Source organism: Pseudochelatococcus contaminans, assembly GCF_014195635.1.
Classification (GTDB): domain Bacteria; phylum Pseudomonadota; class Alphaproteobacteria; order Rhizobiales; family Beijerinckiaceae; genus Pseudochelatococcus; species Pseudochelatococcus contaminans.
Genome location: NZ_JACICC010000004.1, coordinates 115344 through 230686 on the forward strand (window position 1 = coordinate 115344; position 115343 = coordinate 230686).

General features: G+C 61.2%; 99 protein-coding genes, 4 tRNA genes and 1 riboswitch (1 of these 104 only partly in view). Of the genes, 45 read left to right on the plus strand and 58 right to left on the minus strand.

What is annotated here, in order from left to right; translation table 11 throughout:
* The first annotated feature begins 40 nt into the window (after positions 1-40).
* The 4 genes from fabA (at position 41) to FHS81_RS09210 (ending at position 4145) form a co-directional block, all read left to right on the plus strand.
* Positions 41-568, plus strand: coding sequence for a 3-hydroxyacyl-[acyl-carrier-protein] dehydratase FabA (gene fabA / locus FHS81_RS09195; RefSeq protein WP_183752251.1), 528 nt, complete (start codon positions 41-43; stop codon positions 566-568).
* 241 nt (positions 569-809) lie between these two features.
* Positions 810-2033, plus strand: a complete 1224-nt coding sequence (gene fabB, locus FHS81_RS09200; RefSeq protein WP_183752253.1) for a beta-ketoacyl-ACP synthase I — start codon at positions 810-812, stop codon at positions 2031-2033.
* A 27-nt stretch (positions 2034-2060) separates the two neighbouring features.
* Positions 2061-2888, plus strand: coding sequence for an enoyl-ACP reductase FabI (gene fabI, locus FHS81_RS09205; protein ID WP_183752745.1), 828 nt, complete (start codon positions 2061-2063; stop codon positions 2886-2888).
* 312 nt (positions 2889-3200) lie between these two features.
* Positions 3201-4145: a YihY/virulence factor BrkB family protein gene (locus tag FHS81_RS09210; RefSeq protein WP_183752255.1), complete on the plus strand. Its 945-nt coding sequence runs from the start codon at positions 3201-3203 to the stop codon at positions 4143-4145.
* Here the strand turns inward: FHS81_RS09210 and ubiG are convergent.
* Positions 4118-4888: a bifunctional 2-polyprenyl-6-hydroxyphenol methylase/3-demethylubiquinol 3-O-methyltransferase UbiG gene (gene ubiG / locus FHS81_RS09215; protein ID WP_183752257.1), complete on the minus strand. Its 771-nt coding sequence runs from the start codon at positions 4886-4888 to the stop codon at positions 4118-4120. The two genes, FHS81_RS09210 and ubiG, sit on opposite strands and share 28 nt — an antisense overlap.
* Positions 4889-5202: 314 nt before the next feature.
* Here ubiG and FHS81_RS09220 point away from each other — a divergent pair, with 314 nt between their 5' ends.
* The 6 genes from FHS81_RS09220 to thiC all read left to right on the plus strand — a co-directional run bounded on the left by FHS81_RS09220 (position 5203) and on the right by thiC (position 15335).
* Positions 5203-6465 carry an aspartate kinase gene (locus FHS81_RS09220; protein WP_183752259.1) on the plus strand — a complete coding sequence of 421 codons (1263 nt, stop codon included), beginning with the start codon at positions 5203-5205 and terminating at the stop codon, positions 6463-6465.
* A gap of 260 nt (positions 6466-6725) precedes the next feature.
* Positions 6726-8993 (plus strand): phosphoenolpyruvate--protein phosphotransferase, encoded by a 2268-nt coding sequence (ptsP, locus tag FHS81_RS09225; protein ID WP_183752261.1) that lies wholly within the window; start codon positions 6726-6728, stop codon positions 8991-8993.
* A 243-nt stretch (positions 8994-9236) separates the two neighbouring features.
* Positions 9237-10319 (plus strand): peptide chain release factor 1, encoded by a 1083-nt coding sequence (gene prfA, locus FHS81_RS09230; RefSeq protein WP_210281621.1) that lies wholly within the window; start codon positions 9237-9239, stop codon positions 10317-10319.
* Positions 10320-10329: 10 nt separating this feature from the next.
* Entirely contained in the window at positions 10330-11238 is a 909-nt protein-coding gene (prmC, locus tag FHS81_RS09235) for a peptide chain release factor N(5)-glutamine methyltransferase (protein ID WP_183752263.1), read from the plus strand.
* Between the two features lie 874 nt (positions 11239-12112).
* A complete protein-coding gene (locus FHS81_RS09240; protein WP_183752265.1) occupies positions 12113-13174 on the plus strand; it encodes a DUF4167 domain-containing protein in 1062 nt (353 codons plus the stop codon).
* Positions 13175-13254: 80 nt separating this feature from the next.
* A riboswitch (TPP riboswitch) is annotated at positions 13255-13393 on the plus strand.
* A gap of 73 nt (positions 13394-13466) precedes the next feature.
* On the plus strand, positions 13467-15335 hold the full coding sequence (gene thiC, locus FHS81_RS09245) for a phosphomethylpyrimidine synthase ThiC (RefSeq protein WP_183752267.1): 1869 nt from the start codon (positions 13467-13469) through the stop codon (positions 15333-15335).
* An 18-nt stretch (positions 15336-15353) separates the two neighbouring features.
* Here thiC and FHS81_RS09250 read toward each other — a convergent pair whose 3' ends face one another.
* Positions 15354-16100, minus strand: coding sequence for a M48 family metallopeptidase (locus FHS81_RS09250; protein WP_183752269.1), 747 nt, complete (start codon positions 16098-16100; stop codon positions 15354-15356).
* A gap of 253 nt (positions 16101-16353) precedes the next feature.
* Entirely contained in the window at positions 16354-17661 is a 1308-nt protein-coding gene (locus tag FHS81_RS09255) for a polyhydroxyalkanoate depolymerase (protein ID WP_183752271.1), read from the minus strand.
* Positions 17662-18249: 588 nt separating this feature from the next.
* Between FHS81_RS09255 and FHS81_RS09260 the strand changes: the two genes are divergently transcribed.
* The 3 genes from FHS81_RS09260 (at position 18250) to FHS81_RS09270 (ending at position 22532) form a co-directional block, all read left to right on the plus strand.
* Positions 18250-19593 (plus strand): ActS/PrrB/RegB family redox-sensitive histidine kinase, encoded by a 1344-nt coding sequence (locus FHS81_RS09260; protein ID WP_343052463.1) that lies wholly within the window; start codon positions 18250-18252, stop codon positions 19591-19593.
* 92 nt (positions 19594-19685) lie between these two features.
* Complete coding sequence (locus tag FHS81_RS09265; RefSeq protein ID WP_183752275.1) at positions 19686-20288, plus strand: ActR/PrrA/RegA family redox response regulator transcription factor; 603 nt, start codon at positions 19686-19688, stop codon at positions 20286-20288.
* Positions 20289-20534: 246 nt separating this feature from the next.
* Complete coding sequence (locus tag FHS81_RS09270) at positions 20535-22532, plus strand: nucleoside-diphosphate sugar epimerase/dehydratase (protein WP_183752278.1); 1998 nt, start codon at positions 20535-20537, stop codon at positions 22530-22532.
* On the opposite strand, the gene FHS81_RS09275 is transcribed toward FHS81_RS09270, so the two are convergent.
* From FHS81_RS09275 to FHS81_RS09285, 3 genes are all read right to left on the minus strand, one after another.
* Positions 22453-23439, minus strand: a complete 987-nt coding sequence (locus tag FHS81_RS09275) for an NAD-dependent epimerase/dehydratase family protein (RefSeq protein WP_183752280.1) — start codon at positions 23437-23439, stop codon at positions 22453-22455. The two genes, FHS81_RS09270 and FHS81_RS09275, sit on opposite strands and share 80 nt — an antisense overlap.
* A 106-nt stretch (positions 23440-23545) precedes the next feature.
* The gene (locus tag FHS81_RS09280) at positions 23546-24565 is read right to left on the minus strand and encodes an MraY family glycosyltransferase (RefSeq protein ID WP_428982450.1); all 1020 of its coding nucleotides are present in this window, start codon (positions 24563-24565) and stop codon (positions 23546-23548) included.
* Between the two features lie 11 nt (positions 24566-24576).
* On the minus strand, positions 24577-25647 hold the full coding sequence (locus FHS81_RS09285) for an NAD-dependent epimerase/dehydratase family protein (RefSeq protein WP_210281622.1): 1071 nt from the start codon (positions 25645-25647) through the stop codon (positions 24577-24579).
* A 485-nt stretch (positions 25648-26132) separates the two neighbouring features.
* On the opposite strand from FHS81_RS09285, the gene FHS81_RS09290 reads away from it, so the two are divergent.
* The 3 genes from FHS81_RS09290 to FHS81_RS09300 all read left to right on the plus strand — a co-directional run bounded on the left by FHS81_RS09290 (position 26133) and on the right by FHS81_RS09300 (position 27331).
* A complete protein-coding gene (locus FHS81_RS09290) occupies positions 26133-26345 on the plus strand; it encodes a CsbD family protein (protein WP_183752282.1) in 213 nt (70 codons plus the stop codon).
* 177 nt (positions 26346-26522) lie between these two features.
* On the plus strand, positions 26523-26843 hold the full coding sequence (locus FHS81_RS09295; RefSeq protein WP_183752284.1) for an ElaB/YgaM/YqjD family protein: 321 nt from the start codon (positions 26523-26525) through the stop codon (positions 26841-26843).
* Complete coding sequence (locus tag FHS81_RS09300) at positions 26843-27331, plus strand: phage holin family protein (RefSeq protein WP_183752286.1); 489 nt, start codon at positions 26843-26845, stop codon at positions 27329-27331. The genes FHS81_RS09295 and FHS81_RS09300 overlap by 1 nt, the downstream gene beginning before the upstream one ends.
* Positions 27332-27427: 96 nt before the next feature.
* On the opposite strand, the gene FHS81_RS09305 is transcribed toward FHS81_RS09300, so the two are convergent.
* Positions 27428-28252, minus strand: a complete 825-nt coding sequence (locus tag FHS81_RS09305) for a response regulator (protein ID WP_183752288.1) — start codon at positions 28250-28252, stop codon at positions 27428-27430.
* A gap of 319 nt (positions 28253-28571) precedes the next feature.
* On the opposite strand from FHS81_RS09305, the gene FHS81_RS09310 reads away from it, so the two are divergent.
* The 5 genes from FHS81_RS09310 (at position 28572) to FHS81_RS09330 (ending at position 33722) form a co-directional block, all read left to right on the plus strand.
* The gene (locus FHS81_RS09310; protein ID WP_246374935.1) at positions 28572-28814 is read left to right on the plus strand and encodes a NepR family anti-sigma factor; all 243 of its coding nucleotides are present in this window, start codon (positions 28572-28574) and stop codon (positions 28812-28814) included.
* A gap of 417 nt (positions 28815-29231) precedes the next feature.
* Positions 29232-31016: a histidine kinase dimerization/phosphoacceptor domain -containing protein gene (locus FHS81_RS19265; protein WP_183752290.1), complete on the plus strand. Its 1785-nt coding sequence runs from the start codon at positions 29232-29234 to the stop codon at positions 31014-31016.
* A gap of 220 nt (positions 31017-31236) precedes the next feature.
* Positions 31237-31860, plus strand: coding sequence for a sigma-70 family RNA polymerase sigma factor (locus FHS81_RS09320; protein WP_183752292.1), 624 nt, complete (start codon positions 31237-31239; stop codon positions 31858-31860).
* A 247-nt stretch (positions 31861-32107) separates the two neighbouring features.
* Positions 32108-32911 (plus strand): YdcF family protein, encoded by an 804-nt coding sequence (locus FHS81_RS09325; RefSeq protein WP_183752294.1) that lies wholly within the window; start codon positions 32108-32110, stop codon positions 32909-32911.
* A gap of 190 nt (positions 32912-33101) precedes the next feature.
* A complete protein-coding gene (locus tag FHS81_RS09330) occupies positions 33102-33722 on the plus strand; it encodes an acetate uptake transporter (RefSeq protein WP_183752296.1) in 621 nt (206 codons plus the stop codon).
* A 93-nt stretch (positions 33723-33815) separates the two neighbouring features.
* On the opposite strand, the gene FHS81_RS09335 is transcribed toward FHS81_RS09330, so the two are convergent.
* The 5 genes from FHS81_RS09335 to FHS81_RS09355 all read right to left on the minus strand — a co-directional run bounded on the left by FHS81_RS09335 (position 33816) and on the right by FHS81_RS09355 (position 38268).
* A complete protein-coding gene (locus FHS81_RS09335) occupies positions 33816-34268 on the minus strand; it encodes a hypothetical protein (RefSeq protein WP_183752298.1) in 453 nt (150 codons plus the stop codon).
* 344 nt (positions 34269-34612) lie between these two features.
* Positions 34613-35410, minus strand: coding sequence for an ATP12 family chaperone protein (locus FHS81_RS09340; protein WP_183752300.1), 798 nt, complete (start codon positions 35408-35410; stop codon positions 34613-34615).
* A gap of 1 nt (position 35411) precedes the next feature.
* A complete protein-coding gene (locus tag FHS81_RS09345) occupies positions 35412-35780 on the minus strand; it encodes a lipid-A-disaccharide synthase N-terminal domain-containing protein (RefSeq protein WP_183752302.1) in 369 nt (122 codons plus the stop codon).
* Positions 35780-36535: a glycosyltransferase family 2 protein gene (locus FHS81_RS09350; RefSeq protein WP_183752304.1), complete on the minus strand. Its 756-nt coding sequence runs from the start codon at positions 36533-36535 to the stop codon at positions 35780-35782. Before FHS81_RS09350 ends, FHS81_RS09345 begins: the two co-directional genes overlap by 1 nt.
* Positions 36535-38268: an ArnT family glycosyltransferase gene (locus FHS81_RS09355; RefSeq protein ID WP_183752306.1), complete on the minus strand. Its 1734-nt coding sequence runs from the start codon at positions 38266-38268 to the stop codon at positions 36535-36537. Before FHS81_RS09355 ends, FHS81_RS09350 begins: the two co-directional genes overlap by 1 nt.
* A 195-nt stretch (positions 38269-38463) precedes the next feature.
* On the opposite strand from FHS81_RS09355, the gene FHS81_RS09360 reads away from it, so the two are divergent.
* The 3 genes from FHS81_RS09360 (at position 38464) to FHS81_RS09370 (ending at position 39067) form a co-directional block, all read left to right on the plus strand.
* Positions 38464-38540 (plus strand) — tRNA-Pro (locus tag FHS81_RS09360).
* 85 nt (positions 38541-38625) lie between these two features.
* Positions 38626-38934, plus strand: a complete 309-nt coding sequence (locus FHS81_RS09365) for an ETC complex I subunit (protein WP_183752308.1) — start codon at positions 38626-38628, stop codon at positions 38932-38934.
* 56 nt (positions 38935-38990) lie between these two features.
* A tRNA-Arg gene (locus FHS81_RS09370) sits at positions 38991-39067 on the plus strand.
* Between the two features lie 42 nt (positions 39068-39109).
* Here FHS81_RS09370 and FHS81_RS09375 read toward each other — a convergent pair.
* From FHS81_RS09375 to ruvX, 3 genes are all read right to left on the minus strand, one after another.
* On the minus strand, positions 39110-39691 hold the full coding sequence (locus tag FHS81_RS09375; protein ID WP_183752310.1) for a GNAT family N-acetyltransferase: 582 nt from the start codon (positions 39689-39691) through the stop codon (positions 39110-39112).
* Positions 39692-39703: 12 nt separating this feature from the next.
* Positions 39704-39994, minus strand: coding sequence for a hypothetical protein (locus FHS81_RS09380; protein WP_183752312.1), 291 nt, complete (start codon positions 39992-39994; stop codon positions 39704-39706).
* A gap of 67 nt (positions 39995-40061) precedes the next feature.
* Positions 40062-40547 (minus strand): Holliday junction resolvase RuvX, encoded by a 486-nt coding sequence (gene ruvX, locus FHS81_RS09385; RefSeq protein ID WP_183752314.1) that lies wholly within the window; start codon positions 40545-40547, stop codon positions 40062-40064.
* Between the two features lie 78 nt (positions 40548-40625).
* Between ruvX and FHS81_RS09390 the strand changes: the two genes are divergently transcribed.
* Entirely contained in the window at positions 40626-41324 is a 699-nt protein-coding gene (locus FHS81_RS09390; RefSeq protein ID WP_183752316.1) for a metal-dependent hydrolase, read from the plus strand.
* Positions 41325-41379: 55 nt separating this feature from the next.
* Here the strand turns inward: FHS81_RS09390 and gatB are convergent, their stop codons facing one another.
* From gatB to FHS81_RS09475, 17 genes are all read right to left on the minus strand, one after another.
* The gene (gene gatB / locus FHS81_RS09395) at positions 41380-42852 is read right to left on the minus strand and encodes an Asp-tRNA(Asn)/Glu-tRNA(Gln) amidotransferase subunit GatB (RefSeq protein WP_183752318.1); all 1473 of its coding nucleotides are present in this window, start codon (positions 42850-42852) and stop codon (positions 41380-41382) included.
* The gene (locus FHS81_RS09400) at positions 42852-43163 is read right to left on the minus strand and encodes a chorismate mutase (RefSeq protein WP_183752320.1); all 312 of its coding nucleotides are present in this window, start codon (positions 43161-43163) and stop codon (positions 42852-42854) included. Before FHS81_RS09400 ends, gatB begins: the two co-directional genes overlap by 1 nt.
* A gap of 3 nt (positions 43164-43166) precedes the next feature.
* Positions 43167-44645: an Asp-tRNA(Asn)/Glu-tRNA(Gln) amidotransferase subunit GatA gene (gene gatA, locus FHS81_RS09405; protein ID WP_183752322.1), complete on the minus strand. Its 1479-nt coding sequence runs from the start codon at positions 44643-44645 to the stop codon at positions 43167-43169.
* Positions 44645-44932 carry an Asp-tRNA(Asn)/Glu-tRNA(Gln) amidotransferase subunit GatC gene (gatC, locus tag FHS81_RS09410; RefSeq protein WP_183752324.1) on the minus strand — a complete coding sequence of 96 codons (288 nt, stop codon included), beginning with the start codon at positions 44930-44932 and terminating at the stop codon, positions 44645-44647. Before gatC ends, gatA begins: the two co-directional genes overlap by 1 nt.
* 85 nt (positions 44933-45017) lie before the next feature.
* Positions 45018-46238, minus strand: a complete 1221-nt coding sequence (gene dprA, locus FHS81_RS09415) for a DNA-processing protein DprA (protein WP_183752755.1) — start codon at positions 46236-46238, stop codon at positions 45018-45020.
* Positions 46239-46266: 28 nt separating this feature from the next.
* Entirely contained in the window at positions 46267-46881 is a 615-nt protein-coding gene (gene plsY / locus FHS81_RS09420; RefSeq protein WP_183752326.1) for a glycerol-3-phosphate 1-O-acyltransferase PlsY, read from the minus strand.
* 12 nt (positions 46882-46893) lie between these two features.
* On the minus strand, positions 46894-48201 hold the full coding sequence (locus FHS81_RS09425; protein WP_183752328.1) for a dihydroorotase: 1308 nt from the start codon (positions 48199-48201) through the stop codon (positions 46894-46896).
* The gene (locus tag FHS81_RS09430) at positions 48198-49172 is read right to left on the minus strand and encodes an aspartate carbamoyltransferase catalytic subunit (protein WP_183752331.1); all 975 of its coding nucleotides are present in this window, start codon (positions 49170-49172) and stop codon (positions 48198-48200) included. Before FHS81_RS09430 ends, FHS81_RS09425 begins: the two co-directional genes overlap by 4 nt.
* 177 nt (positions 49173-49349) lie before the next feature.
* A complete protein-coding gene (locus FHS81_RS09435; protein WP_343052464.1) occupies positions 49350-52307 on the minus strand; it encodes a bifunctional [glutamine synthetase] adenylyltransferase/[glutamine synthetase]-adenylyl-L-tyrosine phosphorylase in 2958 nt (985 codons plus the stop codon).
* A 48-nt stretch (positions 52308-52355) separates the two neighbouring features.
* Positions 52356-53816: an ATP-binding protein gene (locus tag FHS81_RS09440; RefSeq protein ID WP_183752333.1), complete on the minus strand. Its 1461-nt coding sequence runs from the start codon at positions 53814-53816 to the stop codon at positions 52356-52358.
* The gene (locus FHS81_RS09445; RefSeq protein ID WP_183752759.1) at positions 53800-54483 is read right to left on the minus strand and encodes a response regulator transcription factor; all 684 of its coding nucleotides are present in this window, start codon (positions 54481-54483) and stop codon (positions 53800-53802) included. Before FHS81_RS09445 ends, FHS81_RS09440 begins: the two co-directional genes overlap by 17 nt.
* A gap of 103 nt (positions 54484-54586) precedes the next feature.
* Entirely contained in the window at positions 54587-56137 is a 1551-nt protein-coding gene (locus FHS81_RS09450; RefSeq protein WP_183752336.1) for a Do family serine endopeptidase, read from the minus strand.
* A gap of 136 nt (positions 56138-56273) precedes the next feature.
* Positions 56274-56756, minus strand: a complete 483-nt coding sequence (locus FHS81_RS09455) for a cytochrome c-type biogenesis protein (RefSeq protein WP_183752338.1) — start codon at positions 56754-56756, stop codon at positions 56274-56276.
* Positions 56756-58753, minus strand: a complete 1998-nt coding sequence (locus FHS81_RS09460) for a heme lyase CcmF/NrfE family subunit (RefSeq protein WP_183752340.1) — start codon at positions 58751-58753, stop codon at positions 56756-56758. The genes FHS81_RS09455 and FHS81_RS09460 overlap by 1 nt, the downstream gene beginning before the upstream one ends.
* On the minus strand, positions 58754-59221 hold the full coding sequence (gene ccmE, locus FHS81_RS09465) for a cytochrome c maturation protein CcmE (protein ID WP_183752342.1): 468 nt from the start codon (positions 59219-59221) through the stop codon (positions 58754-58756).
* Positions 59218-59955 carry a c-type cytochrome biogenesis protein CcmI gene (gene ccmI, locus FHS81_RS09470; RefSeq protein ID WP_183752344.1) on the minus strand — a complete coding sequence of 246 codons (738 nt, stop codon included), beginning with the start codon at positions 59953-59955 and terminating at the stop codon, positions 59218-59220. Before ccmI ends, ccmE begins: the two co-directional genes overlap by 4 nt.
* A gap of 74 nt (positions 59956-60029) precedes the next feature.
* Positions 60030-63764 (minus strand): AsmA family protein, encoded by a 3735-nt coding sequence (locus tag FHS81_RS09475; RefSeq protein ID WP_183752346.1) that lies wholly within the window; start codon positions 63762-63764, stop codon positions 60030-60032.
* Positions 63765-64136: 372 nt separating this feature from the next.
* Here FHS81_RS09475 and pepN point away from each other — a divergent pair, with 372 nt between their 5' ends.
* A complete protein-coding gene (gene pepN / locus FHS81_RS09480; RefSeq protein WP_183752348.1) occupies positions 64137-66785 on the plus strand; it encodes an aminopeptidase N in 2649 nt (882 codons plus the stop codon).
* 67 nt (positions 66786-66852) lie between these two features.
* On the opposite strand, the gene FHS81_RS09485 is transcribed toward pepN, so the two are convergent.
* The gene (locus FHS81_RS09485) at positions 66853-67935 is read right to left on the minus strand and encodes a quinone-dependent dihydroorotate dehydrogenase (RefSeq protein ID WP_183752350.1); all 1083 of its coding nucleotides are present in this window, start codon (positions 67933-67935) and stop codon (positions 66853-66855) included.
* A 391-nt stretch (positions 67936-68326) separates the two neighbouring features.
* Between FHS81_RS09485 and FHS81_RS09490 the strand changes: the two genes are divergently transcribed.
* Both FHS81_RS09490 and rnhB read left to right on the plus strand, forming a co-directional pair.
* On the plus strand, positions 68327-68962 hold the full coding sequence (locus FHS81_RS09490) for a LexA family transcriptional regulator (protein ID WP_183752352.1): 636 nt from the start codon (positions 68327-68329) through the stop codon (positions 68960-68962).
* A gap of 12 nt (positions 68963-68974) precedes the next feature.
* Positions 68975-69598, plus strand: a complete 624-nt coding sequence (gene rnhB / locus FHS81_RS09495) for a ribonuclease HII (protein WP_183752354.1) — start codon at positions 68975-68977, stop codon at positions 69596-69598.
* A gap of 24 nt (positions 69599-69622) precedes the next feature.
* On the opposite strand, the gene FHS81_RS09500 is transcribed toward rnhB, so the two are convergent.
* From FHS81_RS09500 to FHS81_RS09510, 3 genes are all read right to left on the minus strand, one after another.
* A complete protein-coding gene (locus FHS81_RS09500) occupies positions 69623-70108 on the minus strand; it encodes a peroxiredoxin (RefSeq protein ID WP_183752356.1) in 486 nt (161 codons plus the stop codon).
* A gap of 62 nt (positions 70109-70170) precedes the next feature.
* Positions 70171-71871 carry a bifunctional phosphoribosylaminoimidazolecarboxamide formyltransferase/IMP cyclohydrolase gene (gene purH / locus FHS81_RS09505; protein WP_183752358.1) on the minus strand — a complete coding sequence of 567 codons (1701 nt, stop codon included), beginning with the start codon at positions 71869-71871 and terminating at the stop codon, positions 70171-70173.
* Positions 71872-72032: 161 nt separating this feature from the next.
* Positions 72033-73799 (minus strand): heparinase II/III family protein, encoded by a 1767-nt coding sequence (locus tag FHS81_RS09510; protein WP_183752360.1) that lies wholly within the window; start codon positions 73797-73799, stop codon positions 72033-72035.
* A 514-nt stretch (positions 73800-74313) separates the two neighbouring features.
* Here FHS81_RS09510 and FHS81_RS09515 point away from each other — a divergent pair.
* Complete coding sequence (locus tag FHS81_RS09515; protein ID WP_183752363.1) at positions 74314-75363, plus strand: aspartate-semialdehyde dehydrogenase; 1050 nt, start codon at positions 74314-74316, stop codon at positions 75361-75363.
* A 109-nt stretch (positions 75364-75472) separates the two neighbouring features.
* Here FHS81_RS09515 and FHS81_RS09520 read toward each other — a convergent pair whose 3' ends face one another.
* The gene (locus FHS81_RS09520) at positions 75473-75853 is read right to left on the minus strand and encodes a helix-turn-helix domain-containing protein (RefSeq protein WP_183752366.1); all 381 of its coding nucleotides are present in this window, start codon (positions 75851-75853) and stop codon (positions 75473-75475) included.
* Between the two features lie 107 nt (positions 75854-75960).
* On the opposite strand from FHS81_RS09520, the gene FHS81_RS09525 reads away from it, so the two are divergent.
* A complete protein-coding gene (locus FHS81_RS09525) occupies positions 75961-76299 on the plus strand; it encodes a hypothetical protein (protein ID WP_183752368.1) in 339 nt (112 codons plus the stop codon).
* Positions 76300-76380: 81 nt separating this feature from the next.
* Here FHS81_RS09525 and FHS81_RS09530 read toward each other — a convergent pair whose 3' ends face one another.
* The 10 genes from FHS81_RS09530 to FHS81_RS09575 all read right to left on the minus strand — a co-directional run bounded on the left by FHS81_RS09530 (position 76381) and on the right by FHS81_RS09575 (position 86105).
* Positions 76381-76923 (minus strand): RNA pyrophosphohydrolase, encoded by a 543-nt coding sequence (locus FHS81_RS09530; protein ID WP_183752370.1) that lies wholly within the window; start codon positions 76921-76923, stop codon positions 76381-76383.
* A gap of 44 nt (positions 76924-76967) precedes the next feature.
* The gene (locus FHS81_RS09535; protein ID WP_183752761.1) at positions 76968-78458 is read right to left on the minus strand and encodes a S41 family peptidase; all 1491 of its coding nucleotides are present in this window, start codon (positions 78456-78458) and stop codon (positions 76968-76970) included.
* A complete protein-coding gene (locus FHS81_RS09540; protein WP_246374937.1) occupies positions 78458-79759 on the minus strand; it encodes a murein hydrolase activator EnvC family protein in 1302 nt (433 codons plus the stop codon). Before FHS81_RS09540 ends, FHS81_RS09535 begins: the two co-directional genes overlap by 1 nt.
* Positions 79760-79938: 179 nt before the next feature.
* The gene (rlmH, locus tag FHS81_RS09545) at positions 79939-80418 is read right to left on the minus strand and encodes a 23S rRNA (pseudouridine(1915)-N(3))-methyltransferase RlmH (RefSeq protein ID WP_183752371.1); all 480 of its coding nucleotides are present in this window, start codon (positions 80416-80418) and stop codon (positions 79939-79941) included.
* Positions 80419-80423: 5 nt separating this feature from the next.
* Entirely contained in the window at positions 80424-80810 is a 387-nt protein-coding gene (rsfS, locus tag FHS81_RS09550) for a ribosome silencing factor (RefSeq protein ID WP_246374938.1), read from the minus strand.
* A gap of 184 nt (positions 80811-80994) precedes the next feature.
* On the minus strand, positions 80995-81612 hold the full coding sequence (locus tag FHS81_RS09555; protein WP_183752372.1) for a nicotinate-nucleotide adenylyltransferase: 618 nt from the start codon (positions 81610-81612) through the stop codon (positions 80995-80997).
* Positions 81613-81640: 28 nt separating this feature from the next.
* Complete coding sequence (locus tag FHS81_RS09560) at positions 81641-82882, minus strand: glutamate-5-semialdehyde dehydrogenase (protein WP_183752767.1); 1242 nt, start codon at positions 82880-82882, stop codon at positions 81641-81643.
* Between the two features lie 128 nt (positions 82883-83010).
* Positions 83011-84216 (minus strand): glutamate 5-kinase, encoded by a 1206-nt coding sequence (proB, locus tag FHS81_RS09565; protein ID WP_183752769.1) that lies wholly within the window; start codon positions 84214-84216, stop codon positions 83011-83013.
* A 94-nt stretch (positions 84217-84310) separates the two neighbouring features.
* Positions 84311-85345, minus strand: a complete 1035-nt coding sequence (gene obgE / locus FHS81_RS09570; RefSeq protein ID WP_183752373.1) for a GTPase ObgE — start codon at positions 85343-85345, stop codon at positions 84311-84313.
* A 220-nt stretch (positions 85346-85565) separates the two neighbouring features.
* A complete protein-coding gene (locus FHS81_RS09575; protein WP_183752374.1) occupies positions 85566-86105 on the minus strand; it encodes a GNAT family N-acetyltransferase in 540 nt (179 codons plus the stop codon).
* A 71-nt stretch (positions 86106-86176) separates the two neighbouring features.
* Between FHS81_RS09575 and FHS81_RS09580 the strand changes: the two genes are divergently transcribed.
* Entirely contained in the window at positions 86177-86461 is a 285-nt protein-coding gene (locus tag FHS81_RS09580) for a hypothetical protein (RefSeq protein WP_183752375.1), read from the plus strand.
* A gap of 43 nt (positions 86462-86504) precedes the next feature.
* Here FHS81_RS09580 and rpmA read toward each other — a convergent pair whose 3' ends face one another.
* Both rpmA and rplU read right to left on the minus strand, forming a co-directional pair.
* Entirely contained in the window at positions 86505-86771 is a 267-nt protein-coding gene (gene rpmA / locus FHS81_RS09585) for a 50S ribosomal protein L27 (RefSeq protein ID WP_183752377.1), read from the minus strand.
* 101 nt (positions 86772-86872) lie between these two features.
* Entirely contained in the window at positions 86873-87247 is a 375-nt protein-coding gene (gene rplU, locus FHS81_RS09590; protein ID WP_183752379.1) for a 50S ribosomal protein L21, read from the minus strand.
* A 296-nt stretch (positions 87248-87543) separates the two neighbouring features.
* On the opposite strand from rplU, the gene FHS81_RS09595 reads away from it, so the two are divergent.
* From FHS81_RS09595 to FHS81_RS09615, 5 genes are all read left to right on the plus strand, one after another.
* Positions 87544-87633, plus strand: a tRNA-Ser gene (locus tag FHS81_RS09595).
* 297 nt (positions 87634-87930) lie between these two features.
* Positions 87931-88446 carry a tudor domain-containing protein gene (locus FHS81_RS09600; protein ID WP_246374939.1) on the plus strand — a complete coding sequence of 172 codons (516 nt, stop codon included), beginning with the start codon at positions 87931-87933 and terminating at the stop codon, positions 88444-88446.
* A 677-nt stretch (positions 88447-89123) separates the two neighbouring features.
* Positions 89124-89330: a ParD-like family protein gene (locus FHS81_RS09605; protein WP_183752382.1), complete on the plus strand. Its 207-nt coding sequence runs from the start codon at positions 89124-89126 to the stop codon at positions 89328-89330.
* Between the two features lies 1 nt (position 89331).
* A complete protein-coding gene (gene map / locus FHS81_RS09610) occupies positions 89332-90096 on the plus strand; it encodes a type I methionyl aminopeptidase (RefSeq protein WP_183752384.1) in 765 nt (254 codons plus the stop codon).
* A 487-nt stretch (positions 90097-90583) separates the two neighbouring features.
* A complete protein-coding gene (locus FHS81_RS09615) occupies positions 90584-91609 on the plus strand; it encodes an alpha/beta fold hydrolase (protein WP_183752386.1) in 1026 nt (341 codons plus the stop codon).
* Positions 91610-91737: 128 nt separating this feature from the next.
* On the opposite strand, the gene FHS81_RS09620 is transcribed toward FHS81_RS09615, so the two are convergent.
* Positions 91738-93048, minus strand: coding sequence for a porin (locus FHS81_RS09620; protein WP_183752388.1), 1311 nt, complete (start codon positions 93046-93048; stop codon positions 91738-91740).
* A gap of 838 nt (positions 93049-93886) precedes the next feature.
* Between FHS81_RS09620 and FHS81_RS09625 the strand changes: the two genes are divergently transcribed.
* Complete coding sequence (locus tag FHS81_RS09625) at positions 93887-96220, plus strand: FAD-dependent oxidoreductase (protein WP_183752390.1); 2334 nt, start codon at positions 93887-93889, stop codon at positions 96218-96220.
* Positions 96221-96318: 98 nt separating this feature from the next.
* On the opposite strand, the gene coaD is transcribed toward FHS81_RS09625, so the two are convergent.
* Positions 96319-96834 carry a pantetheine-phosphate adenylyltransferase gene (gene coaD, locus FHS81_RS09630; RefSeq protein ID WP_183752392.1) on the minus strand — a complete coding sequence of 172 codons (516 nt, stop codon included), beginning with the start codon at positions 96832-96834 and terminating at the stop codon, positions 96319-96321.
* A gap of 26 nt (positions 96835-96860) precedes the next feature.
* Positions 96861-99638 carry a DNA gyrase subunit A gene (gene gyrA / locus FHS81_RS09635; protein ID WP_281374452.1) on the minus strand — a complete coding sequence of 926 codons (2778 nt, stop codon included), beginning with the start codon at positions 99636-99638 and terminating at the stop codon, positions 96861-96863.
* A 269-nt stretch (positions 99639-99907) separates the two neighbouring features.
* Here gyrA and rpe point away from each other — a divergent pair, with 269 nt between their 5' ends.
* Entirely contained in the window at positions 99908-100588 is a 681-nt protein-coding gene (gene rpe / locus FHS81_RS09640; protein ID WP_183752393.1) for a ribulose-phosphate 3-epimerase, read from the plus strand.
* A gap of 9 nt (positions 100589-100597) precedes the next feature.
* Here the strand turns inward: rpe and FHS81_RS09645 are convergent, their stop codons facing one another.
* Entirely contained in the window at positions 100598-100807 is a 210-nt protein-coding gene (locus FHS81_RS09645) for a hypothetical protein (protein ID WP_183752395.1), read from the minus strand.
* A gap of 99 nt (positions 100808-100906) precedes the next feature.
* Here FHS81_RS09645 and FHS81_RS09650 point away from each other — a divergent pair, with 99 nt between their 5' ends.
* From FHS81_RS09650 to FHS81_RS09680, 7 genes are all read left to right on the plus strand, one after another.
* On the plus strand, positions 100907-101146 hold the full coding sequence (locus FHS81_RS09650; protein WP_183752397.1) for a helix-turn-helix domain-containing protein: 240 nt from the start codon (positions 100907-100909) through the stop codon (positions 101144-101146).
* 66 nt (positions 101147-101212) lie between these two features.
* On the plus strand, positions 101213-102526 hold the full coding sequence (gene purB / locus FHS81_RS09655) for an adenylosuccinate lyase (protein ID WP_183752399.1): 1314 nt from the start codon (positions 101213-101215) through the stop codon (positions 102524-102526).
* Between the two features lie 9 nt (positions 102527-102535).
* The gene (locus FHS81_RS09660; RefSeq protein ID WP_183752401.1) at positions 102536-103090 is read left to right on the plus strand and encodes an RBBP9/YdeN family alpha/beta hydrolase; all 555 of its coding nucleotides are present in this window, start codon (positions 102536-102538) and stop codon (positions 103088-103090) included.
* Positions 103091-103261: 171 nt separating this feature from the next.
* On the plus strand, positions 103262-105688 hold the full coding sequence (gyrB, locus tag FHS81_RS09665) for a DNA topoisomerase (ATP-hydrolyzing) subunit B (protein ID WP_183752403.1): 2427 nt from the start codon (positions 103262-103264) through the stop codon (positions 105686-105688).
* A gap of 105 nt (positions 105689-105793) precedes the next feature.
* On the plus strand, positions 105794-107011 hold the full coding sequence (locus FHS81_RS09670; RefSeq protein WP_183752404.1) for an MFS transporter: 1218 nt from the start codon (positions 105794-105796) through the stop codon (positions 107009-107011).
* A 48-nt stretch (positions 107012-107059) separates the two neighbouring features.
* The gene (locus tag FHS81_RS09675; protein ID WP_183752406.1) at positions 107060-108259 is read left to right on the plus strand and encodes a lytic murein transglycosylase; all 1200 of its coding nucleotides are present in this window, start codon (positions 107060-107062) and stop codon (positions 108257-108259) included.
* Between the two features lie 91 nt (positions 108260-108350).
* On the plus strand, positions 108351-109937 hold the full coding sequence (locus FHS81_RS09680; protein WP_183752408.1) for a peptide chain release factor 3: 1587 nt from the start codon (positions 108351-108353) through the stop codon (positions 109935-109937).
* A gap of 343 nt (positions 109938-110280) precedes the next feature.
* Here FHS81_RS09680 and FHS81_RS09685 read toward each other — a convergent pair.
* From FHS81_RS09685 to FHS81_RS09705, 5 genes are all read right to left on the minus strand, one after another.
* Positions 110281-110356, minus strand: a tRNA-Glu gene (locus tag FHS81_RS09685).
* A gap of 155 nt (positions 110357-110511) precedes the next feature.
* On the minus strand, positions 110512-112314 hold the full coding sequence (recJ, locus tag FHS81_RS09690) for a single-stranded-DNA-specific exonuclease RecJ (RefSeq protein WP_428982451.1): 1803 nt from the start codon (positions 112312-112314) through the stop codon (positions 110512-110514).
* A 93-nt stretch (positions 112315-112407) separates the two neighbouring features.
* On the minus strand, positions 112408-113412 hold the full coding sequence (gene glpX, locus FHS81_RS09695; RefSeq protein WP_183752412.1) for a class II fructose-bisphosphatase: 1005 nt from the start codon (positions 113410-113412) through the stop codon (positions 112408-112410).
* Between the two features lie 66 nt (positions 113413-113478).
* The gene (locus tag FHS81_RS09700; RefSeq protein ID WP_183752414.1) at positions 113479-114801 is read right to left on the minus strand and encodes a homoserine dehydrogenase; all 1323 of its coding nucleotides are present in this window, start codon (positions 114799-114801) and stop codon (positions 113479-113481) included.
* 30 nt (positions 114802-114831) lie between these two features.
* Positions 114832-115343, minus strand: partial view of an LL-diaminopimelate aminotransferase gene (locus FHS81_RS09705; RefSeq protein WP_183752416.1) — the 3' end only. Its footprint extends 706 nt past the window's final position; 512 of the gene's 1218 nt are visible here — the last part of the coding sequence; its start codon lies beyond the right edge, outside the window; the stop codon is at positions 114832-114834.

Here is a 115343-nt window from a genome sequence, read left to right on the forward strand (position 1 = left end):
CTGAACGATGACGAGACGATGAAAGGAACGACCGGGGGACATGGAGCGCCAGTCGAGTTTTGATTATGAACAGCTTCTCGCCTGCGGGCGCGGAGAACTGTTTGGTGCCGGCAACGCACAACTGCCCCTGCCGCCGATGCTGATGTTCGATCGCATCACATCCATCACCGAAGACGGTGGTGAGCATGGTAAAGGCGGCATCAGGGCGGAACTGGACGTGCGCCCGGACCTGTGGTTCTTTTCATGCCACTTCAAGGGCGATCCGGTGATGCCAGGTTGCCTTGGCGTCGATGCCTTGTGGCAGCTCGTCGGCTTTTTCCTCGGGTGGCTCGGCTCTCCCGGTCGCGGGCGCGCACTGGGCGTTGGCGAGGTCAAGTTTACCGACCAGGTGCTGCCGAATATCCGCAAGGTGGTTTACGGTGTCGATCTGAAGCGGGTTTTCCGCTCCAAACTCGTCCTCGGCGTTGCTGATGGCTGGGTCGAGGCAGACGGCAAGCGCATCTACACCGCCAAGGATCTGCGGGTGGGCTTGTTCACGACCGATGACCAGAGCGCCACAGCGGCATAACCATCGCCGGTGTGCCAGCGGGCTGAGTGTTTTCCTGCCTTATGCTTCCAGGCATGATATCAAACCACAGGCACGACGCGATATTTGCGCCGTGCTGATAAGCGGTTGTGTGCAAAGGTTGCGTTCGGCGAGCGGTGGCTTATATGTTCCGGCAGCTTGCATACGATGTCGACGTGCCGTTCATGGCCGCACGACTTCGGTTTCTGATGGCTTTTGAAGGCAACAAGAGGGAAAGTTCGCGATGAGACGTGTCGTGGTGACCGGGATGGGTATCGTCTCATCCATCGGCAACAACGCGCAGGAAGTGCTTGGCTCGTTGCGAGACGCGCGTTCCGGTATCGTTTTCGCTCAGGACTATGCCGATCTCGGGTTCCGCAGCCGCGTGCACGGCGCACCGACGATCAAGGCCGAGGATTTTGTGGACAGGCGTGCCATGCGCTTCCACGGCGGCGGTACGGCCTGGAACCACATCGCGATGGATCAGGCTATTGCCGATTCGGGCCTTGAACTTGCCGACATCTCGAACGAACGCACAGGCATCGTCATGGGTTCCGGCGGTCCATCTGCCCGGACACTCGTCGAAGCGGCAGATATCACCCGCACCAAGGGGCCAAAGCGCGTCGGACCGTTTGCGGTTCCGAAGGCCATGTCCTCCACCGCCTCGGCAACGCTTGCGACCTGGTTCAAGATCAAGGGCGTGAATTACTCGATTTCGTCCGCCTGCTCCACGTCGGCGCATTGCATCGGCAACGCAGCGGAGTTGATCCAGTTCGGCAAACAGGATGTCATGTTCGCCGGCGGATGCGAGGAGCTGGACTGGACGATGTCCGTGCTGTTCGACGCCATGGGTGCCATGTCCTCAAAATATAACGACACCCCTGCCACGGCCTCCCGCGCCTATGACCTTAATCGCGACGGCTTCGTTATCGCCGGCGGCGCGGGTGTGCTGGTGCTTGAGGAACTGGAACACGCCCGCGCGCGCGGCGCCAAGATCTATGCCGAGATCGCGGGTTACGGCGCGACCTCCGACGGGCATGACATGGTTGCCCCTTCCGGCGAGGGCGCGGAGCGCTGCATGCGCCTGGCTCTGTCCACGGTGAACGTGCCGGTCGACTACATCAACCCGCATGCAACGTCGACGCCGGCCGGCGACGGACCTGAGATCGAGGCCATCCGCCGGGTGTTTGGAGCGGGTGATGCATGCCCGCCGATTTCGGCCACCAAGTCCCTCACCGGCCACTCGCTCGGTGCCGCCGGCGTGCAGGAAGCTATCTATTCGCTGCTGATGCTCAACAACGGCTTCATCGCCAAGAGCGCCAATATCGAGGAGCTTGACCCGGCTTTCGCGGATATGCCGATCATTCGTGAGCGGGTCGATAATGCGTCGCTGAACTGCGTGATGTCGAATTCCTTCGGCTTCGGTGGGACGAACGCCACACTCGTCCTCAAACGCCTCGAAGCCTGACGGAGTTTCAACGTGAAAAATGGTCTGATGCAGGGAAAACGCGGCCTCGTGATGGGTGTCGCCAACGATCACTCCATTGCCTGGGGCATTGCAAAGAAACTCCATGAGGAAGGCGCGGAACTCGCTTTTACTTATCAGGGAGAATCGCTTCGCAAGCGCGTTGCACCACTGGCTGCATCAGCTGGATCGGATTTCCTGCTGCCCTGCGACGTGGAAGACCTTGAATCCGTTGATGCCGTTTTTGCTGCACTGGCAGAACGCTGGGGCAGCATCGACTTTCTGGTCCACGCCGTCGCATTCTCGGATAAAAACGAGCTGAAGGGACGCTACGCCGACACCACGCGCGAGAATTTTGCCCGCACGATGCTGATCTCGGCTTTTTCCTTCACCGAAGCGACGAAGCGTGCAGCAGCCATTATGCCCAATGGCGGCTCCATTCTGACGCTTACATATGGCGGCTCCACGCGTGTCATGCCCAATTACAACGTCATGGGCGTCGCCAAGGCGGCACTGGAAGCAGGTGTGCGCTATCTTGCCAATGATTTTGGCCCTGCGGCGATACGGGTTAACGCCATCTCGGCAGGCCCTGTGCGCACGTTGGCTGGCGCTGGAATTTCCGATGCGCGGCTGATGTTTTCCTACCAGAAGGCAAATTCCCCTCTGCGCCGCACGGTGACAATCGAAGAAATCGGCGGCACGGCTGCTTATCTTCTCTCAGAATTGTCCACAGGCGTAACCGGCGAAATCCACTACGTCGACTCCGGATACAACATCATTTCGATGCCGCGCACGGAAACGCTGAAGGCTCTGGACGCCGCAGAAGTTGCCAAAGATGCAGAAGCGGCCGGGAAGTAAGATTTAGCAACCGCCTTCGATAGGATACGAGCGCATGCGCGCTTCAAAAGTCTTCATACTGAGGCGCGCCAGCAGCATCTTTGGCATGCCTTTTTATCTGATCGGAAAGACATTTACCTGCTGAGACGCAGCCCCGTGAGAATCTGTCGTGCCGCTATGCGCATGAGTTACTGTGCCTATTTTTCCGTCAGATGCGTCATTGACGCCACATCCTGATCTCGCCTGACGTGTTATCAATACGATCCCCCGCGCGCTCACGGTTGCTCGAATAAGGGGAAAGGTTTGGTGCACGGCACGATCTGGAGGGGCCGCATGGGCGCAGCGACCTGGCTTGTGAAATTGTTCTGGCTGTCTTTTCGCAGGTTCAATGCTCATGACGGATGGGCCATAGCCAGCCATATCGCGTTGTCGGCGCTGATGTCGTTGTTTCCGTTCGTCATCTTGATCACGGCAATCGCATCCACCTTCAGCGCAGAAGGCCTGGCAGATTCGGTCACTGATCTGATGCTGGAAGCGTGGCCCAAAGAAGTGGCGGAGCCGGTTGCAGGTGAAATCCACCAAGTGCTGACCGTCCAGCGCGGTGATCTGCTGACGGTCGGTGCGATGCTGGCGCTCTACTTCTCCTCCAATGGCGTTGAGGCCCTCCGGGTCGGGCTCAACCGCGCATACGATGTTACGGAAACACGGCCATGGTGGCTGACGCGGCTGGAGGCGTTCGGTTACGTCATCGGCGGCGCTGCGGTGCTGATCACCTTTTCGTTTCTCGTCATTCTTGGCCCGTTGCTGTGGCGGACGCTGGTGGAATTCGTCCCTGCATTCGAACCGTTGCGCGGCGTCGTGTTTGCCGCGCGTTTCTCCGTGGCGACACTGGTGATTATCGTCGCGTTGATTGTGGGGCACCTGTGGCTGCCGGCTTTCCGGTCGCGCGGGCGTCATAGCCGGGTGGCCGGGCGTAGGACCATTGTCACGATACTGCCCGGTATCGCGGTAACGCTGGTGCTCTGGCTCGTTGGCGGCACGGCATTCGGCATGTATCTGGACAGCTTCGCCAGAAACTACGTTTCCACCTATGCCGGCCTGGCAACAGGTATGATCGTGCTGGTATTTCTCTACATGCTGGCGGCAATTTTCATCTTCGGCGCGGAATTGAACGCCGCCATCATGGTGTTGGATGGGAAGACGGCAGACCGTGACGAACCCACCTCACGCAAGCGGCGCAAGCAGCAGGTTCAGGACCGCGCTGCTGCCAATATATAGTTCACAGACAAATCACCAGAGCGCCGCCACTCGTCCTGCAGCGGGTGATACACAACGCCTGCTCTCTCGGTAATGGCGAGGCCGTTGCGGGTAATGGCTCCGGCAAGTTCATCCGGGGTGATGAACTTATGCCAGTCGTGCGTGCCGCGCGGCAGCCAGCGCAAGACGTATTCCGCTCCCACGATGGCGAGCGCAAAGGATTTCAAGGTGCGGTTGAGCGTCGCCATGACCAGTACCCCACCCGGCTTGACGACGGCACAGGCCGCGGCAACAAAAGCGTCGACATCCGCCACGTGCTCCACGACCTCCATGGCCAGCACGATATCGAAGGTTTCACCGCGCGCCGCGAGCGCTTCCACAGTTTCGGGCCGATAATCGATGTCGAGCCCCTGCCCCACCGCGTGTCCACGCGCCACGGCGAGGTTCTTTTCGGCCGGGTCGAGACCGGTCACAGATGCACCAAGGCGCGCAAGCGGCTCCGACAGCACGCCCCCGCCACAGCCGATATCGAGCAAAGACAGACCGGCAAGCGGCGCATCGGCATCAGCATCCCGGCCAAAACGATTCGTTGCAAGGTCGCGCACGAATGCCACCCGAACCGGGTTGAACCGATGCAGAGGACGCATAGGCCCACGCTCATCCCACCATGTTTCCGCCAGCTTGTTGAAACGGGCAACCTCATCGGGGTCAACCGTGCCCGAAGCCGTGCGCGGATCGCCCGCCTTATCCTGCTCGCCAGTCATGGTTCCTCCGGCCGAATCGATCGGCTGCAAAATCGTTCAACGCTCATATCCCGATGGAATCAGAACACGCGGTACAGATTCCACACTTTATAGCAACTTGCATTCAGTTCTATGCATAGACCCGGAATGCGAGTTGGTCCGACAGTAACGCAATGGAATCCGAAGCCGGATCCATACCGTAACCGAAGCCATTGACACGCGGGGCTGTCACCGGCATCTATACACGCCTTTCATGCTGTCTTCAGCGGCTGAATGCCATATCCCTTGCCGTCTTTCGGGGCGGCACTGCTACGGAAAGCGAACCTGAACCCATCATGGCCCGTCTGGTGTTGAAGTTCGGCGGTACGTCCGTCGCCAATATTGAGCGCATTCGCAACGTGGCCCGGCACGTCAAACGTGAAGTGGACGCCGGTCATCAGGTCGCGGTGGTGGTTTCAGCCATGTCAGGCAAAACCAACGAACTCGTCGCATGGTGCCGTGAAGCTTCGCCCATGCATGACGCGCGGGAATATGACGCCGTCGTCGCTTCCGGCGAACAGGTCACCGCGGGACTGCTCGCTATCACGCTGCAGGCTCTCGGGGTGGATGCGCGTTCGTGGCTCGGCTGGCAAATTCCGATCCAGACGGATGGCGCGCACGGAGCGGCCCGTATCACCGGCATCGACGGCGCACGGCTGATCGAGGCTTTCGACAAGCATAATCAGGTCGCGGTCATTGCCGGCTTCCAGGGGATCGACGAGACGACCGGGCGTATTACAACGCTTGGGCGCGGCGGTTCCGACACGAGCGCGGTGGCTATTGCGGCTGCTGTCCACGCTGACCGTTGCGATATCTATACGGACGTCGACGGCGTCTATACCACCGATCCGCGCGTGGTGCCGAACGCCAGCCGGCTCGACCGTGTGTCGTTCGAGGAAATGCTGGAAATGGCGTCGCTCGGCGCCAAGGTTCTGCAGGTACGCTCCGTCGAACTGGCGATGATTCATAAAGTCCGCACATTTGTGCGGTCCAGTTTCGATGATCCGGATGCCCCCCGGCCCGGAACCCTGATTTGCGATGAGGAGGATATCTTGGAACAACAGGTCGTAACGGGCATCGCCTTCTCTCGCGATGAAGCGCAGATCACCCTGCGCCGCGTTGCCGACCATCCGGGCATCGCCGCCTCGATCTTCGGCCCCCTCGCGGACGCGAACATCAACGTCGACATGATCATCCAGGTCGAGTCCGACGATACCACCACCACGGACATTACCTTTACGGTTCCGGCGTCGAGCTATGCTCTCGCGCGCCAGATCCTTGAGGAGCGCCGCGATACGATTCGCTACGCCACCTTGCAGGGCGCGACCGACGTGGTGAAAATTTCCGCGATCGGTATCGGCATGCGCAGTCACGCCGGCGTGGCCGCCAAGGGGTTCCGGGCGCTGGCTGCCAAGGGCATCAACATCCGCGCCATCACGACCTCCGAAATCAAGTTCTCGATCCTGATCGACTCTGAATATACGGAGCTGGCGGTTCGCACCCTCCACTCGCTGTATGGCCTCGACAAGAAGCCTGACGAGACGCCAAACGAAGCCTGATTAGCGTGCGTAAGAGGCGTTTCAGGGGCCTCTTACGCCATGCTAGGCCTGCTGTGAGATGCGGCCGTCGCGTGCTTTTTGCATAATCTCTGTGCAACAGCGGCCACGATTGCCGGTAATTCTTTCATGCGCGCGCTTGCACGGGCACGCTGTCGTTGGTTATACCGCAGGGAATGAATGCTGGAGATCACGGCGATGAGTCGCGGATCGTGACCGGCGAATGACTGTCCGGCATCAACGGACGGAACGGGAACGGGCTGATGCGGGGAGCGTTGGGGAGCCCAAGATTGCTTTTGCGTCGTTTGCGAGAGGTGATGGTCGAACCTGTCAGTGCGCAAGAGCGTCTGGACAGGATTGTTGTCGTCATCGCATCCAACATGGTTGCGGAGGTCTGCTCCGTTTACGTGTTGCGCATCGACGGCACACTTGAGCTTTATGCCACGGAAGGTCTCAACCCCGGTGCGGTCCATCATACGACCATGCGCCTCGGGGAAGGTATCGTCGGCACCATTGCTCGCGATGCGGAGCCGCTCGCGCTGTCCGACGTGCAGCAGCACCCTGCCTTCTCCTACAAGCCGGAAACCGGCGAGGAGATCTATAACAGCTTTCTCGGTGTTCCGATCCTGCGCGCGGGCAACACGCTCGGCGTGCTCGTGGTGCAGAATCGAGCCCACCGCGTTTATAATGAAGAAGAAATCGAGGCGCTTCAGACCACTGCCATGATTTTGGCGGAGATGATTGCCTCCGGCGAGTTGCAAGCCCTGGCGAAGCCGGGAGCCGACATCGCCGTGCGCCGCTCGTTGCACCTGCACGGCGTCGCGCTTGCCGATGGCGTCGGCCTCGGTCATGCCGTGCTGCATGAGCCGCGGGTGGTGGTGAAAGACATCATCGCCGACGATACGCAGAGCGAACTGACCCGCATCGATGAAGGCATCGCAACCGTGCGCGAGACGATCGACCGTCTGGTCGAACGCGGCGACATCGCCCATAGCGGCGAGCATCGGGATGTGCTGGAAACGGTGCGCATGTTCGCCAACGATCAGGGCTGGGTACGGCGGGTGCGCGAGGTGGTCATGACCGGCCTCACCGCCGAGGCCGCCGTCAAGCGCGTTCAGTCCGATCTGCGGGCGCGCATGTTGCGCCAGACCGACCCTTATCTGCGCGATCGCCTGCACGACCTTGACGAATTGTCCGACCGCTTGCTTCACGCCCTCACGGGAGAGCAATTCGGCGTTGCACGCGAGGATATTCCGGAGAACGCCGTTCTGATAGCGCGCTCCATGGGGCCAGCCGCTTTGCTCGATTATGACCGCTCACGGTTGCGCGGTCTCGTGCTGGAGGAAGGCGGCGCGGCCAGCCACATCGCGATCGTGGCGCGTGCGCTCGGCATTCCGGCGGTGAGCGAAATTCCCGGTATCACCTCGCTTGTGGAGGCGGGAGATGCCATCGTTGTGGATGGTTCCGCTGCCGATGTGCAGGTCCGCCCGCAGCCGGACGTGGAATCCGCCTATGCCGAGAAGGCGCGCCTGCGCGCCCGCCGGCAGGAACAGTACAGGTCGCTGCGCGATCTTCCAGCCGCGACACTCGACGGCGAGTCGATTTCGCTGAACCTGAATGCGGGTCTTCTGGTCGATCTGCCGCATGTCGCGGAAACAAATGCCGATGGCGTGGGGCTGTTCCGCACGGAACTGCAGTTCATGATCGCGGAGCGGATGCCGTCCACCAGCGAGCAGGAAACGCTTTACCGGCAGGTGCTGGACCAGTTGAGCGGCGCGCCCGTTACCTTCCGCACGCTGGACATCGGCGGCGACAAGGTGCTGCCGTATATGCAGGTGGTGGATGAGGAAAACCCCGCGCTGGGCTGGCGGGCGATCCGTATCGGCCTTGACCGTCCGGGCCTTTTGCGGGCGCAGATACGCGCCCTACTTCGCGCCTGCGGCGGACGGGCGTTCAAGATCATGTTCCCCATGGTTGCGACCGTCGAGGAATTCGTGCGCGCTCGGGCGATTGTCACGCGCGAACTTGTTTATCTGCGCAAGCTCGGCCACGTGGAGCCCTCCTCCATTTCCGTGGGCGTGATGGTGGAAGTGCCGTCGCTCGTGTTTCAGATTGATGAACTTGTGCGGGTTGCAGATTTTCTGTCCGTTGGATCGAACGATCTGATGCAGTTTCTATTCGCCGCTGATCGCGATAATCGGCAGGTGGCGGACCGTTTCGACCCATTGAGCGCGCCGATGCTGCGAGCGTTGAAAACCATCCATGACAGCGCCAGCGCAGCGGGAAAACCTGTGACGCTTTGCGGCGAAATTGGTGGCAGGCCGCTGGAGGCCATGGCGCTGATCGGGCTCGGCTATCGATCATTTTCGATGTCGCCGGCATCTGTCGGCCCGGTCAAGGCCATGCTGCTGTCTCTCGACTCAGCTGCCATTGCGGCCGAAATTGATCGGCTACTGACCATGGCGGGAGATCGCGGCACGCTGCGGCAGCAGCTTGCGGGTTTTGCCGCCGCGCGAGGCATTCCGGTTTAGAGCGCTTTTCGATTGATCCAAAAGGTCGGACTGAGAAGGTTCGATGAGGTTCAACTGTCCGCGCTGTTTGCCTGTCTCGATAAAACAGGGGAATAACCCGAAGCAAGGTAATATCTGCTTTGCTCGATGACGGTGTTCTATATCAATAAGCTGCGACATCGCCGCATTGACTGATATGCGAAGATGTTGCGATCCGCGCGGGACTTCCACCCTGCTTTATCAAGGTTTGCTGTTAGCGATTGCATGTCCGATATTTCCACGCCGCCGCCGGAGCGTCTGGCCGCCATCATCGACCGTCACGCCGTTCTCACCGCCACGCTGGCGGCAGGCGCCGATTCTGAATCCTTTGTCGCGCTGTCCCGCGAGCTATCGGAACTCGACCCAGTGGTCGAAGCGATTACGGCTTACCAGACAGCGCAACGGAATCTGGCGGAGATCGATGCGCTGATCGCCGATCCGGAGACAGACCGCGAGTTGCGCGCTTTCGCCGGTGATGAACGCCCGGAGGCGAATGCCCAGCTTGTGGAAGCTGCCCGGGCGCTGACCATCATGCTCTTGCCCCGCGATGCTGCGGATGAAAAGAGCGCCATTCTTGAAATCCGCGCAGGCACGGGCGGCGACGAGGCATCGCTTTTCGCCGGGGACCTGTTGCGCATGTACACGCGCTATGCCGCCGCGCGCGGCTGGTCTGTCGAGGTGTTGTCCGAAAGCCCCGGCACATCCGGCGGCTACAAGGAAGTGATCGCCGAAGTCAGCGGGCGCGGCGTGTTCGCGCGGTTCAAGTTCGAGTCGGGCACGCATCGAGTACAACGCGTGCCGGAAACCGAAGCCTCCGGGCGCATCCACACATCGGCCGCGACGGTTGCCGTCTTGCCGGAAGCGCAGGATGTCGATGTTTCCATTGACGAATCGGACCTGCGTATTGAAACCATGCGCGCTGGCGGCGCCGGCGGACAGCACGTCAACAAAACGGAATCCGCCATCCGTATCACCCATATTCCCACCAACACCGTGGTTTTGGTGCAGGATGAACGTTCCCAGCACCGCAATCGTGCCAAGGCGATGGCAATGCTGCGGGCCAAGCTTTATGATGCCGAGCGTAACCGTGCCGATGCCGAGCGTGCTGAGGATCGTCGTCTGCAGGTCGGTTCGGGTGATCGGTCGGAACGTATCCGGACTTATAACTTCCCGCAGGGCCGCGTCACCGACCACCGCATCAATCTCACGCTCTACAAGCTGGATGAGGTGATGATGGGCGATCTCGACCAATTGCTGGATGCCTTGATTGCCGAGCATCAAGCTGCGCTTCTGGCCCGCCAGAGCTGAAAACGCTAGCATGAACACTTTACCGTCCCGCGCTGATGCCTTGCGCCATCTCACCGAAAGGTTACGCGCGGCTGGCGTGGAGTCTCCGGCGCTCGATGCACGTGTGCTGCTGATGTACGCGGCAGACCTCTCGGCAACGGACATTTACGCTTGGCCCGACAAAACCCTGCCGCCGGATGCCGCACAAAAACTGGCTGAATTGGGCGAGCGGCGCGCGGCACGTGAACCTCTGGCGCGCATTCTCGGCGAGCGCGAGTTCTGGGGCTTGCCGTTTATGCTTGCTCCCGCGACGCTGGTTCCACGGCCAGACACGGAAATATTGCTGGAAACAGCGCTGACGGAAACGGCACGACTAGTCGCAGAGCGACCCGGGGCGGTGTTTCGGTTCGCGGATCTGGGCACGGGGTCCGGATGCATTGCCGTGGCATTCATGCATGAGTTGTGCAAAATCAGCCGCGAATATGACGCATATGGCATTGCGGTTGATCTGTCTCATGATGCGGCTTCAATGGCGCGTCGTAACGCGATACGCAATGGCGTAGATGACCGACTTGGCTTCATCACTGGCTCATGGAGCGAGGCGCTGGCTGACGAAAGCCTAGATCTCATCCTGTCCAACCCGCCCTATATCGAAAGCGCGGCCATTGCCACGCTGGATGCAGAAGTCCGCGATCACGATCCAAGACTTGCGCTTGATGGCGGCTGCGATGGACTGGCTCCGTACAGGGCGATTTATGCCGATGCCCGCCGCCTGCTGCGGCCTGGAGGCGCTGTCGTTGTAGAATATGGAATCGCCCTCTCAGGCGCCAGTCAAGCAGAAACAATCGCGGGTATCGCGTTAGCGAACGGGTTGTCGCCGGGACGGCCAATCCCCGACCTTGCTGGCGTCGAACGCGTCATTGTTGCCACATTATCGTGAAAACCGTGCGTGTTAGATGGCGGTGAAGCAGAAAACGCTTGGCGTCCCATTCCGAAGGCTATAGGATTTTCTCATGAATCAGGCTCGGCTGTTGATTTGATGTCTGCAAGTGCATTTTGTGCTTGGAGATCTTGGCCGGTTTTCCTTTTCTGTTGTGCTGAGCGGTATCGTTCAGCCTTGGATATGCCAGCAGACCGGAAGGTTGCGTGATCGACCAAGGCAACAGTCCTGTTGTGGCATAAGCGTCGTTTCTCGGCGGGATGAGACGGCGGTTTGGTGTCCGGAGCCATGCGTTGCTGCGGACCATATCGATAACTTGAGTCGCAGTAAGCCTTATTCGGATGACATGAACAGGGTTTCAGCATGTCTGACAGATGTATGCACGTGTTTCCGGCCAATAATGGCATCTGGAGCATGACAATACTTCGGTCACTGGCCGGAAGATGACGAAACGCTCAACCTTCGATACCCGCCTCCCATTTCCGGATATGGCCGGCTGGGGCACGATCTTCCTGCTAACCTGTTCAGGAGTATACACATATCAACCAGCACGGATGGCTCCGGTTTGGCGCGCATAGTGGCCAGTTGCATGCATTGCTCCCTGCGAGCACTGCAAGATGAGTGCTCTGTCCACGGGGTTTGCAGCCGGAGAGAAATTGCGCCGGCGCCTTTCGGCTCAAGGGCTTGGTGTGTTGAGGGACGAAACAGGCGAAAGCGGTCACGCAATATGTAAGAATACCGCTCTATCCATCTGATTTAATGTTGGTTTTCCGATAGGCGAAAACCCTTTCCGATCTGGTGTCCTGACAGGCACCTGAATGCTTTACAGGGGCGGATAACCCCCTCAATTTTTGGCTCCCGAAGAGAATTATCGATGAGACCAGGTCAAAACAGGCGTATGCGCAACCGGGGCCGGAAGGCTCCCAATCCGCTGACGAAAACGTTCGACTCCAATGGGCCGGACGTCAAGGTTCGCGGCACGGCGCAGCATATCGCGGAAAAATACACGCAGCTTTCGCGCGATGCTCAAGCCTCCGGAGATCGGGTTGCTGCCGAGAATTATCTTCAGCACGCCGAGCACTATATCCGCATCATTCTCGCCGCGCAGACGCAGTTTCAGCAGAACTTCGGCTTCCAGCGCCCGTTCGACGACGAGCAGGATGACATGGGCGACGATAACGGCGGCGCGTACGGTGTGCAGGACTACAGCACCCCGCAGCCTTCGGCCCGCTTCCCTCAGTTCGATGAGGATGGTCAGCCGGTTGTATCGGGCCGCGGCCAGCAGGATTCCAGATCGCACGACACGCGCAACGGTGAGCGTTATGACCGTCAGGAGCGTGGCGAGCGACAGGACCGTGCTGAGCGTCAAGATCGCCCTGAACGTCAAGACCGTCCCGAGCGTCAAGATCGTTCTGACCGGCAGGATCGCTCTGAACGACAGGATCGCGGGGATCGCCCTGAACGCGGCGAGCGGCAGGACAGGCGCGAGCGCTTTTCCAGGCGGCGTGAGTCCGCGAACAGATATGCACAAGCATCGTCGACGGAACAGACGCAGCCGGTGGAGGATGCAGGGTTTGCTCAGCAGCCGGCACTGCCCGCCTTTCTGACGACACCTGTGCGTACGACGGTGACGGAGGATGACGATCAGCCTGCTCTGATCTCATCGCAGATTGCCGCTTCGCAGGATTTCGATGACGATGACGCGGATAATGCCCCCGCGCCCGTCCATGAAGCGCCCGACGAAGAGGCGGAAGTGGCGGTGAAGGCCCCGGTGCGGACTCGCAGGCGGCGGACTGCTGCGACCACGGACGAAGCCGCTGCCGTGGACGGTGGCAGCGCGAGCGATGAAACCGATGCCGAGGCTGAAAAGCCTGTGCGCAAGCGTGCGACCCGCACCCGGCGCAAAAGCGTCGATGATGTGTCCGTAGCCGATTGACGGAGCGTTTACCGTCTTTCTGCCTTCTCGCCCTTTGTAACGGCAGTGATTGACAAATTGGCCCGATAAAGGGACATTGTCCTCATTCCGAGGGGGGCCCCGCGAGGGGGCTGAGATTCCGTCCTCGATAGCCGATCTTTTGCAAGGTCGGCTATCGCCACGGTGACCCTTGAACCTGATCCGGGTCATGCCGGCGGAGGGACGGGACAATGGTGGCGATCACGCCTTATCTGTATCTGGACATCTGTCAGTCGTACTGCGCCCGGAATCTCATTTTCGGGAGGCACCAGCAATGGCGACATCGACAAAAAACGGCACTTCAAAACGTCGGCAAGATAATATAACCGCAGTGCCGGCGGGCGTAACCGCAGGCCCCATCCACGGCTCGCGCAAGATTTATACCGCTCCGGCGGAGCGTCCGGATATCCGCGTGCCTTTCCGCGAGATCGCTCTCGATCCGTCCTGCGGCGAAGATCCGGTGCGTGTGCCGGATACGTCCGGCCCCTATACCGACGATGACGCCGTGATCGACCTTGAGCAGGGTCTGCCCTCGCTGCGCTCAGAATGGTTGCGCACACGCGCATTCAACGCTGTCGCGCCGCGCGTTGTGAAGCCGGAAGACAACGGTTTTTCAACCCCTGACATCCCCGCTGGCCGCCTCGTGCCCGCATGCCCGGCCGAACGGGCCGTGCTGGAAGGCCGTAATGGGCAACTCGTGACGCAACTTGAATTTGCCCGTGCTGGCATCGTCACCGAAGAGATGATCTATGTCGCCCACCGCGAGAACCTTGGCCGCGCGGCCATGATGCCGGGGGCGGAAGCGCGCCGGGCAGATGGTGAGGATTTTGGCGCGGCTATTCCGGCGTTTATCACGCCTGAATTCGTCCGCGATGAGGTGGCGCGCGGGCGTGCGGTCATTCCGGCAAATATCAACCACCCGGAGCTTGAGCCGACCATTATCGGGCGCAACTTCCTCGTGAAGGTCAATGCGAACATCGGCAACTCGGCTGTGACGTCGACTGCGGCCGAGGAAGTCGAAAAACTTGTGTGGGCCACGCGCTGGGGTGCGGATACGGTCATGGACCTGTCCACGGGGCGCAACATCCATAACATTCGCGGCTGGATCATGCGCAACTCGCCGGTGCCGATCGGCACGGTGCCCATCTATCAGGCGCTTGAGAAAGTGGATGGCGAACCCGACAAGCTCACGTGGGAGGTTTTTCGCGATACGCTGATCGAGCAGGCGGAACAGGGCGTGGACTACTTTACCATCCACGCCGGAGTGCGCCTGTCGTATGTGCCGCTGACTGCAACCCGCGTCACCGGCATCGTTTCGCGCGGCGGTTCGATCATGGCGCGCTGGTGCCTGTCGCATCACCGCGAGAGCTTCCTCTATGAGCGCTTCGACGAGATTTGCGACATCATGCGCAAGTATGATGTGTCGTTCTCACTTGGCGACGGTCTGCGGCCGGGCTCTATTGCCGACGCCAATGACGCCGCACAGTTCGCGGAGCTTGAAACGCTTGGCGAATTGACCAAAATCGCCTGGGACAAGGGTTGCCAGGTCATGATCGAAGGCCCCGGCCACGTGCCGATGCACAAGATCAAGGTCAATATGGAAAAGCAGCTCGAAACCTGCGGCGAAGCGCCGTTCTACACGCTCGGGCCGCTAACAACCGATATCGCGCCGGGATACGATCACATCACGTCCGGCATCGGGGCGGCGATGATCGGCTGGTTCGGCACCGCGATGCTGTGCTATGTCACGCCGAAGGAGCATCTGGGCCTGCCGAACCGCGATGACGTAAAGACGGGTGTCATCACCTATCGCATTGCAGCCCACGCGGCGGATCTGGCAAAGGGGCATCCTGCGGCGAAACTGCGTGACGACGCCTTATCGCGCGCGCGCTTCGATTTTCGCTGGAACGACCAGTTCAACCTGTCGCTCGATCCGGATACCGCCCGCGCCTACCACGATGAAACCATGCCGAAGGAAGCGCATAAGGTAGCGCATTTTTGCTCCATGTGCGGGCCAAAATTCTGCTCCATGCGGATCACGCAGGATCTGCGCGTAGAGGCGGAGCGGTTGGCCGGGCTTGAGGAAAAGGCGCTGGAGTTCAAGGATACGGGATCGAAGATCTACGTTTCCGCCGCCGAGTGACGCGCAACGGCAGCGGCCTCATCCATAGCGATGCAGGCCGCTGCCGTGCCGCTTGAGCCATGCCTCCGCGGCATCCGTATGGGAGCATAGCTGATACGTCAGCCGCCAGAAGCGATCCGAGTGGTTCATTTCTCGCAGATGCGCGACCTCGTGCGCCGCGAGATAATCGAGCACCATCGGAGGGGCCATCACGAGCCGCCATGAGAAGTTCAAACGGCCCTGAGACGAGCACGATCCCCAACGGCTGCGAGTATCGCGCAGGGTAATGCTGCGCGCGGGAACGCCCAACGCGGCAGTGTGACGCTTGACCGCCGCCGACAAATCGACACGCGCCTCGCGCTGAAGGAAGTCCCTCACCCGACGCGGTAAATGTGGAGCCTCGCCGCTGACGGCGATAATCGGGCTTCCAGCGGAATCGCGTTCCACCTTCACGCTGCCGCGCACCGCGCTCCAATGGACGATGCGGTGTTCCTCGCCGCGAAGCGGCACCAACGCACCGGCCTCGAAGGGTATACGCTGCGGAACGGTCTGCATCCGCTGCGCGATCCATGCGGCATGACCATCCAGAAAGCGGCGGACAACCGTCACGTCAGCATTGGCGGGAACCGTCAGAACAGCCTCGCCTGTGGCCATCGACACGCGCAATGTAAAACGCTTCGCTCCCGTTTGCGGACGCAGCCGCACAATGAACGTTGCACCGTGATGCACGACATTAAGGCTCTCGGGCAGCGTGAGAGCGCGCCTGCGGAACAAGGCAAGGGGCATGCGGGACGTATCGGCAGATCCTGGAGCTTTTCGGCATTTCGTTGAAACGCAGAAATTCTCTATCTTATTGGTTTTACGCATTTTCCTCACACAAAGCGGTATCCGCTTTGCTTGAAAACGCTTTAGTCAACGATCTGTATATGAGATGTGATTCAGCCGCGCCTGTCAATGCACGAGGGTTCATGACGGCATTTTAATGAAAAGCGCCGACTGAACCCTCGTGCCATTGATTGATCAAACAACCGCGCGCAGATCACGCGACGACGGCAAGACCTCCCCGCGCGTGCGTCCGTGAACGACCGGATACGCGGGCGTGAACTGGCCCTTTGTGCCGCGCCTCGACCTTCTCGATAAACGCGCGGATGCGTGGGGCAATTTCGTCTACGAAGCGCTTGCCGTTGAACACACCGTAATGGCCCACACCCAACTGGAGGTAATGATCGCGCATGTCTTCCGGAATACGCGAGCACAGCGTCTGGGCGGCGCGCGTCTGGCCGACGCCGGAGATGTCATCGCGCTCGCCCTCCACCGTCATCAGAGCGGTGTTGCGGACGGCGGAGAGGTCAACCCGCTCGCCGCGATGCATCAGCCCGCCACGAGGCAAGGATTGCTCGACGAATACCTGCTCTACCGTTTGCAGATAGAACTCGGCCGTCAAATCCATGACCGCCAGATACTCGTCATAGAAAATGCGGTGCTTCTCGGCCGAGTCGCCATCCCCGGAAACAAGGTGACGGAACATGTTTTGATGCGCGGTGACGTGACGATCGAGATTCATGGCCATGAAGCCCGACAGTTGCAGAAAGCCCGGATAAACCTCCCGCATGAAGCCCGGACGGGTGAACGGCACCTTTGTAATGCAGTGCCGCCGGAACCACGCGATACCGCGCTCTTGCGCCAGCTTGTTGACCTCTGTCGGGTTCTCGCGCGTATCGATCGGGCCGCCCATCAGGATCATGGAGCGCGGCGCGGCGGGATCGCCCATAGCCTCCATGCGCGCCACGGCGGCAATCACCGGGACAGCCGGCTGGCATACGCCCATGACGTGCACATCGGGGCCAAGCTGGCGCAGCATCGCGATGACATAGTCGATGTAGTCATCGAGATCGAAAACGCCTGCGGACATCGGCACGCCGGACGCATCCAGCCAATCGGTGATGTAGACATCGTGGGTTTTCAGAAACGCCTCAGCCGTGCCGCGCAGCAGCGTGGCGTGGTGGCCGGACATCGGCGCGACGATCAGCAGCTTGGGCTGCGTGCTCCGGACGCCAGGACGCTCAAAGTGGATAAGCCGGCAGAACGGCTCCTCCGAGATGACACGCTCACGCACGGTCACCTGCCGCCCCTCGATCTCGACAGTGCCGAAATCGAAAGCGGGCTTGGGGTAGCGGCGCGTGGTACGCTCGAATATTTCGCATGCCGCCGATATGGTCCGCCCGTAGGCCGTGTGGCTCAGGGGGTTGACGGGGCTGCGAAAGGCATATTGGGCGGCACTCGACACCGTGCGCGCGGGACGCGCGAATGCATGAGCGGCCTCATACCAGTAATAGGCGAGATTCATCTTGTTCCCGACCTTCCTCTAGAGTTGCACGCGCCGGCGGCTTTTTTCCGCTTCTACCGGCGACGTGCGTGGTTCCCCTGTTATCCTGCTTCCCGCGCGGACGCCGGATGCCGCGTCACCGGCTCCCGACTCTCAACAAGCGTCCGTGTGTATTGGTTTCATTCACAACAAACGATCTTTCCGCTTACGAAACAAGGGGTGTGCTTCACTGATTTAACAGTTTCATGGGTAACTATTAATAACAGCTTAATAATTTCCTTTTGGGGGGATGTGGATTACTCCGCCTCCACGCGTCCCAAGCCCCCATTTATAACCGAATCGCCTTGCGCGAAGCAGTGCAACGATCTCTGTTTCAACGATGATTCGATCCGGCCGGGGCCGATCTGTTACATGCCCGCAGATCGCGCCCGGCGCTTTTATCTTTCTTTTTTGCAGCAGGGCACGCAATTGCGTGCAGTGTCGAAGGTGGCTAATACCAAAGACTGATATGCCTTGACGCAACCGGCGTCTCTTCGGCAACGCGGCTTCAGGGCAGTATCCGGGCGGTCATGGTTCAGCGTGGCCGCCGTCATGGCGGAGAAACGACGAGTGGACGAATCTGGCGGGTTTCAAACCGAACGCAACACCCAGCGGCTGCGCGTCGATACGCTGGTGCGGTTGCGGTGGCTTGCTGTTATCGGCCAGAGCGCAACCGTTGCGGGCGTACATTTCGGGCTTGGATTTCCGCTGCCTTTCGCGGCATGTTTCACCGTCATCGCCTGCTCCGCGCTGCTGAACATCGGCCTGCGGGTTCGCTATCCCGTCAGCAAGCGCCTCGATGCCGGATTGGCGGCGCTCATTCTCGGCTATGACATCCTGCAGTTATGCGTGCTGCTGTTTTTGACGGGCGGGCTGCAGAACCCCTTCTCCCTGCTCATTCTGGCGCCGGTGATGATCTCGGCAACCGTCCTGCCACCAAGGCCCACGCTGATTCTGGGTGTTTTCGCGGCGGTGCTTACCTCAGTGCTGGCGTTTTATCACATGCCTTTGCCATGGCCGCCCGGTGAAACCCTGGTGCTGCCGCTGACATACGTCACGGGCATCTGGTGCGCCATCCTGCTGAGCCTGGGGTTTACGGGCATTTATGCCTGGCGCGTCGCCAACGAAGCGCGCCAGCTCGCGAATGCCCTCGCCGCAACTGAACTGGTGCTGGAGCGGGAACAGCACCTCTCGCAGCTCGACGGGCTGGCAGCGGCGGCGGCGCATGAACTGGGTACACCGCTGGCCACGATCGCCCTCGTGGTGCGCGAACTGGACCATGCCGCCGGTGCCGATCACCCCATGGCCGAAGACCTGACGCTGCTGCGTCAGCAGGTTGGGCGTTGCCGTGAAATTCTGGCCAAGCTGACATCGCTCGGTTCGGATGGCGCAGGCCCGCTTGACCGCCTCACATTGTCGCACCTCATCGAGGAAGTCGCCGGCCCACAGCGCGGTTTTGACGTACCGATCACCATCCGGCGCGCGGGCGAAGGGCCGGAACCGGCAACCGCCCGCAACCCCGGCCTGATCTACGGCCTTGGCAACATCATCGACAATGCGGTCGATTTCGCCGCTACGCGTGTGGATGTCGAGGCCCATTGGACCGCCTCCACCGTGACGCTGACCGTGCAGGATGACGGCCCCGGATTCACCCCGGACATCCTGCTGCGCCTTGGTGACCCTTATGTCACCACACGGGGAGCCGAGCGGCGCGGCATCATGCGCCGCACCGATGACGACAACGCCGATGGCCACGGACTGGGCGTCTTCATCGCCAAGACCCTGATCGAGCGCACCGGCGCTCACGTGACGTGGACGAACGCGCCCGGCCCTGGAAACGGTGCGCGCGTGACCGTCTCGTGGGAGCGGCGCGTTTTCGAAAAAACGGCCTCTGCCGAGGCGGATGGGCTGTGATTGGCCCGGGCAAAAAGGGTGCGAAAGGCTTTCGAGCGGCGTAGAATTGCGCTAAATCGTTTATGACCATAAAATACGCGGAGGAAAGCGTAATGACAGGCGATCCGAAGGCTGCTGATGCAGCGGTCGCAGACGCCGCTATCGACGACGTGAACGCAAGCGATCTCTCCGGGGACCGCAGCCTTATCATCATCGATGATGACCATGCCTTCCTGACCCGCCTCGCCCGCGCCATGGAACAGCGTGGCTATGACGTGCGAACAGCCGATACGGTGGCCAAAGGCATCGAACTTATCGAAGAAAATGCACCCGCCTACGCCGTGATCGACATGCGGCTCGCGGATGGCAACGGGCTGGATGCCATCACCCGGCTCAAGGAATTGCGGCCAGAAGCGCGCGGCATCATTCTGACCGGCTATGGCAACATCGCAACTGCCGTGACAGCCGTGAAGCTCGGCGCTTTCGACTATCTCGCCAAGCCTGCCGACGCCGACGAAATACACGCCGCCCTCATCGCCAGCGCCGAAGAGCGTGTGGAGGTGCCGGAAAATCCGATGTCGGCGGATCGCGTCCGCTGGGAGCACATCCAGCGCATTTACGAAGCCTGCAACCGCAACGTTTCGGAAACCGCGCGCCGCCTCAGCATGCACAGGCGCACCCTGCAACGCATTCTCGCCAAACGCGCGCCGCGATAAGCGGGGCAGACAAGCGAGACACGTCATCAATGCCTGAACGGTTTTCGCGTCTCAATGACAGGCGAGAACGGTTTGGTCTCTGATTTTGAGCAGATTTCTGCTCAGCGGATGCCCCCATCCAGCTCTGTGCAGCTTCACCCTGTTGTTCTGGATGCGAAATCACTCCAGAAACGTACACACCTTTCCGTTCGGTGCCGCGGGATCGGACATTGACAATGCGTGCCGCGAGGCGGATACCCCCCTGAAATGACCAGAGCCGCCATCCGATCCTCGACAGGTTTCAAGAAGCTGCTCATCGTCGCCCATGATCTCATGATGACAGGGCTGGCGGTGGTGTTGGCGTTCGTCATGCGCTTTGACGGCGTGCGCCTTGAAACGCGCCTCGACGCGCTGCCGGTGATCCTGCCCGGCTTCATTATCTACGCCGGCATCGTCTACTGGATCTTTTCGCTCTACAAGTCGCGATGGCGTTTCGCCTCCCTGCCGGACCTTGCCAATATCCTGCGCGCGGTTACGGTGCTGGCGCTGACTTTGCTGGTTGTGGATTACGTGCTGGCGTCGAGCACGTTCTACGGCTTTTTCTTCTTCGGCAAGATCACCATCATCCTCTATTGGATGCTGCAGCTTTTCCTTTTGGGCGGGCCACGCCTCGCTTACCGTTACCTGAAATATGCCCAGTCGCGTCAGACGCTAGTGCGTGAGGGTGCTGTGCCGGCTCTGATTCTGGGCCGCGGGTCGGATGCGGAAGTGCTGTTGCGGGCCATCGAATCCGGAGCGCTTCGCAAGATCGCCGCCAAAGGCATCCTGACGCCGCGCACCACCGATCTCGGCCAGTCGATTCGCGGCGTGCCGGTCGTGGGTGAGTTTTCGGACCTCGAACAGGCCGTGGCCGATTTCGCCGAGCGCGGCCACAATATTCGCAGGCTGGTGCTGGCGCCGAGCGCGCTCGGACAGGAAGCCGAGAGCGAGCATATCCTTGCACGGGCACGCAAACTGGGCCTGCCGCTATCGCGGCTTCAGGGCCTCGATACCGGCAAGGGCGAACTGGGCGGCGGCATTGCATCGCTCGCGCCGGTGGAGATCGAGGATCTGCTGCTGCGCCCTACGGTGGAAATCGACCACGAACGCCTAGCCCGCTTTGTGAATGGCAAGCGAATCGCAGTCACAGGCGGCGGCGGCTCTATCGGCAGCGAGATCTGCATGCGAGCAGCGGCCTTTGGCGCTGCCGACATTCTGGTCATCGAGAACTCCGAACCGGCCCTTCACCAGATCACCGAGGAACTGCGGGCGCTGGATGACGGCCCGCATGTTCAGGGCGCGATCGCCGACGTGCGCGATCGCGAGCGGCTGCATCAGGTGCTGGCCGAGTTCAAGCCAGACCTCGTTTTTCATGCAGCCGCGCTCAAGCATGTTCCCTATCTGGAGCAGGATTGGGCGGAGGGCGTGCGCACCAACGTATTCGGCTCGGTCAATGCCGCCGATGCCTCATTGGCGGCGGGTGCGTCGGCGTTTGTCATGATTTCCACCGACAAGGCCATAGAGCCTGTGTCGATGCTGGGGGTCACGAAGCGGTTTGCCGAAATGTACGCGCAGGCGCTCGACGCGGAAACTCTGGCCCTGCCGGAAGCTCCGCGCCTTATCGCAGTGCGCTTCGGCAATGTGCTGGGCTCGAACGGGTCCGTCGTGCCAAAATTCAAGGCGCAGATCGCGCGCGGCGGGCCGGTCACCGTGACGCACCGGGACATGGTGCGGTATTTCATGACCGTGCGCGAGGCATGCAACCTCGTGTTGACGGCAGTGTCCCATGCGGATGGCGATATGCGTGCGGCGGCTGCAGCGTCGGTTGCCAGCAAGCCGTCCGTTTACGTGCTCAAAATGGGCCAGCCTGTGCGCATCTATGATATGGCGGAACGCATGATCCGTTTGGCAGGCTTCGAGCCGGGAGCGGAAATCGAGATCGCCGTTACCGGCATCCGCCCGGGTGAGCGGCTGCACGAGATTCTGTTCGGCCACGATGAAGCCATAACCGAAACGGGCATTGACGGGGTGATGGCTGCGCGCGCCGTCTTTCCGGATCGGCATCAGCTCGCCGCCTGGCTCGCTGGCCTCGAAGACGCGGTCAACAGGCATGACAGGGGCGCGGCGGAAGCTGTGCTCGGCGCGGCTATTCCCGATTACGCACGTCGCCAGCCAGCCGCCGCGCCAACGACACCAGCCCCTGCCGGGACGATACAGCCGGAGTGAACCCGCTCTCCATCAACCGCACGCCCTTCGCCACCAGCGGGCTATTCAACCTGTCGAGCATATCGGCGCGGCCTGCCAACGAAAGAGCGCCGCGAAGCGCCGGCACCGGCGGCGAAAACAACCATGGACGCCGCCCGAACCCCTCACGCAAAGCCGTCAGCATGCCGGGCACATCAATCGGCTCGGGATCAGCGACGAGGAACGGTCCCGACAGCGGCTTTCCTTCGGAATCGTTTGTGGTCAGCAGGTGCTGCACAGCAGCCGCCACTGTCTCCACCGCAACCAGCGACCGCGGCGCGTCGAGCGCACCGAGGGGAAGCGGAAACGGCAGTCGCGCAAGGCGGATCAGTGCGCCCATGTTGCCGCGCACGTCGTCGCCATAAACTAGCACAGGCCGCAATGCTGCGGCGGGCAAGTCGTCGATTTCCGCCAGCCCCCGCTCGGCGGCGAGCTTTGAGCGTCCATAATCGTCCGTGGGACGCGGGTCATCTGCCTCCGTCAATATCGATGCAGAGGACGGGCCGGACTGGGCACGGATCGACGACAACAGAATGAATCGCCCTGCCCGGCCCCGCGCAGCGTGCGCGAGATGCAAGGTCGCGGCATGGTTGACGCGCTGATAGCGCTCTACGGCAACACCCGGTCCTGCATGCGCGATTCCGGCTGCATGGATCACGCCATCGACACCGGCAAGCGCCGTGCGCCAATCGGGAGATCCTCCGATATCCCCGACAACGGCGCTTTCCACACCAGCGGGAATGGGCCGATCGTCGCGTAGCGCAACCCTCACGGTGTGCCCGTCGCGCAGCAGCGCCTTTGTCAGGTGGCGGCCGATAAATCCGGTCGCGCCCGTTAGCAGAATGCGCAATCCAGCCTCCTGGAGCAGTTTGCGTTCAAGCCGATCCATCCCATTGAATCAGCGCATGCGTACAGATTTTAGCTTTGCCGAAACTCGCCTTCAATTCCATGAATCGGTTCGGGTACACACGGCCTCGATGCGCCGCCCCATAACATCACCGGGGACGCGCAAAGGCCCTTAACGTAGCGGCGACCAAACCGAAGCCGGCAATCACAACGACCGCCTGAAACAGCGGGATGTCGATGGCGAGACTGGCCGCCGCCAGCAGTGCCAGGGCAACATTCAGGCCAGCGACCCTTGTCGCAACGGCCAGCACTGGCCAGCCGTTATCCGTCGCCTGCTGATAGAAATGCGTGCGGTGCGCTTCCCATACGCGTTCGCGCCGGGCGAGCCTGCGTAGCAAAGTGACGGTCGCATCCGTGAGATAATAAAGCGGCAGAAGCACAGCAGCCGCGAACCCGCCCTCACCGGCCAGCCGATAGAGCAGGAAACCGACGATCAGCCCGATCGGCAACGATCCGACATCCCCAAGGAACAGCCGCGCCACCGGGCGGTTAAACGGCGCAAAACCGATAATGCCCCCCAGAAGCGCGGCAGCGATCACACCGCTCACCGGGTCCAGCCAGCCTGCGACCGAGAACAGCGCAAGCGCCGCCGTCAGCGGCGTCATTTCCGCCACGGTCATCCAGTCGAGGCCATCCATGAAATTGACGAGGTTGACGAACCAGATGCCGGCAAAGCCGATGATGATCCACTCTACTGCCGGCGGCAGAATCGGAAACAACTGCCCTGCTCCCGCGCTCGCCATCACCGCCGCAACGGCAGCCGCCTGAAACACCAGCCGCAGTAACGCGGGCAGTGGCCGGATATCGTCAATCGCACCAATCACGGCAAGGCCCACGGCGCCGATAGCCAGAATAGTGAAACGGGGCAACGCGTCGCCAAGGCCGGAAAACCCCAATCCTGCAGCAGCGCAGACAAGCGCCGCGGCGATCACCGCAATGCCGCCGCCCTGCGGCGTGGGAATGCGATGGCTGGAACGCGCGTTCGGCCGCGCCAGCGCATAACGCTGCAATAACGGTTTCAGCGACAGGATAAGCAACGCGGAGAGCGCAGCCGCAACGACGGTAACCCCCGCGAACACGGCCATCGCATGGCCGCCGCCATGGGACATATCCATGAGAATCAAACCTTGCCGCCGGTGTCCGGCCCGTGGAAATCGCGATACCACTCAACAAAGCGATTGACCCCGTCTACCAGCGGTGTGCGGGGGGCGAACCCGGTGTCGCGCGCGAGATCGGAGATGTCGGCGGCAGTTTCGAGCACATCGCCGGGCGGCAGTGGAACATCCGTCCGCGTGGCTGTGCGACCAACCGCCTGCTCGATCATGCCGATGAGGCCATTCAGCTCCTCAGGATGATTGTTGCCTATGTTGTAGATGCGATGGGGTGCAGATGATGTCGCCGGGTCCGGCGCGAGAGCATCCCACGCCGGATCGGGTTGTGCCGGCCTGTCGAGGATGCGCACAACCCCCTCGACGACATCGTCGATGAAGGTAAAATCACGCCATACACGCCCGCCGTTCGAGACGTTGATCGGCAACCCGCGCGCGATTGCATCCGTGAAGATGTAGACGGCCATATCAGGCCGGCCCCACGGCCCATAGACGGTGAAGAACCGCAGGCCGGTGGCCGGTAAGCCATAAAGATGCGCATAGGAATGCGCCATCAACTCGTTCGCCTTTTTGGTCGCGGCATAAAGACTGACGGGATGATCGACGTTATCCCGCTCCGAGAATGGCACCTTGCGATTCGATCCATAGACCGAACTCGACGAGGCATAGACAAGATGGTCAACCTTGCCGTGCCGGCAGGCTTCAAGCACGTTGAGAAAGGCGACCACATTGGTTTGCGCGTAAGGCTGCGGCTCTGTCAGGGAATGACGCACACCGGGCTGGGCAGCCAGATGAACCACGCGCCGGGGGGCAGCCTCGCGGAAGACGGCAGCGGTGGCATCGGCGTCAGCCAGATCGGTCAAACGAAATTGAAACCGCGGATGGTTTTCAAGCTGCGCCAGCCGCGCCTTTTTCAGCGCCGGGTCGTAATATGATGAGAAGTTATCGACCCCGACCACCGCATCGCCGCGCTCAAGCAGACGCCTGGCAACATGAAAGCCGATGAAGCCCGCCACTCCGGTCACCAACACGGGCGAGGTTGAGCGTGCGGTTGGAGCAGGATCGGACGGGACGTTCGACAAGGCAATATCCGTTCAGGTGGCGACATCCCCGTGCGGCTGGAGGCCGGGCCGGATTTTGTCAATCTCTTGTTTTATAGCTTTCCGAAATTCCGTTGAAACGCCAAAAGTCCATTATCTTGTGGTTTCAGGCGTTTTACGCAAACACGGCGAATATCGCTTTGCTTGCGTAAAACGCTCCGGAAAAGCAACCGATGCTACGGTAGCCTCGCAGCAGACATGCCTTTGCTTTTAAACCATCTTCGCAGCCCTTGTTCAATCCGGACATCGGAGCGATTCCGTCGCACCGTGAGTCATCCATGAATCCCGACAATAAAGCATTTTTTTTGGAATGGGATAGTCCGATCGGGCATTTCGCATGCATTGCTCCCCAACTACCCTGCATTTCCGCGGCTTTGCACTGGAACAATCGGCGGGGGACGGCGTTTTTCGAGTGCAGATAATGCAACGCGTCGCAAAACACGCAATTCAAGCCAAAGGAGCGAACAATGGGTACCGCTGACAACACCTGGGATCGCGTTCAGGGCAACTGGAAGCAGCTCACCGGCAAGGTGAAGCAGCAGTGGGGCAAGCTGACCGACGACGACCTGACGGTTATCGACGGCAAGCGCGAGGAACTCGCAGGCCGCCTGCAGGAGCGTTATGGATACGCCAAGGAGCAGGCCGAGCGCGAGATCGACGATTGGACCTCGCGCCAATAAACTTATAGCCCCGTTTCAGGTTTTATCTGATAGAATATCCGTGGCATGCAACGCTCGTCGTTTATACAGACAAGCGCTGACATAGCCGGAACGCGGCGCCAGCAACTCCGGCGAGTGCTGGCGTCATCCCGTTCAAACACCTTACGAAGACAACCGTTTTCTTAAAAGGAAAAACCGATGGCTGAAAAGAGCGAAAGCATCATCAACTCCGAAATCGAAACGCTACGCAACGAGATCAAGAGCCTGACGGATTCGGTGGCTGACGTGGTTCGCCGCCAGACCGATCATGCACGTGATAACGTGAAGGGCTTCACGGACACCGTGTCTTCCGCTGCACACTCCGCAAGCCAGACCGGCCATCGCCTTGCAGCTGACGCACAGGAAGCCGTGGGCAACGCCACCTCCAAGGTCGAAGCCTGTATCGAGCGTAACCCGGTTCAGTCGGTTCTCGTGGCTGCCGGCGTGGGCTTCGTGCTCGGCCTGCTGAGCCGCCGCTGATGTTTGGGCTTCTGCGCGCTTTTCTTGGGGCGCAGGTGGTCTCCGCGCAAGTCAGCCGGGTGCGCCGAGAGGCGCATCTGGCTCTTGTCAAGACGGCCCTCGGAATCGTTGCGGCTGTTCTCGCCCTGGTCGCCGTGGGCTTCTTCACGGCAGCCGGTCATCTTTCGCTCGAACGCGCGCTTGGGCCGGTGACGGCATCGCTGATCGTTGGCGGTGTCTACCTCGTCATCGCGCTGATAGTTTGGGCGGTCATGGCAACGAGGGATTCACGCCCGCAACTTCCGGCGGAAACACCTGACCTGGCAGCCACTGCCCGGACGACGCTCTTCAGTATCGGTCAGTCAGTCGGGGATGCCGCTCGCAGTATAGACCCGAAGGCTATTGCCAACGCAGGCGGCCGAAAGCTCGCGCGAACTGTCGGACCTCTGACACTGGCGAGCATCGCCATCGTGGCTGGTTATCTCGCAGCCCGGCGGATTGATCGCTAGAGCGTGCAGTCCGCACTTTTCCAGAGCAAATCAAACAAAAGCCGCTGAATGTGATTCAGCGGCTTTTGTTATGTTGAGAGCTATAATGCCTCTCGCTCAGACAGCTTCTGCCAGTGCCGCATTCGGCTCGGCGCGCTGGCCAAAGAACAACGCCTGGCTGATAACCGCGCGGACCGCCTCGACACTGAACGGCTTGGTGATCAGGAAGGCCGGCTCCGGCCGTTCACCCGTCAACAAACGCTCGGGATAGGCCGTGATGAAGATGACGGGAATCGGCGCCTGCGCAAGAATATCGTTGACCGCATCAAGACCCGAGCTGCCGTCGGCAAGCTGGATATCCGCCAGAACGAGTTGCGGCCGATGCGCGGCGACAGCTGCCAATGCCTCGGTATGCGTGCGCGCGACAGCGGTGACGCGATGGCCGAGCCCTTCGACAAGCGCCTCGATATCCATGGCGATGATCGGTTCGTCCTCGATAATGAGGACATCGGACGAAATCTGGCCGGAAATCTCAATACTGGCCTGCTGGATGAGCGAATCGGCCTCGGCGGTATCGATGTCCAGAGCCTGTGCGATCTCTTCGCGGTTCAGCCCTTCAACCACCTCAAGCAGGAATGCAGCGCGAGGCAACAGTTCCAGCGCGGATAAAGTACGCTGAGCGTTCCGCTCTGCCCCGCCCGCCGCAGCATCGGCAGGAATGGTTTCTGCCGTATTGGTCGGCACGCGCTTCCATACTTCGAGCAAAACGCGATACAGCGCAACGCGGGGGCTGAGGTCGCGGCGCAGCAACTCCGGATCGGCGACCAGCGCCTCAAGCGCCGCGATGGCGTGGGCATCGCCGCTGGCCTGGCTGCCTGTCAGGGCGCGGGCAAGGCGGCGCAGGTATGGCAGATGAGGAGCGACCAGTTGGGAGAGAGACATCGTAAAATACCCTTATTGGAGCTGACATACGGCATCCCGCAAACGATACGATATCCGGCAATGCATGACGATCATAATCATAATACAATACCTCTCGCCGGCGCGGGAGCGCAGGAATCGTTGGCTTAACCGAATGCTGCCGGAAAAAGTTCCATTGGATGGAACTTGTCTATCTCAAGCGCGTTCGTGGAAGGATACACGCGACAGCTGGACCATGGTGATATATGCCAGAGTGGCCGAAATCGCAGTAATTGATCGATGGAAGTTCCCCGCGCCGGATCTCACGGCTGATCTGGGGCGTTAAATATTGGAGGCCGTAATGAAGGATTCCGGACGCTCTCCGGGCAGTAACGCAATGGCTGCGCCCGAAGTGACAAGGAGCAACCAGATTAGCGACAGTTTCGGCGCCCCGGCAGCCCACAATGCCGATGCGGTAGCACTGACGCCTGAGATCCAGCACCGGATCGGCGCGCAGCTTCAATCGCTTTACAACGATTTGCTGACCGAAGGCACGCCTGATCGGTTTCTCAAGCTGCTCGACGACCTCGATCGCAAAGCCTGATAATTTGATAAACAGTGTCCCGGCTAAATCCCAAGTTTAATCGGCCTGAGTTTAGTCGGCCTGAGCTGGCTGCAGATCAGACTGTCGGACTGCGTCCCCTTTTCCAAAAAGCCGGGATGCGGTCTTTGGTGCTTTGTGCGCACGTTAGAGGGCCGGATGGGTTGCTACCTACAGGTACTTGATCCGTGGAGAACCGGAAGATTGTTTCTTTCCTGAAACCTTTCGTTGAATGAACAGGTTATAAATCGGAGGAAACAGGGCAAAAGCCCCGTTCCCCCCGAGGGCAGGCAGGTAACTCCGCCTTTGCCAGCTTGGTGGGACAGTCAGACGGAGCAGCCCCCAGTGAACGAACACCAACAACCTGTTCGCCCCACCAGGACGTCTTCTTCCAGATTCGCGTCGCCACGCATCAGATCCGTGCCGCCGGCCAAAACCGTGCGCGGCAGCGGGCTGCGGCAAAAGGTTGTTACCCTCGTCGGGCTCGTACTTGTTCCCGCCGCCCTGTTCGCATGCGTGTGGACCATCATGCAGGATCAGCGCTTGATGGAGATCAAGCTGGGACTCGCCACTCGCGCGTCTATCCGTTCGGCGCAGGATGTGAGCACCCTGTTGCGAGACGCCAATCTGATTGCTGCAACGAATTTTTCGTCTGATGACCCTCAGCTTACAAACCCCGAGCGATGCCTGGAACGCCTGAACGACATCATGCGGGAGCGGCGGGACTATGGCTTCTCGGCGCTCATGGTCAATGGCGCCACGGTGTGTATGGACGATGCCGGCGGCTCCTTCGCTTCACCAGAAGAAGCCCAGATTGCACTCACCGGCATTCGAGATGCCATGGCCGGGCAGCTTGCGCGCAAGTTGAACCCGGCTTTCGCACTGTCGGACAACGGCCGTTATCTCTACCTTGGCGTTACGGTTCCGCACAGCGCCAGCGATGGTGCGGCCAATGGCGCGGAGGGGCTGGCCATTTTCGCTCTGCGCACCGACGCATTGAATTACACCATCGCGATTCCCAGACTGGGAATCGAGCGGGGTACGGCTGTGATGACACCCCAAGGAGACATCATCACGCAATCCTCACCCACGGCACAGAATGCGGAATGGCTGCCGGACAGCAAGGAGTTTCTACTCAGCATTGTCGAGAACGGGCAACTGAATACGCCCGTCAAGGCTCGCTCGACGTCTGACAAGACCAGTCATTATTTCATTTCTCCCACCACGAACCCTGACTTGCTCGTGGTCAGCGGGTATCAAGACGACATGCTGTTCGCCACGGAGCGTTCCGTCTTATTGAGTTCGCTTCTGCCGCCGCTGGTCATGCTCATTGCGGCAGCGCTCGGCACTCTGTGGGCTGTGGACCGGCTTGTCGTGCGCTGGATCACGTATCTTCAGCGTGTGACACGTGTTTACGGCAGCGGGCGGCTCTCAGCACGTGCGGTGCATATTAATAATGCTCCACGCGAGATCGCCGAATTGGGCATCGCATTCAACCAGATGGCCGACAATGTCGCCAACCTCGCCATCCAGCGCGAGCGCGCTGCCATGGAAAAAGGTACGCTGCTGCGCGAGCTGCATCACCGGGTGAAGAACAATTTTCAGGTCATCGCCAGCTTGCTCAGCCTGCAAAAACGCTCCGCTCCAGCAGGCGCAAAAAATGGATCTTCCGCCGGTGATGACGAAGGGTTGCGATTCATTGACGATCACGTGCAGGCGATGTCGATTGCCTATCGCGTTGGATATAGCTCCGGAGATCTGGGAGAGGCTCCGCCAGCAGAGTTGATTCACGATGTAATCGATTGTCTGCGCCGTTCAGCCGGATTGGCGGAAAACGATATCATCGAAGATCCTGCCGCTGCGGGGTATCTGGTTGATCTGGATCGGGCCTTGGGAATCACGCTCTACTTCGCCGCGACCTTGCCGCCATATCTGGATGCCGTAGCCAAAACACCTCCCGGTGAGGATCGTCCGAAAGTGCATATCAACAGCACGATCTCTGCCACCGAGGACGCCCCGTCATCGGCAGTGCTGAAGTTGCAGTTTTCGCTCATTCCGCCGCGTGAGGTCACGCCATCCCCGCTGCAGGAACGTCTGGCGCGCGCTTATATCAGGCAACTCGACGCCACGCTCGTACCTCCGAGTGCCGAGGGAGAATTAACAATTCTTGCGCCGCTTGAAAGCCCCAGATTGGCACAAAGCTGACAATGCGAACGAAATTTGCCTAACGCACGAGATGACCGGGAACCAATTGACCGCAGAGTGCGTTTGGGTCGTAAAGCAGCAGCCGGAATCGCTGTCCGGCGAAGCCCTCACATGCTTCCTTGCTGAATTGACATGATAATGAACGGGCTCACTTTGCACGCAAAAGGTCATTTTCTGCCGCTTGCACATGCCGAGAGAACCTGAGGACAGGAAACTGAAGATGCCGCATCCGGTCGAATCAAGCCCTGAAGGCCAAGTTGCCGCGAAGCGTCCCCAGCCCGGCGCTGCCAGCGAGAACGTTCGCAAGGCCATGATCGGCGCGATCCCCCATCTGCGCGCTTTTGCCATATCGCTGTGCGGCAATGCAGACCGCGCTGACGACCTTGTGCAGGAAACGCTTATCCGTGCGTGGTCCAAGCTGTCATCGTTCACCGAGGGGACGAACATGTCGGCTTGGCTCTACACGATCCTGCGCAACGTCTTTTATTCCGAGTATCGCAAGCGCCGCCGTGAGGTCGAGGATGTTGATGGCCGCATCGCGGGTCAGCAGGTCGCGCCGCCGCCGCAAGGTTCACATATGAATATGCTGGATTTTCGGGCGGCGCTGATGCATTTGCCAAGCGACCAGCGTGAAGCGCTTGTGTTGGTTGGCGGTGCTGGGTTGTCTTATGAAGAAGCTGCTGAAGTTTGCGGCTGCGCGCTCGGCACCATCAAGAGCCGCGTCAATCGCGCCCGTAAGCGGTTGGCTCAATTGCTTTTCATCGACCATGTCAATGACGTCGGCCCCGACCCGGAATGGCACGGACTTCTGGAACAAACGGCAAGTCCGGGCAGCGTGCGATAGGCCAGAATTGCATCTGCCTCTATCTATTCCAAATAAACCAGCATCCGCCTGAATCGGTTCCCGCCTTTTATACCCTCAGCCAACATGACACGCTAATCAGGCGCCGCTCGGATATGCTTTGGGCGGATCCTGTGTGTCCGATTGTTTTCGCGTGTTAATGAAATGCAGAAATAAGCTTGCCATGCTCTGGCGATGCGAGGTCCGCCTGTGATTTCGCCCTGTTTCGCATGGCAAGGGTTTCAGCTGCATGTTTTTTATTCTGTCGAAGATCGTCTGGTTTTTTACCAGTCCGACCAATCTGCTGCTGATCATCCTGCTGATCTCGTGCCTGCTGCTCTTTACGCGTTTCGCACGGCAGGCTCGCGTGGCCGCGCTGGCAGTGACAATCGTGTTGCTGGTGGTGGGGGTGTCGCCGCTGTCTCGGTTCCTCGTCCAGACGCTTGAGAACGTCTACCCTGATATTTCGCAAGACCCCGGTCGGGTTGACGGAATCATCGTGCTCGGCGGCGCGAGTAATTTTGCCCGCGGACAGTTGCGCGTCGGCAATGCAGGATCGCGATTGGTAGCGGCGGCGGAACTGGCACGCGCTTATCCCGATGCACCCGTCATCTTCACCGGCGGCAGCGCGCGAATCATGATGGCGGAAGAACGCACTGAAGCCGATGGCGCACGTATCTTCTTCGATATCGCAGGCTTCAGCCCTGACAGGGTGATCTACGAAAATCAGGCGCGTAATACACTTGAAAATGCCGTGCTGGCAAAGCAACTGGCTAATCCACAACCCGGTCAGCGCTGGCTGCTGGTGACCTCGGCATTTCATATGCCCCGCTCAGTCGAAACCTTCCGCCGCGCGGGGTTCGACGTGGTGCCCTACCCCGTCGATTTCAGGTCTGATGGACGGTTCAGCGAAGACTTCCGCCCCTTCGCCATTGCACCGGAAGGACTTCACCTTGCCGATATCGCAGCGAAGGAATGGATCGGCATGCTGGTTTACTGGTTGCGGGATCACCTGACCCGTCCATCCGCGCAAACGAGCTCAGGGGCTAACTGAATTTCCCCTTTATATGACTCGCTATTTCCGTGATTTTCGCACTGTATAACCGAATGCTGAAAAATTTCGTCAAATAGCGTTTTCAGCTTTTCCGCCTGGCAAAAATTAAACCGTCACAGCGGCCCAGTATAACGTCCATGAACTTGAGCTGACCTGTCTCTCCGGCACAACTCATTTCTATGGATCGCCCATGAACATCCCCGTCGCTTCGCAGTCCCCTGCTCTCGCAGAGTCGCCCGCCGGCAGCCAGAGCACGCCTAAATACGGTAACCCTGCCGTCGTCGGCCTTGCCGGTTTCGGCATGACGACACTGCTGCTGCAATTCCATAATGTGGGATGGCTTGAAATCGGCCCGATTGTCTGGATGGGCATCGCGTTCGGTGGCCTTGCCCAGTTCATCGCGGGTTTGCAGGAAGGCCGCACCGGCAACAATTTCGGCTACAGCGCCTTCACGTCGTATGGCGCATTCTGGATTTCATTCGGGCTGATCCAGATCGCCAGCGCGACCGGCCTTTTCCCTGTTACCGCCTCGGATATGGGCTGGTTTCTCGTGGTATGGGCCATCTATACCGGGATCATGACCATCGGTGCGATGCGGATCAGCACGGCGCTCGGGCTGCTGTTCATCACGCTGTTCATCGGCTTCGTCCTGCTCGCCATCGGCCACTTTGGCCCGCCGGTTTTCAACGTCATCGCCGGTTACGAACTGATGGTCTGCGCGGCAATTGCGCTCTACACCATGGCGCATACAATTTTTCAGGACGTCTTCGGTCGTGACGTACTGCCGGTCGGAAAGCCGCTGATCAGCTGATCCTGCCTCCGCCAGCCCGAACTTTGCACCCGTCTCAGAAGCGGTTTGCGTTCAATTCGTCGGTCCGAACTGAACGCAAACCGTTCTTGTTTTTTACGCCGCCTGAACGTTGCGACGCACCGGCAATTCCACAACTGCAGCTTCCTCGCCATAAAGCCGCTGTGCGGACAGGATGAAGTTCAGCAGAATATCGTCGACCTCAGCCGCTTCGCGAACGATCTCATGCGCCACCCGCAACGCGGTACGCGTGGGGCCGCCAGCCGCGCCGAGCGATGAAACGACCCAGTGAGCATCATCCCCGCGCACGACGCCGGTGGGACGCTCGCCCCACACCACGTAATCGACCAGCAACGTGATCAAGACATCCGCCCATGATGAGCAAGGATTCTGCACCCAGCGATCAAGCGCGATAAGCGCATTAGCCTCTTCACGGCTCGCAATTCCGTCTGGAAGTACATGACGAAGAAGAGTGCGCACATCCCAATCGGTAATGGCACGATCATCATAGGCTTTGTCGATGAAGGTACGCAGTTTACTATTGATCATCTCTCAACGCCCCCCTGACCCTCGGAAAAGGCCAGTGCTTTACCTTTGATGCGCTGAGTATTGCCTAAGCGGACCCACGATCCGGTTAACGCGAAAGTCTGAATCCTTGTTCAGGTTAAGCGTTGCTAACCTGGCTTGGTTGACGATTTCTGACAATTGCGCCAAACCCCAAGCCAATCATGGGTTGCAGGGTTTTCCCCACTTTGCTCCAGACCCACAGGTTTACCTTGTGGTGACCATCTTTTATGTCGAACTGCAGCATTATCTGCCTCAAAACCGACCGAAATTTCTTTCCGGTAGCCGTTTCGGCAGCCCAAAGGTTACTGACGCAGGGGCTGCCGGCCTCAGGGCTCCCACAAGGCCCGCACGAGCGTCGCTGCGGCATTGAACTCGGCAAAACGCGCGTCGCGGCGCGTCTTGGCCTCTTCGTCAATACCCCAGATTTCCGACTGCACGTCCTCATCGACATGGGCCGCGTGCCATGCCTCTTCGACAACCATATGCCCGCTGGCGACCGCCAGTGCGATCAGCAGCGACCCCGCAAGACTTGTCAGCACGTGCAAACCACCGATGACGTGCGGCGACGATTGCCGTGCAACGGCAGCGCGCACCGCTTCGATGCTGGTCAGCGGTTGGTCAACAAACATCACGCCTTCGGACAACACGAAACGTGCGCCCAATTCATCCCGCGCCCAAGCCAGAACAGGATCCCACAGCGCTGCCTGACGCTCCACGAGGCGATCCGGAAAGCCGGCACGATAACACAGCAAATCGGAACCGGCGTAGCGCACGATCTCGTCCACTACCGCGTCCCGCGCCAGCGTCACACCGTCGATATTGGCATTCAGCAATCGCGTCATCGGCATAGTGGCCGGATCGATCACATCATCCTGATTCTGCCACTCACTCACCATGACGTCCGCAATAGCCGGATGCGGAGCAGCAAGTGGGTTACGCGCTGGCGTGCGCGCCGGGCGTCCATCCAGCAGCAGCGGGTGAACGCCGTCGCGCAGCGGGGCCTCCACCGCTTTATAAAATCGCTTCGGCAGGGCCGGCTTTTCAGGCAGAACATCTGTCTTGCGGTTGGAGGCGTCCGTCGTATCGGGCGCGACCGGGTGCTCTTCGGGCAGATCGTCGCTCATGTCAGTTTCCGGCATTGGGATCGGAGAGCGCCTCTTTGGCCTTTTCTTTGGCTTTGCGACGACGCTCCTTTTGGATCAGCATCAGGTTGCGAGCGTAGATGAACAAGCTCAACGACTGGCCAAGGATGATGATCGGCTCGCGCTGACGCAAGCCGTAAATCAACGTGATCAAGCCGCCGCCAATGGAAAAGAACCAGAATGCAACCGGCACAACGCTGCGGCCAGCCCGCTCACTGGCGATCCATTGCACCAGAAAACGCGCCGAGAACAGCGCCTGCCCGAACAGCCCAAGCGCCAGCCATATGCTGAACTTCTCGACGAAAACCTCGTACAGATAACCGCCGACGTGCTGCGACAGGGTAATCAACATCAGCGTTTATCCTCGGTCACGACAGGCCGCTCGCCGCGGCGGGCAATGAGCCAGCGCACGCCGACAAGATCGAGAATCCCGACCCACAACCGATCGAAGAACCCATAATTAGAGACGCCGGTGAGACGTGGCCTGTCGACGACATCGACGAGCAGCACGCGATAGCCTTCACGCGTCACCAGCGCCGGCATGAAGCGATGCAGGGCCCTGAAAAACGGCAGAGACAAATAAACGTGCCGGTAGAACACCTTCAGTCCGCAGCCAGTATCACGGGTGTCGTCGCGCAGAATGGCACGCCGCACACGGTTGGCAATCCGCGATTGCGTGCGCTTGAAGCCGGTATCCTTCCGGCCCAGCCGCTGACCTTGCACCAGCCCGGAATCATCAGGGCCATTGTCCAGCGTGCGCAGCATTTCGGGTATGAAGGCGGGATCGTTCTGGCCATCGCCATCGAGCGTCGCGACAACAGGCGCGCGGGCCGCAATAACGCCAGAACGCACGGCGATACTCTGCCCGCAGGAGCGGTCATGATGCAGCACACGCAAATGGGGAAGTTCCGCCTGCAATCTGGCCAGCTCCGCCGCGGTGCCGTCATCCGAACCATCGTTCACGTAGATGATCTCGAACGGCGCGACCGGGCCGCAAGCAGCGTCGATTTCCGCCACCAACGGCGCAATGTTCGCGACCTCGTTCTTCACCGGCACCACCACGCTGAGGCGAAGCGGTGCGGTATCCTGCGTCTGGTGCGGTTCCATCACTGCCCCTGTGCTGCCGGCATGTTTCTGTAGACGCCGATATCGAGCCGGCGGCCACCGTTAATATTGAAGCCCCGAACGCGTGTCACCAATGCCGGAGTCACGCCAAGTGCAGCAGCTCGCGCCTGAAACTCGGCGCCGTCCGCAGCCTCGACGAAAGCCATACGGCATGGGCCCGCAGCCAGAAAGTCCGCCGCGCCCTCACCGTTTGTCAACACAAGGTCTGTGCGGGTGAGAAAGATCAGGCTCGGTTCGCGATAACGGGTGGTAGCAAGGCGCGGTTCAGCACAATCCAGCGCGGCAGCCGCATCAGCCAGCCGGGGCGACAGCCTGAGCGACGGAATAAGCGTGTGAGCAATCCCGAACACCGACACCGACAGCACGATAGAGGCGGCAACGCCGAGAAACGCAGACGAAACGACCTTGTCCTTGAGGAAGGACAGCCAGCTCCAGACGGCGATGCCAACGGCAAGCAAAAATACGGGTATGGCAGGATAAAGCAGCACGCCATCTTCTGTGTAAGCAAAGACGCTAAGCCCCACCGCGATGGCAGCTGGCACCAGCGGAATCAGGATCGTCGCGATCCGCGCCAGCGGGCGGTTGCGGTGAATATCGCCGTTCAACAGCGCCCAGGCCGTGAGAATCGCAATGGCTGGATAAAGCGGCAAAACGTAATGCGGCAGCTTCGTCGGCAACGCCTCGAACAACAGCCATGCCGGCACGACCCACGCGAGGCAGAACGCCACCCACGCAACCCGTCGCTCCCGCCAGAAAGCGGGAACGCCAATCGCCGTCAGGATCGCCGCTGGCCAGAACGTGCCAAAGAACGCCAGCAGGTAAGCTCCCGGCGGGCCCCAATGTTTTTCCTGCCCGCTACGTGCCTTGGCCAGCATGTCCTTGCCGACCGATTCCTCGAAGAACGCGCCGCCGGTCTTGATCCAGATGGCGATAAACCACGGCAGCACCATGATCGCCACGATCAACAGCCCCCACCACGGCCGCAGCACACCGAGCCAGCGGATGGAGCGATCGCGAATCGCCAGCACAAGAATCGTAAGCCCGGCGAACAATGGCAAAAGCGGCCCTTTGACCAGCACCGACAGGCCGACAGCAACCCAGAAAACACCAATGAGCCACGGAGAAAGCGGCCGGTCTCGATCAAGATAGGCACGCGCCAGCACGGCCATGGCCACGACGCAGGTCGCGGTCAGCACGGCATCTGTTTTTGCAAGACGGGCCTCGACACCAAGCAAGATGGATGCGGCCATGAAAGCACCGGCCAAGAAGGCCCCGCGCCGCGCCATTTCGCTGCCGTTGCCAGCGAGAATCACCAATCCGGCCCAGTAGGTTGCCAGGACCACCGCAATTGCGCCGAATAACGACGGCAGCCTGTAGAGTCCGATCTGTGCCCGGGCGTTATCCACACCCAGATGCTCTGCCGCCGAAACGATGGTCGTCTGAAGCCAATAGATGCCGACAGGCTTCTTGTGCCGCCCTTCATCCTGGAAGCGAATGTCGATGAAATCGCCGCTTTCCAGCATTTGCTTCGATGCCTGTGCGAAACGCGGCTCGTCGCGGTCAAACGGCTGAAGCGAGGCGATCCCCGGCACAAAGGCCAGCAACGCCAGTGCAGCCAACAGCGCGAGAGCGCGTGTGTGGCTACGCGTTACAATGGCCAGCAGGCGCGTTCCCCACTCTGGCGGGGCCGATGGCGAAGTGGCTGAAGATGTCATGCGTCAAGGCGTTCCGAATGTCATCGGTTCTCTTAACCCATCCCCGCAAGGATGCAAATTCAACAAGCGCCCCCAATCCACAATGGACAGAGGAAAACCCCACAGGCGGGAATGCAAATTTTGATGATCGGTCAGATCGCGGCTTGCATCCTGCGCAACAAGCTACTAGGAGAAGGAGATGTATGAACGCCGGTGCGGGGCATAGCGCAGTCTGGTAGCGCATCTGCTTTGGGAGCAGAGGGTCGCGGGTTCGAATCCTGCTGCCCCGACCACTCGTTTATATTATAGTGACGGAATACGTGGGCAGTTTCGTTTTCACGCCCGCGCGGTTTCAACCGGTGTTTGGGTATCAGGACGATGGTAGCGATCGCACGCATCTACAAGCCGGCACGCAACGCCATGCAATCCGGCACAGCCCCGAGGCGCTGGCTGTTGAAATTCGAATCTGCTTCCGCACGGCAAATCGACCCACTGATGGGCTGGACCAGTTCTGCCGATACGCGTCAGCAACTTCGTCTGTGGTTCGACACCTGCGAAGAGGCTATTGAATACGCCACCCGCGAAGGAATTCCCTTCCGCGTTGAAGAGCCCCACAAGGCGACACGGCGTTTGATAGCCTATTCCGACAATTTCAAGTTCAACCGCGTCGGTGCGTGGACGCACTGACCGACGCCATATGAGCAGCCGGTCGCTTTGAACAGGTGTCGGCTTGGCTCATGGTCGGCCCCGTAGCTCAACTGGATAGAGCACTCGCCTTCTAAGCGAGTGGTTGCGTGTTCGAGTCACGCCGGGGTCACCATCTTTCCGCGTCCCGTCTTTTGCAGCCGGTTGATGTTGAGCGCTAACGAACGCTCTTCTGCATCTTGTAGCGCGTCAGGGTCACGCCATTCCGTTCCACATGCTCTTCGTTCGTTACGTGCCAGCCATTTTTCAGAAAAAATGGCCATGCAACCAAACTGGCATCGGTTGTTAGCTGCGTCGCACCGTTATCCTTGGCCCATTGCTCCACATTTTTCAGAAGCGCTTGCCCAACACCCATTCTGGCAACTGATGGTAAAACGAACGCCAGGTCGAGATAACCTTCCCGATCAATGGTGAAAAATCCCACTGGCTCGTGATTTATCTCAGCGATGAAACCATTTAGATGGTCCAGTCGTGCTTTCCAGCGATCAAGCTCAATCGCTTCACTGCCCCACGCGCGGCGCTGCTGATCGCTATAGATGCCCTTCGTTCCTTCATGAATGGCATAAAAAAAGATGCGCCCAACCGCGCGATAATCGTCACGTGCCAAGGGCCGGATGTGTAGAGGCATTTTCATATGGCTCTCTTCGGCTGGCTGTCGTCGCCCGCTTATTTTATAGGCGGGCATCAGCAATGCCGGTGCGCACTGCGCAACGCCGTTGGGAATATGCCCCACGGCCACAAGCGGCTTATGTCAGCAATCCTCGTTGTCTTTGGCAAGTGACGCTTCCAGCCGCACCATATCGAGCAGGCAAGCCATGGTGTCCAGCTTGTGGATGCGAGCAAGAAGAGCAAGCTGCTCGGCGACATCGGCAGCGTAGGCGGCCAGTTCTTCGCGAGAAAGATCAAGCTCGACACGTGCGGAGTGTCCTTGATGCCCGCTGGCGGGCAATCCATTTTTGTTGGTCCCGCGAGTTCCGCCAGAAAACGACATAAAAGCCGACTGATCAATATTGTTTGACGATATGACCAGTGTACTCGTCACTTCACACGCGTACAAGTTGTAACTGGTGCATTTTTCGCGTTTTACGTGATGTCGTGGGTAATTATTTTCAGTGGGAACTACTTTCTGCGTCGATATACGTCAAACGATCCAGCACACCCTGCAGGATGTAGGCAGCCGCCAACTTGTCCACCAACTCACCCCGCCGCGCCCGCGATGCATCGGCTTCGAGCAGAGTCCGCGTAACGGCAACGGTGGTCAGCCGTTCATCCCACAAGACGAACGGCAAGGGCGTGAGTTTTTCCATATTGCGAATGAAGGCCCGCGTGGCCTGCACGCGCGGCCCTTCCGTGCCGTCCATATTCAGCGGTAAGCCGATAACGAAGGCACCCACGTCGTGCTGTTTTACAAGTTCGAGAATGCGGGTAGCATCGGTGGTGAACTTCGTCCGCCGTATCGTTTCAAGGGCGGTCGCGATTCGCCGCTCGATATCGGATAATGCAAGACCGATGGTCTTCGTGCCGAGATCGAGCCCCATCAGCCGTTGGCGAGCGGGAAGCGTTTTAAGCGTTTCAAGTGTTACGATATTCGTCATGGGCCTCACCTAATGGGCTTCACCTATCATGGAAGGCCCTGCCCGTCATCCGACTGATCACTCCGGAGAAACATCGCAATGAAAATCACCTGGTTTGGCCACTCCGCGTTCCGGCTCGACTTCGGCGACAAGGTCGTGTTGATCGACCCATATCTGACCGGCAACCCCGCGTTCACGGGCAATCGGCAAGAGGCCGTGCGCGGCGTGACACACATCCTCGTCACCCACGGTCATAGCGATCATTATGGCGATACCGTCGAAATTGCGAAGGAAACCGGCGCAACGGTTGCGACCAATGCCGATCTTGCCACCTGGTTCGGATCGAAGGGAGTCGAGCGGCTTGAGCCGATGAACACGGGCGGCAGCATCGATGCCGGCGGATTTTCGGTGACGCTTGTGCGCGCCGATCATTCAGCCGCCACGATCGAGAACGGCGTCAGCCAGGCACTGGGTAACGCGAACGGCATCATCGTGAAAGCCGAAGGTGAGCCGACAGTGTACCATCTGGGCGACACCGATATTTTCAGCGACCTTGCCCTGATCGCGGAAATCCACAAGCCCGATATCGCCTTCGTGCCAATTGGCGACCGCTTTACCATGGGCGCGGACACAGCAGCCTTGGCGGTACGGCGTTTCCTGAAGACCGAACGCGTGGTTCCGATTCACTACGCGACTTTCCCGCTGCTAGCCCCCAACGCGGATCAATTCGTCGCAGCGCTGGACGGCGAGCGCACACAGGTAATCGTACCGGCGAAGAACGATGCCGTCGCGCTGTAGAATAATCGCCTAAAAACGAAAAAGGGCCGGAAGACCGGCCCTTTTGCATTCCGGGCTATTCAATCCCGAGTTTTGCTTTTAGCACGTCATTGACGGCCTGCGGATTGGCTTTGCCGCCGGTAGATTTCATCACCTGCCCAACGAACCATCCGAGCAAAGTGGGCTTCAGCTTCACCTGTTCCACCTTGTCGGGGTTGCCCGCGATGATAGCGTCGACCGCAGCTTCGATGGCACCCGTATCCGTCACCTGCTTCAGGCCGCGCTCCTCAACGAGCACACGCGGATCGCCGCCCTCGGACCAGACGATTTCAAACAGATCCTTGGCGATCTTACCCGAAATCACTTTCTCGCCGATCAGGTCGATGATGCCGCCAAGCTGCGCCGCCGAGACGGGCGACGTGGACACAGTGTGGCCTTCCTTGTTGAGGCGGCCGAACAGCTCGTTGATGACCCAGTTTGCAGCGGCCTTGCCATCGCGGCCGCGCGCCACCTCCTCGAAGAAGTCGGCAGTATCCCGCTCGGCCACCAGCACATCCGCGTCGTAGGCGGAGAGGCCGTATTGCGTGATGAACCGTTCCTTCTTGGCGTCCGGCAACTCCGGCAATTCCGCCGCAAGGCCGTCCACAAATGCCTGATCGAAGGTGAGCGGCAGAAGGTCCGGATCGGGGAAGTAGCGGTAGTCATGCGCTTCTTCCTTGGAGCGCATGGACCGCGTTTCGTTTTTGCCGGCATCGTATAGGCGCGTTTCCTGATCGATGGCGCCGCCATCTTCCAGAATGCCGATCTGGCGCCGTGCCTCGTATTCGATGGCCTGCCCGATAAAGCGGATGGAGTTGACGTTCTTGATCTCGCAGCGCGTGCCGAGCGGCTCGCCGGGACGGCGCACCGAGACGTTGACGTCCGCCCGCAGGTTGCCCTTGTCCATGTCGCCATCGCAGGTGCCAAGATAGCGCAAAATGGTGCGCAACTTGGTAACGTAAGCCTTGGCTTCTTCTGAAGAGCGCAGGTCGGGACGCGACACGATCTCCATCAGCGCAACGCCGGAACGGTTCAGGTCCACATAGCTCTCACCGGGGCTGAGATCGTGAACCGATTTTCCGGCATCCTGCTCCAGATGCAGCCGCTCGATGCCCACAACGATGCGACGTCCATCGAGCAGGTCGACGATAACCTCGCCCTCGCCCACGATCGGATGCTTGAACTGGCTGATCTGGTAGCCCTGCGGCAAATCGGGATAAAAATAGTTTTTGCGATCAAACACCGATTTCAGGTTGATCTGCGCTTTCAGCCCCAGCCCGGTGCGCACCGCCTGAGCGACGCATTCGGCATTGATGACCGGCAGCATGCCCGGAAAGGCCGCATCAACCAGCGATACGTGGTCGTTTGGAGCACCGCCGAAGGCCGTCGAGGCCCCCGAAAACAGCTTCGATTGCGAGGACACCTGCGCGTGGATTTCCATGCCGATGACGATTTCCCAATCGCCGGTCGCGCCCTTGATGAGATTCTGCGTGGCCGCTGGCGCGTTCATCATGCTTCTCCGTCATGCGGGACAGCGTTCAACCGCTGATCCTCATAGGTAATTACCCAGTCCATCATCGCCCGCCACACGGTTTCCGCAAAATCGGGCGGGATGCCCGCCGCTTCGGCCTGGCTGCGGACATTGCCGGCCACTTCCTCGACGCGCTCCGGTATCAAGGCCGGCAGGCCGTGCGCGTGCTTGATGCCAATAACCCGTTCGACAACCGCCATGCGCTGCACCAGAAGGTCGACGATTTTCGCATCGATCGCGTCGATCTCGACCCTGCAATCTGCGAGCACGCGCTGGCGGTCGTCAGTCACGGTTCAGCTCCACCAGCGCGGCGCATCGAGACGCCCCGCCGCCTGTTCGATGGCCTCGCCAAGCGCAAACAGCGTTTCCTCGTCGAACGGCCGGCCAATGAGCTGCAGGCCAAGCGGCAGCCCCTCTGCCCCAAGTCCCGCGGGGACCGCAAGTCCGGGCAGACCGGCCATGTTGACGGTGACGGTGAACACGTCGTTGAGATACATCTCCACCGGCGAAGCGTTGGCCTTCTCGCCGATGCCAAAAGCCGGAGTCGGTGTCGCCGGCGTCAGGATCGCGTCCACGCCCGAGGCGTAGACATTCTCGAAATCCTGCCGGATCAGCGTGCGGATCTTCTGCGCCTTGACGTAATAGGCATCGTAATAACCCGCCGACAGCACATAGGTGCCAATCAGGATACGCCGCTTTACCTCGCGACCGAAACCGGCAGCGCGCGTGTTTTCATACAGCTCGGCGATGTCCTTGCCCGGCACGCGGACGCCATACCGCACACCGTCATAACGTGCGAGATTGGAGGACGCCTCGGCCGGGGCGACGATGTAGTAAACCGCCAGCGCGTAGGACGTGTGCGGCAACGACACCTCGACCACCTCCGCGCCCGCATCGCGCAGCCAGTCGGCCCCGCGCTGCCAGAGAGCGTCTATTTCCGGGGAAAGACCCTCGACGCGGTATTCCTTCGGAATGCCGATTTTCAGCCCCTTCACCGAACGGCCGATGGCGGCTTCGTAATCCGGCACCGGACGATCCGCCGAGGTCGAATCCTTCGGATCGAACCCTGCAATGGAGCGCAGCAGGATGGCCGAGTCGCGCACCGTGCGCGTGATCACGCCGGCCTGATCGAGTGAGGATGCGAAAGCCACCGTGCCCCAGCGCGAGCAGCGGCCATAGGTGGGCTTGATGCCGACAGTGCCGGTGAATGCCGCCGGTTGACGGATGGAGCCGCCGGTGTCGGTTGCGGTTGCGCCAAGGCACAGGCCTGCGGCCACAGCAGCGGACGAGCCGCCGGACGAGCCGCCGGATGTCAGCGGCACCTCGGACCCCGTGCGCCGCCACGGATTGACGGACGGACCGAAGCAGGATGTCTCGTTTGCCGATCCCATGGCGAACTCATCGTTATTGAGCTTGCCCAGATGCACCGCACCATCGCGCCACAGATTTGCAGTGACGGTCGATTCGTAGGACGGGACGAAGTTTTCCAGAATGCGCGAGCATGCCGTGGTTCGCACGCCCTCGGTGGCGAAAAGATCCTTGACGCCGATCGGAATGCCTTCAAGTGGACCGGCCTCTCCAGCCGCGAGGCGGGCGTCAGCGGCTTTCGCGCCTTCAAGCGCCTTTTCCGGCGTCACCAGCACATAAGCGTTGAGGGATTTAGCCGCCTCGATGGCGTCAAGATGCGCCTGCGTCAGCTCCGTGGCGGAAAAGGTGCGTGCCTTGAGGCCGTCGCGCGCCTGCGCAACGGTGATCCGGGTCAGATCCGTCATTATTCAACCACCTTCGGAACCACGAAATAATTGTCGTCGGACTGCGGCGCATTGGCCACGATCCGCTCGGCATAGCCACCGTCCGTCACGACATCCTCACGCTGGCGCAGCTCCATGGGCAGCACCGAGGTCATCGGCTCGACGGCGCTCACATCCACCTCATCGAGCTGGGCGACGAAATCGAGGATGGCGTTCAGTTCGTTGCGCAGGTGCGGGACTTCTTCGTCGGTCACCCTGATGCGCGCGAGATGCGCGATTCGGCGGACGGTTTTTTCGTCAACGGCCATGGAATCCGGTCACTTTCATTCAGGCTGCGTCTTACCACCGGCGCTATAGCATCCCGGCAATCGCCGTCGCAAGGCCAAGAAGGCGTCATTGCGCCAGCAAAGATACGCGATTGCCTGGATGCCGGGCAATTCGGCCCGCCAGCTCAAGGTCAAGCAACGCCATCTGAACGAATCGCACCGGAAGACCGGACCCTCGCACCAGCTCGTCGATATCCACCGGAGATGCCCCGAGCAGGCCCGTGACGAGCGTCGCGGCGTCCTCCATCTGCGCCGGGAAAAGCCCACGCTCGTCCCGCACGCTGCCACCGTCGTCGAAGCCTGAGTCATAGGCCAAGCGATGGGCGACAGGCGGCGGCTCGATCTCCGGCCAGTCGAATTCGTCCCATAGCGGCTCGCCCACATTGTCGGCGTCGCCTGCATCGAACAGCGATTTTTGTGCTGGGCCGGCATCAATTAGCGGCGCGAGCGCGGACACGACATCGTCCACAGTGCCGCACAATGTCGCGCCTTGGCGGATGAGATCGTTAGGCCCTTGCGCGCGCGGGTCCAGAGGCGATCCTGGAACGGCGAAAACCTCCCGGCCCTGCTCCATGGCGAAACGCGCGGTAATGAGCGAGCCCGATTTAAGCGCCGCCTCCACGACGACAGTGCCCAGCGCAAGCCCCGACACCACCCGGTTGCGGCGCGGAAAATCACGCCCGCGTGCTGTCCAGCCCATCGGCATTTCGCACACCGCCGCGCCCTGCCGGACGATCTGCATCAACAGCGGCTCATTTTCCGGAGGATAAATCCTGTCGTGTCCGCCAGCGAGCACCGCGATGGTGCCGGTGGCGAGACTTGCAGCATGCGCACGCGTGTCGATGCCGCGCGCCAGACCAGAGACAACCACGAAACCGGCCTCGCCCAGCCCGCGCGCCAGCCGCTCGGTGAAGGTGAGGCCATTCGCGGAGGCATTGCGCGAGCCAACGACCGCCACCATGGGCTGCGCCAACGCCGTAACGTCCCCGCGGACGGCAATGATGGGCGGCGCTGAATCGACCGCCCGCAGCGCCACCGGATAATCCGGCTCACCGAGCGCGATGAACGACACGCCAAGGCGTTTTGCCGCCGCCAGTTCACGCTCCGCGTCGTCGACTGAGGCAATGCGGATGGTGCGGCCGCTTTTGCGCGCCATCTCCGGCAATGCCGCCAATGCGGCGGACGCACTGCCAAAACGGGCGATCAGCGTGCGGAAAGTGCGCGGGCCGACGTTATCGGAGCGGATCAGGCGCAGCCAGTTCAACCGCTGCTCGTCGTCGAGCCGCACACCCTGCGTCATGCTGATTTGCTTTCCGTTACTGTTTCTTCTGGCCGATGCGCGGCTCGGTGCGATTGGCAAGACGGCGGATATTCTCGCTGTGCCGGTACCACAGGATCGCGCTCAGAATGCAATAGAGCAGCGCAACCTTGTGCTGGCCTATTTCCCACAGCACAATCGGTGTGGCCGCGCTCGCCGCCAGTGCCGCGGCGGACGAATAGCGATAGAGAATGGCCGTCATTCCCCAGATCACCGCGAAAAACAGTGCTGCGACAGGCGCAAGCGCGACCAGACAGCCGATATAGGTCGCGACGCCCTTGCCGCCCCGGAAGCGCAACCACACCGGAAAGACATGCCCGACGAACGCGCCAAGCGCCGCATAAATCGAGGCATCGACGCCCAGATAAACCTCAGCAACCAAAACGGCGACGGCTCCCTTCAGCATATCGCCCAGCAGCGTCGATGCAGCCAGCGCCTTGTTGCCGGTGCGCAGCACGTTGGTAGCGCCGATGTTGCCAGAGCCGATGGAGCGGATGTCTCCAAGGCCGGCAAAGCGCGTCAGCAACAGGCCGAAGGGAATCGACCCGAACAGGTAGCCGATGAGCAGCGCCACAACACCTTGCGGCCAGAAGATTGCCAGCAGCTCTGCCATGGGCGTTCCGTCCTACTGCTCGTCGTATTCGTAGATGAGGCGTCCGGCGATGTAGGTCTTCAGGACCTTGCCGGTGAGACGCGCCTCGTCGAAAGGCGAGTTCTTGCTCTTGGAGTGCAGCTTCATCTTGTCGACGATATAGGGATAGTCGATATCGAGCAGGATGAGATCAGCGGGCTTGCCCGCCGCCAGCGCACCGCCCGGCTGGCCGATAAGCGATGCCGGATTATGCGACAGCGCCGCCAAAAGACGCGACAGGGTGAGCTGCCCGGTCTGCACAAGGCGGAGGCCCGCGGACAGCATGGTCTCAAGCCCAAGCGCGCCGTTTTCGGCCTCGGCGAATGGCTGGCGTTTCGTCTCGACATCCTGCGGGTTGTGATCTGAAACGATGACATCGATCACACCCTCGGCCAGCGCCGCGATCACGGCCTGCCGGTCGACCTCGTCGCGCAGCGGCGGCGACAGGCGCAGGAAGGTGCGATAGTCGCCGATATCAAGTTCGTTCAGGGTCAGATTGTTGATCGACACGCCGCACGTCACCGGCAGGCCGCTGTTCTTGGCATTGCGGACGATCTCAACCGAGTCCGCGCAAGAAATCAGCGCGGCGTGATAACGCGCGCCCGTCAGCCGGGCGAGACGGATGTCGCGCTCCAGCATGATGGTTTCGGCTTCACGCGGAATGCCGTGCAGGCCCAGAAGGCTGGCGCGTGCGCCCTCGTTCATCACGCCTTGCCCGACAAGGTCCGGATCTTCGACGTGGTTGATGACCAGCGCATCGAAATCGCGCGCATAGGTCATCGCGCGGCGCAGCACCTGTGCATTCGTCACAGACCGCGTGCCGTCGGTGAAGGCCACCGCTCCGGCCTCACGCAACAGGCCGATCTCCGTCAGCTCGCGCCCGTTCAGTTGCTTGGTCAGCGCGGCGGCGGGGTGGACATGGACGATAGCCGTATCGCGCGCGCGGCGCAGCACGAAATCGACGATGGCAGGTTCATCGATCGGCGGATTGGTTTCCGGCATGCAGACGATGGTGGTGACGCCGCCGGCCGCTGCGGCCTCGCTCGCGGTTTTCAGCGTCTCGCGATGCTCGGCTCCCGGCTCGCCGACAAAGGCGCGCAGATCCACGAGGCCCGGCGCAAGCACGCTGCCGCCACAGTCGGTTTCCTGCGCGCCCTCGGGCCCGCTGCCGCTCACGAGATGCGGCCCGACATCGACAATAATGCCCGCACGCACCAGCACGCCGCCACGCCCATCCCGCCCCGTGGCAGGGTCGACGATACGGGCATTATGAAACAGATGTGGAGGTGAAAAGGCGCTCATTTCGACCCCCGATTCGGTGAATGCTGCGCTTCCGGCAGGTGCTGGGCCAGAGCTTCGAGTACGGCCATGCGCACGGCCACGCCCATTTCCACCTGCTCCCGGATGAGCGACTGCGCGCCATCCGCGACCGACGACGATATCTCGACGCCCCGGTTCATCGGGCCGGGATGCATGACGAGCGCATCGGGCTTTGCAAAGCCGAGCTTTTCTTCATCCAGGCCGTAGAAGCGGAAATATTCTTTCACAGATGGCACGAAAGAACCGTTCATGCGCTCGCGCTGAAGCCGCAACATCATAACGATATCAGCGTCTTCCAGGCCTTTCCTCATGTCGGTAAAGGTCTCGACGCCGAACTGGTCGATGCCCGCCGGCAGCAACGTGGATGGCCCAACGCAACGCACCCGCGCACCCAAAGCCTGCAACAGGATGATGTTGGAGCGCGCCACGCGCGAATGCAGCACGTCGCCGCAGATAGCGACCGTCAGCCCCTCGATCCGCCCCTTGTTGCGGCGGATGGTGAGCGCATCCAGCAGCGCCTGCGTAGGGTGCTCGTGCGCGCCGTCACCGGCGTTGATGACCGAGCAATCCACCTTGCGCGCCAGCAGATGCACCGCCCCCGCAGCATGGTGGCGGACGACGATAATGTCCGGATGCATGGCATTGAGCGTCATGGCCGTGTCGATCAGCGTCTCGCCCTTTTTCACGGACGAGGACGACACCGACATGTTCATAACGTCAGCGCCAAGCCGCTTGCCCGCCAGTTCGAACGACGACTGGGTACGGGTGGACGGCTCGAAAAACAGATTGATCTGCGTGCGGCCTCGCAGGGTCGCGCGCTTCTTTTCCACCTGACGGCTGACCTCGACGGCCTTGTCGGCAAGCTCAAGCAGCGCCTCAATATCCGGGCGCGAGAGACCCTCTATCCCGAGCAGATGCCGGTGAGGAAACAGGGGGGTGTGTTGATCGCTCATTCTGAAAGCACCCCTATAGAGGATTCTGCCGCACTTGGAAATCGCCCGGCGGGGCAGCGCAGCCCTGACCGTGCATTTTTTGGGGGATGATCCGCCCACGCTTATGGAATCGGCAAGCCAGCCATCGATAATAATCCCTAATATCAAAATGATATTGGATATATTTCATAATCTGGCTTAGTGAGCGCCTGTCCCCAGAATCCTTTCATAAACGGCGCGCACACGCGCGCGCGTTTCATCGAGGTGCAGTGCCAGCACCTTGGCATCCGGCGTGCCCACGGCATTCGCAATACGGGTGACGACGGCGGGCGGTACGGTTTCAATATCGAACGGCCCGTCTACCGTCAGGCGCTGCCACTGAAACACGTCCGACAACAAACGATAGCCAGCTCGAAGCGTCTCCGCGTCCTCAGGCGGGACCAGCCCCAGCGATCCGGCCAGATCGAAAACACGCGCCGTGCCAGCTTCTTCGGTTAATGCAGGGTATTCAAATGCGTGCGCAAGCACCAGATATTGCGCAATAAATTCAAGATCGAACAGGCCACCGCGCGTCAGCTTCAGATCCCAGGCGTCCGCTGGGCCTTTTTCCGTTTCGATGAGCGTGCGCATATCGGCCACCGCCTTGGCCAACGCGGGAGAATCGCGTTTTTGGCTGAGCACTTCGCGGATGGCCGCGCTCGCTTCTCGCGCCAGGCCGGCATCGCCGGCGATGACTTTGGCCCGGGTCAAGGCCATGTATTCCCAGATTTCGGCATTGCTGACGTAATAATCGACAAAGCCCCGGAATTGCGTCGCCAACGGCCCCTGACTGCCGGATGGCCGCAGCCGCATATCCACCTCGTAAAGCCTGCCGCGCCGCGTGGGGACCGTGAGCGCGCTGACCAGCCGCTGGGTCAGCCGGGCGTGGTAAACCACGGCATCCAGCGGTCGGCGGCCATCGCTGCGGCCATTGTCGGAATCGAAGTCGTACAGCACGACGAGATCGAGATCGGACGACGCCGTCATCTCCTGAGCACCGAGACGGCCCAGCCCCAGCACAACCATCCGCCCGCCCGGTACCTCCCCATGCTCCTCGGCGAACGCGCGCTTGACGTTATCGAGCGTGACGCCGATCAATGCGCCAGCGACGGCAGAGTAAGACTGTCCGGCTTTTTCCGGGCCGATGATACCGGAAATGAGCCGGGCGCCGGTGAGGAACGTTTCCTGCCGCGCGGCATCGCGGGCTTTGTCGAGAAACACCTCGAAAGCGCCCGCCTCCGTTTCCTGCGGGCTTACAGCCACAAGGGCACGTATGCGGCCACCGACCGTCCGCTCATCCACAGAAGCCGAGAAAAACGCCGGGTCGATCACCGCATCGAGCACGTGCGGGCTTTGCGCCACCATATCCGTCAGGCGCGGCGCAGAGCCGAGCAGATCGGCAAACAGAGCCAGTAACTTGTCGTTGGACCGCAGAATGGACAGCAGTTCCACCACCGCCGGTATCCGGGTGAATGCCTCGTCCAGCGCCGCCAGCGCGGCATCGGGCGCAGCGGTGCGGCCTAGCGCGGACAGGAGCGCGGGAACGATTTCCGTCAACACCTCGCGGGCGCGGGCGCTGGTGAACGCCTTGCGGCGGCCGAAGTGCCAGCCGCGCACGGTTTCGGCCACCCGCGCGGGATCACGGAATCCCAGACGCTGCAACGTCTGCAACGTCTCGGGATCGTCGCCGGAGCCGGTGAAGACGAGGCTGCCAGCGTCTGCCGCAAGTTCCGGGGCCTCCTCGAACAACAGGGCGTAATGCTCCTGCACGATCCCGGCCTGACGCGTCAGCTCCGCCGCGAAAGCGTCGAGCGTCGGGAAGCCGCAGAAGTGCGCGAAGCGCTCCAGCTCTCCCGCTTCCGTGGGCAGACGCTGGGTTTGCTCGTCCGCGACCATTTGCAGGCGGTGTTCGATGGTGCGCAGGAAAATGTAGGCTTTGGTCAGATCGTCGCGGGCCTGATCGGTAATCCAGCCGTCTTCCACGAGCGCCACCAGCATATCGAGCGTGCGCCGTCCGCGCAGGGAGGGCCGCCTACCACCGAAGACAAGCTGCTGCGTCTGGACGAAAAACTCGATTTCGCGAATGCCGCCGCGCCCCAGCTTGATGTCGTGCCCGGCAACGGCAATCTCGCTATGGCCGCGCACGGCGTGGATCTGCCGCTTCATCGCATGGATGTCGGCGATGGTGGCGAAATCGAAATACTTCCGCCAAATGAACGGCTTGAGGTCGGACAGAAACTGTTCTGCCAGCACAATATCGCCAGCGATGGGCCGCGCCTTGATGAAGGCGGCGCGTTCCCAGTTCTGGCCCACGGTCTCGTAATAGGAAAAGGCGGTTGGCAGCGCCACGGCGGGAGCGGTGGACCCTGGATCGGGGCGCAAACGCAGGTCCACGCGGAACACGTAGCCGTCGCCAGTGCGCTCCTGCAGGACTTTCACCAGTTCGCGGGCCAGCTTGACGAAAAAGGCGGGCGGCGCATCCCGGCCCGTGACCGGGGCTTCCGGATCATAGAACAGCACGATGTCGATGTCGCTGGAGTAATTCAGCTCTTTCGCCCCATGCTTGCCAAGCGCCAGCACAACGAGGCCGGAACCTATCTCGGGATCCACCGGGTCCGGCGGGTTGAAGCGTCCCGCAGCAACGGCACGCAGCAGGATGAAACGCACCGCGCTCTTCACCGCTGCATCGGCGAAAGCGGAGAGCGCTTCGATCACGGCGCGTAACGGCCACACGCCGCCCAGATCGGCCAACGCCACCAGCAATGCGTGCTCCGCCCGCGCCTGCCGCAAACGGCGCATGAATACGTCGGTGTCGGTCTCTTCCGCTGCTTGCGCCACGTCGCGCAGAATACGGGCGCGGCTTTCGCCGACATCGGACGCCAGCAACCGCGCCAGCCGCGCGCCGTCATTGACCGCCAGCCGCCACAGAAACGGCGAATGCTCCGACAGACCCGCGACCAGCCTTTGCACGACAGGTGGCCACGCATCGCTGCCATCTATCGCGCCGAGTTCGGCGAGAGCGCGGCTCTCGTCCGCCAGCACGGGCCCCGTGGCGATTCGCGCGATCAGGGGTTGCAACTCTTCAGGCGGCGTTCCGGATGGCGCGATGTCTGTCACGATATGGGCTCTGGCTGCATGCGCGCTTTCACGGAAACAGGAAGCGCGTCAGGACGATTGGGCCGCCTGCCCCGATGCAGACGGCGGCGTGATCGTGTCAGAAAGCGGGGCCAGCGGCAAGGCGAACGCCACACGCAATCCGGGTGCGTTGTCGCCGAGCGTGAGGCGGCCGTCGTGCATGCGCGTTACGGCCGCAACGAGGCTCAGGCCCAGCCCGAAGCCGGGGCTGGTGCGCGACGATTCAAGCCGCGTGAAGCGTTCCAGAACCTGCTCGCGCGCTGCCTCCGGAATACCGGGACCGTGGTCCGCCACCTCAACCACGGCCATGTCGCGGCCATCCGCCGTGCGCTGGCGGCCGGCGCTGATGACGATGGGGGCAGCGTTCGTGCCCTCGGCCGCGCCATATTTGATGGCGTTGTCGAGGAGATTGGCCAGCGCCTGCCCGGCAAGTTCGCGGCTGCCGGCAACCGGTAACGACAGGCCGGGGTCGATTTCCACCACCACAGGCGTCAGCGACTCCTCGGCCACGGCCTCGTAAAGTTCGGCAACAGAGCGGGCGGTTTCGGCTAGATCGAAGGTCGCGCCGCTGGATGGCGTGTTGCCTGCCTCAAGACGCGCGATGGTCAGCAGCGCGTTGAACACACTGATAAGGTTGTCGGATTCCTCGATGGTATCCTCAAGCGCGTGGGCATATTCCTCATCGGTGCGGGCGTTGCGCAGCGCCTCCTCCGCGCGGTTGCGCAGGCGCGTCAGCGGCGTCTTGAGGTCGTGGGCGATGTTGTCCGACACCTCCTTCATGCCGTTCATCAACTCATTGATGCGGTCGAGCATGGCGTTGAGGTTCAGGGCCAGCCGGTCAAGCTCGTCGCCATTGCCCGACACGGCCAGACGCCCGCCCAGATTGCCGGCCATGATGGTGCGGGTTGTTTCCGTCATGCCGTCGACGCGCTTGAGCACCCGGCTCATGACGAACCAGCCGCCGATGCAGGCCAGCACCGTGACGAGGCCCAGCGACAGCAGCAACGCCTCGCGGATCACCTCATTCAACCGTTCGCGCTCGGCCAGATCGCGCCCCACCAGCATGCGGAACCCGCCAGGCAGAATGAAGACATGCGCCATGGCCTCGCGCGAGCGCGGCCCGGTTTCATCTTCAGGGCTATAGAAGGTTTCATGCACGCCGGGACGGTCGAGAATGTCCAAAGGCACCGAATCGACGTTGCCGGCGAGATATTCTCCGGCGAACGTCGTCACCAGATAAAGCGATGCCCCCGGCTCGCGGGTACGTCTGTCGATGATGGAGACGAGCCGCCGGATGCCGCCGACGCGGTATTGTTCCGAAAGGCCGCGGATTTCCGCTTCAAGGGTGTCGCGAATCTGGCTGTCCATCACCTGACGCGTGTTCCAGCCCACGTAGCCGATGACGAAACCGGCGAAGAGCACGAACAGCAGCAGGTAGATGGCTTGCAGCTTGAATCCCGTGCTGCGGAATAACTTACCGAGCGCCGTCACGGATCATGTATCCCGCGCCGCGAACGGTATGGATCAACGGGGTGGCGTGGCCCTTGTCGATCTTGGAGCGCAGGCGTGACACGTGCACGTCGATGACGTTGGTCTGCGGATCGAAGTGATAATCCCAGACGTTTTCCAGCAGCATGGTGCGCGTCACCACCTGCCCGGCGTTGCGCATCAGATATTCCAGCAGCCGGAATTCACGCGGCTGAAGCACGATTTCCTCGCCCGCGCGGGTGACGTTGTGGGAGAGCCGGTCGAGTTCAAGATCGCCGACGCGATATGACGTGGCTTCGCCTGTCGGCCCGGCGCGGCGGCGGGCCAAGGCTTCGACGCGGGCCAATAGCTCGGAAAAAGCATAGGGCTTGGCCAGATAGTCGTCACCCCCGGCGCGCAGGCCCTTCACCCGGTCATCGACCTGCCCGAGCGCCGACAGGATCAAGACGGGCGTGTCGATCTTCTGCTCGCGCAGGGAGCGGATGACGGACAGGCCGTCGAGCTTGGGCAGCATGCGATCCACCACCAGCACATCGTAGTTGCCCTCGCTGGCCAGCGCATAGCCTTCCAGCCCGTCCGGCGCGTGGTCCGCAAGGTGGCCGGCCTCTTTCAGGGCCTTGGTGATGTAGCCGGCGGCGTCCAGATCGTCTTCAATGACAAGGATTCTCATGGGCATGAGCATAGCCTCCCTTGCGCCAAAGAAAAGCGGCTGCGTCCACTCCGCAGAGCATGACGCAGCCGCGACACGGGCTATCGACGTTTAACGACGCCGCTTATTCGCCAACGGGCAGCGCGATGAAGCGGGTGCCTTCTTGCGACTGAACGCGGAACAGAACGGCGCGCTTGCCATCCTTGCGCACGGCCTCGACAGCCTTGCGCACGTCGCCGGGGTTCTCGACCTTCTGGCCGGACACTTCGAGGATCACGTCGCCGGTGCGGAAACCGCGCTCCTCAGCCGCGCTCTCAGGCTCGACGCCGACAACCACGACACCTTCCTGCCCTGCACCACCGACACTGCCGGAAGGTGCGAGCCGAAGACCGAGGCTGCCGCCTTCGCGCTGATCAGCGGACTTGGCCCCGCCCTCATCGCCGGGCAGTTCGGTGAGCTGCACGTCAACGGTGCGCTCCTTGCCGTCACGCCATACCTGCAACTTTACCGTGGTGTCAGGGTTGAAGCCCGCGATCTCACGCGACAGCTCGCGCGCATCCTTCACAGCCTTGCCGTTGACGGCGGTGATGGCATCGCCCGTCTTGACGCCGGCCTTGTCGGCAGGGCTGTCATTTTCCACGCGGGCAACGATGGCGCCTTCCGCCTTCGGCAGCCCGATGCTGGAAGCGATGTCCTCGGTCACCGGCTGGATCTGCACGCCGAGGAAGCCACGCCGCACGGTGCCGTGATCGCGGATTTCGCTCACGACCTTCTGCACGGTCTCTGCCGGGATGGCGAAGGCGATGCCGACGCTGCCGCCGGAGGGCGACGCGATGGCGGTGTTCACGCCCACGACATTGCCGGCGAGGTCGAACGCGGGACCACCGGAGTTGCCCTTGTTGACCGAGGCGTCGATCTGCAGGAAGTCATCATAAGGGCCGGCGCCAATGTCACGGCCACGGGCCGAGACGATACCAGCCGTGACGGTGCCACCCAGACCGAACGGATTGCCAACGGCCAGAACCCAGTCACCCACGCGCGGCAGAGCCTCGCCGAAGGACACGAACGGGAACGGACCCTTCTCATCGACCTTCAGCAGCGCGATATCGGTGCGCGGATCGGTGCCAATCACCTTGGCGGTAAAGGACTTGCCGTCATCCGTGCGGACTTCGACCTCGGAGCTTTTGTCGACGACGTGGTTGTTGGTGACGATATAGCCATCTTCAGAGATGAAGAAGCCGGAACCCTGAGCCTCACCGAAGCGGCGGGGACCACCGCGACGCTCGGGGCGGCCCGGACGGCCAGGCTGCGCTTCCTGATCCGGCGAACCGAAGCGGCGGAAGAATTCCTCGAACGGGCTGCCGGGCGGGAAGCCGAACTGCTCCAGCGGCGAACGCTGCTGATCGGCCTGATCCACGGGGATCTTGACGCGCACGGATACCACGGCAGGCTTCACCTTGTCGACGAGATCGGCGAACGACGTCTGGCCGGGCACGACGACCGGCGTTGCCGGAGATGTCGTCAGGTTCTGGGCGATGGCGGCTGCGGGCGGATTAAAGGCGAAATTGGCCAGCGTGCCGGTGCCGGCGAGCGCCGCAAGCGCGACCGCGCCCAGCAGCATCGAGCGAACGCGGGGGCGACGAGCGGTGGAATGCGTGGTGTTGTTATCGGGCATCAATCTCTCCTGATAAACGGTTCGGGCGGGTCTTTCCATCCGGACGGACAGTGTGTTTCCCGCTGCGTTGGGGATCAATATGGAGATGCGACCCTTACGAGGCCATCAACACGGAATGAAAAATCGGTAAGGTATTTTATTTTTCAGCTTCGTCCCGCAACATGTCGTCAAGCTGCTTTTTCTCCTGCGGTGTCAGCGGTGGCGGCCCCGCGCCCTGCCCCCGCATAGCCGACCGGAGCACGAACAATCCGCCGGCGATGAGGATTGCCAGCGGCGCAAGCCACAGCAACAGGGTATGCGGACCGAAGACCGGCCGCAAGCGCACGAACTCGCCATAGCGGGCCGCAATATGGTCCACGACCTGCGCATTGGTGTCGCCCGCCACGAGCCGCTCGCGCACGAGTTGCCGTAGGTCGCGCGCAAGCGGCGCATCGGAATCGTCGATCGACTCGTTCTGGCAAACGAGGCACCGTAGCTCCATCGAGATGGCGCGCGCGCGGCTTTCCAACGCCGCATCCGGCAGCGCCTCGCCGGGCTGTACGGCAGCGGCAGGAATGGCCGAGATCCACGCGGCAAGACACCATACAGCCGTGAACCGGAAAAGATTCGCCAAGCACATCACCCGCCCCCGAGGATTTGTCTGTTATCGGAGAGCATGCGGGAGTCGGCGCGCGATTTGCGCGGTACGCCGATCCGCAGCCGCCGGTCGATGAGCGACAAACCGCCGCCGAAAGCCGCGACCACCGCGCCGATCCATATCAGCAAAACGAAAGGCTTCCAGTAAAGCCGCACGGCGATGCCGCCATCGGGCAATGTTTCTCCCGGCGCGACATAGATCTGGCCAAGACCGCGCGTCATGAGGCCCGCTTCCGTGGTCGCCATGCCGCGCGTCGTGTAAAAACGCTTCTCCGCTGTCACCCTCCCGATTGGCGTTTCGCCGCGCGTCACTGAAAAATGCACGACCTCGGCCTTATAGGTATTCCGGCCAAGCGATGACACCGAATCGAGGCGCAATGTATACGGGCCGGCGTTGATGGTTTCGCCCGGACGGACGATGGCAAGGGTTTCCACCTCCCATGCCGTCGCGGAGATGCCAAGTACCAACAAACCGATGCCGGCATGGGCGACGGCAGCGCCCCATGCCGAGGATGGCAATCCACGAGCCCGCCGCCAAACGCTGGCGAGAGACGCGCCCCGCCTCCAGCTGCGCGTGACGATCTCGGACAGCGCACCCGCCACGGCAAAAAACCCCAGCGCGACACCCGCAAGCGCCAGCACCGGGCCGCCATGCGTGAGCGCCACGATCATCGCGACCATCGCCAGGGACAGCGCGAAAGCGGCAGTGAGGCGCTGAGCCGCACCGAGAAGATCGCCCCGCTTCCACGCCAGCGTCTGGCCCAGTGGCATGATGGCGACAAGCGGCATCGTCAGCGGCAGGAAGGTGGCATCGAAATATGGCGGGCCGACTGAAATGCGGTCGCCGGTCAATGCCTCAAGCGCCAGCGGATAGAGCGTGCCGATGAACACGGTCGCGCAGGCAGTACAGAGCAGCAGGTTGTTGAGCACCAGCGCGCCTTCACGCGAAACCGGCGCGAAAATACCGCCCTGCCGCAGCATGGGCGCGCGCCACGCGAACAACGCCAGCGCACCACCGATGAACAGGACGAGGATGACCAGGATGAACGCACCCCGCTCAGGATCGGTGGCGAATGCGTGCACCGACGTCAGCACGCCGGAGCGCACCAGAAACGCGCCGATCAGCGACAACGAAAACGTCAGGATGGCGAGCAGAATGGTCCAGACTCTCAGAGCATCTCGCTTTTCCATCACCACCGCAGAATGCACCAGCGCCGTTCCCGCCAACCACGGCATCAGTGAGGCGTTCTCCACCGGATCCCAGAACCACCAGCCGCCCCAGCCAAGTTCGTAATACGCCCAGTACGAGCCCATCGCGATGCCGAGCGTCAGGAATACCCACGCCGCCAGCGTCCATGGCCGGACAGCGCGCGCCCACACGGCATCGACGCGCCCATCGAGCAGCGCCGCCACGGCGAAGGCGAAGGAGATGGAGAAGCCGACATAGCCCAGATAAAGCAGCGGCGGATGAATGGCGAGGCCGATGTCCTGCAACAGCGGGTTGAGATCGCGCCCTTCAAAGGGGGGAAACTCCACCCGCATGAACGGGTTGGATGTCAGCAGCATGAACAGCAGAAAGGCAGCGGTCAGCATTGCCAGAACGCCAAGCGTCAGCGCCCGCAGCCGCTCCGGCAGCGAGCGGGACAGCGCCACCACTGCGCCGGAGAGCGCAAGCACCAGCACCCAGAGCAGCATGGAGCCCTCGTGGTTGCCCCATACGCCAGTGATCCGGAATAGCAGCGGCTTGAGCGAATGGGAATTCTCAACCACGTTCGCGACGGAAAAATCCGAAACGACATAGGCATGCACCAGCGCGCCGAACGATGCCAGCAGGCACAGAAACGTCGCCACGGCAGCGGGCCTGGCAGCAGCCATCATCGCGCCGTCCCCGACCCGTGCGCCCCACAGCGGCAGCACGCACTGCACCATGGAAAGACCGAGCGCCAGCGCCAGCGCGTAATGTCCCAGTTCGACGACCATTCAGCTTCCGTCACCTTCGCCGGCATGCCGCCACAGGCCATCGTCTTTCAACGTGTCCGCAACCTCGCGCGGCATGTAATTCTCGTCATGGCGCGCCAGCACGTTGTCGGCCAGAAAGCTGCCATCCGGTGTCAGCACACCTTCCGTCACCACGCCCTGCCCCTCACGAAACAGGTCCGGCAGCAGCCCTGTATAGCGCACGGCGATCCCGGCAGCCCCGTCCGTCACGACGAAACGAATGGTGCGGGACGATGTGTCCTGCGCACTGTCCCTGACGACGGACCCTTGCTGCACCAGCCCGCCCAGACGCAGACGCGTGCCCGGTGCGATGTCCAGCGCGACGATGTCCGAAGGCGAGCGAAAGAAAACGATGGTATCGCGCAGCGCCACCAGCACCAGCCCGAGCGCAACGCCCAACACGGCAAGGCCGGCAGCGATCAAGGTGAGGCGGCGCTGTTTCCGCGTCATGGGGCCGCCGTCCCGTCCTGCCCGGCGACAACGCCCAGATAATAGGCAGCGGCATCGGATGCGGGATCGAGCGCCAGCGCACGTTCGAAAGCCAGCCGTGCGTCGGCGCTGACGATGCCGCCATCCGCCATGACAAGCGCTTCGCCAAGCCCGGACAGTCTCTGGGCTGTCTCGCCATCGTGCCGGATGGTTTCGCGGAAGGCATGGGCCGCTTGCTCGAACCGCCCCATGCGCATGTAAACCGGCGCCAGCAACTCCCAGCCGCGCCAGTCATCCGCCTGCCGGGCCAGATGCCCCTCGATCCGGGCGATGACCTCGCCGATGTCTGGATCGCGTCCGGGATCAACCTTCAGCCGGGCTGCAAGCGGCGCATCGGCAACATGCGGCTGTCCGAGTGTGCCATAAACCGTCAACGCCACGAGCGGTATCAGCGACACCGCAATCGCGGAAGCAGCACGCCGGCGACGAAGGGCCGGCTCCCCTTTCTGGTCACTCTCGGCAGGCGTTTGCGCAACGGCGCGCAGCAGACGCCTGCCGGCCTCCGCGCGGGCGGATTCAACTTCCGCCGCCGGCATGAGTCCTCGTGCCGCTTCACTGTCAATATCCGCGATCTGGCTGCGAAAAAACGCTGCATCATCGACGATGGCCACCGCCGCACGCTGGCGCGACAGCGGCACCAATACGGCAAGAACAACTGCGCCCGTCATGAAAGCAAAAATAAACCAGATGGTCATGATCCTTCATATCATCAGGCCCATGGGGGTGCTGACAATACTTCGCGGCGACATTTGGTCACGTCCCGCACTGGTCAGGGACTGCCGGCATCCGGGCGAATATCGAGCGGCGCGGGAAGCGACGGCACTTGCTGCGGAGCCGGCATTGCCCGACCTTCCGCCGCCTCGCGGGCCAGTTCTTCAAGCCTTTGCCGTTCACGCTCCTGACGCTCGCGCTCAAGCTTTTCAATCGCTAGACGCTCCGCCTCAAGACGCTCTGTTTCAACACGCTCGGCTTCAAGCCTCTCCGCTTGCAATCTCTCGGCCTCCAGACGTTCAGCCTCCTTCCGGGCGCGCTCCTCACGTTCGCGGCGGGCCTTTTCGATGCGGTCCTTGGCTTCCGCCTCAAGCCGTTCGATACGATCCAGCTCACGCGTCAGAGCAATTGCGGCAAGACCGTTGGCAACGCTACCCGCCTCTACCTGCCGTTGAAGATCCGGCAAGGTGCCACGCCACACCACGATGGCTTGCGGTGCCGCTCCGCTCCAGCCTGCCGGGCTGGCGAGGCCGTAAAGATGGGCGCGCGCGTCGAGCGTCAGACCACCAAGGCCGAAACCGCCGCTGATCCCGGCACGGGTCTGTTCTGCTTCCAGCGTCAACGGACCAAAGCGCAACGTGCCGCTTGCCAGCGTCAACGGCACGGTCAAATCCGGCACCGGCCAGGCCTGCGCGTCCAGCTCTGCGCCAAGTCGGGCAGCGACCTGCGACGGGTCCATCTCGACAGCGGCGCTATCCAGCAGGCCCGCAACAGTGCTTTGCAGCGCCTCGGGATTGAAATCCGGAATAGTGGCATCCGCGATGCGCACCTCCCCGCCACCGGCCACCGTGGACACAAGCCCAGCGACGGTTTCAGCAGACGCGCCAAACTCCAGCTTGCCGCTGGCCGTGCCCGCGATCTGCTGGTTCGTCAGCGCCGCAAGCGCCACCTGCCGCAAGGCGACATCGCCGCGCACATTCACCTGAGCCCCCAGCCGCCGCAACGAAACCGTGCCAGCAGCTTGGCCGCCGCCATCGACGGCGCTCTCGGCAATGGTCAGGGTTGTGACCTCGGGAGAGATGTCGGCCTGCAATGAGGCGTCCGTCAACGCCAGCCCGGGCGTGACGGCCAGCCGTTTCGCTTTCAGCCCGAACGCCGCCGTGAATGCCGGGGCAGAGCCGCCCAACCGCCGCGAAGACCACAGCTGCCCCTCCTGCGGGCGCGCGCCGGGGCCAAGCGCCAGTGCAAGAACACTCCCAAGATCAAGCGTTTGCAGCGCGATATCACCGCGCACGCCCTGATCGTCCGCCACCAGAGCGCCCGTTAGCGGGTTGCCAGATACGCTGCCATGCACACTCTCGATGGCAAGCTTGCCCGGTTGCCAGCGCAGCGCGCCGGTCAGCGACGCCGGCACCGGCGCTTCCGTGACCGGCAGCGGCCGCCCGAGCAACGCCGCGAGCGCGCCTGCGTCCGGCGTTTCAAGTTGCATCGGGCCAGTGAGCGCCACCCCTTCAGCACTGCCGCGCCAGCTTCCGTCAAGAACCAGCTTGCTGCCGCCGGCTGTCAGGCTGGCACGTCCATCCATATGATTGAAGCCGTTGCCCCGCGCGGCGACGACGAACTTGCCGGTTGCGGACGATGGCGACGCCGTATCGCCCCTGCCCATCGCCACCAATCCAAGCTGCCCCAGCAGCGCCGGCGCATCTGGAGATTCGAGCCGGACATCAACGACCGCACGGTCCCCCGCCGCGCCAGCCGGGTCGCTGACGATCCGCCCGTCGATGGCCGTTTGCGCCGCGCTGCCGGTGATCACCGCCACAAGCGGGCTACCAGCGCCGGGACGTGCGATGGTCGCATCCAGTTTCAACGGGCCAAGAACAGGCGCGGCCCGTGTCAGCGCGTCACCCCACGCCGCCGGCAGGAAGGGCCGGTAGAGCGCCAGGAATGGACCGGGATCGGCAGCCTCCATAGCGGCGACGATACGCCCGCCATCCTCGCCCAGATGGCCCGATGCCGACAGGCGGGCGCCGTCCGGATCGATCAGATCGAACTGCTCCACCGTCACGCCATCGGCCGTGGTGGAAAAGCGGGCTGCGATCTGCCGCCCTTCCGACGCGGGAGCCGTGCCGAACCGAAGCCGCCGCGCTTGCAGATCGACCGTAAGATCGACACCGCTACGCACGGCCACCATCGGATCGAGCCGTGGCAAGCTTTCCAGATCGACCCCTTGCAGGACCAGCGTCGCATCCGCCCGTGCGCGTGCATCCCCGACTGCCGGGGTAAATTGCAGATCACCCGCCAGCGTGCTGCCTTCCGCAGAGGCATCGAGATTGCGCACCGCAATGCCTGACGCGGATGCCGCGATATCCCCGCGCACGGAAAGGCCCGGCCAGTCCCGCAGGGTCTGGCTAAGGCGCAGCATCAGGCCTAGCTCATCCAGGGATTGCGCGTTCCCAACGGCATTTTTCAGCGCATTGGCAAGCCGCACGCCGTCACCGGCCTTGAAATCCACCTTGCCGGAGAAGCCCCCGCCGGGCGCGAACACCGCGTCCGCTACATCCAGCTTGCCGCCGCCCGGCAAGGCAACGTCGAAACGCGGGATTTCCAGCCGCACACCTGCCGGAGCGTTTTGCCCCGGCGGTGATTGCGTCAATATATCAGCGGAAGCCGCGCCCAATTCCTCGCCTGCATAAGCCAGGCTACCAGCGGTGAGCGCCGCCTTGAGCGGCACCGTTTGGAGAAACCGGCTGACCGCACCGCCAAGGCCGCTGCCCCCATCGCCCCATGCCGCAATAAGCGGGCGCACGTCGACGCGGCGGCTGTCGAGGGTCAGCACCAGCGGCGGCGTTTCGCCTTGCAGCAGCAGGCCCGCGTCGAGAGAGCCGCTGCCGGTGAACACTGCCGCACTGGCCCCTGCTCCGGAACGGATTTCGACATTCGAGCCGGTCAGCGCCCAACCTTCGCTCGTCACATCGGCAGAGGCGGTGAGACGCGGATGATCCGCCGCCTCATCACCAGCCTGCACCGAAGCGGGCAGCGGCAGCGACATGTTGAAACGCCCGGAGATGGAAGGCTTCTCCTGCGGCAGCAAATAACCATCAAACTCAGCCTGGCCGCCTGTATCGGCAACGCTTGCCCGCACCTTGAGCCGCAAGCGGCCGTCAGCGCCGACAGCACCCGTTGCGGCGCTGAGTGTGTCGCCGCCATCCCGCAGCTCGATGCGCCACGGCCCTGCGAGCGATGGCGCGTTTGCCGAAGCATCGAAGGGGCCGATAACCTGCTCCACCGGCCCACCAGCAGAATCATGCGTCACGCGGATCGTGCCCTGATCGATTTCAAGACTGGCAATGCCCACAGCGCCGGCATCTGTCAGCGTCGGGCCGATTGCGGCCGGCAGGCGCACGCCGCCCTGCTCGCCAACGATGATTCGCAATTCGGGCCGTTGCAGCCGCGCGCTCGTCACCTCGATGCGGCCACCCAGAAGCGGCGGCGCATCCAGAGCGACATCAAGACCCGCTGCCGTGAGGACAGGCGTTTCGCCGCCAACGAAAACCCGTTCCAGTTCCAGACGCGGGGTGGGCAAAAGGCGAACCGTGATCGGCCCTTCAGTGCGGATTTCGATACCGAAGGCCTGCCCGAGCGCGGCTTCCACCTCGGCACGCCGGGACTCCCAATTGACAAAATAAGGCACCGCCAGCGCCGCGCACAGCACGGCGACGAGCAGGAACGCTACAATACTGAAAAGATCGCGCACCCTCAGCCGACCTGTCATCTGGCGGCGCAAGGCAGCCATGCGCCGGAAACACCGGCCCGGACACCGCTCCGCAAACCGGAAATATGCATCGATGTTTATGCACGCTTACGCCCGGGGGCAATGACTTTGGGGTGACAGCCGCGCAGTTTCCGCCATCCGCAAGCACGCCATTCACAAAATAGCAGGCATTTCCCGGGTGATTGCCCCTGTGATTGTCGCTCTTGGGATCGTTGCTCTTGGGATCGTTGCTATTGAGATTGTTGCAAAGCGGCGGCAGGCGCGCCACGATACCGGGCAATTTCCTTAAGCATGCACCATCCCGTGCCCCGAATTTTCTGTCACATGGCCGCTTGCGCTTAATCTGCCTGCGCTTAAACCTACCAAGACGAATCCCCCTGGAGCCTGAACATCATGTCCGCCGAGAACGCCTCTCTCATCCGTCTCGAAGACTACCGGCCGACCGATTATCTGATCGACACCGTCGCGCTGACGTTCCGGCTTCATCCAACCGATACGCGAATCGTCTCGCGCCTCTCCGTGCGGCCGAACCCGGCGGGGCAGACAGGCGCACCGCTGGTGCTGGACGGCGATGACCTGACGCTCGTCTCGATCAGTCTGGACGACGCCCCTCTGGCGCAGGATGCCTACACCGTCAGCCCGTCGCGCCTCGTCATCACCGCGCCCCCGCAACGGCCCTTCACGCTGACGCTTGAAACGGCGGTCAATCCCACGGCCAACACAAAGCTGATGGGGCTTTATCGGTCCAGCGGCGTCTACTGCACGCAGTGCGAGGCGGATGGCTTTCGCCGCATCACCTATTTCCTCGACCGGCCGGATGTTCTGTCCGTCTACACCGCCCGCATCGAAGCCGATGCCGACACCCCCCTGCTGCTCGGTAACGGCAACCTGGTCGAAGCTGGCGCGCGCGCGGATGGCGGGCACTTCGCCGTATGGCACGATCCTTTTCCGAAGCCCGGCTATCTGTTCGCCATCGTCGGCGGCGATCTCGACAAGGTGGAGGATGTTTTCATTACCGCCAGCGGCCGTGAGGTGAAGGTGGCGGTCTACGTGGAAAAGGGCAAAAGCGAGCGCGCCCGCTACGCGCTCGACGCGCTCCAGCGTTCCATGCGGTGGGACGAGGATGTGTTTGGCCGCGAGTACGATCTCGACGTGTTCAACATCGTCGCCGTGTCCGATTTCAACATGGGGGCGATGGAGAACAAGGGCCTCAACATCTTCAACGACAAATACGTGCTCGCCAGCGAGGACACCGCGACAGACGGCGACTATGCCAACATCGAGGCGATCATCGCCCACGAGTATTTCCATAACTGGACGGGCAACCGCATCACCTGCCGCGACTGGTTCCAGCTCTGCCTCAAGGAAGGGCTGACGGTGTTCCGCGATCAGGAGTTTTCGTCCGACGCCCGCTCGCGCGCCGTCAAGCGGATTGCGGATGTCCGCGTGCTGCGCGCGTCGCAGTTCCCGGAAGACGCCGGCCCCCTCGCGCATCCCGTGCGCCCGCGCGCCTACAAGGAAATCAACAACTTCTACACTGCCACCGTCTACGAAAAAGGCGCGGAGCTGATCCGTGTGCTCAAAACGCTCATCGGCGCGCAGAGCTTCCGGCGTGGCATGGATCTGTACTTCGACCGTCACGACGGCACCGCCGCCACCATCGAGGAATTCATCGCCTGCTTTGCGGAAGCAAGCGGACAGGATCTTGCTGCCTTTTCCCGCTGGTATGAACAAGCCGGCACGCCGCGCGTGACCGCGCGCGGTATCTACGATGCCGGGAATCGCACCTATACATTGACGCTGACGCAGGAAACACCGCCGACGCCCGGCCAGCCGGACAAGCACCCGATGGTGATCCCGGTGGCGCTCGGTCTCGTTGGTGCAGACGGGCGCGAGATCGCCCTCAAAACTGCGGATGGCGCGCCCCATGACGGAATCGTCGTGCTGGACACGGCGGAAAAGACCATCACCTTCTCGCAGGTGGACAGCTCGCCGACGCCCTCGCTGCTGCGGGAGTTCTCCGCCCCTGTCATCCTCGACATCGACCTGTCCGACGATGACCTGCTGCGGTTGTTCGCTTACGATACCGATCCATTCAACCAGTGGCAGTCGGCACAGACGGTCGCAACCCGCATCATCCGCCGCGCCGTCGACGATATCCGCGCCGGACGCACGCCACAGACGCCGGACAACCTCGTGCATGCGCTGGCGGAGTTCCTCGACGCGCGCGCCACCCGCGATCCCGCCTTCGCCGCGCAGGTTCTGGCGCTGCCGGGTGAGTCCGACATCGCCCGCGAGATCGGCAGCGACATCGACCCCGACGCCATTCATGTAGCCCGCAAGACCATTCGTGCGGGGCTGGGACGTGCGTTGGCGGACAAGCTCGCCGCGCTTTACAACGATCTTGCGGTCACCGCACGCTACCGCCCCGATGCGGCACAGGCGGGGCAGCGCGCATTGCGCAACGCCGTCCTCGACCTGCTCACCGCCGGAGACCCCACGCGCGGCGGGGCACTGGCGCAGGCGCAGTTCGACAGCGCAGACAACATGACGGACCGCATCGTCGCTCTTGCCACGCTGACACATGTCGCAGGTCTGGCATGCGAAAATGCGCTGGCGGCTTTTGCGGCGCGTTATGCCGACAACCCGCTGGTGCTGGACAAGTGGTTCTCGCTACAGGCGATGATTGCAGAACCGGAAACACTCGACCGCGTCAAAGCCCTGCTCGACCACCCGGCTTTTTCGCTCTCGAACCCCAACCGCACCCGCGCACTGGTCGGCAGCTTCGCCATGGCCAATCCGACGCAATTCGCACGTCCCGATGGCGCGGGGTTCGCCTTCGTGGCGGATATCATCATCCGTCTCGACCCGGCAAACCCGCAACTGGCCTCGCGTCTTGCCACAGCTTTCCGCACCTGGAAAACCTTGGAGCCAGGTCGGCGGGCGCACGCGGAAGCAGCGCTGGAGCGAATCGCGGCTGCCACCCCCCTGTCGCCGGACGTGTCCGACATCGTTGGCAGAATGCTCGACCGGGCGCTCTGAGCTTATATCCAACTGCTGGCGCTCACTCCGATTAATCGGGTGAATGCCAGCAGTTCAGGCTTACAGGTCAGGAAACGGGAGCCGCCGCGATGGCGGCAGCATCCTGCCCTACGGCATTAGCCAGCGTGACATTGCTGCTGGCCAGCTTGTCGCGCAGACCGCTCTTGATATCCTTGACGAGGCTCGGCCCCTTATAAACCAGCGCGCTGTAGAGCTGCACCAGCGAGGCCCCCGCGCGGATCTTCGTCCACGCCGCCTCTGCCGAATCGATACCGCCGACACCCACGATCGGGAATGCTCCCTCCACCCGCAGGTAAGCCTGCGCCAGCACCTTCGTCGACAGCGCAAACAGCGGCCGCCCGGACAACCCGCCCGCCTCGCCATTATGACGAACGTCGACCAATCGCGGACGGCTGATGGTGGTGTTCGAAACGATAAGCCCGTCTATACCCCGCTTGCGCGCCACACCGACGATGCCATCCAGCTCCGCCTCGCTCACATCGGGAGCGATTTTCAGCAGCAGGGGCCGGCGTGGATGCTCAGTGGCGGTTTCATCCCGCGCTTCGATAGCACGTGCGATCAGATCGTCGAGTGCCGCTTCCTGCTGGAGATCGCGCAGGCCCGGCGTGTTGGGAGATGAGACGTTGAGGGTGAAATAGCTGGCCACCGCCGCGAAGGTGCGGATGCCGGCGACATAATCCGCCGCCCGGTCCGTGGAATCCTTGTTGGCGCCAATGTTGACGCCGACGATTCCGGGCCGTCCGGCCCGGCCTTCCAGCCGCTTCAATGCTGCGGCGTGACCTTCGTTATTGAAGCCAAGGCGGTTGATGACGGCTTCGTCCCGCACCAGCCGGAAGATGCGCGGGCGCGGATTACCGGGCTGCGGGCGCGGCGTCACGGTGCCCACTTCCACAAACCCGAACCCTGCTGTCAGAATGGCGTCCGGCGCTTCGGCATTCTTATCGAACCCTGCTGCCAACCCCACCGGATTCGGGAACCGCAGGCCGAAGGCCTCCACGTTCAGCACCTGATCGTCCGGGCCCGAAACCGGCAGCCGCGCACTCGCCAGCGTGCGGATCGTCAGGCGGTGCGCCGTTTCCGGATCGAGCGCAAACAATATGGGCCGCACAAGCCTCTCAAGACCCCGCATCTGGCAATCTCCCTTCGAATGCTTCCGTCATGCCGATATCTCTGCCCTTCTCTATGATCCTCGCAGCCAGCAAAAACAAGGCGAAGCTCCGGAATGCACGTGCGGCAAGATATACGGACCGCCACTGGCACAACATGAATATCGGCAAACGATCTGATAGTTCCAAACCCCATTGGCGGTTGCTTTGACAGTCACCATGCGGAGAATGCGTTGCACACCAAGGCGAAATGAAATATATCCTGTGTTATGAAGATCGTCCTAAATCGGACAATGCAGCGCGTGCTCCGGCAATGCCGCCTCTTAGAGCAGTTTGCGTTCAAGTCGATTCATCGAATTGAACGTCAATTGCGGTAAAATATGGAATCCGGAACGGTTTAGGAATGCGGCGAACATGGCCCTGTCTCATGATCAGATCTGGTCAGCTCTCGATGCCTTTGCGGCACGTAGCGGGCTGTCGCCGTCCGGCCTTGCGCGCAAAGCCGGCCTCGACCCGACGACTTTCAACCGCTCCAAGCGCACTGCGGCAGACGGCAGGCCCCGCTGGCCGTCGACTGAATCCATCGCCAAGGTATTGGATGCGACCGGGGCCTCGCTGGACGAGTTCATGGCGCTCGTCGCCCGTCACGGCAAGTACAAGTCTTCGCGCAACCTGCCCCTGATCGGATTTGCACAAGCCGGCAAAGGCGGCTTCTTCGACGACGGCGGCTTTCCCGTCGGTGGGAGCTGGGATGAGGTCGCGTTGCCGGACGAGAGCGAGGAAAAGGCTTTCGCCCTTGAAATCAACGGTGATTCGATGCTGCCGATTTATCGCGATGGTGATGTCATCATCGTCTCACCCACAGCCACGCTTCGCCGGGGTGACAGGGTGGTGGTGCGCACCACGCAGGGCGAAGTTCTCGCCAAGGAACTCAAACGCCGCACGGCCAAAACCGTGGAGCTACGCTCGCTCAATCCAGAGCATGAAGACCGGGTGCTTGCCGAAACGGACATCGCCTGGATGGCGCGTATCATCTGGGCCAGCCAGTGAAAATCCAAGCCTGTGAAAGTCATTGCCAGCTTCGAGCGTGAGAAAGCGCTCATCGACAACGGAAAGACATGGATCGTCGGCATCGATGAGGTCGGGCGCGGCCCTATCGCCGGTCCTGTCGTTGCTGCCGCCGTAGTTCTGGACCCGCAGGCAGTTCCCGCAGGGCTAGGCGATTCCAAAGCCATGACGGCCCGCATGCGGCAAGCACTTTTTGGCCAGATCCTCGCGAGCGCTCATGTGGGGATCGCCAGTGTGCCGGCGGAAGAGATTGACCGCATCAACATCCGTCAGGCGACCCTTGCCGCCATGGTCAGGGCCTTCGCGGCGCTGCCCTTGCCGCAACATGTCTCACTGCCGGATGCCATTGCGCTCGTCGATGGCAACGACCCGCCGCCATTGCCCTGCCCGGTCGAAACGATTGTGGGCGGAGATGCGCTTATCGCGTCGATCGCGGCAGCATCGATCGTGGCCAAGGTCACACGAGACCGCATCATGCACCGGCTGGCAGCCACCTATCCGGATTACGGCTTCGCCACCCATGTCGGATATCCAACGCCCGCTCACAAGCGCGCGCTGGCGGAAACAGGCCCCTGCCCGTTCCACAGGTTCAGCTTCGCACCCTTAAAGGTGCGATAGCCAAACCCGTCAGAGAGCTTTCGTTCAGAGGTTTTCGAGCACGTGCTCGGCGCTGCTCACCTGCACCTGACCGGCAACATCCTCGACAAACAGCTGCTCAACCACGCCATCGTTCGCCACCAGCGCATAACGCTGTGAGCGCGGACCAAGGCCGAAGCCCGAACCGTCAAACAAAAGGCCCGTGGCGCGAGCGAACTCGGCATTGCCGTCAGACAGGAACTCGACCTTATCTTCGGCGCCAAGCGATTTCGCCCATGCTTCCAGCACGAAAACATCGTTCACGCTGGTAATGGCGACAGCATCAATGCCCTTGGCCTTGAACGCATCCACATTGGCGACGAAGCCCGGCGCATGGTTGCGGTGGCATGTGGGCGTGAAAGCACCCGGAACGCCGACCAGCAGAACCCGGCGGCCCTTGAAGATATCGTCCGTTGTGCGCGGTGTAGGCCCGTCTGCGGTGTTCACGCGAAAAGTCGTTTGCGGCAAACGATCTCCGACAGCGATTGTCATCCTCATAGCCCTCGATTGTTCCCAGAAATCCAGATTACCGTACCATCCGTCAGCATATGGGTTCAATGCCGGAAATGGCGATATCCCGTAAACACCATCGCCAGACCGGCCTCATCCGCCGCGCGAATGACCTCGTCGTCACGGATCGACCCACCCGGCTGGATCACCGCCGTCGCACCTGCCGCGGCAGCGGCGATCAAACCGTCGGCGAATGGAAAGAACGCATCCGAGGCCACGACAGACCCCTTGGCGAAGCTTTCGGCCACGCCCGCAGCAGCAGCGGCCTCTTCCGCTTTCCATGCCGCGATACGCGATGAATCGACCCGGCTCATCTGCCCGGCGCCGATGCCAACCGTCGCGCCGTCGCGGGCGTAGACGATGGCGTTCGACTTGACATGCTTGGCGACGCGGAATGCAAACCGCAGGTCAGCCAGCTCTGCATCAGTGGGCGCGCGGCGGGTGACGACCCGCAGGTCCATATCGTCGACAACCACATTGTCACGCCCCTGCACCAGAAAACCGCCGGCAACCGTCCGCACCGAAAGACCAGGGCCGCGCGGATCGGGCAAACCGCCGGTCAGCAACAAACGCAGGTTCTTCTTGCCGGCAACGATAGCGATGGCCTCGGGGCTCGCCTCGGGCGCGATGATCACCTCCGTAAAGATACCCACGATCCGGCGCGCGGCCTCTTCATCGAGCGGCCGGTTGAGCGCGACGATACCGCCGAAAGCCGATACCGGATCGCAGCGCAACGCCTTCTCATATGCCTCCGCCAGCGTCGCGCCCTCGGCAACGCCGCAGGGGTTGGCATGCTTGACGATGACGACCGCCGCCGTCTGCGCGGGATCGAACTCGGCCACGGCCTCGAAGGCCGCATCGGTGTCGTTGATATTGTTGTAGGAAAGCTGCTTGCCCTGCAACTGACGCGCGGTGGAAACACCCGGCCTCACATCCGCCGTGGCATAAAACGCCGCCGTCTGATGCGGGTTTTCGCCATAACGCAGGTCAAGACCACGCTTGCCGCCGATGGCGCGGAATGTCGGGGTCTCGATATCCTCGGCAGCAGCGAACCAGTTGGACACCGCCGCATCGTAGGCAGCGGTACGGCCATAAGCTTTTTGTGCCAATTTGCGGCGCAGGCCGAGCGTCGTCGAGCCTTCGTTGACATCAAGTTCTGCCAGCACGGTGGCATAATCCTCGGGATCGACCACCACGGCCACATCGCCGTGATTCTTGGCCGCCGCCCGAATCATTGCCGGGCCGCCAATATCGATATTCTCGATGCAATCGTCGAAGGAGCCACCACGCGCCACGGTGGCCTCGAACGGATAGAGGTTCACCACCACGAGGTCGATCGGGACGATGCCATGCGCCAGCATCGCCGCCTGATGTTCCGGGTTGGCGCGCACCGCCAGCACGCCGCCATGAACGGCGGGGTGAAGCGTCTTCACGCGTCCGTCCATCATTTCCGGGAATTGCGTCAGCTCCGACACGTCCCGCGCCGCAAGCCCGGCATCCACCAGCGCCTTGTGCGTGCCCCCGGTCGAAATCAGTTCCACACCGCGCTGGGCAAGAGCAGAAGCGAACCCGATCAGGCCCGACTTGTCGGATACCGACAACAATGCACGGGTCACAACCTTGCGGTTGCCGCTCGATAAAAGATCGTGATTTGTGGAGGCAGAATGGCTCGAATCGCGATGCCTGAACGACGTCTGCGTGACGTCTGCGGCACCCGCGTCTGTCTTGGGAGCATCGTGCGACATGGCAGCCTTCCGAATTGAACGCAAGTAGCGGTAAAATATGAAACTTAGGAGCGCCAGACGCTCCGATTCCATCAGGGTGCCTGACGCTCTAGCGGATTTTGCCGCGAACGGAAACGGAAAAGCGGCGAAAAAGTGGAAATACCGGCGGACGTGCCGCGCCGTCAGCGCACGGCTGGATCGAACCGCGTCTCAAGCCGCGAGAAGCGCCAGCGCAGCAGCCGCACTTCGGACGGGTCGACGCGCACCGCGATCTGCTCGGCGCGCCTTGCACCGTCAGGCCCTGAAAGGAACACGCTTTCCTCGATGGCAACCTGCCCGTATTCGCTTTCGAAAGACCATGCCTGCCCGTCCGGCAGCAGCAGCAGCACGCGCTGCCCGTCACCTGCGAAGCCCGTCCGCACCAGCGGATGCAGGTGGAAGCGCACCACTGCGGACAGGCCGCCTGGCGGATCCTCGACGGCGATGAAAGCATCCTCGCCGTCGAGCAAGCCGCGGTCGCCATCAAGCCGCAGCCGCCGCTGATGAATGAGGCCCAGACGCTTGCGATAGCCGTCATGCGCGCCACCGAGCGTCTGCACCGGAGCATCGGGCGTTCCGCGCTTGACCTCGACATTTTCCACGCCGCCGATGATCGGCGCGCCAAGCAACCTGCCAAGCCAGCGATCAAAACGAGCCAGCGGCGAGGCGCCCGTCTGCGCCCCCGCGAACTGGCAGGACGAAATATTCCCGATGGTGACGGTGCTATGTGCGGCGGTGGAACGTGCGGCCAGTGACGGAATGGTGCTGCCAGCGCGCGATGCGCCGCAATTAACGATCATCCGTGACCGCCCTGCGCTGAATTCGAACGAGAGGCACCCGGCATGGGCGCGTCTGGCGTAAGCCGGCGGCGGCGGCGGACCGACGTCTGCAATCAGCAGCAGATCGGCGGATGCCAACCGTTCGTAGCCGGAGTGCGGGGCATGCCGGATCGCACGGGAGCGCGTGTCGTCATAGGCCAGAAGCGTGGCGATGAGATCGGCCTGCGTCGGCCCCATACCGTTGAACAGCGCCAGCGATCCCTCACCCTCGCGAAACATGCGCAGCATCGGCATCATGCGGTCGATCGCGCCGAGAAGCTGCGGCGGCGGCGAAATCCCGCGCGCGGCATAGACCTGCCGCAACGGCAGCAGTTCCGCCAGCAATGTCACCACCACCTGAGGATTGCGGCTGATATGCCCGCCGTCGGGCAAAATCTGACGCGCCAGTTCTTCGCCAAGCTGCCGCGTCACCCTGCGCTGAAGGCGACCCAGATTATCGAGACACAAACCCGCCATGGCCAGCGCGATCAACGCCAGAAGCAGGTTCTCGCCCTCAAGATCACCATGAATGCGACCACCGAGCTGTCGCACGCCACGCGCGAGCGCCCGCATGAACCGGCGGTAGAACGCATGGTCGGCGCCCTCCAGCACCAGCGGCGACTGGCTGAGAAAAGCCAGCATTCGCCGCGCCACGATGTCCGGGCTGGCCGCCACACCGCGCCTGTCCAGCCGGGCGACCAGGAAATCATCGACGAGCGCGCGTGCGTTGGCGCGGGCAAGAGCCGAATCGGCCGCTCCCAGATGTCGAAGCCACGTAAAGCTTGCCAGCGCCCGTTTCCACGATTCCGACGCCGCCTCTGCCTCGAAGGGTGAACGGCCACGGCAATCAATGCTTTGACCCGCAAGAGAAAAGTAACCGGCGTAAATATCCGACGCTTCGGTGGGATCGGCCGTTCTCAGATCCTGCGGCGCGATGATGACGCGCTCCGGCGAGCGGCGCCGCAACAGTGCAAGCGCGCTCCAGACGCGTCCGGCATAGCCGACGAGCCGCCTCCCCGCATGGGAGAGACCGAAGCCGTAGAGACGCCAACGCTGCTGATCCGCACCCACGGTCCCGGACAGTCCTTTCATGGAGTGACTTCGCCGCTTGGAAAAAAGCCCGGCGAAAAGCTGGTCGATGAAAAATCTGGCATGCACGCAGCATGCATTTCTCACGCTAGAGGGAAAAGGTTAATCGAACGGTACGCAACCGCACACGTCACTGACATATTGCCGATATCTCACAGCAACCGGAACACCCGCTCTCCCGGCTCCGCAAATGGGGCTGAGTGCAGATGACGCCAGAATCGGCTTGACAAATCCACACGACGTTGTAGCAGGTAAAGTGCATGAAGATGGCGCGCAAGGCCCATTTGCATCGCATGTTCAGTCCGGCAGGCAAGCGGATACGGAAGATGGCTCGCACTATTACAACGAAAGCGAAAACCATTCTTCAGGTCGCGACGATTATTACGTCGACGACACGCTGACTTCTGCCCTCGTTCCCGGACCTCTCTCCCCCTGGTACGAGAGAGGCAAGGTGACCGGAAGGCAAAATGCCCCGGCGCCCCGGATCCGGGAGAGACCGAACAGGAGACACCCCAAAATGGGCTCTGAGGCAACTGGCTTCAAGATTGCCGTGGTTGGCGCCACCGGAAACGTGGGCCGCGAGATTCTCGATATTCTGGCTGAGCGCGCCTTCCCGGTGAGCGAAGTCGTGCCTCTGGCATCGCGCCGCAGTCTGGGGCAGGAAGTGTCTTTCGGTGACCGCACGCTTGTAACGAAGGATCTGGCCACCTACGATTTCTCCGACACCGACATCGTGCTGATGTCAGCTGGCGGTGACGTGGCGCGTGAGTGGGCCCCGAAGATCGGCGCGCAGGGCGCGGTGGTCATCGACAACTCCTCGGCCTGGCGTTACGACGCCGACGTGCCGCTGATCGTGCCGGAAGTGAACGCCGATGCGGCTGCCGGCTTCTCCAAGCGCAACATCATCGCCAACCCCAACTGCTCCACGGCGCAGCTTGTCGTGGCGCTGAAGCCGCTTCATGACGCCGCCACCATCAAGCGCGTGGTCGTGGCCACCTACCAGTCCGTTTCCGGCGCTGGCAAGGAAGCCATGGACGAGCTGTTCTCGCAGACGCGTGCGGTGTTCACCACCGGCGAAGCGAAGGCCGAGAAGTTTACGAAGCGCATTGCCTTCAACGTCATTCCGCACATCGACGTGTTCATGGAAGACGGCTACACCAAGGAAGAGTGGAAGGTGATGGCCGAGACGAAGAAGATTCTCGACCCCGCCATCAAGCTCACCTGTACCGCGGTGCGCGTGCCGGTGTTCATTGCCCATTCCGAGGCTGTCAACGTCGAGTTCGAAAGGCCGATCACGGCTGATGAAGCCCGCGATATCCTGCGTCAGGCGCCGGGCATCCTTGTGGTCGACAAACGCGAGAACGGCGGCTACATCACCCCGCACGAGGCTGCCGGCGAAGACCCTACCTATGTGTCGCGCATCCGCGAGGACGCGACCGTGGAAAACGGCCTGTCCTTCTGGGTCGTGGCGGACAATCTGCGCAAGGGCGCGGCGCTCAATGCCGTGCAGATTGCGGAAGTGCTGGTCAACCGCAAGCTCATCAGCCCGCGCAAGGCCGCCGCATAATTTCGGTCGGAGGCGGCATTTTCCAACGGAAAACGCCATCCAAAATAGTATCGTGATCGAACAAAGCGCCACCCCTTGGGGCGGCGCTTTTTCGTTTCCTGCTAATCCATCAGGACTCGGGTGAGCCTGAATGTTCGGGAAACTTGTTTATCGCGGCGCTGCTGCTGGTATGCCGCTCCATGGCTTCAGCCAGCGTGACCAGAAGCGCCAGTTCCTTTTCCGGCAGGGCCTGCGCCGCGAAAGCCAGCCGGTCATCAAAAGGCGTCCTCGATGTGGCGGGAGAATCGTCCGGCGACAACCCAAGCAGCCAGTTCGGTGTCGTGCCAAGCGTCCCTGCGATCCGCACCAACGTCGCAAGATCGGGCTCACGTCTGCCAGCAACGTAGTGCCCATAACGTCTCTCATCGAGGCCGCAGCGACGTGCCGCTTCAGCGTTCGATATGCCGAGCTGTTTCGCTCGTTCTTTCAGCCTGTGTCCAAATATATCCATAGGAACAATCTGTTCCTGAGTGACACATATCTTGCCATCGTCATTTAGGTTCGTTATCATACTACATAACGTCGATAAGGGGCGTTTGTTTCACAATTGATCGGCACATGACGCGGAAAATTGTCATTTGGATCGCGGCTTTGACGCCGCTTGTGATCGTGCTGCTCGAATATATCTGGCAGTATTTCATTCGCCCACGCCGCATCCCTGTCCACAGAATTACAGCGATGGCCGACAATCTCGTCGCCACTTATGGTCCCTTTGCGGAGCACGAAGCGTTTTTGAGACAGCAAAATGAGTGGTATCGCGGAGACTTGCTGGCTCAAGGCACCTGGATGCTCGTGCGTCGACATCTTCACATGCGGTGGGAGGCGAATGACACCGAATTGTTCGATGCGCGCGAGGCAGATAAAATATTGAACGCTAAAAACACGATGCCGCCGTGATGCCAAAAAGACATCACTGGCGGCAGCATTGTTCTCTGAAAAATGCCTGCGCTTCGTCAAGGCGGCAAGCTCACGGGCAGATCAACCCTGACGTGTGAGCGGTGTGAAGTGCGCCACAACCTGTTCGTAAACAGGCCGCTTGAACGGCACCACGAGTTCCGGCAGCTGCTCTGCCTGCTCCCAGCGCCAGGTGCTGAATTCGGCGCTGAACGCACCATCGCCCGGCTTGAGCACGTTGATCTCCGACTCATCGCCGGTAAAGCGCAATGCAAACCATTTCTGCTTCTGGCCGCGATACTTGCCCCGAAGAGCGATACCGATCACTTCCTCGGGCAGATCGTATGTCAGCCATTCCGGTGTTTCGCCGAGCAATTCCACCGAGAGGATGCTGGTTTCCTCATAAAGCTCCCGACGGGCGGCGTGGAGAAGATCTTCGCCTTCATCGACACCGCCTTGAGGCATCTGCCAGGGATGCTCGTTCGGCAGATTGCCTTCGTCGTATTGGTCCTTGTGACGGGAGCCGATGAACACCCGCCCGGAGCTGTTCAACAGGAAGATACCGACGCACGCGCGGTAGGGTAAATCCTCCGCGCGAACCTTATGGTCCTTGCCCTTATGCGACATCGTTCTGTCCTGCCTATCCGCGACCGGCGATCACGTCGGCCCGTTTAGCGGGCCGGCTTGTCGTCCGAAGACTTGTCCTTGTCGGAAGGCTTAGACTCAGTGTCTTTCTTTTCCGTGACACCTGCCGCCGATTCCGGCTTCTTGTCAGCGCTTGCCTGCTTTTCCTCAACCTGCGCTTCGGTCGTCTTCTTTACCAATGCAGGATTCGGAATGCCGCGCAGCAAATCGAGAGCGGCGTTGAGCTGGGTGTCCTTTTCCGGGTCAGACGGAACATAGGCGGATGACCCCTTCGGACCCTGCTCTTCCTTATCCTCGGTAGCGGCGGTGTTTTCGGTCGCCTCGGCTTCCTTGTCCTCACCGTTGCGCAGGTGACCGCGCAATCCGGCTTCACCTTGAATTTCGTCCTTGCCCTTCAGGTCATCCGGAATGATTTCCTCGATGATGAAATCAGGATCGATACCCTTGGCCTGAATAGAACGCCCGGACGGCGTATAGTAGCGGGCAGTCGTCAGGCGCAGGGCACCATTCTGTCCAAGCGGAATAATCGTCTGCACGGATCCCTTGCCGAACGAGCGCGTGCCAATCAGCGTCGCGCGCTTGTGATCCTGCAATGCACCGGCCACGATTTCCGACGCGGAAGCCGAACCACCGTTGATGAGCACCACGATCGGCTTGCCCTTGGTAATGTCGCCAGCGCGAGCGTTGAAGCGCTGTGCTTCCTCAATGTTGCGACCGCGGGTCGAGACGATCTCACCGCGTTCGAGGAAGGCGTCGGATACGAGCACGGCCTGATCGAGCACGCCACCAGGGTTGTTGCGCACGTCAACGACAAAGCCCTTCAGCTTGTCGGCAGGGATTTCTTTCAACAATTGCTCGACGGCGTTCGTAAGGTTGTCGAACGTCTGCTCATTGAACTGCGTGATGCGCAGATAGCCGACGTCATCCTTTTTCTCGAAACGAACGGAGCGGATGCGGATGACGTCGCGCTTCAGCTTGAGTTCCAGCGGCTCGGCGCGGCCGGTACGCTGGATTTTCAGCGTCACCTCGGAGCCCACCGCACCGCGCATCTTTTCGACCGCCTGGTTGATGGTCAGGCCCTGCACCTGCTCGCCGTCGATGGCGACGATGAGATCGTTCGCCAGCACGCCCGCACGGGCAGCGGGGGTTTCGTCGATGGGGCTGACGACCTTAACCAGCCCGTCTTCCATCGTCACTTCAAGCCCGAGACCGCCGAAGGAGCCGCGCGTCTGCACCTGCATGTCGCGGTAGCTCTTGGCGTCCATGTAGCTGGAGTGCGGATCGAGCGACGACAGCATGCCCGAAACCGCGGCCTCGACCAGCTTGCGCTCGTCGGGCGATTCGACATAATCACCGCGAACCTTGTCGAACACGTCACCGAAGAACGTGAGCTGACGATAGGTATCCACGGAGGCGGCGACGGCGCTGGTGCTCGTCAGCAGCCGCGACTGGGTGCCCACGATCGCCACCCCTGCGCCGATCACTGCACCCACCATAATCAGAGACAACTTGCGCATCATCCGCGAACCTTTTCGCCTTTGGTCTTCGCCCACCACGGTGACGGATCGATGGAACCACCGTCTTTTCTAAACTCAACATACAGGACAGGGCCGTTCGCGCCACCCGCAAGTGCGCCCGGAGCGAGAGCATTCACACCGGATGGTAAAGCCTTGCCCATGAGGCCGACCGGCTCACCCGTCAACACGAACTGGCCCAAGGCCACATTAATACGTTCCATTCCCGCCAGCAGCACATAATATCCGTCGCCGGCATTGATTATCAAGAGTTGGCCGAACGATCTGAACGGCCCAGAGTAGACCACCCAGCCATCGGTGGGCGATGAAATGACCGACTCCTCGCGGGTGGACATGGCCATGCCTTCCATCCGCCCGCCGAAACCATCAGGCTCGCCAAAGCGCCGCACGATATCGCCGCGAACGGGATAGGGCAATAATCCCAACGCCTTCGCGAACGAAACCTTGGGTTCGAGCCGCGCATTATCCCCAAAAGGCTCGGCGGCCAAGCGTTGCTCGACCCCCTTCTCCCGCGCGCGCTCGGCTTCCTGCGCCTCCTCCGCCGCACGGCGGGAGGCGGTGATTTCCATCTCCATGCGCGCGATCAAATCCTTGAGATTGCGGGATCTGTCGGCCAATTCGGCCACGCGCGCGCCTTCATCGGCATCACTTTTCTCGGCCTCGCCGATGCGGCGCTGCCGTTCCTCGATCAAAGCGGCGAGGCGCTCCTGCTCGCCTTGCAAGGTCTCGATATCTTTCTTCAGCGCTTCGCGGTCCGTCGCGATGGTCTGGCGCAGACGCGCCAATTCCGTGAGGTCGGAGGCCAGCGCCTCGGCTTCCTCGCGCAAATCCGGCACCACTGCGCCCAGCAAGATCGCGCTACGCAGCGCCAACAGCACGTCCTCAGGCTCGACGATCACTGCCGGCGGCGGAGAACGGCCCATGCGCTGCAACGCCGCCAGAACTTCGGCAATGACATCGCGGCGGCTTTCCAGCGAACGCCGAATCGCCTGCTCGCTGCCATCAAGGGTTAACAGGCGCTGCTCCAGCGCCGTGACGCGATCCTCCGCGCCGCGAATCCGGTCGGTCGTTTCCAGAAGGACGCGATTCAACTCGGCGCGGTCGGCGCTCAAGCTGGCGATTTCCGCCTGCAAAGCCTTGCGCCGCTCCTCACGGGCGGCAAGATCAGCCTCCAGGTTCTGTAATTCCTCGCGCTGCCGATTGCCATCATCGGCCTGCTCCTGAGCCGGAATCGACTCGGCAACAGGCTCTTCCTGCGCGCGAGCCGGCGAAAGCACAGACATGCTCACAGCAACCGACAGCGCCAGGCCCGTCATGAGCCAGCGAAAACCGGAGATAGCAGAGATCTGGAAACGCAATACCATCAGCGCCCTGAAGCAGCCCGTGACGGCCCTGCCGCAACTTTTCGGCCGCGCCTGTGTTCAACCATACCCGTAGCAACAACCCGTGAGATACCCCAGTCTCAGGCGCGATGGTAGGGGTGACCCGCGAGAATCGTCAGGCCACGGTATACCTGCTCCAGCACCAGCGCACGCACAATCTGGTGAGGCATTGTCATGGCCCCGAACGAAAGCACAAGCGCGGAAGCGTTACGCACGCTGGCATCCAATCCATCCGGACCACCAATAGCCAGATTGATGGCGCCCTCGCCGCTGTCACGCCATGCGGATAACCTGTGAGCAAAGTCTTCGCTGTCGCAGTTTGCGCCGCGCTCATCAAAAACGATCAGCGGCCCGGGCAAGCTGCGCGACAGCAATGCTCGCCCTTCATCTGCCTTGCGCTGGATGGCATTGCGTGACGGACTTTCCGCCAGCTCCGCCATGTCCACACCGCCAAACCCGAGCGCACGCGCCAACGGGCCAGCGCGCTCGGCATACCGCTCGACCAAGGCTCGCTCGGGGCCGGCCTTGAGCCGCCCCACCGCAAGGACGAGAATACGCACGCCGATCAGCCGTCGAGTTTCTCTTTGGGTCGATCCGGGCTCCAGATCTTCTCAAGATTATAGAAGCCGCGCACCTCAGGCTTGAAAACATGGACGATGATGTCGCCCACGTCGATAAGCACCCAATCACAAGCCGGCAATCCCTCAACCCGGATGGGGCCGATGCCGGCATCCTTGAGCGCCGAAACCACCTTGTCGGCGATAGCGCCGACATGCCTGTCCGACCGCCCGGAGGCAATCAGCATGGTATCCGCAATTGACGACCGGCCGATGAGGTCGATCTCGACGATTTCCTCGGCTTTCATGTCCTCAAGCTGCAAGCGCGCGATGTCCGCGGCGCGTGTGGCGGCGTCATCAGCCTGCGCGCTCTGCGCATCCTGGCGCCTCAGCAATGGCGCCTCGTGAGCGCCGTATTCCGATAACTGGCTCAGTGCCTGCCCCTTTTTGGTAGCGGAGCGCCCAATTGCGCTCGTCGTTTAAAGATAGTCTCACAAATCCGACGCTTCAACGACAGCATGTCGGGAAACGGGTAATTTGCGCTGGAAAGCTTGGTTTGCCACATACTCTTTATGGAATTTACGCCCCGTTCCGCGCCGCAGCCTCGCGGATCTGCGTCGAAGACAACGGCGAGCGCGGCCCATAAAGGAAGGTCCATGCTGGCAGCGGCGCGGAGGCCAGCAGGCCGGCATCCTCTTCCGGAATTCTGTAGCGCGCGAGCGTTACCGCTGCGCGTGCATTGACCGCCTGCAATGTCGACCCCGGCCGGTCGATGATGGCAATCGGCACCAGCCGGGCGATATCGCGCCAACGCTGCCAGCGATGAAAGCCCTTCAGATTATCGGCACCCATGATCCAGACGAAATCCACCTGCGGACAGCGGCGCTTGAGATAGGCGATGGTGTCATAGGTAAAGTGGGTGTCGATATCGGCCTCAAAGCCGGTAATGTCGATTCGCGGGTGCCTGGCCACTGCCGCGGCGGCTTTCATGCGCTCTGCCAACGGCGGCAAAGAGGAGTTATCCTTCAGCGGATTACCGGGGGTGACGATCCACCACACGCGGTCCAGTTGCAGCCGCTTCAGCGCTGCAAGGCTGGCAAGGCGATGGCCGTCATGCGCCGGATTGAATGAGCCCCCGAAGAGGCCGATGCGCAAGCCGGGCGCGTGCGGCGGCAAAACCGGAAGAGCCCCCCTCATGCCGCCCGCCCCTTGCTGCCGCGCTTCATCAAGGCCGGGTCTGCCCGTTTCCGTGGATGCGATATTTGAACGATGTCAACTGCTCCACACCCACCGGCCCGCGTGCATGCATGCGCCCTGTGGCAATGCCAATCTCCGCCCCGAAACCGAACTCGCCCCCGTCTGCGAACTGCGTCGACGCGTTATGCGCGACGATGGCCGAATCGACCTCACGCTGAAAACGCACCGCCGCATCCCCATTGGCGGTGATGATCGAATCGGTATGGTGCGATCCGTAGGTTTCGATGTGATCAATGGCAGCGGCGATATCGTCGACGACCTTCGCAGAAATGATGGCGTCTTCGTATTCCGTGCGCCAATCCTCGTCCGTCGCGGCCTTGACACGCTCATCCACGGCCTGGGTCGCCGCATCGCCGCGCACCTCACAACCTGCGTCGAGCAGCGCAGTCACCAGCGGTTTCAGGTGTGTGCCCGCAACCGCCCTGTCGACGAGCAGCGTTTCCGCCGCGCCGCAGATGCCGGTTCGGCGAAGCTTGGCATTGAGCAGCACCGTGCGCGCCATCTCAAGATCGGCATCCGCGTGGACATACACGTGGCAAACGCCGTCGAGATGGGCGAACACCGGCACACGCGCTTCCGCTTGGACACGGCCCACGAGGCCCTTGCCGCCGCGGGGCACGATGACATCGATGGTGCCTTCAAGCCCGCCAAGCAGCAAGCCCACTGCATCCCTGTCCCGCACGGGAACGATCTGTACGGCATCGGCAGGCAAACCGGCTTGCTCCAGCCCGGTACGCAGCGCCGCAACCAGCCGCGCCGCCGAACGGAAGCTCTCCGAACCTGCACGCAGAACTGCCGCATTGCCGGCCTTCACGCACAAGGAGCCGGCGTCGGCGGCAACATTGGGGCGGCTTTCAAAGATGACGCCGATCACACCGAGTGGCACGGCTACACGCTCGATGACCAGACCGTTAGGGCGATTGAAGGTCGCGAGCAATCGGCCGACAGGATCAGGCAAATCGGCAACCGCCTCAACCGCCGATGCAATTGCCTCGACACGCGCCGGCGTCAGTTGCAGCCGGTCGATAAACGCTTCGATACGACCAGCAGCGCGCGCCTCGGCGACATCTTCGGCATTCGCCGCGAGGAGGCCATCGGCATCGTCGCGAATCGCGCGTGCGGCATTGCGCAGCGCCGTTGCACGCTCGGCGTCCGATGCCAATGCCAGTATGCGCCCGGCCTTGCGAGCACGGCGTCCGATATCGAGCATCAGTTCATTCAATGGGACGACAGTTCCTGCCCCGTCGCGAGACACATCGATGTCAGCAGCAGTACCTGTCATATTCCGTAACCCCTCAGACCCGGAAGCCGAAAACGATCAGCCACCGCCATTTCCGTTCATGTATCACGCCCGCCGGGCGCGTGGTCAAGCGCGCCCTCCGGTATCTCGCGCCCGAACAGCACCAGATCGTCGCGATGAATCACCGTCGCACGGCCACCATGCCCGAGCAATCTTTCGATATCCTGTGTCGAATGCCCGGCGATCAACCCCGCCTCGTCAGCGTCGTAGCCAATGATGCCACGGCCTATCTCGCGCCCGTCCGGACCGCGGACGGAAACCGCATCACCGCGATGGAAGTTGCCCTCCAGCTTTCTCACACCAGCTGGCAACAGGCTTGCGCCATTGCGAAGCGCCCGCTCCGCCCCGGCATCAACATGCAGCACACCATGAGGCTGCAACGTGCCGGCAATCCACTTTTTGCGTGCGGTCACCGGGTTTGAGGGCGACAGGAACCATGTGCCACGCGCGCCGTTCATCACTGCGCTCACAGGGCCATCCACGCGTCCATCGGCAATGAGCATGCAGGCCCCGCCAGCGGTCGCGATCTTGCCGGCCTCCACCTTGGTACGCATGCCTCCGCGCGACAGCTCCGAAGCCGCTCCCCCGGCCATAGCCTCGATAGCGGGCGTGATCTCCTCCACCAGCGGAATGTGCCGCGCATCCGGATTACCGTTAGGCGGGGCGGTATAGAGACCATCGACATCCGACAGCAAAATCAGCAGATCCGCACCTACCATCGTGGCAACACGGGCAGCCAGTCTGTCATTATCACCGTATCGAATCTCGCTGGTCGCGACCGAATCGTTCTCATTGATGATCGGCACAGCGCGCAATTCCAGCAGCTTGGTGATAGTTGCGCGGGCATGCAGGTAACGGCGGCGTTTTTCGGTATCCGAAAACGTCAGCAGGATTTGCCCGGCAATTATTTCATGCACGGCCAGCGCCTCGGTCCAGCGTCGTGCAAGCGCGATCTGCCCAACCGCCGCCGCGCCCTGGCTTTCCTCCAGCCTGAGAGGACCGGCCGGCAAGTGCAGCACAGTGCGCCCGAGCGCTATCGCGCCGGATGACACCACAATGACCTCGGTGCCTTTTTCATGCAGACGGGCGATATCGTGGACAAGAGCGGCAAGCCAGCTACGCTTCAGCCGGCCGCGCTCCCGATCCACCAGCAGCGAGGAGCCGACCTTGATCACAACGCGACGGAACCGCCCCAAATCGGGCAGACGCGCGGATACGGCAGGAATGGCGACAGCGTCAGTCATCATAATCTGTCAACTAAAGGAAAACGTGGAGCCGATATTTATCCGACCCGAGCCGGGAAGAAAGCGAAAACTGCCATCAGGGGCAATAACCGCTTCACGGCTGCCACGCATCCTCCGTTTCATCGCCTGCCTCAGCGGCTTTTTCCTCGTCGATGATCCGCACCAACCGCCGCAGCGCCTCGTCCACGCCTTCGCGGGACGCTGAGGACAGCAGCAGCGGTTGCTGGCCAGCGACCTCCGCCAGTGCCGCCACACGTTCGGCCCGCGTTTCCTCATCAAGCGCATCGACTTTGGAAAGCGCCAGCACCTCCGGCTTATCGGCCAGATCCGCGCCGTATGCCTCCAGCTCCGCACGGATCACAGCATAGGAGCCGGCAACATCCTCGGATGTCGCATCCACCAGATGCAACAACACGCGGCAGCGCTCGACATGGCCGAGGAAGCGATCCCCAAGCCCTGCCCCCTCATGCGCACCTTCGATCAAACCCGGAATATCAGCCAGCACAAAGCTTCGACCATCGATAGCGACAACGCCAAGCCCCGGATGCAGCGTGGTGAACGGATAATCTGCGATCTTCGGCTTGGCTGCGCTCACCGCCGCGAGGAACGTTGACTTGCCAGCATTGGGCAAGCCCACGAGTCCGGCATCGGCAATAAGTTTCAGCCGCAACCAGATCCACATCTCCGTGCCTTCCTGCCCGGGATTGGCCCGGCGAGGCGCTTGATTCGTGGATGATTTGAAATAGGCATTGCCGAATCCGCCATTGCCGCCGCGAGCCAGCACGACGCGCTGGCCCACCTCAGTCAGATCCGCCAGCAGCGTTTCGTTATCCTCGGCAAAAACCTGCGTACCCGCCGGCACCTTGAGCACAGCGTCGGGGCCGCGCGCGCCCGAGCGATTACGGCCCATGCCGTGGCCGCCCGTGCGTGCACGGAAATGCTGTTGGTAGCGATAATCGATCAGCGTGTTGAGACTGTCGACGCACTCGACCACAACATCCCCGCCGCGACCGCCGTCGCCACCATCCGGCCCACCGAACTCGATGAACTTTTCGCGGCGAAATGAAACACAGCCCGCCCCGCCATTACCGGAGCTGACAAAAACCTTCGCCTGATCGAGAAACTTCATCTTTATGCGAGCCCGTTACAAAAACCCCCGGCTGACACAAACAACCGGCACACAACGACAGATTTTGGCCTTTTCGTCGAAACGCAAAAGACCATAGCATTTTATTTTACGCACTTATCAGAACAAAGCAGCATCCATTTTGCTCGAAACCCTGCCTGCGTTTAATTCGACAGATCGAACTGAACGCAGGCTGTTTCGCGACAGCAAAATAGCCGGAACGTCAGGCTACGAGCGCTGGGATACGGCGCGCGCGTCCCAGAACCGTGTCCAGATGCGGCAAAGTGCAGTCGAGCGAGCGCGAATACCGAGGCGTTTCGCCCACAATCACAAAACCAAGCTTTTCCTGCACCCGGATGGCGGCATGGTTGCCGGCAAAAACTCCGGATGTGATGTGGACAACGTCGTGAAGCGTGAAAAACGTATCCACAAAAGTTTCCACCGCCTCACTCATCAATCCGCGGCCCCACCAGGATTCACCCAGCCAATAACCGAGCGTCAACGCCCCGTCACGTTGCTGGAGCGAAATCGCGCCGCAAGGCTCGTTTCTGTCCTCAATCACGAAGTGGGCACCGTCCCCACGCGTATTTTCACGTGCAGCACGCGCAAGATACTCATAGGTATCGTCAATCTTGCAGGGCCAAGGGACATTGGATAACCGCTGCGCGACACCCCGCGTCATCAAGACATTTAGCGCAGGCGCATCATCCTTGCACACTGGACGCAGGATCAGCCGATCAGTTGTGATGGCTTCATTCAGCATGACCGTCTCCCCGTTCGTGTCGCTGCGTAACCCGGGAATGGGGCGCGAGTGAGATCGCATCCGCCATATCGGTGAAACGGTACCTGAACGGGAAGAAGTTTCATGCCTTGGCGATGCAGGCCATTGTGAGCAAAACACCAGGCGCAGGCGGCATCGGCACGGGCAGCCATCTGTACGCGACCCACAATATGGGCAATCGCGCTGGCGACGTCGGCGATGATAGTGCGAATGGTCATCTGTTTGCTCCGGTCCTGCCCGCACCCTTGCGGGACGAAATGACAAAGGGGAAAATGGCATCCCATTTTCCCCCGTCAAAGGATCGCAAGCTGAAGCAATACGAGCCGCCGCCGGGCTGATGGAATGCCGGCGAAAGCCCTCTGTCGGACAGCTTTCGCCTGTTTACTCTGCTGCTTCCTGCACCGCGTTGATGCGGACGTAGGAGCGTGCGTGACGCGTCAGAAACTCGACATGCCCTTCAACGAGAGCGAAAAGGGTATGATCCTTGCCGATACCGACGTTATCGCCAGGATGAACCTTCGTGCCACGCTGGCGGACAATAATGTTGCCCGGAATGACGCGCTCGCCGCCATACTTCTTGACGCCAAGGCGCCGGCCGTCCGAGTCGCGACCGTTGCGGGATGAACCGCCTGATTTTTTGTGGGCCATGATAGACTCCCGAATTATTGAATGCCGTTAAGCCGTCCCAGTAGCGCACCCCTTGGCGCGCCGTTTCTGAACAGCCTGAAACTAATGACAGAACGGGCTGCTTATTCAGCGGCCTCGGCCTGAGCCTCCGGCTTCACCGGGCGCGGAAGCGCCGTACCGCCGAGGAGGATATCGGTGATGCGCACCACGGTCAGCTCCTGACGATGGCCACGCTTGCGCTTGGAATTCTGGCGGCGACGCTTCTTGAAAGCGATGACCTTCTTGCCGCGGGTCTGCTCAACCACCTCACCGGCGACCGATGCGCCTGCAACGACGGGAGCGCCAACCTCAATGCCGTCTGTGCCCTTGGAGAGCACGAGCACGTCGTCAAACGTCACCGCAGCGCCTGCATCGAGAGCAAGCTTTTCAATCGTGATGACGTCGTCGGCGGCAACAGTATACTGCTTGCCGCCAGTCTTGATGACTGCGAAAGTCATTGGTCTGTCCTGCTACTGATCCTCTCTTGCCGATATCCGTCCACACACCGAAGCATGGCAGACAGATTGACCGACAGAGCGGCTTTTTCTGTGTTTTTAAGAAACGAAGCGCGTCAAGCTGGTGATGCCGACGCCGTCGATTCCGACGGATGCAGAATCCCCCTCACGGAGGCCCCTCGCATTTGAAGTGTTTCGTTTAATTCTCCTGCCCGCTACTGTCAACGAAAATCTGGAAAAGTGCTTCAAAGCCTCTTGATCTTCGTGCCGACTCGGCTAATAAGGTCACCACCGCGAGCGGAGAGGTGGCAGAGTGGTTGAATGCACCGCACTCGAAATGCGGCATGGGGGCAACTCCATCGGGGGTTCAAATCCCTCCCTCTCCGCCATACTTCTTTCCCTAAAAATTTGAAATCACTTAATTTATTGAGAAACAGAGCTGTTTATGCCGCATCATACACGAGAGCGGCAGACAGACATTGTTTCTGTACGTAGCTTGTGTCGGCCTTAAACCCCTTGTGTCCGCCTTAAACTCATGGGGCTGGATACTGACCACGGCGACATGGATAGACATGGTCTCCCGACGATTGAACGATCTCGGATCTGCGGCCTTCAGACGTGCCCTCAACGTCACAGGGGATTTGATTTTTATTCCCTAGCCCGAGTCTCCCGAGAGCAAATTCTCGATGGCAGGCCATGTAAATAAAGAAGACTTCAAGCTTAATCCGCCTTCATGTAAAATTAAAGCCAAGATTATAGGATTGCGTTTTTTCGCATGGTTGATATCCATTGCCAAGCTCGCATCTGAGCGGATTATGGGGGATGATATGCGCAAGCTTTTATTGACAGTCGCCGGAGCGTGCCTGATTTCTCTTGGCTCTGGCGCGGCTGGAGCCCAGACTGTCGGTGATTGGGTTTTAGGTAATTTTCAAGGGAGCGGTTATTGGTTCCCTGGTGTGATTGCGAATGTTGCCGGCGACAAGGTCACCATCCGTTATGATGATGGCGATCTTGAAACTGTTTACGCAAATGCTGTTCGCCCTTATGATTGGTCAGTAGGTACGCGTGTTGAATGCAACTTTAAGGGCGCTGGCGACTGGTATGCTGGCAGGATTACCTCTCTCAGTGGAGAGCGCCTTAGCATCGCATATGAAGATGGCGACAAAGAAACGACAAAAACGGGTAAGTGCCGGTCACGCTGACAGCACTCTGGCAACCTCTGCAGACAGCAACGTCATGCGGGGTACTTTTGCATTGGGTCTAAGATCGATAGGATGGCAGTCAATCTGGATGCATAACATCCAGTATTAAGCTGTTGGCAGCTACATTAAAGCGTTTTAAGCAAAGTGGATACCGCTTTGCTTAAAACGCGTAAAACCAATAAGGTAGAATATTTCTGCGTTTCAACGAAATGCTGAAATGCTCTGGGCAGTGTATCGGCACCGATCTCTCTTAGCCCGAGCAACTCGGGCTAGAACAATGAATCTCCAGCACCGGATGTTATAAGTTGAAAGCATAGCCGCGAGATAATTTTTCGCGCCCCGCTCATGAGCAGGGTATACTGTCGCGGAATCTCCTTCACGGTAGACATACGCGCATCCTGGCTCTAATTGCCGCTAACGTTTGATTGGTTAGACATACAGATATAGAAATATCGCTTGTTTACTTCAGATGCTTTATTTCATCGGACGGTTTATTAAGCTGATAATTCTACGCTACATACAAATATAACTTAAAAGCAGCGACGGCGATTTCCATTCTATTTCTGATCGCTCCTATATGCCCGAGACCGGCCGCCCGGCTGATCATCAAGCCATGTTGACAGAGCAGAATACAATACATATACATTTCGTATATAGATCAATTTCAGAGATTGTTCATGGGAATCGTAAAAATCGATGACGACCTGCATGAGGATGTTCGTCGGGCAAGCACGGTGATGTGCCGCTCCATCAACGCACAGGCAGAGTTCTGGATGAAAATCGGCATGTTGGCTGAGGCCAATCCAACGCTTTCCTTTAACGACATCACGAAGATGCAGTTGGAAGCGGCAGAAGTGCATACAAAAAATTTGGTAGTCGCCTGAGATGGTGAAGACGCCTGATGAACTGGCACTCATGCGTGCATCTGGCAAAATGCTGGCAGCAGTATTCGAGATGCTGAACAGGCAAGACTTGATCGGCATGTCGACACTGCAAGTCAACGATCTGGTCGAAGCCTTTATCACCGAGGATCTCGCCGCCCGCCCCGCAAGCAAGGGACAATATGGATTTGAGTATGTTCTGAACTGTTCGATCAACCATGTCGTCTGCCACGGCATCCCCAATTCAGGCGAGATTATCTGTGATGGCGACATTGTGAATTTCGACATCACACTGGAAAAGAACGGTTTTATCGCAGATTCGAGCAAGACCTACCTGGTGGGCAACCCTCCACCTGCCGCACGGCGGCTGGTACGTGTCGCGTGCGAAGCTATGTGGAGGGGTATCAAGCAGGTTCGCCCCGGAGCCCACCTTGGCGACATCGGCTTCGCGATCGAACGGCACGCAAAGAGAAACGGCTATTCGGTCGTGCGAGAGTTCTGTGGGCATGGCATTGGTCGCGAAATGCATGAGGAACCACAGATTCTCAATTTCGGGCGCCCCGGAACAGGTATGAAATTGCGCGAGGGCATGGTCTTCACCATCGAGCCGATGGTGAACCAGGGCACCCGAAAGGTTTCAACCAACGACGACGGTTGGACGGTCATAACCAATGATGGGAAGCTCTCCGCCCAATTCGAGCATACGGTCGCCGTAACGAGAACTGGCTTCGAAGTCCTGACGCTGCGTGGCGAAGAAACAGCAATATAGGAAGGCAGAGTGTGAGGTTTCTGATGGCAGCTTGCGGCATCAGTTGAATATCCATTGGCAGACTATTTTCTAAAGAATTTTACGTTCAATTTAATTTAGCGATTTGAATGCAAAGTGCTTTAGGCTGAAATATTGCAGATATCGCATTTCGACTCTCAATTATATTATACTATGTCGCCAGCGTTGCTCTCGACTACGCCCATATCCGGGCATCGACATGCTTTGCCGTTCCAACCGCCTCAGTTTGCCGGCCGATTGACTTCCTCCAAACCCGACCTATGGTCGTAGCAACCTGAGAGGTTGCAGTAGCGGGTTGACGGACGACAGCATGGCTGTGTCGAATTAAGAACCGTTATGCCACGGTCGATAACGAGGGGGAAATGCCGGTATGAAACGCCGACCCGACCGTTCCATAAGCGCGCCTCCCGGTGGATTCGCGCAGATTCCTTTCATGTGGGCATCATTCGCCTTTACGACCGCCGGCAAAATGGCGTCCGCGATGGCGCATAATCTGTCCGCTGTTCAGGCTGGGCATACCACCGAAGATGCGCCCCTGCACTGGACAACACCGCATAAGGTGGCGTTGGAGATTGAGGCGGCGACGTTGCGCGACTTCTCCACGGGAAAGGGACCAGACGGCGCGACACTCATCTGCACGCCGCTGGCTTTTCATCGCGCCACGATCGCCGATTTCTCACCCAGGCACAGCCTCGTTGCTGCGCTGCAGGAGGAGGGCCTCGACAATATCTTCGTCATAGACTGGCAACCGGCAACAAGCGAGATGCGCCACAAGTCTCTCGACAGCTATTTCAGCGACCTCAACGTTCTTGTCGACAGCTTACCGCAGCCAGTTGATATTATTGGACTTTGCCAGGGCGGATGGATGGCCCTTGCCTATGCTGCAAGGTTTCCGCACAAGGTTCGAAAACTCGTGCTGGTGGGTGCGCCAGTAGATATTGCCTCGGGCATGAGCACTTTGTCAGCACTGGCGGCACGCGTCCCCGACAATGTCTTCGAGCATCTTGTGGAGCTGGGGGGCGGCACCATTTGCGGCAAGCGTGCGCTTGAAATTTTAGCGCCCGCCGGCATCGATGAATCATACATGTTTCAGACTCTGCAGATTGATCCCGGTGCGCCGCCGGAAGATCTTGCCGCCCTGCGTGAAACTTTCGACACCTGGTTCTGGACGACTATCGATATCCCCGGCCGCTATTATCTCGATGTCGTCACGCGCATTTTTAAACAGAACCGTCTCGCGTCCGACCAACTCAAAGTGCTTGGGCAGATCTCGGTATTGTCACGCGTGACATCTCCCATGCTTCTGCTGGCAGCCGAACAGGATGAGTTCGTCGCCCCGACCCAGCTCTTTACCGCTGAAAAGCTCACCAGTTCTCCCCCCGACGCAGGGCGCAAGATCATGGTGCCCGGTAACCACCTCAGCCTGTTTCTCGGCGGCAGAACCGTGAAGCAAATCTGGCCGCAAATCGGACGTTGGCTTCTGCAACCTGCTTGAACCATCCCAAAAATAAGAACTATTTTTTGCGTTCCACCAGAAAGCAGAAAAGACGCGCCCGGAATAATCCGGGCGCGTCTTTTTGTCAGGAACAACTTGTTTAGAGTGCAGCAAGCAATCTCAATGTTTTAGAAGTCACGCTGAAGGCGGATGCGGCTCGTCACGACATCCTCGGAGCGCTGGCCTTTCAGCAGAAGCTCGTTCTGGAAAGACTTGCGGTCAACCTTGGAGTACAGAACCTCGACACCGATATCGAACTCGCTGACCGGCGACCAGATCACGTTCGATCCCACAGACCAGGCGTCGAAGTTACGCAGATCGGCATATTCGGTTTTGGCCGAAGTGTTGTAAGACACGCCGGAATAGCTGCCGAAGAGACTCTGGCGCACGCCAGGTGTCCAGTAGTGCAGGAAGGCAGCCGTCGCGTTCCAGCCGCGGGTCTTCTTGATGTCGCCGTTGACGATAGCGCCATCGACGGCACTGACCGTGAAATCGGCATATTCAATGTCACCGATACCGATATAGCTTAGCGCGCCATCAGCATATGTGCCCTGCAACCACAGCACATCACCCTTGGCAAGAGCCGACAAGTCCAGCTTTACGCCACCCTGCACGGCCCAACCGTAAGTCGTATCGACGCGCTGGCCCCAAGACCCGCCAAGCGGGGTGTAGATCGATGCGGAATTCAGCTGATGAAGAGCACCGGCCAACTGCGCAGAGCCCCAATCCTGCTCGACATTGAGGTTGGCCACGACATCGGGAACACGTTGACCGGCCGCGTCATAGAAGTGATCGCCGGTGCGGCGTGCATTGGCGTCTTCGATCGACAGGGTTGCCGAGAAGCCGTTGCCGAAGGTCGCCGTGTAGGCAAAGAGGTTGGTGGTGAGGTCCGAACCGAAAGATCCCTCAAAGCCGTTGGCCCAGTTGAGATCGTTGGCATAAAAGTCGAAGAACGACGTCGCATGACCAGCAGTCAGGCCAGCCCACTGGATGAACGCCTTTTCGAGCAGGGCGCCCTTGTCCGAGGAATCGAAGATGCCGGAGTTCTGGTCGATCTCATAACGCAGGAACGCGCGCAGGGTGCCGTAGTCGGTCGGCGTGCGGACGTCCACATCAAGGCGGCCACGGGCACGGAAACCGGTTGCGTCTTGCTCGCGGCCATCTTTCCGCGCGGATACCAAGTTGCCGCTCGAGTCAAAGTCGAGAATGGTGCGGCCCTTGGGCTGCGTATAACCAAACTCGGCCCGGACATGGCCGCCGATGCGGATGCAGGAATCGGTGCCCGGAACGAAGAAGAAGCCGTCGCCTTCTGCACTGCAAACGCGTACATATTCGACCGGCTGACTCTTGGTGACGGGAAGGTCGGCGGCAAACGCCGCAGGCACAACCATCATGACGGCAGCGCCGCCCATCAGCATTCCCTTTACAGACCTCACCATGCTGCCCTCTCCTGTTTCAGCACTTCAACAGTCCTGCCGTGCAATTCGCCCATGCCGGGGCCGGGAAGCGCCCTCCAGCGTTACTGACGACGACGACAACGTACACAATTACGTGATTTACACAGTAAATATTCCCGTTGCAATAAAAATCAACTCGCCTTCAACATAACCGATATCAGTTTTTAACTATGAAAAACTTCCGCCTGCAAAACAGGCATCCGGTGAAGCTTTAATGGCACAGTGACAATTTTTCGTGCAACACCCTTTTTGCTATAAATCAAACAAATGGCATTAACTACGTCGACACACCAACCACCGGAAAATAACAATAACCGCAGAAGGATAACCTGATATTTCATCACAATATCAATGCTATGCAATATTGGTAAGATGCGGCTACCTCATGATCGAAACCTTTCCGCATTTACTTCGCAGTGCCCCGAAAAATACTTGAAAAGCTTGAACTTAGCCTGAAACGTATTCGTGTCTGGTTTCGCATAAATGTCGGGCGACACGTATAAACTGTGCTGAGTTGACGCATTCTTGCCGCAAGGGCCTCACCGGGAAGCGATATTCCGAATAACTTCACATGACGGATGCTATAAGAACCACCAACACAACCTCGGGGTGAGGATCGACCATTAAATTCGTCATCCTGCGAGCTTGCGAGACGTTATCCATGTCAATTGCGCCATCCGGCATGCAACGTGGCAGGACGTCCTCAATACCCGCCAGGTCATGTCCGCGCGGTTGTGTTGAACGTTTTAGGACACCGACAATCCTGTAAGATACCCGGTGAATGTCGAAACCGGCTTGTAAGCAGAAGGTGAGCGGATCAATGGCGAAGACACATGTAGAGCATCTTCTGCTGGGGGGCGGGCTTGCCAGCGCGACCGCCGCCGAGACACTGCGGCATGAAGGCGCGAAGGGCGGTATTCTGATCCTTTCCGAGGAAAGTATCTCGCCTTATTATCGGCCATTCCTGTCCAAGGAATATCTTGTTCAGCATCAAGACCCTTCCAAGCTGCAGATTTTCCCCGAGTCCTTCTATGCCCAGCAGGACATCCGGCTGATGCTAAACACGACCGCCGTCAAGGTGGATACGCAAAAGAAATTCATCGCCACGGCATCCGGGCAGGTCATCACCTACGACAAGCTGCTCATTGCCACGGGCGCCAAGCCCAAGCCCATTCACATTCCGGGCGCGGAACTCGACGGCGTTTACTCCCTGCGCCGGCGCAGCGAGGGCGAGGCCATCCGCCATGCCGGCCTTGAGGCCAAGCGTGCCGTCGTGATGGGCGGCAGCTTCCTGGGCATGGAAATTGCCATGTCGCTGCGTCATCTTGGCCTTGATGTCACGATTGTCGAAATCGGCAATCGGGTGCTTCAGCATCTCGAATCGCAGTTACTGTCCAATTTCTTCCACAGCTTCGCCGAGGCGCAGGGGCTGACGATCCACCTGCTCGATGACGTCATTGCCATTGAAGGCGACGACAACGGCAACGTCCGCTCCGTCACGACGCGCGGGGGCAAGGTCATCCCCACAGATATGGTCGTCGTCAGCATCGGCGTGGATGCAGCGACCTCGTTCCTCTACGGCACGGGCATCGATCTGGACCGGGGGCGTGTGCTGGTTGACGAGTTTATGGCGACAAACGTGCCGGGCGTATTCGCCGCTGGTGATGTCACCACTTTTTACGATCCGGTCTTCCGTGACATGCGCCACATCGAACATGCCGATAATGCCATGCGGCAGGGACGGATCGCGGCGCGTAATATGCTGGGCAAGCGCCAGCGCTATGAGCAGGTTTCATACTTTTTCTGTGAGGTCGGCGACCTCAGTTTCAGCGCGCTCGGCATCACGGAAGACGCCGACGAATGGATCGGCCGCGGCAGCCTTGAAGACCGCTCGTTCGCGATGTTCTATCTACGGGAAGGCATCGTGCGCGGCTATTTCTCGATGGGCCGGCCGGCCAGCGAGACGCGAACCGCCGAGGGGCTGATCCGTTATCGGGTCAACGTATCGGACCGAATCGACCGCATTGCCGACGCCAACATCCCGCTGGATGATATTCCGACCCAGAACGTGCTTGTGTTGCAGGGCGGCGGCGCGCTGGGCGCTTTCGAGACCGGCGTGGTGCAGGCGCTGGAAGAAGAAGGCATTTATCCGGATATCGTTGCCGGCGTCTCCATCGGCGCGATCAACGGAGCCGTCATCGCCGGCAACCCGCGCAACCCCACAGAGGCCCTGACCGCATTCTGGAAAGACCTCACCGTCACGGTGCCCGGTCTGTTGCCGGAGGATTTGCGCCGCACGGCTGTCTCAATGCAGATTCTGGCTTTCGGCGTGCCGAAATTCTTCCGGCCGCGTTGGTTGCCGCCGGCGCTCGACCTGACGCAACTGCCGCTGAACTGGACAAGTTATTACGACACGTCGCCGATGAAGGCGCTGCTGGCGAAGTACGTCGACTTTTCCAAGCTGAAGAACGGCCCCGTTCGGCTGCTGGTGAGCGCGGTCAACGTGACCACAGCCGAGCTTGAGGTTTTCGACAGTTATGTTGACGACCTCACGCCGGACCACATCCTCGCGAGCGGTAGCCTGCCGCCGAGCTTCCCGTGGACCGAAATCAACGGCAAATCCTACTGGGACGGTGGCATCATCAGCAATTCACCGCTTGATATTGTGCTCGACCGTTGCGGGCCGGAGGGCAAGCAGGTTTATGCAGTGGACCTTTTCGCCTCGCAAAAGCCCCTGCCCCAGAACCTGATCGAAGTGCGCTCGCGGCTGAGTGAGATCATCTATTCCGAGCGCGTACGCAACGATATTCGCGTTCGCGAAGTGGTCAGCGCCTATCGCGGACTTATCGAGCACGTCCTCAGCCATGTCGAGGAAGAAACGGCGGCCCGCATTCGCCAGCGGCCCTACTACATCCAGTTGATGGGCGACGGCGCGCCGATGAAGATCACCCGCTTCCTGCGTGTCGGTACGCAGGGCGAATCATCATCTCGCGACTTTGATTTTTCGGATTTCGCCATCAGCGAAAATCACAGGGAGGGCTATGAGCTGGCCCGCAAAACGCTACAAGAGTTGCGTGAACAAGAGCTGGAAGAGTTGCACGAGCGCGAGCTGGAAAGCGAGCTGAAACAACCGCTTGCCGATGTCGCGGAGTAAAATGCCAGTATAAGTCACCGGGGTTCAAGCGCATGCGTTGGCCTGAACCCCGGTGACTTCAGACTGTTTGGCTTTGTGTAAGTTCTGGCGGATCGCGCTCAGGAACCCGCGTATTTTGCGCGCAACCGCTGAGCCACGCGCTCGGGGACGAAATGGGCGACATCGCCGCGCATCTTTGCGATCTGCCGCACGAGCGTTGCGGTGATGGGGCGAGTTGCCGGGGACGCGGGCAGAAAGACCGTCTGCACGTCAGGCGCCATAGCGCCGTTCATCCCGGCCATTTGCATCTCGTAATCCAGATCAGTACCGTCCCGCAGCCCGCGAATCAGCAGCGATGCACCATGTTGCCGGGCGGTGTCGACCACGAGGCCATCGAACGTGACGACATCGAAGTCCACACCGGCTGCCGCCGCGACCGGCGCACATTCTTCCCGCAACATGTCAGCCCGCTCATCCACACTAAACAGGGGCGTTTTGCCGGGGTGGATGCCGATGGCGACAATCAGCCTGTCAGTCAGCAGCACAGCGCCGCGCACGATATCGATGTGACCGTTGGTCACCGGATCGAACGAACCCGCGTAAATCGCCGCACGCGTCCTGCCCTGCTGCGTCATGCCCTGTCCTCCCTCGCCCTTGCCGTTCAGGCTTCCGGCGCATCCACGTCGTAACCGTCCTCGCCTTCACCTTCGTCGCTGATGCGCTCCACCGAAACGACGCGCTCATCTTCCGAGGTGTTGAATACGATAACGCCCTGTGCAGACCGCCCTGTCAGGCGGATACCGTCGACCGGCACGCGAATAAGCTGTCCGCCATCAGTGACCAGCATGATCTGATCCGTCGGCTCAACCGGGAAAGAGCCGATGAGCTGGCCGTTGCGCTCGTTCACCGCCATGGCGACGATGCCCTTGCCGCCGCGCCCGGTGACCCGGTACTCGTAAGCGGATGTGCGCTTGCCATACCCGTTTTCAGACAGCGTGAGCACGAACTGTTCGGCGGCGCTCAGCTCCGCATAACGTTCCTGACCAAGCGCGATATCCTGCGTGGCTTCAGCGCCCGGCTCCTCGTCAACGGCAGCGCCATTGCTGTCGTCCGCCTCACCCTCGTTGAGCGCACGCCGCGCGGCGTTGGCGAGCTTCAGATAGCTGACGCGTTCATCCGCCGTTGCCTCCATGTGACGCAGGATCGACAGCGAAATCACCCGGTCTTCGGGAGCAAGCGCGATACCGCGCACGCCCGTCGAATCACGGCCCTTGAACACGCGCACTTCCGGAGTGGCGAAACGAATGGCCTGCCCTGATGCTGTGGTCAGCAACACGTCATCCGCCTCGGTGCTGATCTGCACATCGACGATCTGATCGCCCTCGTCGAGCTTCATGGCGATCTTGCCGGCGCGGTTCACCTGCACGAAATCGGACAACTTGTTGCGCCGCACGTTACCGGAGGCCGTGGCGAACATCACGTCGAGGCTATCCCAGGTTGCCTCGTCCTCCGTCAGCGGCATGATGGTGGTGATGCGCTCACCCTCGCCCAGCGGCAGAATGTTGACCAGCGCCTTACCACGCGCGTTCGGCGCGGCAAGCGGCAGTCTCCACACCTTCTCTTTATACACCTGCCCGCGCGACGAGAAGAACAGCACCGGCGTATGAGTATTGGCCACGAACAGACGGGTGACGAAATCCTCGTCACGGGTCTGCATGGCCGAACGGCCCTTGCCGCCGCGCCGCTGCGCCCGATAGGTGGAAAGCGGCACACGCTTGATGTAGCCCAGGTGCGAGACGGTGATGACCATGTCCTCGCGTTGGATCAGGTCTTCGTCCTCGACATCGGAATCCCAGTCCGCAATCTCGGTGCGGCGTGGGGTGGCAAAGGCATCGCGCACGGCGGTCAGCTCGTCACGCACAATACCCATGATGCGGACGCGCGAACGCAGGATGTCGAGATAATCCTCGATTTCGGCGGCGAGCTTATTGAGTTCGTCCGCGATTTCGTCGCGCCCCAGGGCCGTCAACCGCTGGAGGCGCAGATCGAGAATGGCGCGTGCCTGCGTTTCGGACAGCCGATAGGTGCCGTCGTCCTGCACCAGATGGCGCGGATCGGCGATCAGCACGATGAGCGACTCCACATCCCGCGCCGGCCAGTCGCGCGCCATCAGTGCTTCGCGGGCGGAGTTGGGATCCGGCGAGGTGCGGATGAGGCGGATAACCTCGTCGATATTCGCCACAGCGATGGCAAGGCCGACGAGCACATGTGCCCGGTCGCGCGCCTTGTTGAGCAGGAAGCGCGTGCGCCGCGCCACGACTTCCTCGCGGAAGTCGACGAAGGCGGAGATCATATCGCGCAGCGTCAACTGCTCCGGCCGGCCGCCGTTGAGCGCCACCATGTTGGCGCCGAAGCTCGATTGCAATGCCGTGAAGCGATAGAGCTGGTTGAGCACCACATCGCCCACCGCGTCGCGCTTCAGCTCGATGACGATGCGCATGCCCTCGCGGTCGGATTCGTCGCGCAGCTCGGAGATGCCCTCGACCTTTTTCTCGCGCACCAGCTCGCCGATGCGCTCCACCAACGTCGCCTTGTTCACCTGATACGGAATCTCGGTGATGATAATGGCTTCGCGGTCTTTGCGAATTTCCTCGATGCGGCTTTTGGCGCGCAGAATGATGGACCCACGCCCCGTGGCATAAGCCGAACGGATGCCGGCGCGCCCAAGGATCGTTGCCCCAGTGGGGAAATCCGGCCCGGGCACGATTTCGGTCAGCTGTTCGAGCGTGATTGCCGGATCGGCAATGTAAGCCACGCACGCATCGACCACCTCACCGAGATTGTGGGGTGGGATGTTGGTCGCCATACCGACGGCGATACCGCCCGCACCATTGACGAGCAGGTTGGGATATCGCGCCGGCAGCACGACGGGTTCAGATTTCGATTCGTCGTAGTTAGGGCGGAAATCGACGGTGTCCTTGTCGATATCCTCCAGCAGCGACATGGCGGGCTTTGCAAGCCGCGACTCGGTGTAGCGCATCGCCGCCGCGGGATCGCCATCGACGGAACCGAAGTTGCCCTGCCCGTCCACAAGCGGCAGACGCATGGAAAAGTTCTGCGCCATGCGCACCAGCGCATCATAAATCGAGGAGTCGCCATGGGGGTGATATTGACCCATGACGTCACCGACGATGCGGGCGGATTTGACGTATTTCTTGTCCGGCGTGTAGCCGTTCTCGTGCATCGAATAAAGGATGCGCCGGTGCACGGGCTTCAGGCCGTCGCGCAGGTCCGGCAGGGCGCGGCTGACGATCACGCTCATGGCGTAATCGAGGTAGCTGCGCTTCATCTCGTCGATGATCGAGACGGGTTTGATGTCGCTTTCGGGAACGCCCGCGCCCGGATTCCCCGCGCCGGTGTTATCGCTATCGTCTGCCAAGGAACTCGCCCAGATACAATCTATGTCATGAAAATCGCCCGGACGTGCCGGGACAGGCCGAGCCGGCAAGAAACCGGCATCGAAACCATGTTACCGTCTAAACCATCGTCTAATAAATTGCCACCGCCGTAAGGGGCCAGAAGAAAGTTGCCAACGCAATATATCAATATAATGCGTCACCCGGCTGCGAATCCCGCAGCGAGATTGCGCTTGTGCCCCCGGCGTGCTACGCGCCTTTGACGTTTATCGCTGCTTTTTCGGGGCGCCGCATGTCATCCCTTCTGATTGCTCCTTCCATTCTCGCCGCCGACTTCGCCCGCTTCGGGCCGGAGGTGGAGGCGATCGACAAGGCAGGAGCGGACTGGGTCCACGTCGATGTCATGGACGGGCATTTCGTCCCCAACATCAGCTTCGGGCCGGAAGTGGTGCGCGCCATCCGCCCCCTGACGAGCAAGGTGCTCGACGTGCATCTGATGATTGCGCCCGTCGACCCCTACCTGCCCGCCTTCGCGGAGGCAGGGGCTGACATCATCACCGTTCATGCCGAGGCAGGCCCGCACCTGCACCGCTCGTTGCAGACCATCCGCAACCTGGGCAAAAAAGCGGGTGTCGCCCTTAATCCCGGCACACCTGTAAGCGCCCTGGAATACGTGCTCGACGATGTCGATCTCATTCTGGTCATGAGCGTCAATCCGGGTTTTGGCGGGCAGTCCTTCATCCCTTCCGCCGTCGACAAGGTGGAACGCGTCAAGGCGCTGATAGCGGATCGGCCGATCGTGATCGAGGTTGACGGCGGCGTCACCGCACAGACCGCTCCGGCCATCGTACGCGCCGGCGCACGGGCGCTGGTTGCAGGTTCCGCTGTCTTCCGCGGGGGCGAGAGCGCTTATGCGGATAACATCGCCGCCATTCGCCGCGCCGGCGAAGCCGCCATCGGCCAGTGGGCCTGAGCTACAATTTTAAAGAGCGGCCTCTCCCGCTATCGCCGTCATGCCGGCTTTCAGCCCCTGCAATCGTTCCAGCAGGATGGCCGCTACGGCGCCCACGGCTTCGCCCGTTTTCAGATCCCCGCTGTATACGATGCCATCGGCAATGAAAATGAGCGCCTCGGCAAGCATCACGGCCTCGGACAACTCCTCGTTAAGATCGTGAAGGGATCTGGCGGTCATGCAATGCCTTTAATCTTCATGTTGCGACTCATGCAATATCTTAGGCATAATGCGCAACATGGAGCATCACGTCAATCGTAATGCGCAACATTGGACACAATGACAATACTCCCTGCGCAATGTCGGGCCGGTCGGGCGTTGATTGAGATGGATCAGGCCACGTTGGCGAACGCCGCGAACGTTTCACGCAACACGGTCGTCAGCTTCGAAAAGGGGCAGCGCACGCCTAATCCCAATAATCTGACTGCGATCCGCACCGCTCTCGAAACAGCCGGCGTCATTTTTGTAGATGAAAACGGCGAGGGAGCGGGCGTCCGGCTGCGGAAACGGGTGGAATGAGCGCCGTGTTGCTGCTATCGCGGTTTGAAGTCATACACGATCCAACGTGACAGAGGTTTTGAAGACATGATCCCGCGCTACAGCCGCCCCGAGATGGTCGCCATATGGTCGCCGGAGACGAAATTCCGCATCTGGTTCGAGATCGAGGCGCATGCCACCACGGCGCTCGCCAATCTCGGCGTGGTGCCGAAAGAGGCGGCTGAGATCGTCTGGAAAAAGGGCTCAGAGGCGACATTCGACGTGGAGCGCATCGACGCCATCGAGCGCGAGGTCAAGCATGACGTCATCGCCTTTCTGACGCACCTGTCGGAGATCGTCGGCCCCGAAGCGCGTTTCGTGCACCAGGGCATGACCTCGTCGGACGTGCTGGACACCTGCCTCAACGTGCAGCTCGTGCGCGCCACCGACATCCTGCTTGCGGACATCGACGCCCTGCTGGCGGCGCTGCGCCGTCGCGCATTCGAATACAAGCTCACCCCCACCATCGGCCGGTCGCACGGCATCCATGCCGAGCCGGTGACCTTCGGCCTGAAGCTGGCACAGGCCTATGCCGAGTTCGAGCGCAACCGCGAGCGGCTCGTCGCGGCGCGGCGGGAAATCGCCACCTGCGCCATCTCGGGCGCGGTCGGCACCTTCGCCAACATCGATCCGTCGGTGGAAACCTATGTCGCGGAAAAGCTCGGGCTTGAGGTCGAACCCGTGTCGACTCAGGTCATCCCGCGCGACAGGCATGCGGCCTATTTCTCGACATTGGCCGTGATTGCCTCGTCCATCGAGCGGCTGGCGACAGAGATCCGCCACCTGCAGCGCAGCGAAGTCTACGAGGCCGAAGAGTATTTCTCCGAGGGGCAGAAGGGCTCCTCCGCCATGCCGCACAAGCGCAACCCGGTGCTAACCGAGAACCTCACCGGCCTCGCTCGCGTCGTGCGCGGCTATGCCGTTCCGGCGCTGGAAAACGTCGCGCTCTGGCATGAGCGTGACATCTCGCACTCATCCGTGGAGCGTGTCATCGGCCCGGACGCCACCGTGACGCTGGACTTCGCACTGGCGCGGCTGGCGAACGTCATCGACAAGCTGGTGGTGTATCCGGCCAATATGCAGGCCAATCTGGACAAGCTGGGCGGGCTCGTGCATTCTCAGCGGGTATTGCTGGCATTGACGCAGAAAGGCGTTTCTCGCGAGGACGCTTACCGGCTTGTGCAGCGCAATGCCATGCCCGTCTGGCGCGGCGAAGGAGATTTCCTGACGCTGCTCAAGAACGACAAGGATGTCCGCGCCGCTTTGTCGGAAGCCGAAATCGAGGAGAATTTCGACCTCGGCTATCACCTGAAGCACGTCGACACCATCTTCGGGCGTGTGTTCGGATCGACGGAAGCCTGAGGAGATTCGATGCGCATTTCGGAATGTGACGTCCTCATCATACCCGGCCTTCATGACTCCGACGAGGAACACTGGCAGACGCGCTGGGAAAACCGTCTGGGATCGGCGTCTCGCGTCGTACAGGAAGACTGGTCCCGGCCCGACCCTGATGCCTGGGCTGCCGTGCTACGCAAGGCGGTCGAGGCAGCAGAGCGGCCGGTTGTGCTCGTCGCGCACAGCCTCGGCGTGTTGACCGTGGCACGCGCGGCTCCGTCGCTTCCGCCGGGCAAGGTCATCGGCGCGTTTCTGGTCGCTGCTCCCGATGCCGAACAGAAGGACGATCAGCCGCCGCCGGTCGCCCTGTTCGCGCCGATGCCGACCGATCCTCTGCCCTTCCCGTCTCTGCTGGTCGCCAGCCGTAACGATCCGCATTGCAGTTTCGAGCGGGCGCAGGCCATCGCGCTGGACTGGGGCGCGGCGCTGGTGGATGCTGGCGAAACCGGCCACATCAATGCAGCATCCGGGCATGGCCCGTGGCCGGAGGGGCTGATGCGGCTGGGCCATTTCCTCGGGCGGCTCGGATAGACGGGTCATCCACCGTCCGATTGGCCGCAAACGCCCCTGTGGCCGCCCAATCGGTTCCGGAGACGTGCTTTTTCGTCCGCCACTCATTACATTAGCAACGCGATTCGGCATCTGCCGGCCGCGTGTCAGTTTCCGGCCATCAGGCCGCGCATGTACTTTTAAGGAAGCATAATGTCCGAACCCGCCCGCGAGCATATTCCCGACGATTACGGCGCCGATTCCATCAAGGTGCTGAAAGGTCTGGACGCCGTGCGCAAGCGTCCGGGCATGTATATCGGCGATACCGATGACGGTTCCGGCCTGCACCATATGGTCTACGAGGTGGTGGACAACGCCATCGACGAGGCGCTGGCCGGCCATGCCACCATCGTCACTGTCACCCTCAACGCCGATGGTTCGTGCACGGTGACGGATAACGGGCGCGGCATTCCCACCGCCATCCATCCCGGCGAAGGCGTGTCCGCAGCCGAGGTCATCATGACCCAGCTCCACGCCGGCGGCAAGTTCGACCAGAACTCCTATAAGGTTTCCGGCGGCCTGCATGGTGTCGGTGTGTCGGTCGTCAATGCGCTGTCCACCTGGCTGAAGCTGCGCATCTGGCGCGGCGGGCGTGAGTATTTTCTTGAATTCCGCCATGGTGATGCAATTGCACCGCTCATCGAGGTGGGCGAGGCGGATGGCAAGCGCGGCACGGAGGTCACCTTCCTGCCAAGCCCTGAAACATTCTCGCTGACGGAATTCGACTACGCCACGCTTGAGCACCGGTTGCGCGAGCTTGCGTTCCTCAACTCCGGCGTGCACATCACCCTGACCGATAACAGGTCGGCGGAGCGCCGTGTCGAGGAACTGTTCTACGTCGGTGGCATCGAGGCTTTCGTTCGCTACATCGATCGTGCCAAGCAGGCGCTGCTGGCCAAGCCGGTCGTCGTGAGTGGCGAGCGCGATGGCATCACCGTCGAGGTCGCGTTGTGGTGGAACAACAGCTACCACGAGAACGTGCTGCCCTTCACCAACAACATTCCCCAGCGGGACGGCGGCACCCATCTGGCCGGTTTCCGCGCCGCCCTGACCCGCCAGGTAAACGGCTACGCGGAATCATCGGGCATCGCCAAAAAGGAAAAGGTTGCCCTCACCGGCGACGACTGCCGCGAAGGGCTGACGGCTGTCATTTCCGTCAAGGTGCCGGACCCTAAATTCTCCTCGCAGACCAAGGACAAGCTGGTTTCGTCCGAAGTGCGCCCCGTGGTGGAAAGCGTCCTCAACGAAACGCTGGCAACGTGGTTCGAGGAAAATCCGGCCGAGGCAAAGGCCGTCATCGGCAAGGTTGTGGAAGCCGCATCGGCGCGTGAAGCCGCGCGCCGCGCGCGTGAGTTGACCCGCCGCAAGGGCGCTCTCGACGTTGCCTCCCTGCCCGGCAAGCTGGCCGATTGTCAGGAGCGCGATCCGGCAAAGTCCGAACTGTTCCTCGTCGAGGGTGACTCGGCAGGCGGGTCTGCGAAACAGGGCCGCAACCGTGAGTATCAGGCCGTGCTTCCGCTGCGCGGCAAGATCCTGAACGTGGAACGGGCGCGTTTCGACAAGATGCTGTCGAGCCAGGAAATCGGCACACTCATCACCGCGCTCGGCACGGGCATCGGCCGCGATGATTTCAAACCGGAAAAGCTGCGCTACCACAAGATCATCATCATGACCGATGCTGACGTGGACGGCAGCCATATCCGTACGCTGCTGCTCACGTTCTTCTTCCGCCAGATGCCGCAGTTGATCGAAAACGGGCACATCTACATCGCCCAGCCGCCGCTCTACAAGGTCACGCGCGGCAAGTCGCAGCAGTACCTCAAGGACGAGCGCGCGCTTGAGGATTATCTCATCGAAGCCGGCACAGATGCTGCCGTTCTGCGGATCGCCAACGGCGAAGAGCGCGCCGGCGCCGATCTGCGGACACTTGTTGAGGAGGCGCGGGTCGTGCGGCAGGCGCTCGATCACCTTCACACGCGCTACAACCGTGTGGTGGTGGAACAGGCCGCCATTGCGGGTGCGCTGCGGCCACAAGCCGTGGACGACCCCGAAACCGCGCAGAAAACCGCCGATTACATTGCCCTGCGTCTCGATGCCATCTCTGATGAGACCGAGCGTGGCTGGGAGGGACAGGTCGCGGACGGCGGTTTCGTGCTGTCGCGCACGGTGCGTGGTGTGAAGCAGGCAGCGATCCTCGATATGGCCTTGCTGGAATCAGCCGACGCAAGACGGCTCGATGAGCTTGCCGCACGCTTGCAGGAAGCCTACGGCAAACCGGCGACCCTCGTTCGCAAGGGCGAGGAAACGCTGGTCACAGGGCCGGTTGCGCTCTTCGAAAGCGTTACAGCTTTTGGCCGTAAGGGCTTGCAAATGCAGCGTTATAAGGGCCTTGGCGAGATGAACCCGGATCAGCTCTGGGAGACCACGCTGGATCGGGATAACCGCTCGCTGTTGCAAGTGCGCGTCCGCGAGGTGGCGGCGGCGGATGATCTCTTCGTCAAGCTGATGGGTGACGTTGTGGAACCGCGCCGTGAGTTCATTCAGGATAACGCACTCAACGTTGCCAATCTGGACGTATAGGTTGGTGTTCGCGGGCAAGTGACGAGCATCTGTTATCGGCGTTTAGGCCGGCAGCGTCCGTTGCCGGCCGGATTTTATTGATTTGACTCGTATGAGCACCCGGTCATGGCACCAGTCCGCACACCGTCTTCCCAAGAAGCCGCCGCAACGACGCGCCCGCTAGGCTCCGGCACCGTTTTCGCAATGGCGCTGGTGTGCGCTTTTGCGGTCGCGAATATCTATTACAACCAGCCGATGATCGTGCTGATGGCGAGCGACCTTGGCGTCTCGGTCGATTTCGCTGGTTTCATTACCACGTCCACACAGGCCGGTTACACAGTGGGGCTGGCGCTGCTCGCCCCACTCGGCGACCGCTTCGAGCGGCGCGGGCTGATCCTGCGCATGATCGCCCTGCTTATTCTGGCGCTTGTGGCCGCCAGCATCGCGCCGAACTTCTGGCTGTTGTTGTTGGCGAGCTTCTTTATCGGCGTGCTGTCCATCGTCGCCCAATACACCATTCCGATGGCCGCGGCGCTGAGTTCGCCCGAAAAGCGCGGCAGCGTCATCGGTATTGTCATGGCCGGATTGCTGACGGGCATCCTCGGGGCGCGCGTGCTGTCCGGCGTTATCGCGGAACAGGCTGGCTGGCGCGCGATGTTCGTCATCGCAGCGGGCATCATGGTGCTTGTGGCCGGTGTCGTGCGCTTTGCCTTTCCCCGGCTTGCCGCCACGTCGACACTGGGTTACGGCGCGCTGATGCGCTCCTTGCTGCCGCTGTGGCGGCAGGAGCCGACGCTGCGCGAGGCCACGATTGTCGCCGCTTTTTCTTTTGCCGCCTTCAACGTGTTCTGGACGACGCTCACCCCGCATCTTGCCAGCCCTGAGCTTGGTTACGGCCCGGCCGTTGCGGGGATGTTCGGCCTCGTCGGCCTGCTCGGCGCGCTGACGGCAACGGTGGCGGGACGCGTCGCGGATCGCGTCAATCCGCGCCTTATCGTCGGCATATCCGTGGCAATGCTTGTCCTGGCTTTTCTGATGATGGGCGTCAGCGGGCACCTGATCATCGGCCTCGTGGTTGGTGTCATCGTGCTCGACATCGGCCTGCAGGGCGTGCAAATCACCAGCCAGACACGGATTTTCGCGCTTCAGCCCGAGGCGCGCAATCGTGTCAACACGCTTTTCATGACGGCCTATTTCATCGGCGGCACCGCGGGGTCCTTCATAGGCACCCTGGCATGGCAGTTCGGCGGTTGGGCGGGCGTGTCAGCCACGGGAACAGGTCTTGCGCTCGTCGCGTTCATCATTCACCTGTCGGGGCCGCGATTGTTTTCTGTTCGCTCTTGACGCCCCTCCAGCATCTGCCAAACTGCCGCCAACTGGTTGGAGGGGCTCATGCGTGGCAATGTTTTTGCGGCAGCCGTTGCGGTTTCGCTGATGGTCGTTTCTGGTACGGCTCAGGCCGCGTGCCAGCGTGAGGGTGGTTTCGGCCAATGGCTGGAAGGTGTGCGTAAGGAAGCGCTCGCAGCCGGCATCTCCCCAGCCGCCGTGTCCGCCGGCCTCAATGGGCTGACTTACGATCCAAAGGTGGTTTCGCTGGATCGCGGGCAAGGCGTCTTCGGTCAAAGCTTCCTGCAATTCTCGGATCGCATGGCCTCTGCCGGGCGCATCCAGCAGGGTCGCAAGCAGATTGCCGCCAACCGGAACACTTTTAACCGCATCGAGGCGCAATATGGCGTTCCCGCGCCCATCATTGCAGCATTCTGGGGCCTGGAAACCGACTTTGGCGCAAACAACGGCAAGTTCCCGGCCCTACGCTCCCTCGCCACCCTCGCCTACGACTGCCGGCGGCCCCAGCTTTTTCGCCCGCAGCTGATCGACGCTCTGCGCCTCATCGAGCGCGGCGATCTTGCGCCTTCACAGCTCGTCGGCGCCTGGGCAGGTGAGATCGGACAGGTGCAGTTCATGCCGTCCGACTATCTGCGCTATGCCGTCGATTATAGCGGCAACGGCAAGCGCGACCTGATCCGCGATACGGCTGACGCCCTCGGCTCCGCCGGCAATTATCTCTCCAGCCTGGGCTGGCGGCGCGGGCAGCCGTGGCTGGAAGAAGTACGCGTGCCTGCGCAATTGCCGTGGGAGCAGACCGGTCTCGACAAGAACCAGCCGCGCTCGCGCTGGGCAAGCCTCGGCGTCACCCGTGCGGACGGCTCCCCGCTAGCGGCCGATGGGCTGTCTGCGTCGCTCTTGCTGCCGATGGGCAAGGATGGACCGGCTTTCCTCGCCTATCCGAACTTCAACGTACTGCTGAAGTGGAATCAATCCTTCATCTACGTCACCACCGTTGGTTACTTCGCCAATCGCCTTGATGGCGCGCCGCCGGTTCGCCGGGGGGGCAATGTGCAGCACCTGCCGCCACAGCAGGTCAGTGAGGTTCAGCGCCTGCTCACCGCGCGCGGTTTCCCCGCAGGCAAGGCAGACGGCATCATCGGCGCGGATACGAGAGCGGCCACGCAGCGGGCGCAGCTCAAATATGGCCTCCCGGCCGACGGTTATCCCACAGCGGCCTTGCTGGCAAAACTGCGCGGCGGCTAAACGATAATGCGGCCTGCCGTCGTGAAGGCAGGCCCTTGCATTACACGCGATTTCGCGCGACAAGCGGCCTTCGCTAATTTTCAAGCAAGCAATGACCGATACACAAACTCCGCAGGCCCGTCGCCGGACCTTCGCCATCATCTCGCACCCTGATGCCGGTAAAACCACACTGACCGAAAAGATCCTGCTTTTCGGCGGTGCGATTCAGCTTGCCGGTGAGGTAAAGGCCAAGAAGAATCGCGTTCAGACCCGCTCGGACTGGATGGGCATCGAACGCGAGCGCGGCATCTCGGTGGTAACCTCCGTGATGACCTTCGAATACGATGGCCGTGTCTTCAACCTGCTCGACACGCCGGGCCACGAAGACTTCTCGGAAGATACCTACCGCACGCTGACTGCTGTCGATTCGGCGGTGATGGTGATCGACGCCGCCAAGGGCATCGAGGCGCGCACACGTAAGCTGTTCGAAGTCTGCCGCCTGCGCGATATCCCCATCGTCACGTTCATCAACAAGCTCGACCGCGAAATTCGCGACCCCTTCGATCTCCTCGATGAGATCGAGAAGACGCTGGCGCTCGACACTGCCCCGGTCAACTGGCCCATCAGCCGTGGCAAATCCTTTGGTGGTACATATAACCTGTCGGAAAACACTGTCCGGCAGATCGATCGGGACGGCCCTGCCATCTCTGTGAGCGGCCCGGATGACCCGGCCGTGCTGGGTCTCGTGCCCGAGTATGAGCGCGATGCCTGGCTGGAGGAAATCGAACTCGCGCGCGCTGGATGCCGCCCGTTCGATCTCACTGCCTTCCGCGAGGGACATCTCACGCCGGTATTCTTCGGCAGTGCGTTGCGGAACTTCGGCGTCAAGGATCTCATCGACGCGATGGGTGCCTATGCGCCGCCGCCGCGCGAACAGCAGGCGCAGACGCGTGTCGTGAAGGCAGACGAACCCAAGATGACGGGCTTCGTATTCAAGATCCAGGCCAATATGGACCCGAACCATCGGGATCGAATCGCCTTCATGCGCGTATGCTCCGGAAAATTGTCACGCGGGATGAAGGCCAAGCTGGTGCGCACAGGCAAGCCGATGAGCTTGTCGGCGCCACAGTTCTTCTTCGCGCAGGACCGCGCAATTGCCGATGAAGCGTTTGCGGGCGATGTTGTCGGCATCCCGAACCACGGAACCCTACGCATCGGCGATACCCTGACCGAGGGCGAGGAAATCGTGTTTCGCGGTGTGCCCTCCTTCGCACCGGAGATCATGCGCCGCATCAAGCTAACCGACGCCATGAAGGCCAAGAAGCTGCGCGAGGCGCTGCAACAGATGGCAGAAGAAGGGGTCGTGCAGCTTTTCGTGCCGCAGGATGGCTCTGCCCCCATCGTGGGTGTCGTCGGCGCCCTTCAGCTCGACGTTTTGAAAACACGCCTTGCGGGTGAATACAGCCTGCCGATTGACTATGAGACGACGCGTTTCTCCGTCTGCCGCTGGATTGACAGCGACGACCAGAAAGAGCTCGACAAATTCATCAATGCCAACGGCTCCGCGCTGGCCGTCGATCTCGACGGAGCGCCGGTATTCATGGCATCAACCGCTTTCTCCCTGAACTACGAGATGGAGAGATGGCCGGAAATCCGGTTCACCGACATCAAGGACTATCAGGTACAGGAAAAAGCGTGACACGGCATCGCCCGGCTAGGTGAAACCACTTGGCCGGGATTTCTTTTCTGAAAATACGAGAATCAGATGCGAGTTATGCTGATGTTGGCTGCATCATAGCGGCGACTTGCGCATGTCTTGATTGCTTGCTCAAGATCGCAAAGACAGGCATTCCGGACGACGAATATAACTATCGGCCGACCATTTAAAATGGCGGATCGAAAGCATGCCTAATTTCAGACAGCGTCTTGGGAAGATAAATTTTATTCCAGGGGGCATCCACACCTGAACATTATGATTGAAGTGAAAGCTCCAATATCAGAGCTGCTCAAGTCATCTGCGTTGCTGCAAGAGGCGCCATAAATGGCGCGCCCAAGGGGAATCGAACCCCTGTTTTCGCCGTGAAAGGGCGACGTCCTAGACCGCTAGACGATGGGCGCAGCAACCGTTGCCGGTGGATGACCAGACCTATAAAGAGGTTCGGGATTCGCCGCAAGGGGTGTTTTGAAATTTTAGAGTTTTCCACATTTCCGTCATTTGTCGAGGCAGTTGGCCTTGTGGCCCCAGTTCGATCCAAAGCTCCGTCCGGGTTTCGTCAAACAGCCCGGCTGGCATCGACAAGGCGGAGGCTGACCTGCGTGCGCCCGCCCCAACTGTCCAGCGCCAGCGTACCAGCGGCGTGGATGGCCTGCCCCTTCATGGCCAGCAGCGCTTGCCCGAGAGGCTGGTCAGCGGCCCGGAAAACCATTCCGCCGACAGACGCACCATCGCGCGCCCTGAGGCGGATGCGCAGGTGATTAGCGCCCACGATAGAGGCCTCGCTCAGCAGATGGCTGCCGAATGCGAATACCGGCTCAGGGTTGGCGGAGCCGAACGGTCCGGCCTGTGTAATGTTCGACACCAGTTCCGCCGTTGCACCGGCGGCCGTCAACGCAGCATCGATGCCAAGCGCTTCGTTCGAATCAGCTCGCGCCACGTCTTCAGCCAGAATCGCGGCGAGTCTGCTGGCGAAAAAGTCGAGACCGCCCGGCCCTAGCGTCACACCTGCTGCCATGGCGTGCCCGCCGCCCTTGAGAGCGATGCCCTCTCCCACCGCGCGGCGCACAGCACGACCGATATCCACGCCCGGAATGGAGCGTCCAGACCCTGTCGCGCCGCCCGACTCATTCATGGCAAAGGCGAAGGCCGGACGGGCGAAGCGTTCACGCAAGCGCGCGGCAACAAGCCCGACAACGCCAGGATGCCATTCCGGCGATCCGACAACCAGCACCGCAGGGTCGTTTTCGGCCAGTTGGCGATCAGCCATGCTGACGGCCTCCTCAACCGCAAGCCGTTCCACCACCTGCCTGTCGCTGTTGAGGCTGTTCAGTTCGGCCGCAATGCGCGTTGCATCGGTAGAATCGCGGGTCATCAACAGACTGGCCCCCAAAGCCGAGTTGCCGATGCGACCGCCTGCATTGATGCGCGGCCCAAGCAGGTATCCAAGATGCCATGCTTCCGGGGCTGTTGACAGGCCAGAGGCGTCGATGAGCGCCGTCAGGCCGACTCGCCGGCGCTGGCGCATGATCGCAAGCCCTTGCTGCACGAAAGCGCGGTTGAGGCCGATAAGCGGCACAACATCGGCAACCGTCGCCAGCGCCACCAGATCGAGATATGCGAGTAGGTCCGGCACGCGTGATGCATCGGGCCAGAAACCACGGCGGCGCAGCTCACGCTGCACGGCAACGAGCGTCATGAACACGACGCCGGCGGCGCATAGGTGCCCCAGCCCCGATAGATCATCCTGCCGGTTCGGATTGACGATGGCATGAGCCTGTGGCAGTTCCGCCGTCGCCTGATGGTGATCCAGCACCACCGTTTCCATGCCGAGCGTGGCGGCTTCGGCAAGCGGCTCATGGCTTGCCACGCCGCAATCCACGGTGACGAGCAGGCTGCATCCCGCAGCGTGGAGTTCTCGAATAACCGAGACGTTCGGGCCGTAGCCATCCACGATTCGGTCCGGAATACGCACGATGAACGGCGTTCCTGCAGCTTCGAGATAACTGCCGAACAGTGCCGACGAACATGCACCGTCGACGTCATAATCGCCGAAAATCGCAATTTTCTCGCGCCGTTCGATGGCATCTGCGATTCGCGCCGCAGCGGCATTCATGTCGGCAAGTACGGAGGGATCCGGCATCAGATCGCGCAGGCGCGGAGCCAGATAAGTCTCGGCCTCCCCCGGTGCAACGCCGCGAGCGGCGAGAACGCGCGCGACGATATCCGGCAGCCCCTGCGATTGCACCATGGCGAGCGCCGCAGCGCGTTCGGCGTCGGAACAACGGTCCCGCCAGGCGCGCCCAAGGGCCGACTGGCTGACACCTAAAAAATAACGTGTTTCAGAATGAGTTGCTTGCAGCACCTGATCAGACCAAACGTCGACGCGGAAAAATGATATCCCGCCCCCCGAGCGTCATAATCTCAGGGAGCGGGATGTCCACGACAATCCGGATCAGTCGAGGTTGAACTTCGCGAAGTCCCGATGCTCGGCACGTATCCGGCGGACGGTTCCCGTGGCGGAACGATAAACGACCGTCTCGGTCTCGATAACGTGTTTTCCGAAGCGAACGCCGGAGAGAAGCGCGCCATCCGTGACGCCCGTGGCGGCAACGACAACATCGCCCGACGCCAGTTCCTCGACGGAATATTTGCGATTCGGATCGGAAACGCCCATCGCCTTGGCCCGCTCACGCTTCTCAGCCGTGTCGAGAATGAGGCGGGTCTGCATCTGGCCGCCGACGCAGCGCAGTGCTGCAGCGGCAAGCACACCTTCCGGCGCACCGCCCGTGCCCATGTAGATGTCGACGCCCGTCTGATCCGGCGTGGCGGTGAAGATCACGCCCGCCACATCACCATCGGTAATGAGACGAACGGCGGCACCAGTGCGGCGAACGGCGGCGATGGTTTCGGCATGACGGGGGCGATCAAGGATCAGCGCCGTGATCTCGGACGGCTTGACACCCTTGGCTTTTGCCAGCGCCTCGATATTCTGCTCTGGCGTTGCGTCCAGATCGATGGTGCCCTGTGGATAGCCGGGGCCGATAGCGATCTTCTCCATATAGACGTCCGGCGCGTAAAGCAGCGTTCCGCCCTGGGCAATGGCCATCACAGCGATGGAGCCGGGCATGTCCTTGGCGCAAAGCGTCGTGCCTTCCAGCGGATCGACGGCAATGTCGACCTTTGGGCCGCTCCCCGTGCCGACGGTCTCGCCGATGAACAGCATCGGTGCCTCGTCGCGCTCGCCCTCTCCGATGACGACAGTGCCGTCAATCGCCAGGCGATTCAATTCGCGGCGCATCGCGTCCACGGCAGCCTGATCCGCAGCCTTTTCATCGCCCTTGCCCCGCAGAAGCGCAGCCGCGACGGCCGCGCGCTCGGTGACACGCACGAACTCCAGCGTGAGGGTGCGATCGATGTGGGCGCTGTCTTGGTGAGGCAATCCGCCTTCATTGGACATGAAACAAGCTCCTGAAAGGTTGCAGCAGGATGGAATTAAAGACTCACAGGCAGGTCTGACGAAGGCCTATTCGCGTTCGATACGGATAACCTGTGGCTTTTCGACGACATATCCCTCTGCAATCACCTTATCAACCGCCTTTCGCAGGGCAGCCTCGGTGGTGGCATACGTAATCACAACAACCGGAACCGGGGCACCGGAGCGCCCTGCCGGATCGAGCTGTGCGGCACTCTCCGACCTGTTCTGGATAATGCTCTCAAGCGAAATTTCCATGTCTGCGAAACTCGTGACGATGGAAGCCGCCGCGCCCGGCTTATCCGCAACAGTCAGGCGGATGTAATAGCCACCCTCATGCCGCTTGATCGGCTCCTGAATCGCGCGCCCAAGCGTCGCCACCGGCGGCCCGAACGGACGGCCCACAGCGCCGCTTGCCACATCCGCGATATCGGCGAGCACCGCGGAAGCCGTCGCATCGCCGCCCGCGCCGGGGCCGGACAACGTCAGTTCATCCACAGCGTCAGACTGGATGGTCACCGCGTTCGTCACGCCCATGATCCGTGCAATCGGCGAGTCGGACGGCACCATGGTCGGATGCACGCGCTGCTCGATGCCGGAATCCGAGCGCTCTGCCACGCCCAGCAGCTTGATGCGATAGCCAAGCTTCCGCGCCATGCGGATGTCGATGGCGTCGATCTTGTCGATGCCCTCGACATAGACCGCATCGATATTCACGTTGACGCCGAAAGCCAGCGCCGTGAGGATCGTCAGCTTGTGCGCGGTGTCATAGCCGCCGATATCGAAGGTGGGATCGGCTTCGGCGTACCCCAGTTTCTGGGCCTGCTTCAGACACTTGGAGAAGGAGTCGCCATCCTTCTCCATGCGGGTCAAGATATAGTTGCAGGTGCCGTTGAGGATGCCGTAAATGCGGGTGATCGTGTTGCCCGCAAGCCCTTCCTTCACCGTCTTGATGATCGGGATGCCACCGGCGACGGAGGCTTCGAAAGCCAGCGCCACACCCTTTTCCTCGGCCAGCTCGGCCAGCGCGCGGCCATGATGGGCGATCAGCGCCTTGTTGGCCGTCACGACGTGTTTGCCGGTTGCCAGCGCGGTCTCCACCGCCGCCTTTGCCGCACCGCCCTCACCGCCGATCAACTCGACGAAGAGGTCGATATCCGGCGACGCGGCCAGCGCGACCGGATCATCGTACCACTCGACCCCGGACAGATCGATGCCGCGATCCCGCGTCTTGTCGCGGGCGCTGACGGCGGTCACCTGGATCGCGCGTCCCGTGCGGAGGGCCAGAGCATTGCGCCTGGAATCGAGAAGGCGGACGACGGATGCGCCGACCGTACCGAGGCCGGCGATGCCGACTCGTAAAATTTCGGACATATGAAAACCGGATGCGAAAGAGTATCTGCCTCAGCGATGTGCTGCGAGTGAAACCACGTTGTGCAACGTTTTATCCGCAGTTTCAAGAAAACGTCGCAAATTGCGAGCACCCTGCCTGATACGCTGCTCATTCTCCACGAGCGCAATGCGCACATATTCGTCGCCATGCTCGCCGAAGCCAACGCCGGGAGCCACGGCCAACTCGGCTTTTTCCACAAGAAGCTTGGAGAATTCCAGACTGCCGAGGGCACGGAACGGCTCGGGAATCTTGACCCATGCGAACATGGAAGCGCTGGGCACGGGGATCTCCCAACCCGCGCGGCCGAACGAATCGACCAGCACATCGCGGCGATGCTTGTAGATGGCGCGCATTTCGGCGATGCAATCGTCGGGACCATTCAGCGCCGCCGTCGCCGCAACCTGAATCGGCGTGAACGCGCCGTAATCGAGGTATGACTTCACCCGGCCGAGGGCGGCGATCAGCCGCTCGTTCCCGACGGCAAAACCAATGCGCCAGCCTGCCATGGAATACGTCTTCGACA

Bases quoted from the DNA above. Each gene is read 5' to 3' on its own strand.
- FHS81_RS09305 (WP_183752288.1), bottom strand. From the start codon at position 28,252: ATGTCTCTCTCCCAACTGGTCGCTCCTCATCTGCCATACCTGCGCCGC.
- FHS81_RS09295 (WP_183752284.1), top strand. From the start codon at position 26,523: ATGGCTGAAAAGAGCGAAAGCATCATCAACTCCGAAATCGAAACGCTA.
- FHS81_RS09340 (WP_183752300.1), bottom strand. From the start codon at position 35,410: ATGAGCGACGATCTGCCCGAAGAGCACCCGGTCGCGCCCGATACGACG.
- FHS81_RS09390 (WP_183752316.1), top strand. From the start codon at position 40,626: ATGAAAATCACCTGGTTTGGCCACTCCGCGTTCCGGCTCGACTTCGGC.
- FHS81_RS09555 (WP_183752372.1), bottom strand. From the start codon at position 81,612: ATGAGGGGGGCTCTTCCGGTTTTGCCGCCGCACGCGCCCGGCTTGCGC.
- FHS81_RS09210 (WP_183752255.1), top strand. From the start codon at position 3,201: ATGGGCGCAGCGACCTGGCTTGTGAAATTGTTCTGGCTGTCTTTTCGC.
- FHS81_RS09455 (WP_183752338.1), bottom strand. From the start codon at position 56,756: ATGTGCTTGGCGAATCTTTTCCGGTTCACGGCTGTATGGTGTCTTGCC.
- gatB (WP_183752318.1), bottom strand. From the start codon at position 42,852: ATGAACGCGCCAGCGGCCACGCAGAATCTCATCAAGGGCGCGACCGGC.
- FHS81_RS09300 (WP_183752286.1), top strand. From the start codon at position 26,843: ATGTTTGGGCTTCTGCGCGCTTTTCTTGGGGCGCAGGTGGTCTCCGCG.
- ubiG (WP_183752257.1), bottom strand. From the start codon at position 4,888: ATGACTGGCGAGCAGGATAAGGCGGGCGATCCGCGCACGGCTTCGGGC.
- ccmI (WP_183752344.1), bottom strand. From the start codon at position 59,955: ATGACCATCTGGTTTATTTTTGCTTTCATGACGGGCGCAGTTGTTCTT.
- gatC (WP_183752324.1), bottom strand. From the start codon at position 44,932: ATGGCCGTTGACGAAAAAACCGTCCGCCGAATCGCGCATCTCGCGCGC.
- FHS81_RS09490 (WP_183752352.1), top strand. From the start codon at position 68,327: ATGGCCCTGTCTCATGATCAGATCTGGTCAGCTCTCGATGCCTTTGCG.
- FHS81_RS09290 (WP_183752282.1), top strand. From the start codon at position 26,133: ATGGGTACCGCTGACAACACCTGGGATCGCGTTCAGGGCAACTGGAAG.
- purH (WP_183752358.1), bottom strand. From the start codon at position 71,871: ATGTCGCACGATGCTCCCAAGACAGACGCGGGTGCCGCAGACGTCACG.
- gyrB (WP_183752403.1), top strand. From the start codon at position 103,262: ATGTCCGAACCCGCCCGCGAGCATATTCCCGACGATTACGGCGCCGAT.
- FHS81_RS09330 (WP_183752296.1), top strand. From the start codon at position 33,102: ATGAACATCCCCGTCGCTTCGCAGTCCCCTGCTCTCGCAGAGTCGCCC.
- FHS81_RS09515 (WP_183752363.1), top strand. From the start codon at position 74,314: ATGGGCTCTGAGGCAACTGGCTTCAAGATTGCCGTGGTTGGCGCCACC.
- pepN (WP_183752348.1), top strand. From the start codon at position 64,137: ATGTCCGCCGAGAACGCCTCTCTCATCCGTCTCGAAGACTACCGGCCG.
- FHS81_RS09475 (WP_183752346.1), bottom strand. From the start codon at position 63,764: ATGGCTGCCTTGCGCCGCCAGATGACAGGTCGGCTGAGGGTGCGCGAT.
- FHS81_RS09365 (WP_183752308.1), top strand. From the start codon at position 38,626: ATGGTAGCGATCGCACGCATCTACAAGCCGGCACGCAACGCCATGCAA.
- fabA (WP_183752251.1), top strand. From the start codon at position 41: ATGGAGCGCCAGTCGAGTTTTGATTATGAACAGCTTCTCGCCTGCGGG.
- FHS81_RS09660 (WP_183752401.1), top strand. From the start codon at position 102,536: ATGCGCATTTCGGAATGTGACGTCCTCATCATACCCGGCCTTCATGAC.
- FHS81_RS09675 (WP_183752406.1), top strand. From the start codon at position 107,060: ATGCGTGGCAATGTTTTTGCGGCAGCCGTTGCGGTTTCGCTGATGGTC.
- FHS81_RS09520 (WP_183752366.1), bottom strand. From the start codon at position 75,853: ATGGATATATTTGGACACAGGCTGAAAGAACGAGCGAAACAGCTCGGC.
- FHS81_RS09275 (WP_183752280.1), bottom strand. From the start codon at position 23,439: ATGGATCGGCTTGAACGCAAACTGCTCCAGGAGGCTGGATTGCGCATT.
- FHS81_RS09355 (WP_183752306.1), bottom strand. From the start codon at position 38,268: ATGACATCTTCAGCCACTTCGCCATCGGCCCCGCCAGAGTGGGGAACG.
- map (WP_183752384.1), top strand. From the start codon at position 89,332: ATGGTGAAGACGCCTGATGAACTGGCACTCATGCGTGCATCTGGCAAA.
- FHS81_RS09335 (WP_183752298.1), bottom strand. From the start codon at position 34,268: ATGATCAATAGTAAACTGCGTACCTTCATCGACAAAGCCTATGATGAT.
- FHS81_RS09450 (WP_183752336.1), bottom strand. From the start codon at position 56,137: ATGCCCGATAACAACACCACGCATTCCACCGCTCGTCGCCCCCGCGTT.
- ptsP (WP_183752261.1), top strand. From the start codon at position 6,726: ATGCGGGGAGCGTTGGGGAGCCCAAGATTGCTTTTGCGTCGTTTGCGA.
- FHS81_RS09600 (WP_246374939.1), top strand. From the start codon at position 87,931: ATGGCAGGCCATGTAAATAAAGAAGACTTCAAGCTTAATCCGCCTTCA.
- FHS81_RS09255 (WP_183752271.1), bottom strand. From the start codon at position 17,661: ATGAATCTCGCCTATTACTGGTATGAGGCCGCTCATGCATTCGCGCGT.
- FHS81_RS09220 (WP_183752259.1), top strand. From the start codon at position 5,203: ATGGCCCGTCTGGTGTTGAAGTTCGGCGGTACGTCCGTCGCCAATATT.
- FHS81_RS09530 (WP_183752370.1), bottom strand. From the start codon at position 76,923: ATGTCGCATAAGGGCAAGGACCATAAGGTTCGCGCGGAGGATTTACCC.
- FHS81_RS09560 (WP_183752767.1), bottom strand. From the start codon at position 82,882: ATGCTCGATATCGGACGCCGTGCTCGCAAGGCCGGGCGCATACTGGCA.
- FHS81_RS09250 (WP_183752269.1), bottom strand. From the start codon at position 16,100: ATGCCCCTTGCCTTGTTCCGCAGGCGCGCTCTCACGCTGCCCGAGAGC.
- FHS81_RS09485 (WP_183752350.1), bottom strand. From the start codon at position 67,935: ATGCGGGGTCTTGAGAGGCTTGTGCGGCCCATATTGTTTGCGCTCGAT.
- FHS81_RS09270 (WP_183752278.1), top strand. From the start codon at position 20,535: ATGACCAGAGCCGCCATCCGATCCTCGACAGGTTTCAAGAAGCTGCTC.
- ruvX (WP_183752314.1), bottom strand. From the start codon at position 40,547: ATGACGAATATCGTAACACTTGAAACGCTTAAAACGCTTCCCGCTCGC.
- FHS81_RS09510 (WP_183752360.1), bottom strand. From the start codon at position 73,799: ATGAAAGGACTGTCCGGGACCGTGGGTGCGGATCAGCAGCGTTGGCGT.
- fabB (WP_183752253.1), top strand. From the start codon at position 810: ATGAGACGTGTCGTGGTGACCGGGATGGGTATCGTCTCATCCATCGGC.
- FHS81_RS09310 (WP_246374935.1), top strand. From the start codon at position 28,572: ATGAAGGATTCCGGACGCTCTCCGGGCAGTAACGCAATGGCTGCGCCC.
- FHS81_RS09320 (WP_183752292.1), top strand. From the start codon at position 31,237: ATGCCGCATCCGGTCGAATCAAGCCCTGAAGGCCAAGTTGCCGCGAAG.
- FHS81_RS09500 (WP_183752356.1), bottom strand. From the start codon at position 70,108: ATGACAATCGCTGTCGGAGATCGTTTGCCGCAAACGACTTTTCGCGTG.
- FHS81_RS09650 (WP_183752397.1), top strand. From the start codon at position 100,907: ATGACAATACTCCCTGCGCAATGTCGGGCCGGTCGGGCGTTGATTGAG.
- FHS81_RS09575 (WP_183752374.1), bottom strand. From the start codon at position 86,105: ATGCTGAATGAAGCCATCACAACTGATCGGCTGATCCTGCGTCCAGTG.
- prmC (WP_183752263.1), top strand. From the start codon at position 10,330: ATGAACACTTTACCGTCCCGCGCTGATGCCTTGCGCCATCTCACCGAA.
- FHS81_RS09540 (WP_246374937.1), bottom strand. From the start codon at position 79,759: ATGTCTGTGCTTTCGCCGGCTCGCGCGCAGGAAGAGCCTGTTGCCGAG.
- FHS81_RS09525 (WP_183752368.1), top strand. From the start codon at position 75,961: ATGACGCGGAAAATTGTCATTTGGATCGCGGCTTTGACGCCGCTTGTG.
- FHS81_RS09445 (WP_183752759.1), bottom strand. From the start codon at position 54,483: ATGAGAATCCTTGTCATTGAAGACGATCTGGACGCCGCCGGCTACATC.
- obgE (WP_183752373.1), bottom strand. From the start codon at position 85,345: ATGAAGTTTCTCGATCAGGCGAAGGTTTTTGTCAGCTCCGGTAATGGC.
- glpX (WP_183752412.1), bottom strand. From the start codon at position 113,412: ATGTCCAATGAAGGCGGATTGCCTCACCAAGACAGCGCCCACATCGAT.
- rpe (WP_183752393.1), top strand. From the start codon at position 99,908: ATGTCATCCCTTCTGATTGCTCCTTCCATTCTCGCCGCCGACTTCGCC.
- gatA (WP_183752322.1), bottom strand. From the start codon at position 44,645: ATGACGGATCTGACCCGGATCACCGTTGCGCAGGCGCGCGACGGCCTC.
- FHS81_RS09645 (WP_183752395.1), bottom strand. From the start codon at position 100,807: ATGACCGCCAGATCCCTTCACGATCTTAACGAGGAGTTGTCCGAGGCC.
- FHS81_RS09280 (WP_428982450.1), bottom strand. From the start codon at position 24,565: ATGTCCCATGGCGGCGGCCATGCGATGGCCGTGTTCGCGGGGGTTACC.
- FHS81_RS09265 (WP_183752275.1), top strand. From the start codon at position 19,686: ATGACAGGCGATCCGAAGGCTGCTGATGCAGCGGTCGCAGACGCCGCT.
- FHS81_RS09325 (WP_183752294.1), top strand. From the start codon at position 32,108: ATGTTTTTTATTCTGTCGAAGATCGTCTGGTTTTTTACCAGTCCGACC.
- FHS81_RS09430 (WP_183752331.1), bottom strand. From the start codon at position 49,172: ATGAGCGATCAACACACCCCCCTGTTTCCTCACCGGCATCTGCTCGGG.
- FHS81_RS09425 (WP_183752328.1), bottom strand. From the start codon at position 48,201: ATGAGCGCCTTTTCACCTCCACATCTGTTTCATAATGCCCGTATCGTC.
- FHS81_RS09345 (WP_183752302.1), bottom strand. From the start codon at position 35,780: ATGTTGATTACCCTGTCGCAGCACGTCGGCGGTTATCTGTACGAGGTT.
- FHS81_RS09460 (WP_183752340.1), bottom strand. From the start codon at position 58,753: ATGGTCGTCGAACTGGGACATTACGCGCTGGCGCTGGCGCTCGGTCTT.
- FHS81_RS09240 (WP_183752265.1), top strand. From the start codon at position 12,113: ATGAGACCAGGTCAAAACAGGCGTATGCGCAACCGGGGCCGGAAGGCT.
- ccmE (WP_183752342.1), bottom strand. From the start codon at position 59,221: ATGACGCGGAAACAGCGCCGCCTCACCTTGATCGCTGCCGGCCTTGCC.
- FHS81_RS09680 (WP_183752408.1), top strand. From the start codon at position 108,351: ATGACCGATACACAAACTCCGCAGGCCCGTCGCCGGACCTTCGCCATC.
- FHS81_RS09615 (WP_183752386.1), top strand. From the start codon at position 90,584: ATGGCGTCCGCGATGGCGCATAATCTGTCCGCTGTTCAGGCTGGGCAT.
- proB (WP_183752769.1), bottom strand. From the start codon at position 84,216: ATGACTGACGCTGTCGCCATTCCTGCCGTATCCGCGCGTCTGCCCGAT.
- FHS81_RS09535 (WP_183752761.1), bottom strand. From the start codon at position 78,458: ATGCGCAAGTTGTCTCTGATTATGGTGGGTGCAGTGATCGGCGCAGGG.
- rplU (WP_183752379.1), bottom strand. From the start codon at position 87,247: ATGACTTTCGCAGTCATCAAGACTGGCGGCAAGCAGTATACTGTTGCC.
- thiC (WP_183752267.1), top strand. From the start codon at position 13,467: ATGGCGACATCGACAAAAAACGGCACTTCAAAACGTCGGCAAGATAAT.
- coaD (WP_183752392.1), bottom strand. From the start codon at position 96,834: ATGACGCAGCAGGGCAGGACGCGTGCGGCGATTTACGCGGGTTCGTTC.
- FHS81_RS09625 (WP_183752390.1), top strand. From the start codon at position 93,887: ATGGCGAAGACACATGTAGAGCATCTTCTGCTGGGGGGCGGGCTTGCC.
- plsY (WP_183752326.1), bottom strand. From the start codon at position 46,881: ATGGCAGAGCTGCTGGCAATCTTCTGGCCGCAAGGTGTTGTGGCGCTG.
- purB (WP_183752399.1), top strand. From the start codon at position 101,213: ATGATCCCGCGCTACAGCCGCCCCGAGATGGTCGCCATATGGTCGCCG.
- FHS81_RS09620 (WP_183752388.1), bottom strand. From the start codon at position 93,048: ATGGTGAGGTCTGTAAAGGGAATGCTGATGGGCGGCGCTGCCGTCATG.
- FHS81_RS09700 (WP_183752414.1), bottom strand. From the start codon at position 114,801: ATGTCCGAAATTTTACGAGTCGGCATCGCCGGCCTCGGTACGGTCGGC.
- FHS81_RS09350 (WP_183752304.1), bottom strand. From the start codon at position 36,535: ATGGAACCGCACCAGACGCAGGATACCGCACCGCTTCGCCTCAGCGTG.
- rpmA (WP_183752377.1), bottom strand. From the start codon at position 86,771: ATGGCCCACAAAAAATCAGGCGGTTCATCCCGCAACGGTCGCGACTCG.
- FHS81_RS09670 (WP_183752404.1), top strand. From the start codon at position 105,794: ATGGCACCAGTCCGCACACCGTCTTCCCAAGAAGCCGCCGCAACGACG.
- fabI (WP_183752745.1), top strand. From the start codon at position 2,061: ATGCAGGGAAAACGCGGCCTCGTGATGGGTGTCGCCAACGATCACTCC.
- prfA (WP_210281621.1), top strand. From the start codon at position 9,237: ATGTCCGATATTTCCACGCCGCCGCCGGAGCGTCTGGCCGCCATCATC.
- FHS81_RS09605 (WP_183752382.1), top strand. From the start codon at position 89,124: ATGGGAATCGTAAAAATCGATGACGACCTGCATGAGGATGTTCGTCGG.